Here is a 91,515-nt window from a genome sequence, read left to right on the forward strand (position 1 = left end):
GCAACGGCGCAGATGCTTGCGGAACGCGGTGCGATTGTTCATCTGTTCGACCGCAACGGGGGCGCTGCCAAGGCGGCTGCCGATGAAATCGGCGGCACTGCGCTGGTAGGGGATGTTTCAAGCGAGCAGGATGCTGAAGCGGCGGTCGAGGCCGCCGCCACGGCTGGCGACGGATTGCGCATCCTCGTGAACTGTGCCGGCATCGGAACCGCCGGGCGCATTCTGGGGAGAGACGGCCCCATGCGCCTTCCGGATTTCGAAAAAGTCATCCGGGTCAACCTGGTAGGCACGTTCAACATGATGAGGCTTGCCGCTGCAAAGATGGCGGCGGCATCGGAGCGCGCGGACAAGGCCCGCGGGGTGATCGTGAACACCGCTTCGGTAGCCGCTTTTGAGGGCCAATTGGGACAGGCCGCATATTCCGCGTCCAAGGGCGGCATTGTTTCCATGGCTCTGCCTGCGGCACGCGAGCTTGCCCGGTTCGGTATCCGCGTGAACACCATCGCGCCGGGCATCTTTCTCACGCCCCTTCTGCATAGCCTACCCGAAGAAGCCCAGCAAAGTCTTGCGGGTGCCATCCCCTATCCGTCACGCCTCGGCGATCCTGCCGAGTTTGCCGACGCAGTGCGCTTCCTCATTGAAAACCAGTACATGAACGGCGAGGTCATTCGGCTCGACGGCGCCATCCGAATGCAGCCTCGATAGATTGCCCTGCCGCCGATCCCGTTCGCTAGGCTCTTGTCTGCTGCCTCGGGGTGAAGAACAAGAGGGCGGCGCTCAGTGCGCCCCCAGCGGCTATGGCAAGCATGAGGACGATCATTGGTCTCGGTCCGTTGGCAACCAGGATGCCGGCGATATACGAGAAAGCCGAAGCGGTAGCGAATTGCAGGAAGCCGATCAGGCCTGATGCGGAGCCCGCTTTGGTCGGGTCTGCGGACAACACGCCGGCTAGCGAGTTGGGCATGATGAAGCCGCTGGCAAGCGTGGCTCCCGCCATGGGTAGGAACAAGGTCCCGGCCGATTTGAACTCTTCGAAGAGCACAAGCATCAGCAGCGTGAAGAACACAACCATCATCGAGCCGGAAAAGATCGACCATTTTGGATCGCGCCCCAATTGTCCGCGCCCGGAAAGAAAATTGCCGGAGGCATAGCCAATGGCCACGACCGAAAACCAAATCCCGTATTCTGTTGGCGAAAGATCCAGATACTCGCTCGCCACGAAGGCCGCACCGACGACGAAACTGTAGAACAGTGCTGTATTGAGGCAGATATTGGCGGCGTGGATGAGGAAGACTCCCCGGCGCAGCAATGCGCCGAAATCCGCCGGCAAACGGCGAAGGTTAAGGCCGGCTGCGGCGCGCGAGGTCTCAGGCACCAAGGCCGAGACAAGACATAGCGCCAGCCCCGAGTAGATCGCCAGGAACCAGAACGGCCCAGCCCAGCCGAAGGAATCGTGCAGCAGGCCTCCGGTGATCGGCGCAAGCATCGGCCCCACCGAGGTGCCGATGGCGAGATAGCCGAGCATTGATGCCGTTCGCTCATTGCTCGACATGTCGCGGACGATGGCGCGCGCCAAAACGATGCCGAAGCAGCCACTGGCGCCCTGGAGAACGCGAAGTCCGATCAGCACTTCGATGCGAGGCGCGAAAGCGCAGAGAACGCTCGCGATGGTAAATACAAGAAGGCCCGCTAGAAGCATGGGACGGCGCCCGAAGGCGTCGGCGAGCGCACCAACGACGATCTGCGTGGCGCCGAAGGCGATCATGAAGAGCGAAATCAACAATTGGGCCGTGCCGTAGTCGGTCACGAACTCCCGCTGCAGATTGGGGAGTGAAGGCACGATGAGATGGGTGGACAACGGCCCGAGCAGGCTCAAGCCCATCAACAAAGAGATCGGCGGGGCTGTTCTCGCCCCGCCGCTATCCGGCTGCTGCCCGGTTGTCATGTGAGGTGGCTTCGCCCTCGCATGGAACTCAGCCCGATCGACACCTTGGACAACGGGTCAGCTCTCCTCTTCGACAAAAACTTCTTGGCGACGCTTCGCAATGTTGGGCCGGCTTACGACGAAAAGAACGGCAACGGCAACAATGAGGAGAGCCGCGCTGATGGGGCGGGTGACAAAGATGCTCAGGTCGCCGCCTGAAATCAGCATTGCACGACGCAGATGCTCTTCAAGCATCGGACCAAGGACGAAACCGAGCACGAAGGGCGCAGGCTCGCAGTCCAGCTTGATCAGGAAATAGCCGATCACGCCGGCGATCGTCACCGTATAGACAGCGAAAGCGCTGTTGGAGACCGAATAGACGCCGATGCAGGAGAACGCGATAATGGCCGGAAACATGATCCAATAGGGCACGCGAAGCAGCGAGACCCACAGGCCGATCAGCGGCAGGTTCAGCACCACGAGCATCGCATTGCCGATCCACATCGAGGCGATGAGCCCCCAGAAGATTTCCGGATTGCTGACGACCACGTTCGGCCCGGGCTGGATGCCCTGCATGATCATTGCCCCGATCATCAGCGCCATGACGACATTCGACGGGATGCCTAGCGCCAGCATCGGCACGAAGGAGGTCTGCGCGCCGGCATTGTTGGCGGCCTCGGGGGCCGTAACCCCCTCGATTGCGCCCTTGCCGAATTCGGCCGAATTCTTGGAGGTCTTTTTCTCGAGATTGTAAGCGACGAATGACGACAGCAGCGCACCGCCGCCCGGCAACACGCCGAGCAGGGAACCGATCGCCGTTCCCCTGACGGCGGGAGCGATCATGCGTTTCAAATCGTCCACTGAGGGCCACAGGCTCTTGACCTTGGCGATGACGGGGGCCGAACCCTCTTTCCCCTCCAGATTTCGCAGGATTTCGCCGATGCCGTAGATGCCAACGGCGAGCGCGACAAAACTGATGCCATCGAGCAGTTCGAATTGCCCGAAGGTGAAGCGTGGCGCACCTGTGTAGATGTCCGTGCCGGTCAGGCCGACTAGCAGGCCGAAGCAAATCATCGCGAGGGCCTTGAGCAGCGAACCGGAGGCGAGCGCAATGGATGAGATCAGCCCCACCACCATGAGCGAGAAATATTCCGCCGGTCCGAAGCTCAGCGCAATCGAAGTCAGCGGTCTGGCGACGAGTGCCACCAGGACAGTAGCAACGGTTCCTGCAAAGAAAGAGCCCAGCGCCGCTGCGGCCAGGGCGGGCCCCGCCCGCCCCTTCAGCGCCATCTGGTAGCCATCGATCGTGGTGACGGCGGAGGCGGATTCCCCTGGAAGGTTCACCAAAATGGCCGTCGTCGAGCCACCATATTGCGAGCCGTAATAGATGCCCGCCAGCATGATGAGCGACTGCACCGGATCGAGACCGAAGGTGAGCGGCAGCAGCATGGCGATCGTTGCAAGCGGCCCCAATCCAGGCAGGACACCGACCACGGTGCCCAGCAATACGCCGATGAAGCAATAGAAAAGGTTCAGCGGGAGGAACGCTACTCCGAAGCCGAGACCAAGATGTTCGAAAAGCTCCATCAGATCATCACCAGCCACTGAAGAAAGGCCCGATCACCGGGATCGGAAGTCGCACCGCGTATGAGAAGACCAGGGTGCAGAAAACGGCCATCAAGGCGCTGGCCACGAGCACCCTGCTCAGGCGGATCTTCCGACCGGCGAGCGAGGCGATCGCCGTCGTGACGAACACCCCGGGGATCATGCCGAGATCCTCTATGAATGCGGCAAAGACTGTCGTCGCAAGCGATATCAAGCCGAGCGCACGCCAGGGCACGGCTCCAAACGGCATCTCCTGGGCATGAACGAAAGCCCGCGCCACGATCGCGGCGCCGAGAAGCACGAGCAAGCCTGAAAGCACTATGGGAAAATAGCCGGGCCCCATCCTGAGGGCGCTGCCGATGGGCAGCATGAACCACGCGATACCGCCATACAACAGGCCGGCGGCGATGAAGAACAGGCCTGCGGCAGCGTCCTTGCGATCACTGATCATCGTTTCCTCCTGCCGGCTGCCCTGGCATGCCGCGCCTGGTGGGAAGCATCCCTGGCGATTGGCTCAGCCATCGGCATTCCGTCAAGCGGCAAGCTGCCCGCCGGCAGCTTGCCCGGCCGTTGTTGCGGCCAATGTCCATCCGCGATGCGGATCTTTCACTGCTTCGGGATACCGGCGGTCTCGATCGCCTTGGCCCAGAAATCAAGATCCTTGGCGACCAGTTCGTCCAATTCCTGTGGGGTGCTCGGACGTGGGACCAGACCCAGCTTTTCCATCGATTCCTGGACGTCCGGCTGGGACAGCGCGTAGTTCAGAGCTTCGTTGAGCTTGGAGACGATCTCATCCGGCGTGCCGGCCGGTGCGAAAAAACCGAGCCAGGTCGATGTCTCCACTCCCTGAACCGTCTCGTTTACGGTCGGGATGTCCGGGTGGGAGGCAACGCGCTTCGGCTCCGCCATCGCAATAATACGCAAATCGCCGCTTTCCACGAAGGTGTGTACGGTGGGAAGCGTCCCGTAGCTCATGTCGATCTGTTTTCCGACCAGGTTCTGGATGGCCGGCGCGCCGCCCTGAAAGGGAACATGCGTGATCTGGATGCCGGCATATTTGTTCAGGAGTTCACCGGCGATGTGGTGCGCGGAGCCGATACCGGCGCTGCCGAACGTCATCTTGCCCGGGTTCTCCTTCGCCATACGAATGACGTCGTCGACGGTCTTGATGGGAGAGTCAGCAGGAACAGCGAGCGAGAGATAGGTCTCGCCGATGGTCCCGATGCCCTTCAGGTCCGTCTCAGGATCATAGGGCAAGCTCGCCTGAAGCGAAGGAGCCATCACGATCGGCGCGTTGACCGCCATGACGAGCGTGTAGCCGTCCGGCTTGGAACGAACCACCTGGCCCACGCCGAGGGCGCCGCCTGCACCGGTCTTGTTGTCGATGAGGATCGTCGCACCGCCCAGCTTTTCGGCCATTTTCGGCTGAAGCAGCCGCGCCACGCCATCCGTGAGCGCTCCCGGCGGGTAAGGCGCCACGATGGTGATGTCGCGTTCGGGATAATTTTCCTGTGCCGCCAAGGGGGCGGCTACTCCGACTGTCAATATGGCGGTGGCCAGGAACTTCAGCACAGCTCTCAATGATTCCTCCCATCAAGCTGATTTGGCGCATTCTTCGCTAGTGCGAAATTTTTTGCGCTGCTGCGATCAAGTAAGGCGAAGCACCGCTGGGTGTCAAGCTTGACGTGGCAGCACCGGCGGCCGAACCCCGGATATCGCGCGGCGCGCAAACGGCAGCCGGCGATGATCGCTCCGAAGAGCGGAGCGAGTTCCTTGGTTTTGAACCGGCTTATTCAACGATAACGCTGTTTCTGCGGCGCGGATGTGGGGTGCTCGCCCCTAGGCCCTCTTCGCCCGGCGCGTGTTTTCTTCCGGACTGGACCGGCGCTGCACACCCGGCATTTCCAGCGCGCGACACGTTTCCAGCAAACGTTCGACTACCTGGTCCAGCTTGGGCTCCATTCGGAAGGTAGGGCCGGCGACCGTCACCACGAAATTCGTTCGATTCCAGATGAACCGCGCCGACACGGTCGTAGCACTGGGCACGCTTTCCTCCCGATTGAGATACCAGCCCCGCTCGCTCCCTTGCTCGATATTCCTGCGCAATTCATCCATGGAGGTGATGGTGCGGTCGGTCAGCGGCTCAAGCTTCATGGTACGATAGAGCTTCTCCCGTCGCTCGGGGTCAAGACTGCCCAGGATGGCCTTACCTGCCGAGGTAGCATGAAGCGCGCGCGTCCGATCGCCAACCCGGACCAGGAAGCGCAGGGCATGCGAAGGCTCAAAGACGAGCAGATAGGTCGCCGTTGCGTCGGTGACCTTGGCAAGCGAGACCGATTCGTCGAACTCGTCACGCAAATCGCGAAGCAATATTTCCGCTCTTATGATGATCGGATCGTTTTCGGCGATCTGGCTGGCAAGATTGTCGAGCTTTAGCGTCGGATAAAACCCGCCCCGCGGCCCCAGCTCATAAATATAGCCAAGCTCCAGAAGGGTTTGCAGAACATCGTGGCAGCTCGATACTGGAATTTCGAGCAGTTTGGAAATTTCCGACAGCGATAATGGCCGTTTGTGCTCGGCAAATAATTCAAAAAACTCTAGCGTCCGTTTGACGATCTTGGACATCGCCTCACCACAATTCTGAAACGGCCAGTACATGGGCGCGGATGACGGGCAAGGTCAAGGGGGAGGAACGACTTTGCTGTTCTCTTACCGAAGCACCACCCGTCCAGCCTGCCAAGCAGATTTGACTACCACCACCTTCGTGATAATGAAATCTCTTTCGTTACATCGAAAGAGGCGACCGGCTTTGGGAGGCAAACGACAAATGCGTATCTGCATTTATGGTGCTGGCGCCGGTGGGGGCCACTTTGCGGTGCGTCTGCAGCAGGCGGGCCACGATGTCTCGGTGGTCGCCCGGGGCGACAACTTGGCCGCTATCCGTGCCGATGGCCTCAAGCTCGTCGCTGCCGGCGAGGAATCGACCGCTCATCCTCTAGCCTCGGATGATCCGACCGATCTGGGCATCCAGGATCTTGTGATCGTAACCGTCAAGGCCACGGCCCTTTCCTCCGTTGCCAGGGGACTCACTCCGCTCGTCGGGCCGGAAACGCTGGTTCTTTTCACCCAGAACGGCATGCCGTGGTGGTATCCCATAGGTCTGCCCGCAGGGGACGCCATCCCACCTCGCCTGCCCTCATTCGCCCTATCGGAACAATTCCTGCGCACTATGCCGGCAGAAAGGATTCTCGGCGGATTGATCTATTCTGCCAATGAGATGCGCGCGCCGGGCATCGTGGTGAACAATTCTCCCGGCGCGAACCGGATCGATATCGCAGCGATCACGATGCCTCCGAGGACAAATGTTGAGCCTGTGCGGCAAGCATTCCGCGACGCCGGCATTGCCTCGCCCGAGGTCACGGATATCCGCGCGGCGATTTGGAAGAAGCTCCTGTTCAATATGAGCGGATCGGTAATCGCGCTTGCGACCGGCAACAAAAGCTCGATCTCGAAACACGATGCGGCTTTGGGCGTCATCTACCAGCGCATCGTGACGGAAGGTCTCGAGATCGCGGCAGCATATGGATACTCGCTGCACTCGGAGCTTGTTCCCGAGGAGATGCTTCGGAAGACACTCGACCATAAACCTTCCCTGCTGCAGGATTATGAGCAGCGCCGGCGGATGGAGATCAATGAAATCGTACTGGCGCCGGTCGAGTTCGCTCGCGCGGCAGGAATTCCGGCGCCTACCCTGGAAACCATAGCGGCAATCGTCGCCAGGCTCGCCCGCGATCGCGGTTTGCTTGCCTAGACGATCATCCGGACCGGGTTTCCGTCGAGCCAGCCAAGCACCGCTTCCAGCGTCTCACGGTAGAAAACCGCATAGGTGTCCCGGGTGACGTAGCCGATATGAGGCGTCATGAGCAGATTGGGCGCATGGCGCAGCGGATGCTCCTCCGGCAGCGGTTCCTCATCGAAGACGTCGAGCGCGGCTCCGGCAATCATCTGGTGCTGGAGCGCGTTGAGCAGCGCCGCCTGGTCAATGATCCCGGCCCGAGAGGTGTTGATGAGGAAGGCATCGCGTTTCATCCGAGCGAACTCGGCCGCACCCACGATACCGGTGGTGCGGGGCGACAGGCGGAGATGCACGCTGACGAAATCGGAACTGGCGAAGAGTTCTTCCCTGGAGACGCGCTCGGCACCTTTTTCGGAGGCTGCCTCTTCGGTGAGGTTCTGGCTCCAGGCCACGACTTCCATGCCGAAGGCGCGGCCGTAAGCCGCCATCTTGGCGCCGAGCCGGCCAAGTCCCAGCAAGCCGAGCCGCGCTCCGGCAAGATCGCGGCCAACTCCGACCTGCCAGCCGCCCTCGGCCAGTGACGCGCTTTCCCGTGATATGCCTCTTGCCAGCTGTAGCACGAAGGCGAAAGCGAGTTCCGCGGTGGAATGGCCTACCGAATTCGTGCCGCAGACCAGAATGCCCCTTGCCTTGGCCGCAGCCAGGTCAAGCGAAGCATTGTTCATGCCCGTCGTCACGATCAGCTTCAACCTTGGCAGGCGCGCGATCAAGGATGCCGGAAACGGCGTGCGCTCACGCATCAAGCAGACCGCGTCGAAAACAGCCAGTCTCTTGGCCAAGTCATCCTCGTGGCGGACCGTATCATGGAAAATCGTGAGCTCGGCGCGGCCCGAAAGCGATGACCAATCAGCGAAAGTGCTGGCGACGTTCTGATAGTCGTCAAGAACTGCGATCCTCATCATGGCCTCGGACCTCCCCAGTTGTGGCGAACAGAATGCTCGTCCAGTTGCTCTAGCCGAGTGACGCCACACAGCGCCATTGCGGTCTCGATTTCGGCGCGAAACAGCGTCAGGGCGTGCTCGACTCCGGCCCTGCCCGCAGTGGCCAACGCAAAGACACCCACGCGCCCCAGTTGCACCGCCGAGGCCCCAAGCGCAACGGCCTTTACGACGTCCACTCCCGATCGGAAGCCGCCATCGATCAGCAAAGGAATGCGGCCCCCCACTTCGGACCGGAATTCCGGCAGCATCTCTATTGGCGAAACACTGCCATCCAGCTGTCGGCCTCCATGATTGGATATGACGATACCGTCATAGCCGGCGGCCAGCGCCTGACCTGCCTGACGCGGATCGAGCAGCCCTTTCACGAGCAACGGCCCATGCCATTCGTCGCGCAGGATCTTGAGCAGGTCCCAGCTCAGTGCACGCGTGAAGCGGTGGCGGCGGTTCTCGGACTGATTTGAAGCGGTCGCCCGCGACCCGTCCCTCTCCACCTGCAGATAGGGCGTTGGCTGGCCATGATAGAGCATCTTCATCGCCCAGACGGGACGGGCGGCGACATCGAGGAATTTCCCCGGCGTCCAGCGAAAGGGCATCACGAAGCCATTATACGCATCGCGCAGACGCTGCCCCGGCACGGCCACGTCGATGGTCACTTCCAGCGCAGAGAAGCCACAGTCCCGAATCCGCGCCACCCATTTGCGCGTCAATTCCCGATCAGGCGGCGGATAGAGCTGAAACCACGCCCGGCCCTCCCCCGCCCGCGCCACGTCTTCAGGAGAAACACTGGCGGCATTCGGCATCACGTAAGGTATGCCGGTCCGGGCAGCCGCTTCTGCCAATGCGATCTCGCCGCGCGGCCAGGAGGCGGAAGCAAGGCCTGTCGGGCCAATGATCACAGGCAAGCTGAGTTCCTGTCCGAAAAGCGTGACGGAGGTATCGCAGAAGCTGACGTCCCTCGGTGCGGAAGGCACGAGACGCACCGAATCGATGGCTTCGCGGTTCATGCGTATGGCGATTTCGCTCCCTGCCCCTCCATCGATGTAATCGAAGACCATCCTTGGTAGCGCGCGCTTTGCACTGCTGCGGAAATCCCAGGGCGTGTGGATCCCTTTCAATCTCCTTTGCCGCGCTGCTTCAAACCAAGCGGCAAGAGGCCGCCCTCCACCACTCGCCTCGGAATGTGTGACGGTATCCACCACGCCGGCTCCTCCTGCCTTTTCCCATGCCTTGACGCGGCGAGTCGGACGCCGCTAGTAAAATTCTTCACAGCGTATAAACATTCGGCATGGCGAAATACAGGATTGATATCTGCCCATGGCTGATGATCGCACGGGAGGCGCGCTATGACGAAATCCAGTCTGTCCGAATTCCTTGGTCTGCTCGTCGCCGACACACCCCCGAGCGCCATAACGTCGGCAGCGGTCGAGAGAGCGAAAGTCTCACTGACCCATAACCTTGCAGTCGCGCTTGCGGGGCGCGGCCGTGAACGGATCGCTCACAAGATCGCAGAGACGAACTATAGCCTGCCCGCTCAGGCTACCATCCTTCACAGCGGCTGCCGGGTCTCGACGGAAGGAGCCGCCTTCGCCAATGGCGCGCTGTTTCACGCCCGCTCGCAGGACGACACGCACCCGGATTCCACGACCCATCCCGGGGCCCCCGTCATGGCGGCCGCCCTCGCAATAGCGGAAGAGTATGACTCGACGGGCGCGAAATTCCTCGAGGCGATCATCATCGGCTACGAGGTGCTCTGCCGGATTGGCCGCGACTTCGACCAGGAGGTAACGGGCCGAGGCTTCCGCGCGGCCGGTGTCTATGGTGTGTTCGGCGCAACAGCTGCTGCGGCGCGGCTGATGCGCCTGACCTCCGCCCAAACCGCGCACGCGCTTGGCATCGCGACACATCTTGCGGGAGGGCTCGCACAGGTATGGCAGGAAGGCAGTGCGGAATTTCCCCTGCAACTTGGCTTTGCGGCGCGGAACGGCATCACGGCGGCGCGGGCTGCAGCTGCCGGCGCCACGGCGGCTCGCTTTGCACTTGAGGGTCCCCGCGGCTTCTTCAACGGCTATGCTGGATGCGTGGCTAACCCCAGGGAAGCATGGGCAGATTATGATTTCTGGCAGATCGAAGAAGCGACGGTAAAACCCTACCCTGCCTGCGCAATCCTTCAGGGCCCGCTGCAGGTGCTAACGGAATTGCTGACACAGGAAGACCTGTCGCACCATGAGGTCGCAGGGCTTGTCCTGGAACTGAACCCCTATGAGGCGCGCTACCCGGGCATTGACAATACCGGCCCTTTCGCAAGCCCCACGGCAACGAAGATGAGTGCGCAATTCTGCCTGGGCAACGCTTTGCTGCGGCGTCGGCTCGCCCTTTCGGATCTCGAGCTTGTCGGAGACCCGGCAATCCTAGGCGAAGTATCCAAGATCGCCGTCATCGCCACGGATGAAATACCTGAACGGCTTTGTCGCATCACGGTCCAAACCACCGATGGACGCCAACTCTCCAGCGCTCTGACCGAGACCCTAGGTCGCCCCTCCACAGCCCAGATTGGCCAATTTGCAATCGGGCTAGCGGAGGAAATCGGTGCTTCGCGCGAGGAGCTTGGCCAACTCCTGGATCTCATCGGGGACATCGAGCGACAGCCAGATATCTCGGTTTTGGTCCAGACGGCAGCACGTATCGGCGGCGACCGGCAGGGGCGAACGCATCCACACGCAGAAGAGGACGCGGCTTGACATAGCTCGGCGCGATCAAATATCACTCCGTCACAATGAAATTATTTTCGTAATACCGAAATTATGAGTTGGAGAGCGGCGGAATGAGCAGCACCGCGGTGCACGGTGACGAGATGGAGACGGCTAGCCCCACGGGTCCGCTGGCAGGCGTGCGGGTGCTCGATCTAACGACGGTGATCATGGGTCCGGCTGCAACGCAGATCCTCGGCGATCTCGGGGCGGACGTGATCAAGATCGAGAGCCCCTCCGGTGATTCCATGCGCTGGATAGGGCCGGCCAAGCATGAGGGGATGGGGCCGCTCTACCTTCAGTCCAACCGGAACAAGCGCAGTGTTGTCCTCGACCTGAAGACCAAGGAAGGCAAGGACGCGCTCTTGAGCCTCGTGCCCCAGGCCGACATCCTGGTCTATAACGTGCGTCCCCAGGCCATGAAGCGTCTTGGGCTCGACTACGCCACAGTGTCGGCGATAAACCCGCGGATCATCTTCTGCGGCGCCGTCGGTTATGGCAGCGAGGGCCCGAATGCCGGCCAGGCCGTGTATGACGATCTGATGCAAGCGGCGGCTGGTATTTCCGGCCTCTTCCAAGCCGTCGATGGCGCGCCACGATACGCGCCGGTCAATATCTGCGATCGGGTTGTGGGCCTTTATCTCACCATCGCCCTGACGAGCGCCCTCTATCATCGCGCCATGACGGGCCAGGGCCAGGAAATCGAAGTGCCGATGTTCGAGACCATGGCGCAGTTCGTCGTGGCCGACCACATGGGCGGGCATGCCTTTGATCCCGATATCGGCCCGATGGGGTACAAGCGGCTCCTGTCACGGGCGCGCGGACCATACAAAACCAAGGACGGTTATCTTTCGCTCGTCGTCTACTCCGACAAGCACTGGCGAGCATTCTGCGAGCTGGTGGGTGACCCCGGCATGATCGATCGCGATCCGCGTTTTGCCACCCAGGAGCTTCGCACACAGAATGCCGAGCTCGCGGGACAATATCTCGCCAAACACATGCCCACGCGAACCAATGCGGAATGGATCGAGTTCTGCCACTCGATCGATACGCCGGTCTCGCCGGTGAACATGATCGAGGACCTGTTCGAGGATCCGCATCTAAAGGCGGTCGGAATGTTCAGCAAGCTCGAGCATCCCACCGAGGGAACGCTCAATGTAGCCCGCTTCCCGGTCAAGTTCGCAAAATCACCCGCTTCGATCCGGCGCCTCGCGCCCAATCTGGGCGAGCACACCCGAGAAGTTCTGCAAGCCGCCACAGCCAAAAAGACAGACGCGGCCTGAGCCGCCGCCAATGCAGGGAAAGATCAGCTTATGAATTTCGATGCCCTTGCCACCACACCCGAGCGCGCCGAAATCCGCGATGCCGTAAAGGCCATCTGCGACCGCTTCGATGACCAATATTGGCAGGAGAAGGACCGAACCGGGTCCTTCCCCACCGAGTTCACCAAGGCCATCGCCGAAGGCGGTTGGCTCGGCATCGCAATGCCGGAGGAATATGGAGGTGCCGGCCTCGGCGTGACCGAGGCGGCGATCATGATGCAGGTGATCGGCAATTCGGCAGGCTCGTTCGCCGCCTGCTCAGCCGTCCATATCAATATTTTCGGCCCCCATTCCATCGTGGTGCACGGAACGCCCGAGCAGAAGGAACGATGGCTGGTTCCGTTGATCAAGGGGGAAATTCGCGCTTGCTTCGGCGTGACCGAGCCGGACGCCGGACTTGACACGACCAAGCTCAAGACGCGCGCCGTGCGCCAAGGAGACAAATACGTCGTCACCGGCCGCAAGATGTGGATTTCGACCGCGCAAATCGCTGACAAGATCCTCCTCCTCGCCCGCACGACGCCGATCGAGGAATGCAAGAAGCCGACCGACGGCCTTTCGATTTTCTTCACCGATCTCGACCGGAGCCGGATCGAGGTGCGTGAGGTGCACAAAATGGGCCGCGCGGCGGTCGATTCAAATGCTCTGTTCATCGACAATCTGGAGATCCCTGTAGAGGATCGCATCGGCGAGGAAGGCAAGGGCTTCCGCTACATCCTTGACAGTCTCAACCCCGAGCGGATCCTGAACGCGGCCGAGTGCATCGGCGTTGGCCGTCGCGCTCTGTCGAGGGCCGTGCAGTACGCCAAGGACCGCGTCGTCTTCGGACGGCCTATCGGCCAAAACCAGTCGATCCAACATCCGCTGGCGGAAAGCTGGTCGGAGCTGATGGCGGCGGAGCTGATGACGCTACGTGCGGCGGAGCTTTACGATGCGGGTCAACCCTGCGGCGCCGAGGCAAACGCCGCCAAATACATGAGCGCAGATGCAAACTTCCACGCTTGCGATCGCGCCGTGCGCACGCATGGCGGGATGGGCTATGCCGCCGAGTTCAACGTCGAGCGTTATTTCCGCGAGGCCGTAGGCATGCGGCTGGCGCCCGTGTCTCGTGAACTGATCCTTTGCCATATCGCAGAGCGGGTGCTCGGCCTGCCGAAATCCTACTGACCAGCTCCGCGGGAGGAAAGACGTGAGCGACAAGATCGTCCGCATTGGTGGAGCGTCGGGTGCGTGGGGTGATAGCCCGATGGCGATCCCCCAGCTCCTCACCGCCGAGCTCGACTACCTGATGATGGATTACCTGGCCGAGGTGACCATGTCGCTCCTGGCCAGGGCCCGTATGAAGGACCCGGCCGGCGGCTTTCCTCCCGATTGCATCGCGTATCTGAAGCCCAATTTGAAGGAACTGACGCAGCGCGGCATCAAGGTGGTGACCAATGCCGGAGGCGTGAACCCCGCCGGTTGCCGTGACGCCTTGGAAGCTGCCGCACGGGAGCTTGGCCTTACGCTTAGGATCGCCATCGTTGAAGGCGACGATGTGCTGCCGCTGCTTGACAGGATGCGCGCAGCAGGGACCCGTGACGCAAGTTCCGGCCGCGAAATGCCGGAGGAAATGCTGACGGCCAATGCCTATCTCGGCGCACTGCCGATAAAGGCCGCGCTTGACGCCGGAGCCGACATTGTAATCACCGGACGCTGCGCCGACAGCGCGCTCGCACTCGGCGTCCTGATGCATGAATTTGGCTGGGCCGAGGAAGACTATGACAGGCTCGCTGCCGGTAGCCTCGTAGGCCACGTGCTTGAATGCGGACCGCAGGCGACGGGCGGCATCCACACCGACTGGGAAGATGTGCCGGGGTGGGAAAATATCGGCTATCCTATCGCCGAGTGCCGGCCCGATGGCTCCTTCATACTCACCAAACCGGAGAATACGGGCGGTCTCGTCACGCCGCCCGTGGTGGCCGAGCAAGTCCTTTACGAAGTCGGTGATCCCGCCAGCTATATGTTGCCGGATGTGACGGCGGATTTCTCGAATATCACGATCACCCAACAGGGCGCCGACCGCGTTTTTGTTTCCGGCGCGAAAGGGCGTGCGCCGAGTTCCAGCTATAAGGTCTCGGCCACCTACCAGGACGGATATCGGGCCGTAGCTGCGATCTCCATCGTCGGACCTGACGCAGCGCGGAAAGCGGAACGTACAGCCGAAGCCATGATCGCGCGGGCGCGCAGCCAGCTTGCTGCCCGCGGCCTGCCGGATTTCACGGCCACCCACATCGAGGCGCTGGGAGCAGAGGCAAGCTATGCCGGTGCCGCGAAGGCGCGTGATACTCGGGAGGTGCTTCTGCGTCTCGTCGTTCAACACGAAAGCCGCCAAGCACTCGATCTTTTCGCCAAGGAGATCGGATCGATCGGCCTTTCGTTCGCGCCGGGCACAACCGGTATTTTCAGCGGACGCCCCAAGCCGACCCCCGTGGTGCGCCTTTTCACATTCTACGTGCCGAAGACCGAAATGCCGGTGCCGATCGTGACGGTCGGTAGGGAGCGGATGACGATCGCGGTGCCGTGCGGCAGCGAAGACCACGCGACAATCGAGCCGGCCGGAGAAGTTGCGTCCGTCCCAGATGAACCGACGGTGGAAGTACCGCTCATTCGGCTCGCCTATGCCCGCTCCGGCGACAAGGGGGATTCCTCCAATATCGCGATCATCGCACGGCGGCCGGAGTTTTTGCCGCTTATCCGGCGCGAGGTGACCGCGGACAGAATGCTCGCGCATTTCAACGGGATAATCGAAGGACCTGCCGAGCGCTTTGAAGCACCGGGGCTGAACGCCCTCAATTTTCTGCTGCACCGCGCCCTTGGCGGCGGGGGCATGGCATCGCTGCGCATCGATCCGCAGGGCAAAGCTTTCGGGCAGATGGCGCTGGAGATGAAGGTGCCCGTCCCTGCAAGCTGGGTTGATCAGGGCCTAGTGAAGGCCTGAGGAGGAAAGAATGAGCCAGCCTGACGCAATACTGACCGAACGCCGCGGCACCACTCTTTGGATCACCATCAACCGGCCGGAACGGCGGAACGCGATCAACCAATCGGTGATCGACGGCATCAAAGCTGGCATCGAGCAGGCAATGGCCGACGCCACCGTGCGCGCCGTGGTCCTTACGGGTGCCGGCGACAAGGCCTTCTGCGCGGGCGGAGACCTGCAACAGGGAACATCCGTCTTCGGCGATCTGCTCGACGAGCCGACCACAGACTTCGGCCGCCTCGCCCGCGTCGTGCGACAGGCAGGAATCCTCATTGTCGGCCGCATCAACGGAGCCTGCGTGGCCGGGGGCATGGCGTTGATGTCTCTTTGCGACCTCGTCGTCGCTGCCGATCACGCCCGCTTCGGCCTGCCCGAAACCAAGGTCGGCGTCATTCCAGTCCAGGTGCAGGTCTATTTCCGTAACCTGATTCTGCCGCGCCACGCCGCAGAGCTCATCCTGACCGGCGAGCTGATCGACGTGAACCGCGCCCGCGAGATCGGCTTGATCAACTACGTTGCGCCCGCAGCGGAACTGGACGCGAAGGTTGAATGGCTCTTGGAAAAACTGCGCGGCGGGTCGCCCGTTGCGGTGAAGCGCATGAAGCAGGCCATGGCCGCCATGGAGATGATGAATTTCCACGAAGCCATCGCATTCGCCGAAAGCCAGATCATGATCACCGCGCAAACGAGCGACGCACGTGAAGGCCTCGCCTCCTTCAATGAAAAGCGCAGGCCCAGATGGGCGGACGACGCCTAGCCATTCTTTTTCTTTTGCTCGCCCGCATCCAAGCAGCCCGATGCGGTTGATCGGCTGCCGGCTGATTGCAGCCGCCCCTCCAATCTATGGCAGCCATAGATAGTTCACCGCCGATGAGAACTGCATGATGGCGACGTGGCAATCCGCCACGTCTACTCAGGAGGATATTCTCATGGCTTGGAAAACGCCGAAGATCAGCGAAGTGCAGGTGGGCATGGAAATCAACATGTACGCCTGCGCGAAGCGCAAGTAATGCTTTGCCCCTGCCGCAGCCTCTAGGTAATTCAGCATGTTGCGAGCTATCGTTCTGGGCGCTGCGGCAGGTGGCGGCGTACCGCAGTGGAACTGCAATTGCGATATCTGCCGGAAGGCGCGGGCCACCCCTTCCTTCCAGGCAACACAGGCTTCGGTCGCCATCAGCTGTGATGATCTAAACTGGTTCTTGATCAACGCCTCGCCCGATATCCGTCAGCAGATCAACGGCACACCTCGGCTTCACCCGGCGGGCACTGCCATGCGGCACAGCCCGATTGCGGGCGTGTTTTTGACCAATGGCGAGGTGGATGCGGTGACGGGCCTCTTGTCGCTGCGTGAGGGATCGCCCTTCTCGATCTACGCGCATCCCAAAGTTCTGTCGGTGCTCGCAGACAACAGCATCTTCAACGTGCTGAACCCCGAGATCGTGGCGCGCCGTCCCATCGAGATCGAAAAGCCTTTCGAGCCGGTGCTTGCAGACGGCAGCCCGTCCGGCCTTGAGGTGACGGCGTTCATCGTGCCCGGCAAACCAGCATGGTATCTTGAAGGAACCGAGCGCGCAGATGCGGAGGAAGAAGGCGATACCATCGCCCTTCACATCAAGGCTCGCGAAGGCGGCGAGCTATTCTTCGTTGCCGCCTGCGGTGATGTGAACGCGGACCTTGCCAGCCGTCTCGAGGGGGCGCCGCTCGTCTTCTTCGACGGGACCCTTTGGCGCGACGACGAGATGATCGCTGCCGGGCTGGGGAAGAAGACCGGCAGGAGAATGGGTCATATCTCCATTTCCGGAGAGGATGGCGCGCTGAGCAAACTCGCCGGGCTACAGCTCGGACAAAAGATTTTCCTGCACATCAACAATTCGAACCCCGTGCTTCTGCCAGGCTCGGCCGAGCGCCGACGGGCCGAGGAAGCCGGATGGCAGATTGCCTATGATGGTATGGAGCTGACATTATGATGCTGGCCTCGGCACGATCCGAAATCGACGAAAGCCCGCTTGAAAGCGCCGAAGCATTGGAAAAGCGCCTCTACGAGATCGGTGCCAAGCGCTATCACAACCTGCATCCGTTCCACCGCATGTTGCATGGAGGCAAGCTCAACAAGGGCCAGGTCCAGGCTTGGGCGCTCAACCGCTACTATTACCAAAGCTCGATCCCGATCAAGGATGCGGTGGTTCTCTCGCGCTTCCGCGACCGGAACATCCGCCTGGAATGGCGCCACCGCATTGAGGACCATGACGGCGATATAGGGACGGAAGGCGGGATAGAGCGCTGGCTCATCCTGACCGACGGCCTGGGCCTCGACCGTGCCTATGTGGAGTCCACGCGCGGCATCCTGCCCGCTACCCGTTTTGCCGTGGACGCCTATGTGAATTTTGTGGGGCAGCGAACGCCGCTCGAGGCGATTGCTTCTTCATTGACGGAGCTCTTCGCGCCCAACCTCCACGAGGAGCGCATTGCCGGGATGCTGGAGCACTACGACTTCATCACTCCGAATGTAATGGCCTACTTCAAGAGACGCCTCGATCAGGCCACGCGGGATGCGCAGTTCGCCCTCAACTTCGTGAAGGAGCACGCCCGCACGCCGGAAGAGCGGCAGGCCGTCTGCGAAGCGCTCATCTTCAAGACGAATGTGCTTTGGGTTCAGCTCGACGCACTGCACCATGCCTATGTCTGCGGCCACATCCCCCCGGGAGCGTTCGATCCAGAGGCTCTCGCATGAGCGAACTGCAGCGCAGCACCCCTCGCCCGCAACTTTCGGATGACAGCCGCCCGAAGCTTGCCCGCCACGCGCGGCTGAAATTCGACAAGGTGCGCGAACAATGGGTGCTGCTGGTGCCGGAACGGGTGCTTGTTCCCGACGACACGTCGGTGGAAATCCTGAACCTGTGCGACGGCGAGCGGAGCATCAGCGGGATCGTGGGCGCGCTCTGCCAGAAATACGCAGCAGAACGAGAGCTCATCCGAAACGACGTCATCGCGCTGCTGCAGGATCTTGCCGACAAGGGCTACCTGACCGTCTCCGGGGAGGACAAGCAATGACCGATCTGCTCGAGCACGCAAGCCAGTCCGAAGCCAAGATCCGGTCTGGCGCCGGGAAGACCTATGGGATTCCGATGGCGGTTCTCGCGGAACTGACACACCGCTGCCCGCTCCAATGCCCCTATTGCTCGAACCCGGTGGAGCTGGAACGGGCCGGTGCCGAGCTTTCCACGGAAGAGTGGAAACGCGCGATAACCGAGATGGCCGATATGGGCGTGCTGCAGATCCATTTCTCCGGCGGTGAGCCCACGGCGCGTCGTGATCTCGTGGAACTGGTACGACATGCGACCGAAGCCGGCCTTTATTCCAATCTCATCACTTCCGCCGTTCTCCTGACGCGCGACCGCCTCGAACAGCTTAGCGATGCAGGCCTTTCCCATGTGCAGATCAGCTTTCAGGGGAGTGAGGAAGGTCTTGCCGATCGCGTCGGCGGATACAAGGGAGGCCATTCCAAGAAGCTCGAAGCGGCCCGCTGGACGCGCGAGCTTGGCCTGCCGCTCACCGTCAACGCCGTCATGCACCGCCAGAATTTGCACCTATTGCCGAAGATCATCGATATGGCGGTGGTACTCGACGCAGACCGGCTGGAGGTCGCGAACGTTCAGTATTACGGCTGGGCGTTGAAGAACCGGGCCGCGTTGATGCCGACCGAAGAGCAGGTGGACGAGACGACCCGCATCGTGGAAGAGGCGCAGGAACGGCTGCGCGGCCTTCTCGCCATAGATTATGTGATCCCCGACTATTACGCACTTAGGCCAAAGAAGTGCATGGGCGGCTGGGGCCAGCAATTCTTCAACATATCGCCGTCCGGCAAGGTGCTGCCCTGTCATGCCGCCGAGTCCATAACGGGCCTCAACTTCGATTCCGTGCGCGACCACTCGCTTGCCTGGATCTGGGAGAACTCGCCCGCGCTCAATCTTTATCGCGGCACGGACTGGATGCCCGAGCCCTGCAGAAGCTGCAGCCACATGGAGGAAGATCTCGGCGGTTGCCGCTGCCAGGCCTTCGCTCTTACGGGAGATGCGGCTGCCACGGATCCGGCCTGCGCGCTCTCGCCTTTGCACGAAAAGATCTTTCGCACTGCTCAAACCGAAGCAGAGGCTGCTTCCAACGAGTTCATCTTCCGCAATTTTGCAGGAGGAACAGCGGAGAGCGGCCGGAAGTGAAATCCGGAGACAGCACCAGCGGCGATGCGGCGAGGCCACTAGGGGAGGTGCCGCCAGAACTCTGGTCCGGCTATCTGCCGGTCGGGGGTGGTCATGAGATCTATGTCGAAACGGCAGGCTCTCCGGCTGGTATCCCCGCTGTCTTCCTCCACGGTGGGCCGGGCAGCGGTTGTCAGCCGGAACACAGGACATTGTTTGCCGGTGGGCGGTTTCATGCCGTCCTGTTCGATCAACGGGGCGCGGGGCGGAGCAGGCCGCATGGACGCCGTCTCGCCAACACGACCGATCATCTGATTGAGGACATGGAGATCATCCGCCAGACGCTCGGTTTCGAGAAATGGCTGGTGGTCGGCGGTTCGTGGGGGGCCACTTTGGCGCTCGCCTATGCGGAGCGACATCCCGAGCGCGTCATCGGTATCGTCTTGCGCGCAACGTTTCTCGGCACGCGCACCGAACTTGACGGCGCATTTCGGGACAATCTCACGCGTTTTTACCCTCCCCTCCACCGCGATTTTCTGAACCTCGTGCCGGAAGACGAGCGTTGCGATCCGCTTTCCGCCTATTGGCGGCGCATCCTCGGCGACGACGCTCGCGAAGCGGCCCGCTTCGCATATGTGTGGGCTGTCGTGGAACGCGCCCTTGCCTCGCTGGTGCCTCCGGCTGACCGGCTCGATCTCGCAGCGATCAAGCAGAGTTCGAGTTCGCCACCCGCAAGCGCCTTCATGGAGGCCCATTATTTCAGTCACGACTGCTTTCTGGCGGAAGCACCGCTTCTGGAAAATGCCCACCGGCTGAAGGGCATTCCCGGTATCATCATTCAGGGCCGCTACGACCTTCTATGCCCTCCTGCGACAGCATATGCGCTGGCGGCCCGCTGGCCAGGGGCGGAGGTGCGCATCGTGGAAGGCGCCGGCCATCTTTTGGGAGAAACAGGCGTCCGCGATGCGGTGGTGAAGGCAATTGCGGATGTGGCGGATCAGGTGCCGGTCACACAGCTTGCGAGAGGTTGAATGCGCCTGGGCGCTCCTGCAGCGCGGCATTCAAAGCAGCCTCCGACCCCAAAACCGCGACGCGCTTCTCCCGCGCTTCAATAAGGTCGGCCAGCTTGAGGAAATCGGCTCGGGTGGTCGCAAGGAGACGATCGCGCCGCTCCTGCCGTCTCTCGCAAGTGTCCCCGGCAAGCCTGGCGAGCATCGCTTCAAACCCCCGCTCGCCGGGAAGCCTGGGGCGGTCGATCTCGCCGAAAGCGCTGATAATGCTTCGCCTGATGTCGTCTTCGTGAACCGACTCCCGCAGGAATCGGGGGACCGCGTCGAAAATGTCGAGCGTGCGCAGGAGGTTCGGGTCCCGGTAGGATAAGAAGCGGAGACCTCCGGACAAAGGATCCAGTCGCACCAAAGCTCCATAAGCTCCACCTTGCATACGCACCTGGTCCCACAGCCATGTCCCGGCAATATAGCGCGTGGCAGCGGCATGAGCGCCCACCTGCGCCGCCTCTTCGGAGAGCTTCAGCCCCTGCCCTACGAAATTGACCGGCGCTTCGATGGGAAGGCCCATCGAACCGGAAAGCGCCGGAGGGAGGCTGCCTCGTTGCGACGTTCTCCCGTCGGACAGATGTTCCAGGAACGCCAGCACGGCCGCCGCGACACCGTCCGCAGCGGCTGGCTCGACGGTCACGTCGCAGATTGCACCCTCGCGCCGGATCAAAAGCCGCCGCAGTCGCTCCAAATCGGCAAGGACCGATTCCCAGTCGGTTTCCGCGCGCTCGCACAGGCGCTGAAGAAAACGAAGCTGCGAAACGCCGTTCAGCACCTCGGCAAAAGCCCCTGCCGGATGGAGCGCGGCGGAAAGGGCGAGATCCGCATACTCATGCCCGCGTGGTATCAAACGGGCTCTGTGCCGTGAAATCTCGTCCTGGAGAAGCGCCATGAAGCGATTGTGATCGTCGAACCGCGCGGCCGTCAGGATATCGGTTAGGATGGCCAGGATCGCGCCCAGATTTTCCTTCATCCCCCGGAAGCGCAGGAAAAGCCAGGCTTGAGCCTGGGACGAGGTTTGGCAAGCAAAGGCGCGTTGTTCCACGGAGACCCCTCCGACAAAGCGGGCCATGCGCAGCGCCAAGTCTTCCGCGCTGTCCCTTTCAGTCCCGCATTCCAGGAGCGCGCGCCCGAACAGGGGCGCAAGTGGCAACAGCGTTGCAGGCAGGGTGTCGATACGGAAGCCAAGCTGGAGATAACAAATTCCGTTGGTCGGCAATGGGTGGAGGAGCACGCACGGATGGTCCTGCCGCATGATTTCACACCGCGTAGGCGTCTCCTCGCGGGGCAATTCGTCAAGACCGAGCACCGGTACATTCGCGATGCCGGTATGTTCGTCCGCCGTAGATAAATGCACATAAGTGGCCAGAAGAGCCTGCAACCTGCTCCGCTCGGCCGCCTTTTCGCGAGCTTCAAGCGTCGGATCGGGAGAGAGTGTCACGGTAGCCCGGTGGAGGTTTTCCCCAAACAGGATTCGCAGCCGCTCGCGCAGATGGGCATCCGCTTCCATCTTCTCCCTGAGCGCCGCGAGGGGTGTTTCGAATGCCAGGAAATCGATCGGATCATGCCCGGAGCGCCAGGGCCCGAGAATGCGAAGCATGAGCGCCAAACCCGGCGGATGGCGCCCGCCGTCATTTTCCCGGAGCCGGAACGCGAGGCGATTAAGGCAAGCTTCCACAAGCGCCCTTGGCGGACCTTTCCGGATCAACTCGGTGATCACCTCATCGACCAATTGATCGAAGCGGATCGCATCCCGGGCGGCGACACCACTCAGGCCTATCGAAAAGATCGGCTGCCGTGTCTCTCGTGAGAGGCCGTCGCCTATCAAGCCTTCGCCAAGCCCGCTTTCAATCACCGCGCGCCGGAGCGGTGCCGCATCGGAGCCCAGAAGCAATTCCGCCAGGAACAGCTGCTCCAGCGCTTCGAACGGATCGGAAAGGTCAGGCAGAACCCATCCGCGTATGACGTGCCCGCCGGGACCGCCGGAGCCAATGCTCCGACGCACGAGCCGCGGCGTGGCAAACGACACCTGGCGTGAAGAAACGCCTGCAGGAGTACCAAGGCCCCATCCATCCAGATGTCTCTGCAAAAACGCGAGCGCCTGCTGCATGTCGAGATCGCCCGACAGGAACACGATCGCGTTGGAGGGATGGTAGTATTTGGAATGGAACCGCTGCAGCGCTTCATGCGCCAGCGTGGGGATCAATGCCGGATCGCCGCCGTGGTCGAACCGATAGGAAGTGTCAGGGAAAAGGGCCGCACGCAACTCCTTTACCAGCACGGCGGCAGGGTCCGCATAGACGCCCTTCATCTCGTTGAGGACGACTCCACCGAAATGCGCTGGCTTCCCGCCTTTTTCGGGAATGATATGCCATGCTTCCTGTCGAAAAGTGCTTTCCCGCAGGAGCGGGTGGAACACGGCGTCCAGATAGACTTCGAAGAGATTATAGAAGTCACGCTCGTTCTGGCTTGCCGCCATATAGGTCGTCATATCCGGCAGCGTGGAGGCATTGAGATGCGTGTGCAGCGAGCCTTTCAGCAATTCAGCGAAGGGCGCAGCCGAAGGAAAATGCCGCGAGCCGCAGAGCACCGAATGTTCGAGGATATGCGCCACGCCGGTGGAATCGGACAACGGCGTCCGGAATGTTATTCCAAAGCACTTATTCGCATCGCCGTTCGCCAGCGTGAGAATTTCGGCACCGGTCGCCTCATGGATGAATGCCCGGGCCGAGGATGCGAGTTCCGGGATCTCCGCCTCACGCACAAGCTTGAACGAATCCACTGTCACCTGTTCGGGATCTCCTGCACTCGGCGCATGGATGGACCGGCGAAAGCCTCTGCACGCTCTCCCATTGCCTTGTTATCGGTTCGATAGCGACATGGCATTCGGAAGTTCGACATTTTCGAGGAATGGCGGAGTATCCTTCAGGGGGGGCAGTTGGAGCGTCGCCGCGGCATCCTGCAACGCCTGAAGGAAACTCGCATAGGGCTGGGTACGCCTATATTGCGTCGGAACGAGTGCCACCATTTTCCGCGGCGGGAACGAAACACGGTAAAGGTGAACGCCTTGCGGCGGGGTCCCGTCCATCATGCAGGCAAGCACCGGGGCCAGGCATACGCCGAGCCCAGCCCGGACAAGAGCCAACGCATCCTCGTAGCTGCGCGTGCTGGCGATTTGGCGGTTTTCCGGCAGCACCTCCGCATACCATTCCTGAACACGTTGCGTATGATTGGTTCCGAAGGAAAACCGGATCGACCTGTTGAGCACGTCCTGTTTCGCGCTCGAAAGCTGGCGCGGATGCAGAACGCCGTCGAGACTGATTTCTTCCGGGACAGCCAGGACATACGGGTCCTCGAGCAACGGGATTTCCATGAAGCCGGTCCCCGCGCTGGCGACGGAACCCGCATTGATGAGGCCTACATTCGCCCGTCTCCCATAAAGCATCTCCAGCACATCCGGAGGGGCGCAGTCGTGAATGTCATATTCGACGTCGGAATATTCCTCCTGGACCGTGGCAGCCGCCCTGGGCAACACGAGGCGCAGCATCGAGCTTAATCCGGCCACCCGTATCGTCACGTGAATGCCTTCGCTGAACTCGGCGAGCCCATCCTCCAGTTCCTGCATGCTTCTCAAGACCTGCTCGGCCTTGCGAAGAAGGAAACTCCCGGCTTCGGTCAGGATCATCTGGTTGGACCGCCGCTCGAACAGCGGCGTTCCCACGACGGCCTCCAGGCTTGCGATCTGCTGAGAGAGCGAGGGCTGCGAGAGGCCGAGTTGCTTGCTGGCTTTCGTCACCGTTTCGTTATGCGCGACAGCCCAGAAGATACGCATGCGCTGGAGTGTGATCTCGCCATTGCGCTTCCCGGCCCTTCGGGGTTTCAGCACCTCGGCATTCGACATTCAGTTCTCCCTACCGTCACTCCAGGTCCGTATGCCTGGATCACCCCGGAAATTCCATCGCTTCGGTCATTAACATAAAAAACATATTGAACAGCTCGATGCGCTTTTGCCTCGAAAGCACCGGCAGGTTTCCGGCGCCGCTCCGATTGATGTCGGGCCTTAACACCTTAAAAACCTCAAGCCACGTTAGAAGAAATCCGCTCGTATCACAGCCCCTTCTTGCGGGTAGAGGGCACATACCTGCCCATTTTCCACCCCGGATAAGTAGAGAGAAAGCATAACTCCGGCTTGACGAGCTTGCTCTGGCAACTGCATCCTCTCAAAACAGCTGTACTTTCTTGTCTAGGCAGTTCTGTGAACATGCCAGCTCGAAGCCAGATCTGATCGGGAGGTTGGTGCATGCCGCATGCGCCAGGAGGAAAACAGGGGGAGAGATGTCGGTCATAACGAATGGCAGGCTGATTGGTACGCCAGCCGAGTCTCGCGATTACATGCCGCTGATCCTGTGGCTCATCCTGATCAGCTGCATCGGGCTGGGACTCCTCGTCCTGTTTCGGCTCGGTCTCATTCAGATCATGCTCGAGACCGACCGCAGCCACATCTCGATGCTGATCCTGGCGATCTTCGCGCTCACCACCCTGCACTGCCTCTATCAGGTCGTCGTCATCTCGCGGGAATTGGTGGCAGCCCGGCGCATCCGCCAAACCATACTTGATGGCGCCAGCGGATTTCTGCTTATCGGCGACCAGGTGAAAACGGCGGAGGGCGAGGTTCTGGAGCCGGGCATCGCCGCCCGCCACATCGCCAATCTGGTTGCAAAATCCAGGGCCCAGAACGGACGCCGGGTCGATCAGACCTTGCTTTTGCGCTCGCTCGCCGACCAGTTGCGGGGGCGGGAAAAGCTGGGCTTTTTCGTGGCGGAAGCACTCCTCAGACTGGCCCTTCTGGGCACGGCGGTAGGCTTCATCCTGATGCTGGTGCCAATCGCCGGATTGAGTTCCTTCGACGTCGAGACCCTGCGCACCGCCCTCGCAGGAATGAGCGGCGGCATGGCCGTCGCGCTCAATGTGACGGTTGCGGGTATCACCTGCGCATTGCTCCTGAAGATGGAGTACTACATTCTCGACGCGGCCAATGCCCAGCTTTTCAACATCATCACAGAGGTTACAGAGGTCCACGTCGTCTCCGCGCTGGAGAAGAACTGATGGAGGGCTCTGGCTTTTTCTCCGAAGCCGGAAGCGATGACGGCACCTTCGTCCCATTTACCGACATTCTGTTCAATGTCCTTCTGGGCTTCGCCTTTATGGTGTTCATCGCCTTTTCGCTTTTCAACCCGGAGGCGAAGTCGGGACTTATCGATCTGAAGGCTGAGATGATCGTCACTGTGTCATGGCCGGACAATCATCCGGACGACGTCGACACCTATGTCGAGGACCCGGCCGGAAACGTCGTCTGGTACCATGCGCGGGAGGCCGGTCTCATCCATCTGGATCGGGACGACCGAGGCAACTACCGCGATACGATCGTCGTCAACGGGGAGCGGATCCAAAACCCGCTCAACCAGGAGAATGTCACGTTTCGCGGCATTCTTCCCGGCGAATATGTCGTCAACATCTACCACTATATCGCCAATTCCACGGACGACCTGCCGGTGACGGTGAAGGTGGAAAAGCTGAACCCGCAGCTGCAGGTCATCTATTACGGCACCTTGATGCTGAACCATCGGGGGCACGAGCGCACCGCCGTCCGGTTCACGCTCGATGAAGAGGGCAACGTGTCCGATGTGAACGAGCGGGAAAAATCCCTGGTCCGCGCGGTCAGAAAACCCAAGGCCGGAGGGTAGGCGGAAGCTATGAACATTCCGACTTTGACGGGCGTCGTCGTCTGCTATGGTCTGATCGCCGCGCTCCTCCTCAGCCTCAATGTGGTGTCGTTATGGCGATGGTGGATCAAGGCCGCCGCCGTCATTGTGACGACTGTTTTCGTCGTCGCATCCTACGCGGCGATCAATGGCATGCTCGGCTGGCCGACGACGAAAAGGCCGCCCGGACGCTTTCATCTCCTTGCCACCCATATCGTCGAGCCGGACAAGGCCACATCCGCCGGCGGTGCGCTCTATCTATGGATGGAGGAACTGGACGACGACAACATGCCACGCGGCGCTCCCCGCGCCTTCCAGCTTCCTTATAGCGACCAACTGGCCAGGGATATGGACCGCGCGCAGCAGCGCCTCGACAATGGCGAGGCGATCATGGGCGTGGTCGATGAAGCCCAGGCCATCGAAGCCGATCAAGAGAAGATTCGCATCGGCGAGATGAGCGAAAATGCCGAACTCTCGGCGGCTACGGACACGGTCCCCTTTCAATCCGACGGCATGATGATCGAATTCGAGAACCTGCCGCCGGTGGATCTGCCCGACAAGGGGCCACTATGATCACTCCGCGGTCTGACGGATGACCGTATAAGGAACTCGCCGCACCGGCAGGACGCAAGCACGCATCTTTTGGCGTTTAGTAATTCAACGGCACTGCTCCGTAGCTGCGGAGAATACCCCAGCTCGCTTTCAGAAACGAATAATGCCGAATCGCCAAGTGCACGGTGCGCCTTCATAAATTCGTAAACAAGACAGAGATAGTCGACTTATATTTGGTTTTCGTTCGTCAGGGCGAAAGAATTGAACAAGAAACAAATTTCTTTTGACGCAACTGTTTTGTGGGCGTTTAATGCTGATGGGAAGCGGCGGACGCTCCCGGAAAAGAAGAGGTAGAGGGCCTTTTCTTGGGGTTATCGCAAGTGGAGGAAATCATGTTAATTAAATCGGCCGCGCTCCGCGGCATTTTCATGTCGGCGCTTCTAGCGTCGACTGCCATTCCGGCTCTGGCTGCAGAAGTCACCCCGGAGCGCCTTTTGAACGCCGCGCAGGAGCCGCAAAACTGGCTCATGGTGCACAAGGAATACAACAGCAACCGTTTTTCGCAGCTCGACGAAATCAACAAGGACAATGTGAAGAACCTGAAGGTCGCGTTTACCACCGCGATCGGCGGCCTGATGGGCGCGGGCACCAATCCCATGGGAGGACACCAGGCCACTCCACTCGTCAATGACGGCTATATGTATGTGGTCGACAGCTGGGGGGCGGTCTACAAGATCGATGTTCGCGACGGGAAAAGCGGCAAGATCGTCTGGGTCATGGACCCGGGCGTCGATAAGGCGGATGTCTGGATCCCGTCCAATCGCGGAGTGGCGCTCTACAAGAATTTCGTGATCTCCGTCACCGCCGATGGAAAGGTGAACTGGACCAATGCCGACACCGGCGAGCTGGTCAAGACCGTTCAGGTGGACGATCCGAAGAACGGGTATTCGCTGACTGCCGCGCCGCTGGTCGTCGGAGATAAACTGCTGATCGGCGGCTCCGGCGGCGACCGCGGGGCGCGCGATCATATCACCGCGCTAAACGCCGATACTGGCGAGCAGCTCTGGCGCACCTATTCGGTACCCGCTCCGGGCGAGCCGGGATCGGAGACCTGGGGCGGAGAGAACAACGCCTGGATGCATGGCGGCGGCGCATTCTGGGTGACGGGTGCCTATGATCCCGAGACCAAGCTTACGCTGTGGGGAACGGGCCAGCCGGTCCCGATGTATGATCCGGAATACCGGCCGGGCGACAACCTCTATACCAACAGCACATTGGCATTGGACGTCGATACCGGAAAAATCGAGTGGTACTTCCAGTATACGCCCGGCGATTTCCTCGATTATGACGAGGTCGGCTCACGCCAGATCATCAACGCGAAGGTGGATGGCGAAGATCGCAAGCTGATGGGCTACTTCGCCCGTAACGGCTTCTTCTACACCCATGATCGGACGAACGGGCAATTCCTCGGCGCCAAGCAATACGTGACGAAGCTGAACTGGACCGACGGCATCGATCCCAAGACCGGCAAACCGGTAGAGTATGATGATTCCAAGGACATCCAGGTCTACAAGGTGGGAGCGCCTTCGCGGCGTGACCAGGGCGCCATCGAGGCATGCCCCCACATCCAGGGCGGCGTGAACCTCTTCCCGACCTCATACAGCCCGAAAACAGGCGCCGTATACGGAGCCGGAATGGAAGGCTGCGCCGAGGTGACGACGGACCCCGCGCGCTCCGATGGCAAGATTGCCTGGAACGGCGGCCAAGCAGTGAATGCCGGCCGCATAACCGGCAGCATCACGGCCATGGATCCGACGAATACGGAGCAGAAGGCACAGAAGCTGTTCGACTACCCGAACTATTCCGGCGTGGTCAGCACCGCCGGAGGGCTGGTGTTCACGGCGACCATGGACGGGACGATCCATGCTCTCGACGACGAGACGCTTGAGGAGCTCTGGAGCTTCAACGCCGGCTCTCCGATCTCTGCTCCCCCGATGACCTATGCGGTCGACGGCAAGCAGTATGTGGCCATACTCGTCGGTGCGCACCGTATCCCCTACGGCCGCATCACCAACACGCCGGAGCTGCAGGATATTCAAAACACGTCGATGCTGTACGTGTTCTCGCTCTAGCCGGCGGCTAGCCTGACAAGACGGAACGGGCGCACATGCGGCGCCCGTTCCGATCCGTTTCCTGACGGGCCTCGACGAGTGGCGAGCCCTCGGTGTTGGAACGGGCCAAAAGGTAAAATCATGCGCACACCTCTTCGCCTCCTGACGTTTATCGCCGGGTGCCTGGCGGCTGTCGGCATCGCCTCGGCCCAGACCCGGCCGGAGATATACGACATATGGAAGGTCACGCTCGGCATGAAGGCCGGGGAAATTCCCGACGAGTTCATCGAGCATGCCTGCGGTACCCATGGGGGACCGCCATCCCTAAAGCTGGCTGGCTTCACGGACTTCATGAAGTGCAAGCCCGAAGCAAATGGTTTGCGGGAAGTCTATTTCCGGTATGACGACGAATACGAATACTGGGCCCGAGCCAATGAGCTGGAACTGGAAACGCAGCTCTTCAGCGGCACACGCTTGTTCGATTATCCCGTTATAATGTCGCTCCTGTTCGATGAGGACGGAGCGGTCCGGGGTGTGCGCGTCATCACCGATCCCCGGGTCGGCGATGCCGAGCGCGGCCGGCGGGAATTCTGGACAATGGCGAACTTCGTGAAGATTCGTTTCGGGCCCGATAATTGGAACTGCCGGGACTTGCCCAAGGAAGAAGGGGAATCGCCGGCCGGGAGTTATTTTATCAAGGAGCGTTGCGAAAAACGGCTCGATGGCGATCTCTATCTTTACGAGAGAAGATACTACCACAAGAAGGGCCAGACCTTCATCGATCCTCATTCCGGGGGGATCAACACGGAAGCTTATGTGAGCTCCACCTGGTTCGAGCTTCTAGATGGGGGAATAGAGCCGGTCCCGACCGCTACTCAGCAACCCGCCCGTCGGGAAGGATAGCGCCCGATATCTTCAGCCCCTCGGTGGTCGCATGTTCCATATTGGCGCGCTCCAGCCGCGAACCCCGCAGATCGGCGTTCGACAAATCCGCCCTCGAAAGATCGGCGGCCAGGAAGTCCACCTGAATGGCCGAAGCCTGCGACAGGTTCGCGCCGACCAGATGGCTTTGCTCGAAGCTCGCCCCATTCATCTTGGCCGCCGTCAATATCGCCCGCTGCAGGTCGGCGCCTCGAAGGTTCGTGCGCTCCAGGATCGCGCCGGTCAAATCCGCGCCGGCAAGCCTCGCCTCCTTCGCGACCGCCGCTTCGATATGTGCGCCCGCCAGTTTGGCCTGGGTCAAACGGGCCCGTCCCATCCGCGTGCCGTCAAGGATGGCACCCTCGAGATTTGCAGCCGAGAGATCAGCTTCATAGAGCAGAGAGCCGGTCAAATCGGCTTTGCGCAGAGATGCCCTTTTCAGGTCGGTCTTGTTGAGATTCGCGTGTTGCAGATTGGCGCCGTCCAGCTTGGCGCCCGCGAGTTTGGCACGATGCAGCACGGCGTTGCTGAGATTGGCATTGGTGAGATCCGCGCCCGAAAGGTCGCGCCGCTTCAGCCGCACGCCGCTCAGATCGCAGCCGGGACAATCGGCCGTCTTGCCCGCAAGGAAAGCTTCCCGGTCGGCATTGCCGCTGCTCTGCGCCGCCACGGAGCCGCTCCAGACCGACGCCAGGACGATCAAGACGAAAGACCGGTAAAGCGAAGACGTGCGGCCGCAGTCGAGCATGTTGACACCTTGAAAATTCGTTGCGACGAACAGCGTAAAAGATTGAATTCATACCCGCAAGCGGCAAATCATTCATATTTTCTGCTGTCACTTCTGCAAAGTCTTAAGAAATGCCTGGAGGAGCTTTCATGCCGAGACTAGCACTTGCCCTCTCTTTGCTTCTGGCAACCGCGTTGCCGGGAGCTGCTTCCATGCTCGTCGGCCAAGCCTCGGTCATCGATTCCGATGTCCTCGATCTCGACGGGCAGCGGATCATGCTTTACGGGCTCGAGTCCGTGGAGCGCGGGCAAACCTGCCTGATCGACGGCACGGCTTGGGATTGCTATCCTGCGGCCGTCAGGCAGCTGGAGACGCTTGTCTCGGAAGGGCCAGTCGAATGCGAACAGGTTGGCGAGCCGGATCGCTACCGCCGCATCCTTGCCTATTGCCGGATCGGGGAAAAAGATCTGAACGAGGCATTCGTCGCCTCCGGTTTTGCCGTTGCGCGCCCCGACGAGACGGATCGCTTCGTGGCTGCCGAAGAGGCCGCCAAGAAGGCGGGGCTCGGTCTTTGGCAGGGTAAGTTCCTTCGGCCGATGGACTACCGCGTTTCCGTAGGGATCATGGTCGACCGCCCGTAGCTTAAAGGCAGACGGTGCTCGCGGACGTTTACGGCCGCTGATGGTTCATCGCGAACCTTCGGACCGTTCCAGATAGCTGTTTTCCGCACTGTAGGACAGACCTGCCGTCGGGCCGCCCGCGATGACATGGATCCTCGAGCCGATCGTGGCTGCTCCAAGGCCATGGCGCGAATGGGGCATGGCCGGCAGGCTGCTCCAGCTATCGCTCTGCGGATCATAAAGTTCAGCTTCGTCGAATGTCTTTCTGCGAGCACCAAAGGTCTCGCCGCCGAAGACAACAGCACGCCCATCTATCACTGCAGCAGCGACGCCGCTGCGCCCGGTGGGCAGCGGAGCCGCATGATCCCAACGGTCCGCCGCCGGATCGTAAACCTCCGTCGAATCCATTTCCGCAGTGGCTTCATCGCGGCCGCCAAAGATATAGATCTTACGGTCGAGCGCTGCAGAAGCATGATGATTGCGTGGAAAAGCTATAGGTGCCGCGGCGCTCCACTGATCGGAGGCCGGATCATAAATCTCGTGAACCGCCAGACTCTTCTCGCCATCATGTCCCCCTATCGCATGTATTCTCCCGTTCGATGTCGTAAGTGCCAGCGCCCCACGCGCTGTCGGCATGGGGCTGGCCTGCCGCCAACTGCTGCCGGCCTCGAGATCGAGCACCTGGACATCGGCCAAGGGTTCCCAACTGGTCCCGCGATAGCCTCCGATAAGAAAGAGTTTGTCATCGAGCACCACGAGTCCCGCGTGATGAAGCCCTTCGGACAGAGGAGGCAATACAGTCCATCGATCACTCTGCGGGTCGTAGCGGAATACCCCGTTGGGCAGGGATGGCTCCTCGATGTTCGGGCCTGCAGCAAAGCCGCCTAGGAAATAAATATATTTCCCATCTCCTGCCACGCTCACCTCCGAGCGCGCCTGCGGAACGGGACTGGCCTGATGCCATCTCCACCGGCCCCCCTCGGTGGCATTCACCGAAATGAGGGAGGTTCGCAGGACGAGGACGACAAGAAGGCAGATCAGGATGGCAGAAGCGGCAGCCGATGGCGCGGCTGCCCCCCGCGTCGGACCAACCTGCTTAGGCCTTGATCCAGGCGACAATGGCCTTTTTCCGACCTGTGGCATGGAAGGCTCCCTCGATGGCTCTTATGCTGAGCGGCAAGCAATCCCAGGCTGTGTTCCCGCCATCATATCACAGATGCTTTCTCATGGATGCTTCTCCCGTCAAGAACAAGACAAGTCGTTCAACAGAAAAGCTCGCGTCTCATCAGCCTTTTGTTGACAAGATTGGGCCGGCTAACCATGATCGGGTTGCGGGGATCATGCAAACTATCCCACACATCGCTTGTCTATGCGGCGCCTGCGGACGCCCTGTCCGCGGAGGAGGCAATCGGCGTTTAGGCCAAATTTTTCGAGGAGTTCGATGAAAATGCTGGGTGGAGGAATGAAGTACGCGAAGCGGGCGAGCCTTGCTGCTCTTTTTCTTTTCGGGGCCGTTGGCTGGGCGTCGGCGGACGAGGCGTCGATCGAGCGCGGCCGGACGATATTCGATGGCAAGGGCGCATGCTCGTTCTGCCATGGCTGGGCCGGTGACGGCCAGGGTGATCCTCGCTCCGAGGGCGGCGCCCCATCGCTGCGTGCTTCCGCTCTCAATCGCGATCAGGTCCGCGAAATCGTGCAATGCGGCCGGCTCGGCACCGCGATGCCCTATTTCGACCGTTTCGCCTATACGGATGATCGTTGCTACGGCATGACCGCGGCCGATGCCGGTGCTGAGATGCCGACGCGCTCCTTCACCACGTTGCAGGCACACGAGATTGACGCGGTGGCCGACTATGTCGCCGCCAAGGTGCTGGGCGCCGGCGACGTGACGTTCGAGCAATGCGTCGAGTTCTTCGGCAAAGTGGTTGAAGCCTGCGGCAATTATCCCACCGCATCGGGCGAAAAGCCGGATATGTCGAAGGCCGAGCCAACCCCGCAAAGCGGCGCGCCTACCGATGCCCACTAAACAGGTCGGGCGAGCCTCATCGAGCAAATGAGCGCGGCGGGTCGGGCATAAAGTCCGACCCATTCTTTATTGTCGCAAGGCCGGATCAGGAGGCCTTTGCTTCGAAAGCGGGCGGGAAATCGCCGAGCACCTTCGCCTCGTTTATCCGCGCTCCGATGTCTTCCTCGATGATGGATTCCAGCTGCGCGAAGCTGTCGATCACGTAGTAAATCGGCTGCACAATGTCGATCCGGTAAGGTGTGCGCAGCACCGTCATCAGGTCGAATGGCCGGAATTCGACGGAAGCGGTTTCCATCGCATTTCGCGTCTCGCTCGGGGAGGACACGATGCCCGCACCGAAGCAGCGTCTGCCCTTTGGCGTGTTTATCAGGCCAAACTCCACTGTGAACCAAAAAATTCGGAACAGATGCCAGGAGTAGCCCTTGCCCAGCTGCATTGCTTTCTGCCCGAAGCGGCGCACGAAATTGGCATAGCTCTGGTTGGTGAGCAGAGGGCAATGGCCGAACACTTCGTGGAAGAGATCCGGTTCCTCGATATAGTCGATATGCTCGCGACGGCGCATGAAAGTGGCGAGCGGAAATTTCCCCTGCGATAGCAGCTCATAGAAGCGTGAGGGTGGGATAAGGGCCGGAACGCCTTCCACGCCAAAGCCCGTGCTCTCCGCAAGACGCCTGTTGACGTCCTTGAGTTGCGGAACCTTGTCCGGGTTGAGTCCCAGCGTCCTCACCCCTTCGAGATATTCATCGCAGGCTTTGTCGGCAAGCAGTGTCATCTGCCGCCGGTAGAGCTCTCCCCAAATTGCATCTTCCTCGGGCGTATAGAGATAAGTGCCGTCGGGTTCCGGAAGCTTCGCGGTATAGGTGCTTTGCTTGGCCATGACGTCTCCTCCTTCGTCAGAGCGCATCATCTCTGTTGCAATTATATCCCCGCCAGGCTGAATATTTGTTTCAGAGTTGCCAGTAGATGGTGCGCTGGCGGGAGGATTTTTCACAATGCCATCCGACGAGAAGGAAAGTTTTCAACCATCGCGCCGCTTGCTTCGCCTGATCCAGGCCGACTGCGGGCAATCGGTGGCCGAGCTGGCGGAAAAGGCGCGCATGTCGCAGAGTTCGGCCTGGCGCCGGCTCCAGGAAATGGAGGTCGAAGGCGTCATCCGAAAGCGTGTCGCGTTGCTGGATCCTGCGAAGCTCGACCTGAAACTCTGCATCATCGCGCACGTCACCCTGGAGGACCACCATGACGAGGCGATCGCATCCTTTTCAACCGTCGTCAGGGAGCGGCCGGAGATAATGGAGTGCTATGCCCTGTCTGGTACCTTCGATTACATGCTTAAGATCCGCGCCGCGGATGTCGAAAGCTATGAGGCGTTCATGACACGATACCTGATGCGCAATCCGCATGTGCGCACCGTCGTATCCAGTTTCGTGCTGCGAGAGCTCAAATCCACGACTGAATTACCCATCTGAAGGCGCAATATTCGCTCAGAAGGGCTTGGCCCGGCGCTGGCACGTCATCTGAATGCGGGCAGTTCATGGTACGAGACGGGCACTCTACTTATCTCGACATACAGCCTCACCAAATTCCCAACTGGAAAAGCTGTGCCGACCTAACGGACAATACCCAATTGCGATCGTCTTATCGGCTTGGAGGGTAACCTTATGGTTGGAGAGCCGCTGCTGGTCAGAATCCGCGCGCACATCGTTTCGGGCGCCTCTCTCAAACCACGCTCTTGGGCCGGACTGACGCTCATTGGAGCCTGGCTTCTGCCCTATCCGGCGACAGCCGAGACGGTGACCAGCGTGCGCTTCGCGGAAGCGCTCCCCAAGCTTGAAAGCATCATCGAGCAAGGGATGGAGCGAACCGGCGTGCCCGGTTTGGCCATCGTCATCGTCCACGACGACGATGTAAAATATCTAAGGGGTTATGGCGTCCGCGAGGTGGGAAGGCCTGACCCGGTCGATCCCGACACGGTTTTCCAGCTCGCCTCGATGTCGAAGCCGATCGCCTCGACGGTGGTCGCCACGCTGGTCGGCGACGGCCTGGTCGCCTGGGACGATCCAATCGTAAAACATGATGCAGGATTTCAGCTGCAGGATTCCTGGGTGACGCGCAATGTCACGCTTCGAGACATGTTTTCTCACCGAAGCGGCCTGCCCGACCACAGCGGCGACCTTCTCGAAGATCTGGGTTATGGTCGGGACGAAATCTTGTTCCGCCTGCGATATGTCAATCCGGCAGGCCCCTTCAGGGCTAGCTACGCCTACACCAATTTCGGACTGACGGAAGCAGCCGTCGCAGCCGCCAAGGCGGCAGGTAGGCCATGGGAGGATCTGTCCCAGGAGCGATTGTATGGCCCTGCAGGAATGTCGCGCACCAGCTCCCGGCACGCGGACTTCCTTGCCGCTGAAAATCGCGCCGTCAACTCCGTTCGCGCCGGCGATAAATGGATTTCCGGTCCCGCGCGCGATCCAGACGCCCAGTCTCCGGCGGGAGGGGTCAGTTCCACGGTGCGCGATCTTGGCCAGTGGCTGCGGCTTCAGCTCGGCGATGGAAGCCTTGACGGAAAGCAGATCGTTGCCGCGGCCGCTCTTGCCGAGACCCATCAGCCGGTTATCGTCTCCGGAACGCCAAGCTCGCCAGAGAGCTTTCCGCCCTTCTACGGACTGGGATGGATTGTCGATACTGACGCAGACGGGCGGATCCAACTCAGCCACTCGGGCGCGTTCAATCTCGGGATTGGCACGACCGTGCGTCTCGTCCCAGCAGAACGGCTGGGCATTGCCGTCCTGACCAACGGCTTTCCCGTCGGCCTGGCCGAAGGCGTAAGCAGGAGCTTTCTGGATCTCGTATTCACAGGTGAAGTGGAACGGGACTGGGTCGAGGCCTTCGGCCAGCTCATGGCGCAAGTGATGAAGCCGGATTACGGCGAAGCCTTCGACGCAGCCGTCTCCCGCCAAAGCTCCTCGGCGGCCTTGTCCGCCACAAGTTACACGGGAACCTACGGCAACGAACTTTTCGGCGAGGTCACGATCTTCGAGGAGAAGGAAAACGGCACCCTCACCATGAAGCTGGGTCCCGAGAACAAGAACTTCCCACTTCAGCACATAGATCGCGATACTTTCGCATACCAGCCGGTGGGTGAGAATGCGTTCGGCCCGAGCGCCGTCACCTTCACCGTCGAAGCCGACCGGTCGAACGCGGTCACGATCGAGAATCTGGATCTCCACGGCCAGGGCACCTTCATCCGAATCCCCAGCGAACCGTGAGGGCCAAGCGGCATGCTTCGTTGTCGATACCGCGTGGAAACAGGCAGAAGAGGTCCCGGCAACAATTCCACGCCTAGGCATGGCCTGAAGACGGCAAAGCGCGTCTACAGCGCCGTGCGTCCATTCGGACGCACAAAGGGCGTTGTAAGTTATTGAATCGACGCATCGTGCTTTCCGAAACCATTTCCGGTTTCGGGCCGATGCCGCAGAGGTGTAGCAAATGGGATTTGACGCGGTGGCCGGCGGTCACATCCTCATTAGCATGCTGGCGCTGCTCGGCGCCTTGCTCCTGATCGTGTCGCTCTTCATAAACAAGCAGGTCGCCCATTACACAGAGCGCGACGAGCGCCATAAGGAAAAGCAGCTCGAATATTATCGGAACACATTTTCCCAACTGGGCGTGATATTTCTCGGGATCGGCGTATCGCTGTTCATCTTCTTCTTTCAGCAAAGCTACCTCGAACGTCAGAGGCAGAACGCACAAACCCAGGAGCTTTTGGGAAAGCTTGCGGTCCGACTGAGCCGGGCAACGACGCTTCTCGAATTCGTTGCCGAGGTCGACCCCGTGCTCGACAATGGCGGCGCCTATCTGGCTCCCGAGGACGGCGGAACGAACGGAGCCGTGCGGGCAAGCGGCCCAGCCCTGGCCAAACAGATCGAGGAGATTGCGCTGCTCCAGCGGGAAATCGATCTCGATGGTTTCGCAGCCATGCAATTCTCGGAGGATTTCCAGTCATCGCCGCTAGTGAACCGGATGGATCCGCACCTATGGTTCGCCATGGTCAAGGACGAGGCGGACCTGGAATATGCTGTCGAGCAGCTTCGCCAGGATTACATGGATTTGCAGGCCGCCCTGGCCGGACAACCACCGGGTATTGGTGTAGCCAAGCCGGACCTCGCTGGTGGCATCAAGCGCGAAGCACTGGACGTACTCTGGGATTATGCATGGCTTCGTGACCGCAGCCGTCGCGTGGCCGGGCGGGCGTGTTGGCTGCTCAGTCACGGTCCGAACTTATTCACGTTAAAACCGATACAGGCCATTGAGGCCGCATATAAATCCCACCAGGAATGGCTCGATCAAGCGCAAAGGACCTACGGCCAGGTCTCAGCAGGCCGCGAGAATTGCTACCAGATCCTCAGGGCTGAGCAATCCTGAGTGTCTGGCAGCGCCCTGTTCTCAGGTTCTCGACGCCAAATCCGAATCCGGCTCGGCGTTCGTATTCACGGTAACGACGACCGACATGCCGGGAGCGAGTTTTTCGGCGTTGGGCTGATCGGGATCGATTGAAATGCGAACCGGCACGCGCTGGGCGACCTTGGTGAAATTGCCGGTGGCGTTGTCAGGCTTAATGACACTGAATTCAGACCCGGTTGCCGGGGAAAACCGCTCGATATGGCCTTTCAGTGCCGAGTGCCGCAATGCATCGACCGTCATCGTGACGGGTTGGCCCACCTTCATCTCCGCCAGTTGCGTTTCCTTGAAATTGGCAACGACCCAAAGGCGATCCGGCACCAGCGCAACCAGCTGGGTTCCGGCGGCCACATACTGGCCGAGCTTCGCGCCAACTTCGCCCAGCCTTCCGTCCTGCGGGGCCATGATTCGCGTATTCTCCAGATCGATCTCCGCCAGATGCATGGCGGCTTCCGCGCCCTGAACGGCCGCTTCCAGCGACTGGCGATTGACGATCACGGATTGCAGGTCCTCCTTTGCGACTTCGAGGCCAGCACTGGCTTGGTCTAAAGCTGCACGAGCCTGCTCTGCCGCCGCGCGGCTTTGATCGGCTTCGCTCGCGGTCATGACGCCCTTCTTCATCAAGGGCTCGACGCGGCGCCAGTTCGCCTCCGCTATTTCGAGCGCTACGCGCGCACCCTCCAACTGAGCCTCGCTGGCACGCAGGCGCGCTTCTGCGGAGTGGCGCTGCTGTTCCGAATTGGCGAGTGCAGCCTGCTGCGCCGCAAGCGTCGCCCGGGCCTGCTCGAGCTTCTGACGGTAGATGCGGTCGTCAAGCCGCACGAGGAGGTCGCCTGCCTTAACCTCCTGGAAGTCCTGTACGGGGACTTCCACCACATAGCCGGCAAGCTGTGGCGCGATGAGCGTTACCTGCCCGCGCACATAGGCGTTCTCGGTCATTTCGACGGTTCGTGTGAACGGCGGGAGCTGCCAGACATAAAGGATGAGCAGGAGGCCTATGAGGCCGAGCACGATGGCCACTGCGGTGGCTGGAGAACGAAGAGCTTTAAACATGATCAACGGAAGAACTACAGGTTTGCGGTTGCTTGGGGGTGCGCTAGGTGGCGGCGCATGGCGTCCCACCCGATATGGATAAGGAGGAAGACGAAGGCGGTGGCGGCAATGATTGCCATGAGAAGGAAGGCGTCGTTATAGGCGAGAATATTCGCTTCGCGCGTGACCTGCTGTCCGACGAGCATTAGTCCCTCGGCCCGGAGGATCGCCTGATCGGTTATCGTGCGCGCATAGGCCATGCCCAATTGCGCCGCGCGTTGCGCGATTATGGGGTCGGTCATCGCCAAATGCTCGACGAGCACGTTCGAATGGAATTTCTCGCGAATGGTGATGAAGGTGCCGATCACCGCGGAGCCAAGCAGCCCTCCGATGCTCTGGGTGGTCAGGAACACGATGATGAAGCTCAAAATATAGTTCGGTCCCTTCTGCAGTGCCGAAGTGATGCCCCGGAACATCGCCGGGGGCAGAAACAGGGCACCCGCAAAGGCGATCATGGCCTGGCTGACGAACATCTGCTCAGGTCGAGTGAGGTTGGTGGACCGGCTATCCATGAAAGCACCGACGGCGATCAGCGCCAATGCCGCAAGATGAATGGCAGGTTCTCGTCCGGCCTTCATGATTGCAGCGCATGTCAGGCCACCGGCGACCGAGGCCAGCAGAATGATGACATAGAGCGTGACGGTCTGGTCATTCGTGAGCCCCAGCACCTGAAAGAGGCCGGATGCTCCCGTGGTCTGCTCCGATAGAACGATGCGGAAAAGCAGCAAGGCGCCGGCAAAGTGCAGAATGGCCGGACTTGCCAGCCATCTTACGTCGACCAGAGGATTGCTGCGATTGAGTTCAATGACGACCGCTGCGGTGACGAGTACGATGGCCATCGCCAGCAGAACGCCGAGCCAGGGTGCTTCGAGCCACCAATATGCCCTTCCCAGCACGAGGGCCACGGCGAGGCAACCGAACCCAATTGCGATCAGCAGATAGCTCAGCACGTCGAGCCGCTCGATCACCTTGGCGCGCGGGGGTGGCGTGAGCGGCAGGAGATAAACCAGACAGAACCCAATCATCGCGAGCGCCAGCTCGTGCATGGTGAGGCCACGCCATCCGTCCATGTCGAAAAGCGCAGGAGATATGATACGGGCGAGCGGCGCACCCAGCGAGATGTTGGTGAGTGCGAGGGATAATCCTACCGTCAGTTTTCGCTCGGGCGGGAAGGCTTCCAGCATATAGAGGAACCCGAGGGAGGACATGGGCGCGGCGGCGATGCCGCTCATGAAGCGCACGACGATTGCCGACGAAAGGTCGTGGATGAAAAGATTGAGAACACATGCCAGCACGAAGCCGAGAATGCTTATTTCGGCAAAGTTCCGCAGCCCATATTGTGTGCGGATCTTGACCAGTGCGAGCGACAACGAAACATTCGGCGCCATATAGGCGGCGACCATCCACAAGGCCTCGTTCGAGGTGGCGCTGATCTCGCCCTGTATCTGCGTGATATTGGCATTGATGAGATTGAGCCCAAGCCCCTGGGAAAGCGAGAGCACCACCGCAGCCGCCATATAGGCCACCGCAAGCCAAGCGGGTTTTGGCATAAACGCAGGTTGCGGCGATGGGCGCGACGCTCCCTCCTCCAATACAGCCTCACTGGAAACCGGACCGTTATCGGCCGGCAAAGCCTCTGGCTCGTCTTCCCGATCCCGGGCAGGTCGCGCTTCCGTCATAGCTGAAGGTCCTGATCAGGCTGAGGTATCGATGTTGCGCCCGACCTGCCGGAGGACTTTGGTAGCCAACTCGAGTTCGCTCTTTTCGATGCCGGTGAGCACCTGCTCGCGCAGGTGATTGGCGTAAGCGATGATGTCGTCGGCTTCCTTGCGGGCCTTGGCCGTGAGAAAGATGCCATTGGCACGGCGATCCCGCTCCAATGGCTGGCGCGTGACGAACCCCTTCTTCTCCAGACCGTCGATCAAGGTGACCATGGACGGCTGTTCCATTTCCATGGCAGCCGCCAATTCCACCTGCGTCGCGCCTTCGTTCTTGGCAAGATACATGAGGAGACGCGCACGGGAATGTGTGAGGCCCTGCGACTTCACCCGTGCGTCGAATAAGGTCCGAAGCTTCCTGTTCACTTTGGTGAGCTCTTCGATGAAAGACGCTCTAGCTGCGGGGGTTTGCATATAGATAGAAACCATATTGTTAGATACCTAATTAAGTTTGATTTCGCCTGTTTGCAAGGGCAGTGCGCAAAATCTGGGTGAGTATTTTGGAGCGCTGGAAAAAGCCCGGACGGGAGCTCACCGAGCGGCCACGCGCCCTAAACGGCAGTGGACGGTGGCCCCTTCAGGAAACGTTTTAGGCTTGAAGTAATTCTTGCCAAATGTCATCCTCAGGTGGTTTCGACGAGGATGGGAGGCTCGCCGTGCTTTTGGCTACCCGACGGCATTGGGTGCCGGCCGAATTCGATCTCCCTCAGTATGAGTGAGGACGCATGACGCTTGGACCGACCGCCCATATCGACACCTTCACGCGCGATAATCTTCCGCCGCGGCATGAATGGCCCGACTTCCTGCTCGACGGCTTCGAGTATCCGGAATACGTCAACGCGGGCGTCGAATTGACGGACCGGCTGGTCGAGAAGGGGTTTGGGGATCGGACAGCGCTTATCGGCAATGGCCGTCGCCGCACCTACAAAGAACTTTCAGACTGGACGAACCGGCTCGCCCACGCGCTGGTGGAGAATTACGGAGTGAAGCCGGGCAATCGGATCCTGATCCGTTCCGCCAACAACCCGGCTATGGTTGCCTGCTGGCTCGCGGCCACAAAGGCCGGCGCGGTTGTGGTGAACACCATGCCGATGCTCAGGGCGGGGGAACTCGCGAAGATCGTCGATAAAGCAGAGATCAGCCTTGCACTTTGTGACACACGGCTGATGGACGAGCTTATCGCTTGCGCCAAGGACAGCCGTTTCCTGAAACAGGTGGTGGGCTTCGACGGCACCGCAAATCACGATGCGGAACTCGATCGGATCGCCCTCGACAAATCGGTTCTGTTCGAAGCCGTGCAGACCGGCCGGGACGATGTCGCCCTTCTCGGCTTCACATCGGGCACCACGGGAGTGCCCAAGGCCACCATGCATTTCCATCGTGACCTGCTGATCATTGCCGATGCTTACGCGAAAGAAGTGCTGACGGTCACACCCGAGGATATTTTCGTGGGTTCTCCTCCCCTCGCCTTCACCTTCGGCTTGGGTGGCCTGGCGATTTTCCCGCTTCGTTTCGGAGCCGCCGCCACGCTACTCGAGCAGGCGACGCCCGCAAACATGATCAAGATCATTGAGACCTATAAGGCCACCATCTCCTTCACGGCACCCACCGCCTACCGGGCAATGCTCAAGGCGATGGATGAGGGCGCTGACCTCTCGTCCCTTCGCGCTGCCGTCTCGGCCGGCGAAACGCTGCCCGGCCCCGTTTTCGAAGAGTGGATGAAGAAGACGGGCAAGCCCATCCTCGATGGCATCGGCTCTACCGAGATGCTGCACATTTTCATCTCGAACCGCTTTGATGATCTGAAGCCCGGGTCCACCGGACGTCCGGTCAGGGGATACGAAGCCCGCATCGTCGACGAAGATATGAACGAGCTTCCGCGTGGCACCCCAGGCTGGCTCGCGGTCCGCGGGCCTACCGGTTGCCGATATCTCGCCGATCCCCGACAGCACGACTATGTGCGCCACGGCTGGAACGTAACGGGCGACACTTTCATGCAGGATGAAGAAGGATTCTTCCACTTCGTGGCCCGATCCGATGATATGATCGTCAGTGCCGGCTACAATATTGCCGGTCCAGAGGTCGAGGCAGCTTTGCTAACCCATCCGGATGTTGCCGAATGCGCTGTGATCGGAGCGCCGGATGCGGAACGGGGGCATATTGTCGAAGCCTATGTGGTCGTCGTTCCCGGCGTGGAGCGCGATGAACTGTGCGTGAAGCGGCTACAGGACCACGTGAAGGCCACCATCGCCCCTTATAAATATCCGCGGTCGATAAAGTTCATCGATGCCTTGCCAAAGACCCAGACCGGCAAGATCCAGCGCTTCCGGCTGAGAGCTGAGAGGGTGAATTGAGCCAGGCCTACGACCCGTCAGACGAAGGTGCTGAAATGTCGTTTCAGGATCGTATGTCCTATAGCGACTATCTGCACCTTGAGCGGGTGCTCGATGCCCAAGAGCCTCTCTCCACCGCACATGACGAGATGCTGTTCATCATACAGCATCAGACATCCGAACTCTGGATGAAGCTGGCGATCCACGAGATCGGCTCCGCCATGCGGATGATCCGCACCGACCAGCTCGAACCCTCGTTCAAGATGTTGACCCGTGTGGCGCGCATTTTCGAGCAGCTAAACAGTGCCTGGGATGTGCTGAGGACGATGACGCCGAGCGAATATACCGAATTTCGCGGCGCTCTGGGTCAGTCCTCCGGTTTTCAATCGTGGCAGTACCGCGCGATCGAATTCCTCGCCGGCAATCGGAACCTGGCGATGCTGCGCCCGCATGCGCACCGGCCGGAGGTCATCGCCAAGTTGGAAACGATACTGGCCGAACCCTCCCTCTATGATGAGGCAATCCTGCTGCTTTCCCGCCAGGGGTTCGATATCGGCGCTGACGCGAAGCGCAGCACGTGGCGCGAACCGCGCACCGAGAACGAGGAGGTGCTGGAGGCCTGGCGCATGGTCTATGGCGATCCGCTGCGGTACTGGCAGCTTTATGAGCTTGCGGAAAAGCTCGTCGACTTCGAAGACTATTTTCGCCGATGGCGTTTCAATCATGTGACGACGGTGGAACGCATCATCGGCCTGAAACGGGGCACCGGCGGAACGTCGGGTGTTTCCTATCTGAGGAAGATGCTGGAGGTTGAACTCTTTCCAGAACTCTGGAAAGTTCGCACCAGGCTCTGAGCCACAAACAGGGAGGGGAATAATGAGAAGAATTCTCGCAGCAGCAGGCCTGTCGCTTGCTCTATCCGGTTACGCCTATGCTGAACCGGTGAAAATCGGCGTCATCACCACGCTTTCCGGCGGCGGTGCCGGGCTTGGCATTGATACGCGCGATGCGTTCACGCTGGCCATCAAGCAATCCGGCAACAAGGACGTCGAACTCGTCATCGAGGATGACGCGCAAAAGCCGGAGCTGGCCGTTCAGATCGCCGAAAAGATGATCCAGAGCGACAAGGTCGATCTGATGACCGGCATCATTTGGTCCAATCTCGCGATGGCGGTCGTCCCCAATGTGGTGGCGCAGGACATCATCTATCTTTCACCGAATGCCGGCCCGTCCGCGCTTGCCGGCGCGAATTGCAATCCGAACTATTTCAACGTCGCCTATCAGAACGACAATTTCCATGAGGCGATGGGGCAATACGCCACTCAGACTTACAAGAAGACCTTCATCCTTGCGCCGAACTATCCGGCGGGCAAGGACTCGCTCACCGGCTTCAAGCGCTTCTATAAGGGAGAACTCGCGGGCGAGCTTTATACGCAAGTCGGCCAAACCGACTATGCCGCCGAGATCGCGCAGATCCGCGCTTCGGGTGCGGACTCGGTCTTCTTCTTCCTGCCTGGCGGCATGGGCATAGCCTTCATGAAGCAATATGCCCAGTCGGGCGTGAATATCCCGGTCATGGGGCCGAGCTTCTCCTTCAGCCAGGATGTGCTGCCCGCGGTGGGCGATGCAGCCCTCGGCGTGAAGAACTCCGCCTCCTGGTCCAAGGATCTGGACAATGAGGCCAACAAGAAATTTGTTGAAGCCTTCCAGGCCGAATATGGGCGGCTGCCGTCGATCTATGCCGCTCAGAGCTGGGATACGGCCAACCTGATCCTCTCTGCTCTTTCCAAGGCGAGCGTGAAGGACAAGGAAGCCTTCCGCGCCGCGCTGAAGGAAGCGGACTTCGACTCGGTTCGTGGTGACTTCAAGTTCAACACCAACAACCATCCCATCCAGGACATCTATATCCGCGAGGTTGTGAAGGAAGGCGACGTGTTGACGAACAAGATCGTGGCCACCGCCTTCGAGGATCACACGGACGCTTACGCCGACCAGTGCTCGATGCCATAGGCTGGCACCAGACGGGGCCGCGCCGGTCGCCAGGACCGATGCGGCCCTAGGCTGCTACGATAACATCTCCGATCAAAGCTCCGGATCGCGCACCTTGTCCACCGCCCTCCTGATCGAGCAACTGCTGAACGGACTCCAGCTTGGGGTGATGCTGTTCCTCATGGCGGCGGGGCTGACGCTCATTTTCGGCGTCATGGGCCTGATCAACCTGGCGCATGGCTCGCTTTATATGATCGGCGCCTTCGCCTGTGCTCTGGTCGCCGCAGCCACGGGCTCCTTCTGGATCGGTCTTTTGGCCAGCCTGGTTGCCGCTGCTGCCGCGGGCGCAATTGTCGAGATCCTGGTCATTCGCCGGCTTTACGAGCGCGACCACCTCGACCAGGTGCTTGCAACATTCGCATTGATCCTGATGTTTTCGGAAGGAGCGCGCTGGCTGTTCGGATCCTTCCCGCTTTATCTCGATATCCCGCCCCTCCTTCAAGGTGCGGTCCCTCTGCCCGGTGGCGGCCAATACCAGCTATACCGGCTTGGCATCATCACCGTCGGGGTCCTTGTGGCGCTCGGCCTCTATCTTCTCATTTCGCGCACCAGGCTAGGCATGCGCATCCGCGCCGGCGAGTCCGACCGTGAGATGATCGCGGCGCTGGGTGTCGATATTTCAACGCTCTACACCGTGGTGTTTGCCCTTGGCGCGGCACTTGCCGGATTGGCGGGCGCCATGGTCGGTGCATTGCAGTCGGTACAGGTCGGAATGGGCGAGCCGGTCCTGATCCTTGCCTTCGTCGTCATTGTGATCGGCGGCATCGGCTCCATCAAGGGGGCGCTCTTCGGAGCGGTGCTCGTGGGGATCGTCGACACGATGGGTCGCTTCCTCCTTCCGCAAGCGCTGACGCTGGTGCTTCCACCGTCCCAGGCCGCGCTGGTGGGTGGAGCCTTGGCATCCATGCTGATCTATATCGTCATGGCGCTCATCCTCGCCGTCAGGCCAAGTGGCCTGTTCGCTGCACAATCATGAGGCCTCCTGCCGTGAAGCGCGAAGCGATTGCCAATGCAGGCCTTGCACTGCTCCTGCTTGCCGTACCGCTCGCGGCATCCACCATGGGCGAGCCCTTTTACATAACGCTTGCCACACGCATCGCGGTGCTTGCGCTAGCGGCAGTCGGTCTCAACATCGCGCTTGGTCTCGGCGGGCTCGTTTCCTTCGGGCACGCCGCCTTCTTCGGCCTCGGCGGCTATGCCGCGGGGATCCTGGCGACGCATGCCTTCAATGCGGAACCGCTGTTCTTCGGCATCCCCTCCACCACTTCCATGCCAGTGATCTGGCTGGTGGCGATGCTCGTTTGCGGTCTGATCGCGCTCCCCATCGGAGCCATAAGCCTGCGCACCTCGGGCGTGTATTTCATCATGATAACGCTCGCCTTCGCGCAGATGATCTATTATTTTGCCATTTCCTGGCCCGCTTATGGCGGAGAGGACGGCCTTTCGATCTATGTCCGCAACAGCTTTCCGGGCATCAACACCGCACGTCCCCTGCCCTTCTTTCTTGTCTGCTATGGGCTGCTCGCCCTCGGGCTGATGCTCTTCTGGGCGCTGCGGGGCTCGCGGTTCGGGGCCGCCCTGCAAGCAGCGCGGCAGAATGCGACCCGCCTTGCCGCCGTCGGCATTCCGCCTTTCAGGATCCGGCTCACCGCCTTTGCCATCTCGGCGATGGTCACGGGACTGGCCGGCGCGCTTTTTGCAGATCTTAACCGGTTCACGAGTCCTTCCATGCTTTCCTGGCACATGTCCGGCGAACTTCTGGTTCTCGTCATACTTGGCGGCAAGGGCCGGCTCTTCGGCCCGGTGGCCGGTGCCATGCTCTATGTGCTTCTGGAATATTGGCTGGGCGGAATCACCGAACGCTGGCAGTTCTTCTTGGGCCTCATCCTGCTTGGCGTCGTGCTCTTCGCTCGGGGCGGTCTGATGGGTCTCATTGCCGGGAAAGAACGCCATGGTTGACCCGGTCCTTGAAATCCGCGATCTGCGCAAGAATTTCGGTGCGCTCAAAGCCACCGACGGTGTGAGCCTCGATCTCCTCCCTGGCGAGATTCATGCTCTCATCGGGCCCAATGGCGCAGGCAAGAGCACACTCATCCATCAGATCTCCGGTTCGCTCAAACCCGACGGCGGCACGATCCGCTTTCTCGGGCAGGATATGTCAGGTCTGGACATGGCCGCACGGGCGCGCTTGGGATTGGCTCGCAGTTTCCAGACGTCGTCGGTTGCACAGGAATTTTCCGCCCTGCGCAACGTCATGCTGGCGGTCCAGGCCAGGCAAGGCTCCAGCCTCCGCTTCCTCCGCCCGGTGATGCGGGACAGAAGCCTTGTCGAGCCTGCGATGGCCAAGCTCGAAAGGGTCGGCTTGGCGGATCGGGCGCATGTTCCCGCCGCGGAACTGTCCCATGGAGAGCGGCGGCAACTGGAAATCGCCATCGCTCTGGCGCTCGATCCCAAGGCCTTTCTCCTGGACGAGCCAATGGCGGGGATGGGGCCCGAGGGCTCGAAGAGGCTCACGGAGTTCCTGGGCAACCTGCGCCGAGAGGCGCCTATCCTTCTTGTCGAGCACGACATGGATGCCGTCTTCGCGCTCGCGGACCGGATCTCCGTCCTCGTCTATGGCCGCATCATCGCGACGGGAAAGGTGAGTGACATCCGGAACGATCCCGAAGTGCGTCGGGCCTATCTCGGAGATGCCGCGTGAGCCTGTTGAAACTCGAAGGCGTTGAAAGCTTCTACGGTGCCTCCCAAGCACTTTTCGGCGTGAGCCTTGAGGTGAAGCAAGGTGAAGTGGTCGCCCTCATGGGCCGCAACGGCATGGGCAAGACCACGACCATCCGGTCGATCTTCGGCCTCGTGCGGGTGCGGACCGGCTCGATCCGCTTCGAAAACCGCGACATCGCCGGCATGAGGCCGCATCGCATCGCGCGGCTTGGGCTCGGGCTGGTACCGGAAGGCCGCCGCTGCTTTCCCAACCTCACCGTTTCGGAAAATCTGATGGCCGCCGCGCGGACCGGCGAATGGACGTTCACCAAGGTGGTCGAACTCTTCCCCCGGCTTGCCGAACGGCGCGATCAGTACGCCAACACGCTCTCCGGCGGCGAACAGCAGATGCTCGCGGTCGGCCGCGCGCTGATGACCAACCCGCGCCTCCTCGTACTGGACGAGGCGACTGAAGGATTGGCTCCGGTGATCCGGCAGGACATCTGGTCTGCGATCGCCAAGCTCAAGGCGGGAGGGCAATCGATCTTGGTGGTGGACAAAACCCTTTCCGAGCTTCTGCGCGTTGTTGACCGCTGCTTCATCCTGGAAAAGGGTGCGACCGTGTTCGAGGGAGCGCCGGAGGCGCTGACACCGGACATGCAGGACCGCTATCTGGGCGTCTGATCCAATCAGGTTACAGCTGCCTTGACCGAGAAGCGCTCATCCTTCCAAGCCTCTGTCCGCAACACGTCTTCGAGCACATCGACTGCCTGCAGCACGTCTCGATAGCGCAGATAGAGCGGTGTAAATCCGAAGCGCATGGTTGCAGGCGCGCGGAAGTCACCGATCACGCCGCGCGAGATCAATGCCTGCATGATCTCATATGCACGGTCATGCGCGAAGGAAATCTGGCTTCCGCGCCTTGAGGCATCGCGCGGGCTTTCCAGCGTGAGGCCAAAGGAGCCGCAGCGGGTTTCGACCAGGCGAATGAACAGGTCCGTCAGGGCGATGCTCTTCTCCCGGACCGCATCCATATCCACCTCATCCCAGATTTCGAGCGCTGACTTCAGCGCCCGCAGGGAGAGGATGGGCTGCGTGCCGCACTGGAATTTGCGGATGCCTTGTTCCGGATCGTAACGCGTTTCGAAAGCGAAGGGGCGCGCATGTCCCCACCAGCCGCTCAGCGGCTGGCTTGCATCGGCTTGAAGACGCTCGGCGACATAGATGAAGGCCGGCGCCCCGGGGCCGCCATTCAGGTATTTATACGTGCAGCCGACCGCGAAATCGACATTGGCACCGTCGAGATCGACGGGCAAGGCACCGGCCGAATGGCAGAGATCCCAGACGATGAGCGCGCCGGCGTCATGCGCCTTGCGCGTCAACGCCGCCATGTCACGCAATTCGCCGGACTTGTAATTGACATGGTTCAGAAGAACGACGGCGACCTGATCGTCGATCAGTTCTTCGATCCTGGCGGCGTCGACACTCTCCAAAAGCAACCGCGCGCCCGGTATCGTGGAGATCACGCCTTCCGCCATATAGAGGTCAGTCGGGAAACTGCCGCCTTCGGCAACGATAGCGGTCCGGCCAGGACGCAGGCCCATCGCCGCGTGCAGCGCCTTGTAGATATTGATCGAGGTCGTGTCGCAGACGACGGTCTGGCCGGGTGCGGCTCCGATCAGGCGTCCGATGCGGTCACCCAGCGTCATCGGCAGATCGAACCACCCAGCGCTGTTCCAGCTGCGGATCAGGCCGTTACCCCACTCCTCCCGCGCGGCCTTTTCCAACTCATGGAAGACGAAATGCGCCGCCGGCCCGAGCGAGTTCCCGTCGAGATAGATGACATCTTCAGGCAGCTCGAACCTGGCGCGGAACGGGCGCAGCGGATCAGTCTCGTCCATCGCATCGACGGAAGCACGATCCGCCTCGTCTGTCATGAATGCGTCCCTTGCTGGGAAACATACATGGGGCCGCCACGATAGGCGGGGAACCCATAGCCATTGATCAGGACCAGGTCGATGTCGCTTGCCCGCTCGGCTATGCCCTCCTTCAGCAGAGCGTTGCCTTCCGCAGCCATGGCCGAAAGCAGGCGCGAGGCGATCTCCGCCGCTGCGATCTGACGTGGCACGATTCCCTTTGCCGCGCGGCAGGCATCGATCAAAGCGGTGACTTCGGGATCGACCGTGCGCTTGCCATCGGGATAGGTGTACCAGCCGCGGCCCGTTTTCTGGCCGAAGCGACCCATTTCGCAAAGGCGGTCTGCGATCTCGACATAGCGTTCCGACGGGTCGCGCGTGGCGGCCTGACGCTTGCGCCGGGCCCAGGCGATTTCGAGCCCGGCCAGATCGAACACCGCGAATGGGCCCATGGCAAAACCGTAATTTTCCATCGCCGCATCGATCTCCTGAGGCGATGCGCCGTCTTCAACGAGGAACTCGGCCTCGCGCCGGTAAGCGGAGAAGATGCGGTTGCCGATGAAGCCCTCACAAACGCCGCAGACCACAGGCAGTTTCTTGAGCCTGCGGGCAAAAGCCAGTCCCGTAGCAAGCACATCCGGCGCCGTTCTCGCGCAGCGGACGACCTCGACCAGCCGCATCACATTGGCGGGCGAGAAGAAATGCAGGCCGCAAACGCGCTCCGGGAACGATGTCACGGCGGCTATCGCGTCCGGGTCGAGATAGCTTGTGTTGGTGGCAAGAACGGTCTCGGGGCGGACGATCCGGCCCAGTTTTTCGAACAGCTCGCTCTTTACCTGGAGGTCGTCGAACACCGCCTCGATGACGAGGTCTGCCGCAGCGAGCGCTTCCATGGAGCTGCCGACGGAAAGGCGTTCCAAACGCCCGGACCGGCCGGCCTCGTCGATGCGTCCTGATTTCAAAGCCCTGTCGAGCAGTCCCGTGATCCGGTCGAGACCTTTGGCGGCGGCCTCGTCGGTCTGCTCCACCACGATCACCCGATAACCCGCGTCGAGCGCCGCAACGGCGATGCCCGAGCCCATGAGGCCGCTTCCGACGACACCCACGATCTCGACCTTTCGCGGCTCGACACCTTCAAGGCCGGACACTTTTGCCGCTGCACGCTCGGCAAAGAAGACATGTCGCAGCGCCTTCGCCTGATCGGAATCGCGCAACCGCAGGAAGGTGGCGCGTTCGTCCGACAAGCCGTCCGCGAGCGAGCGTTCGCCAGCGCTTCTGACGAGACGCACCGCTTCGATCGCCGCCTCGCTTCCCCGTGCCCGGGAAAGCGCCTTGGCGGCGCCATCTTCGATCGCCTTAGGATCCTCGGCAGGAACGGCTAGTGCGCCGGTTCTCCGAGGCAGTTTTGCACTTTGATCGCGCGCGGCAGATATCGCGCCTTTCACCGGGTCGTCCGCAACCTCGTCTACAATGCCGAGAGACAAGGCATCTCTTGCGGTGACGGTACGACCGCTGGAGATCAGTTCCACGGCCTTGACCACACCCGTCAGCCGGGGAAGACGCTGTGTCCCGCCCGCACCCGGCACGATCCCGAGCTTTACCTCCGGCAGGCCCAGCGTCGCGGCACTCCCGGCAACGCGATGATGGCAGGCGAGCGCGATTTCGAGCCCGCCTCCCAACGCCGCGCCGTTGATCGCCGCGACGATCTGCTTTCCGCTCCCCTCGATCGCCTCAACGACGGTCGGCAGGGTGGGCTCGGTCGCGGGTTGCCCGAACTCACGGATATCCGCGCCCCCGATGAAAGCCTTGCCTGCTCCGGTGATGACCAGCGCCCGAACATTTTGGTCCGAGTTCGCCTGACGCACCGCATCCAGCAAACCGGCACGCATATCGGCCGAGATGGCATTCACCGGCGGGTTGTTCAGCGTTACGACGAGGACGCCGTCTTCCAGCCTCGCGGAAACGGTCTCGGAAAAACGGATTGCCTCATCCATGGTGCTCTTACTCCGGTATGACGGCCATGGCCTGGATCTCGACCTTTGCCCGATCTTCCATCAAGGCGGAAACCTCGACAGCGGCCATGGTCGGATAATGCCAGCCCATCACCTCGCGATAGAAACTGCCGATCTTCTTGAGGTTAGCAAGATATTCGGCCTTGTCGGTGAAATACCAGGTCATCGAAGTGATGTGCTCCGGCTTCCCGCCGGCTTCAGCCAGCACCGCAGCCACGTTCGACAAGGCCTTGCCGATCTGCTCGGCGATATCGTCGCTTTCAAACTCGCAATTTTCGTTCCAGCCCACCTGGCCGCCAATGAATATAAGCCGCCCTTGGGCGGCAATGCCATTCGAGTAACCTCTAGGCTTCATCCACCCCTTGGGCTGCAGAATGGTGTTCATGGAAATCCTCTCAACTTAAGCCAACCATATTTCGGAAACCGCTCACGCATTGCTCAGCACCTGCCGCGCGATCACCACTTTCTGCACGTCCGAAGCACCCTCGTAGATGCGCAATGCGCGTATCTCCCGATAGAGGCTTTCAACGATGTGTCCTCGGCGCACCCCATCGCCTCCATGAAGCTGGACGGCGCGGTCGATCACGTCCTGCGCGCGATCCGTCGCGAAAAGCTTGGCCATTGCCGCCTCGCGGGTGACACGCGCCGCACCCATGTCCTTTGTCCAGGCTGCGCGGTAGACGAGAAGGGCGGCGGCATCGATGTCGAGCGCCATATCCGCTAGGTGCCCCTGCACCATCTGCAAATCCGCCATGGGCGCGCCGAAGAGATTTCGGCCGGAGGCCCGGTTCACGCTCTCGTCAAAGGCCCGGCGGGCAAAACCCAGAGCAGCGGCTCCAACCGTCGAGCGGAACACGTCCAGCACCGACATCGCTATGCGGAAGCCCCCGCCTGGCTTTCCGATCATAGCGCCCGCCGGCAAGCGCACACGATCAAAGGAAAGGCGCGCGAGCGGATGCGGTGCGATCACTTCCAGCCGCTCGGCGATCGTCAGGCCCTCGGCATCGGCTGGCACCAGAAATGCTGAAATGCCCTTCGCGCCAGGCGCCTCCCCTGTACGCGCAAAGACGACATAAAGGTCGGCGATGCCGCCATTGGAAATCCAGGTCTTCTCGCCGGTGAGAAGGTAGTCGCTGCCATCGCGCTCGGCCGTCATGTCCATGGCGGCCACATCCGAGCCCGAGCGTGGCTCGGAAAGCGCGAAAGCGGAAATCGCGGCCCCCGTGCGGGTCTTTTCAAGCCAGCGCTGCTGCTCCGGCGTGCCATAGAAGCTGATCGCCCCGGTGCCCAGACCTTGCATTGCAAAGGCAAAATCTGCGAGCCCGTCGTGCCGGGCAAGCGTTTCACGCGTAATACAAAGCGTGCGCACGTCAAGTGAAGCGGGACCAGCAGGATCGATCGCGGTCGGCTTTAGCCAGCCGTCACGGCCGAGCATCTGCACCAATTCCCGGCACGCGCTATCCACGTCACCGTGATCGACGGGAAGGTTCGCCGCGCACCACGCCTCGAGCCGCTCGGCATAATCGCGATGACGATCCTCGAAGAAGGGCCAGTTGAGGAAGCTCCTGTCCGGCATCAGTTGCCCTCGAAGACCGGCTTCTGCTTTGCGACGAACGCGTGGTAGGCGCGCTCGAAATCCTTGGTCTGCATGCAGATGGCCTGCGCCTGTGCTTCCGCCTCGATCGCTTGGTCGAGCCCCATCGACCATTCCTGATTGAGCTGTGTCTTGGTGATCCCATGGGCGAAAGTCGGGCCGGAGACGATGCGTGCCGCCAGATTAAGCGCTTCCGCCTCCAGAGCCTCGGCGGAAACGAGGCGGTTGTAGAAGCCCCAGCGCTCACCCTCCTCCGCACTCATCGTGCGGCCGGTATAGAGGAGCTCGGCAGCCCTTCCCTGGCCTATGATGCGCGGCAGGATCGCGCACGCGCCCATGTCGCAGCCCGCAAGACCGACGCGTGTGAAAAGGAAGGCCGTCTTGGCCGCCGGTGTCGCGAGCCGCAGATCCGAGGCCATGGCAAGAATAGCACCGGCACCGACGGCTACCCCGTCGATCGCGGAAATGATCGGCTTGCCGCAATTGAGCATTGCCTTGACGAGATCCCCCGTCATGCGGGTGAAAGCGAGGAGTTCCTTCATCTCCATACCGATGAGCGGGCCGATGATGTCGTGCACATCGCCGCCGGAACAGAAATTCCCGCCATTCGGCAGAAGCACCACCGCATCGACATCCCCGGCATAGACGAGATTGCGGAATGTATCGCGCAGCTCTGCGTAGGAATCGAAGGTCAGCGGATTTTTCCGATCGGGCCGGTCAAGCTGGATGACAGCGACCTTCCCCTCCATGCGCCAAAGGAAATGCTTCGGCTGCAGGCCTGCCATCTCGATCGGAGTCAATGCTCACCCTCCCAATTGCTGCGAAACACATGAAGCATTTCGGATAGCCGATGCACCTCGGCCGTACCGATGCCATCCAGAAGCTCGGAGATCCATCGTTCATGGGCGGCTGCCATTTTCTCGAAAGCGGCAGTGCCGGCCCGCGTGAGCTGTACGACCGATGTGCGCTTGTCTCCCTCACGCTTGGTGCGCATGACATAGCCTTCGGCCACCAGCCGCTCGACGATGCCGGTGACATTGCCGTTGGAAACCAGCAGGAAACGCGAGAGATCGCTCATCAGCATGCCGTCAGGCGCGCGGTAGAGCGCAGACATCACGTCGAAACGCGGCAGCGTCGAATCGAAGTCGCGCCTGAGGCGTTCGCGCAATTCGCCTTCCACGATGCGCGTGGTCCGCAACATCCTGATCCAGAGACGAAGACGCTCCTTATCTCCCGAGCGTCCTTCCACCACCGATAGCGGCGCGCTCACCATGTCTCTCCCCCCGAAACAGATATGGCCTGACCGGTGATGGAGGCCGCGCCCGGGCTGCAGAGCCAGAGGACCGCCGCCGCCACCTCTTCCGGCTGGATGAACCTGCCCTGCGGATTGACTGCTTTCAAGCTCGCGCGCGCTTCCTCTTCCGACCGGCCGGTTTTCTCCACAATACGGGCGACGGATTCAGCGAGCATCTCCGTCTCGACAAAACCGGGGCAGACGGCATTCACGGTGATCGAGCTTTTGGCGAATTCGACCGCCAGCGCCCGCATAAGGCCGATCACGCCATGCTTCGAGGCCACATAGGGAGCGACATAACCATAGCCTTTCAGCCCCGCGACGGAGGCGACAAAGACGATGCGCCCGGCCTTGCGTTCCAACATGCCTGCTAGGGCTGGCTTCACGGTCAGGAAGGCGCCGGTGAGGTTGACGTCGAGCATGCGCTGCCAATCGTCAAGCCTTGTCTTTGCAGCGGGGGCGCTGGAAGCGATACCGGCATTGGCGACGACGATATCGATCGGCCCCCTCGCTGCCTCGGCCTCCTCATAGAGCCGGTCCATCGAGGCCTGATCCGTCACGTCGCCCGCCATTGCGTGAATATCGGGGTGGCCACCGGCAACGGCCTGGAGCGGTTCGATGCGCCGACCACAAATGGTCACGGAAACGCCCGCTTCGGCCAGAGCCAGAGCGATCGCCCGGCCCACGCCTGATCCGCCCCCGGTCACGAGGGCGTGTTTGCCAGCGACCGACGTCATCACACCTTCCCGAGCATAGCGTCCTGCCGTTCCTTCAACCGATAGGCCTGATCACGGCCACGCAGATATGGATCCGGCCATTTCACATGGCGGTCATTGAGGGTGACCGCTGCATGCAGGGTCCAATAAGGATCGGCAAGATGAGGCCGCGCCAGACAGACCAGATCCGCCCTGCCCGCCATGAGGATCGAGTTCACATGGTCGGGTTCGTAGATATTGCCTACCGCCATGGTAGCCATACCCGTCTCGTTGCGGATCCGATCCGACATCGGCGTCTGGAACATGCGGCCATAGACCGGCTTTGCGCGGGTCGAGGTCTGGCCGGCCGATACGTCGCAGATGTCGACACCGGCCGCCTGCAGCATGCGCGCGATCTCGACGGCATCTTCGGGGCGGATGCCTTCGTCGCCGACCCAGTCATTCGCCGAGATACGCACGGAGATCGGTTTCTCCTCCGGCCACACGGCGCGAACCGCGTGGAAGATCTCCAGCGGGTAGCGCATGCGGTTCTCCAGGGAGCCGCCATATTCATCGGTGCGTCGGTTGGTGAGCGGCGTGATGAAGGCCGAAAGCAGATAGCCGTGTGCCATATGCAGTTCGAGCATGTCGAAGCCGGCCCGCTCCGCCATTTCGGCAGAGGTGACGAACGCGTCCCGCACCTCGTCCATGTCCTTGCGGGTCATCTCCTTGGGGATTTGGTGCGCATCGCTCCAGGGAACCGCCGAGGGCCCGAGGATCGGCCAATTGCCGGAGGGAAGCGGCATTTCGGAATCTTCCCAGGCGACCTGGGTCGAAGCCTTGGGACCGGCATGCCCGATCTGCGCGCAGATCTTCGCTTCAGTCTCGCTGTGAACGAAATTGACAAGCCGCTTCCACGCGACCTCATGCTCGGGCTTGTAGAAACCAGGGCAGCCCGGCGTGATGCGTCCCTCGGGCGTCACGCAGGTCATTTCGATATAGACCAGTCCGGCGCCACCCTTGGCCCGCTCGGCATAATGCACGAAATGCCAATCGGTCGGGCAACCGTCGACAGCCTTGTACTGCGCCATCGGCGACACGACGACGCGATTCATAAGACTCATGTCGCGCAACTTGAACGGCGCGAACATCGGCGCACGCGCGCCATTCACATTGCTGCCTGCCTTGCGCTGGAACCAGGACTCCGCGCTGCCGAGCCATTCGGGATCACGCAAACGAAGATTTTCATGGCTGATGCGCTGCGAGCGGGTGAGCAGTGAATAATTGAACTGCACGGGATCGAGATGGAGATAGCGCTCCACATCCTCGAACCATTCGAGCGAGTTGCGCGCCGCCGACTGGAGCCTTAGCACCTCCGTGCGGCGAGCATCCTCGTATTTCGCGAAGGCAGCCTCGAGCGTCGGCTCGGAATGAAGATAGTCGGCCAGCGCCACCGCGCTTTCCAGCGCAAGCTTAGTGCCCGAACCGATGGAGAAATGGGCACTCGCCGCCGCGTCGCCCATCAGCGCCAGATTTTCATGCGACCAGCGCGCGCAGAGCACGCGTGGGAAATTGATCCAGGCCGAACCGCGGATATGGTTGGCGTTGGACATCAATTTGTGACCGCCCAGGTGAGCCGAGAAGATCTTCTCGCACGTGGCGATGGATTCTTCCTTGGACATCTCGCCAAAGCCGAACTTGTCCCACGTCTCCTGCGAGCACTCGACGATGAAAGTCGCCGTGTCCTGGTCGAACTGGTAGGCGTGCGCCCATACCCAGCCGTGTTCGGTCTCCTCGAAGATGAACGTGAACGCGTCGTCGAATTTCTGATGCGTGCCGAGCCAGACGAACTTGCATTTGCGCACGTCGATATCGGGCTGGAAGACATCGGCGAAAATGGTGCGCGACTTGGAGTTCAAGCCATCGGCTGCGATCACCACGTCATGGCTTTCCATGAAAGGCCGCGGATCGTCGATCTCGGTCTGGAAACGCAGGTCGACGCCGAGCTCCCGCGCGCGCTCCTGCAGAAGCACCAGCAGCTTCTTGCGGCCGATGCCGCAGAAGCCGTGACCTGTCGAGACGGTCCGCGTATCGCGATAGTAAACCGCGATATCGTCCCAATACGCGAAATGCTCGCGAATCTTCGCCGCGCTTACAGGATCGTTCGCCTCCAGATTGGTGAGCGTCTCATCGGAGAGCACCACGCCCCAACCAAAGGTATCGTCCGGCCGGTTGCGCTCATAGACCGTGACCTCATGGCTTGCACCGCGCAGCTTCATCGAGATCGCAAAGTAAAGACCGGCTGGACCGCCTCCGAGAACTGCTACTTTCATTCCACCATCCTCATTTTCGGCGAAGCCTGAAGCAGGATCGCACCGGCATCGAAATATTTCAAGCCTAAAATATCACGGCGCACTGGCCCGCCGATATGCCTTTCCGATCAATCTAGCCCGCGTTTTCCTTCGCCTCCTCGGTGAAGGAGCGCACGGTGCGAATGGCGCCGTCGAGCGCCACTCCATCGGCATCCGCAAGGGCTGCTTCACGCAAGCGCCTGATCCAGTCGGCCGCGTCGCCGCGTCCCTTGAGCATGGGAAGGCAGCTGAGCACCCGGTCGAATTTGGAATGGCCCCTGGCGTGGGTGTCGGAATAGCCCTTGATTAGGCGCCGGCATTTCAGGACCTCGACGCCAAGCTCGTAGTCTTCCGCCTTCTTTTCCAGCGCCAGATCCAGCCACTTGCCAAGATGCTCTGCTTCCACTTTGTGGCGAAGCAGGCTGCGCCGCCAGCGGCGAAGGCCCCCGATCACCCAAAGCATGCCGAAGCCGACAATGCTGTCGGTGCGGATCCGGCGGCCCCGATCGACGAAACGGTTGAGCCGGTCCATCAAACCGGGATGTGACTCGATCCCCGCTCCGAGCCTAGCCGGCAGGAGGCCGACGATCTCCTGCATGCGCGGATGGAAATATTCTGTCGTAAGAAGGGTTTGCTCCCCCTTTAACCGCACTTCACGGCGTACGCGCTCGGCGCGGGCCGAACGCGTCTTCAGATCGGCAACGCGGATGATGTCATCATAGACCATCCCGTTGGCCACATATTTCGCCGCCTCGCGCGAAAAAGCGTAGTCCTTGTCCGCCCGATCCGATGCGATGATTTTTTCGAGCCGGTCGAGATATTCCCTGCCGTAAGCACAATCGAGGAAATCGACAACCTTCCGCAGCCCGAGGCCCGCCATTTCCCGGACCTGTTCCGGAAATGCTGCGACGCGGTCGCAAAGACCATCCCACTCCTTCTGGAGCTTACCGGGCCCCCGCACCGCGACGCCGTGGCCCGGGGCTTCCATCCGCTCGGGGGCAACCGGCACTTCCTTCGCCGCCGCCCGCTCGAATGCGGCCGCAAAGGCAGCCAGGCTCGCATCGGCGCCGCGGCCGCCGGCCTTGATCGTCGCTTCGAATTCTGAACGGGGAAACGGAAGCTCGCCGGAACCGGCGAGCGCGCCGAAGAGGCTCGCCGAGATGACGGTTCCCGCCTGCTTGGCGATCGCTTCCATATCGAAATGGACAAAGCGCCGGGAGGCTTCGCCCACCCGCTCCAGCACCTTGTTGCCGTCCGCGCGGCCATCGCCCGGGATGATCTTTTCCGAAACGGCGAGCATCCGGTGATTGGAGGCGATCAGCGCCGTCCGGTCCGGGGTGACGAAACCGCGCAAGACGGCCCTTCCCGCCTCAGCAAGCTCCGCTGCAATCACGATGTCCACATCGCCCGGAGATGGGCTCAAGGCAAATACGGGGCGTGCTTCCGGCCGCGCCGGGTCCTTCGGCATCATTTCCAGATAGTAGATGGTGGCGCCCGTACGCTGAGCCACACCCGCCACCGAGGTGGCCTGCACATGCCAGCCGCAGCGCATCGCGAGATCGGTGATCCAGTTGGTGAGCACGCCGCCGCCTTGCCCGCCGACCGCGAGAATTGCGAGCTTGATCACACCCCGAGTGGAGTCGGGACCCTCCGGCAGTCCAAAAGTCACGCCACATTCTCCGCAAAAACAAGCCGGCGGCTCTCACGCCGCGCCTGCAGCCAACCGATCACGCGCTGCCGCAGTCCGAACCAGAACCGCTCCCATCCCGTCGGGTTGTTCACAACATCGGCCTGGTAGAAGGAAGGGCAGAGCACGGCCGCATCCGCGACCTCGCCGCAATTGCCGCAGCCGACGCAATTCTCGTCAATCGCGGCAACCGGGTCATCGCGCAAGGGATCGTCGAGCTGCTTGACCGAAAGAGACGGACAGCCGGAAAGCCGCATGCAGGCGTGATCGCCCGTGCACACATCCTCGTCCACGCCGAACTTGGTCTTCACCACGCGCCTGCCGTCGGCAATCGCCTTCCGCCGTATCGGATTTTCGCGCCGCTGCCGGTTCAACATGCATTCCGAAGAGGCGACGATGACCTTCGGCCCGCTCTCCTCCGTCGTCAACGCCTCCTTCAGGGTGTCGCGAAGCTTGCCCACGTCATATGTGCGCTCGATATGCTTCACCCATTTCACGCCCATGCCCTTGATGGCGTCGGTAATGGGGTGGTTGGTCGACTTCGTGCGATTGTCGGCCCGGGAGGAAAGGATATCCTGCCCGCCGGTCGCCGCCGAATAATAGTTGTCCACCACGACGATGACGCCGTCATTCTTGTTGAAGACGGCATTGCCGATCGAGGAAGTGAGACCATTGTGCCAGAAGCCGCCATCGCCGACGAACGAGATCGAACGCCGCTTCGCATCCGGTGAATTGAAGGCGGACGCGGACGCCGGCCCAAGGCCATACCCCATGGTCGTCGCCCCCAGATCGAAGGGCGGCATGATGGAGAACAGGTGGCAGCCGATATCCGAGGCGATGTGGTGCTTGCCCAATTCCTGTTCCACCAGCTTGGTCGCCGCGAAGATCGGCCGCTCGGGACAGCCCACGCAAAAGCCTGGCGGGCGCATGGGAACAGCTTTCGCAAGATCCTCGAAGAGCGGCGGCGCAGGCGTGTTGGGAGCGCGGATCGCCGGCGCGAGCATCTCGCCGGCATGGGTCCGCAGGAAATTACCGATGCCGGACAGCATCACGTCGCCCGTATATTCGCCGGCCATCGGAAGCATGCTCTTGCCCTCGAGCCGCACCGTGGCTCCCGATTTATAGAGCATCGCCCCCAAGGCCTGCTCGATATAATCGGGCTGCCCCTCCTCCACGACGAGCACCGCGTCCTTCGTGGCGCAGAATTCCAGAAGCTCATCCTCGATAAGGGGATAGGTGACATTCATGACGTAGAGCGGCACTTCCGTCTCGCCATACACATCCGCCAGCCCCAGGCGCTGCAGGGCGCGGATGACGCCATTATACATGCCACCCTGCATGATGATGCCGACGCGCCCCGCGCCGCCAAAGACCTCGTTGAGCTTATGGCGCTTGATGTAGTCGATCGCCGCCGGCAACCGTTTCTGTATCTTTTCCTTCTCGTGCAGGAAGGAAGCGGGCGGCAGGACGATACGCTGGGTGTCGCGCCGGGGATTCTCCAGCGCGTCCGCCACGGTCATGGGCGGTCGCTTATTGTCCCGGGCGATGAAGGAGCCGTGCACATGGCAGCAACGGATGCGCACCTGCAACATGACCGGCGTGTTCGACGCCTCCGAAAGCTCGAAGCCGTGCTCGACGGCCGAGACGATGGACGGCAGATTCGGGCGGGGATCAAGCAGCCACACCTGGCTCTTCATCGCGAAGGCATGGCTGCGCTCCTGCATGATGGAGGAGCCTTCGCCATAATCCTCGCCGACAATGATGAGCGCACCGCCGGTAACGCCACCGGAGGCGAGGTTTGCCAGTGCGTCTGAAGCCACATTGGTGCCGACGGTCGACTTGAAGGTGACGGCTCCCCGGATCGGGTAATGCACGGAAGCTGCCAACATCGCGGTGGCCGTCGCTTCCGAAGCGCTCGCTTCGAAATGCACGCCGAGTTCCCCCAGGATCTCCTGTGCATCCGCGAGCACGTCCATGAGATGGCTGATCGGCGCGCCCTGATAGCCACCGACATATCCGACGCCGCATTCCAGAAGCGCCTTGGTGATGGCGAGGATTCCCTCGCCGGAAAACTCCTGCCCTTCACCGAGCTTGAGCTTCTGCACTTCTTTCGCGAATGATCTTTCCGCCATCGGATTTCTCCTCAGAAGTCATGCTTGCGGATGTTGACGAGCATTTTCTGCAGCGTCCGCACAAAGGCCGCATGTTCGGCCGCATCGATGCCCGAGAACATTCGCTCGTAGCTCCGCCGCATGGTCGGCCACAGTTTCTCGAAGGCCAGCCTGCCCTCGTCCGTAATGCTCACGCGGGTCGCGCGGCTGTCCTGCGGATCGGGGATGCGACGCACCAAGCCCTCGGATTCAAGGGAATCGAGCGCCCGGCTCAGCGTCGATTGCTCAACGACAGCGTAGACCGCAAGACGGCTGATGACCAGATTGTCGATCACCGAGAGGATCGCCAAAGTCCGCATCTTTGGCGTTGAGAGCCCCATTCTGGCAAGTTCTGCCCTCAGCGAAGCATTATAGCGCCCCATGATGCGATTCATGAGATAAGGCGCGAATTGCTGAAGGCCGATTTCCCCCAGCGTCTGCCCTTCCTTGCCGTCGCTGATGATGACGCGATCGTTCATCCAAGTTCCCTTGCAGGCTGACATCCCGGCCTCTGATCCCTGAGGCTCGAAATGGGCAGGGCTCCCATAGAGAGCCCCACCGGCCATAGATGTATTCTCGGGACGACCTGGTCGCCCAAGACCGGTCAAGCCTTGGGCACGAGCGCCAGGGCGCGCACGGGACTGCCGGTGCCCTGAACGATCTTCAGGGGCGCCGCGATCAGGATGGCGCCCTTGGGCGGCAGCTTGTCCAGATTGCAGAGACTTGCCAGGCCGTACCGATTCGCCTTGTGCAGGAGGTTATGCGCCGGGAAAGGCGGCTCCATCCCACCGGCGGCGCCGGCATCCGTGCCGATGCACTGCGTGCCCCAGCCGATCGCACCGCGCTCGAGGATATACTCGATGCAGTCGACGGTCGGCCCCGGCGAATGCGGCCCGTTCTCGTCCGCGTTGAGGAACGCCTCCTCCGAACCGTTCCGTTTATCCCAATCGGAGCGCATGACCACCCACTCGCCCTGGCCGATCGGCCCGTGCTTGGCTTCCCAGGCGCGCACGCCGTCAGCCGTGAGAAGGAAATCGGGATTCTCCGCCACTTCGGCCGAGCAGTCGATCACATTGACCGGCGCAACGAAGCTCTTGACCGGGATCGTGTCGGTGTAACCGTCGGAATATTCCTTCCCCGTGATCCAGTGATGGGGCGCATCGAAATGCGTCCCGGAATGCTCGCCGATCTTGAGCCAGTTCCATGCCCAGAACGGGCCGTTCTTGTCATATTCGGAGATCTTGTGAATCTCGATCTTCGGTGTGTCGACGGCCAATTCCGGCGGCAGCTTCAACAGGGGTGTATCGGGTCCCAAGGGAGCAGTCAGATCGACGACCTCGATCCCCCCGCTCAGAAGCAATTCCGTGACTTTCCCAAGGGTGGCTGCTGCTGACATGGCGATACCTCCTTTTGCCCCTGCCGGATCTGCCGGCGTCTGTCATATGCGCTATCCCGGGAAGGGAGACTAGACGGAATTATTTGCATCTGCAAATATAGTTTTAAGGGGAACTAAAGAATGCACACCTTCAGCACCACCCGGAAACCACCGGGAACGCTAGCCGACCTGCTTGTGAAAAAGCTGCGCGGACGATATTCCGCCGGCGTGAGAACCGCCAGCAAAAAGCATGCAGTTGCAGGTATTTTTGTTCTCATCGCGAAATCTATCCGTCGGCTGGGCGGGAGCATTTCCTCTATAATCTCGCAGAGAAATTTCACGCTTGAAGGATTTTCATTGATTGCTACTGAGTCTCGTGATCATTTGAGCACGCACGGGAAAGCGGGTGTATCCGCGATCTATGAGGGAACTGCCACGCAGGAGCAATCTGCGGGCGATCAAAGGAGGACTGGCATGAAACTCGGCAGATTTTTATTGGGTGTCGTTGCTGCGGCCACCCTTTCTATAGCGCCAGCCGCTGCGCAGGATAAGATCGTCGTTGGCGCCTATCCCGCCAATCCGCCATGGGAATTCAAAACTGAAAGCGGGGCTTTCGAAGGCTTTGAGGTGGACGTGGCCGCCGAAGTCGGCAAGCGGCTCGGCAAGGAAGTCGAGTTTCAGGACATGGGCTTTCAGGCGCTCTTTGCCGCCACGAGTTCCGGCCGCATCGATTTCGCGATCTCCTCCATTTCCGTCACCAACGATCGTCTGCAGAACCAGTCCTTCACCCAGCCCTATTACGATAGCGATGGAACGGTCGTGGGCCGCGAGGATTCCACCGTCGCCTCTCTCGAAGATCTGAAGGGCAAGGTCATCGGCGTCGTCGCCGGCACGACTGGTGACAAATGGGCCAATGAGAACAAGGACAAGCTGGGGATTTCCGAAATCCGCAGCTACAACGCCCAGCAGGACCTGCTGCTCGATGTTCGCAATGGCCGTGTCGAAGGTGGCGCGGGCGAACTCGCCGGCTTCCAATACGCCATGACGCAGATGCCCGGCCTGAAGATCCTGGTCCGCATCCCCACCGGCGAGCGTTTCGCCATGATGTCCCGCAAGGATCATCCGCTCGTGGCCGAGGCCAATGACGCCATTTCGGCCATGAAGGAAGATGGAACGCTCGCTGCGATCCACAAGAAGTGGTTCGGCGTCGACCCCGACGAGGGCACCAGCACAGTCACGGTAATGCCGCTTCCCAAAGCTGAATAAGCACTTTCTTCGTGCCTTTGCGGCACGCCTAAGCACCGGCCAATTCGGCCGGTGCCCTCCCTCACCGTCCGGACCTCTGCGATGGATCTGATCAGCACCTTTTTCAATTGGGAAATCCTCGTCCGCTCTTTCCCGATGCTCATGCGCGGGGTCGGCAACACCTTGCTCCTTGGCTGCGCGAGCATCGTCTTCGGCGGCATTGCGGGCCTGATCGTCTGCCTCATGCGCCTTTATGGCCCAAAGCCCCTGCGCCTGTTCGCAATCGGTTATATCGACATGCTGCGGGCAATGCCGATCCTCGTCCTGCTGATCCTGATCTATTATGCCCTCCCCTTTGTCGGGATCCGGTTCTCGTCCTTCACATCGGCGACGCTTGCCTTATCCCTCGTCCTTTCGGCTTTCACGGCCGAGGTGTGCCGCGCCGGCATCGAGAGCATCCCGCGCGGGCAGTTCGAGGCAGCGTCCGCGCTTGGGCTGAACTTCTGGACAACCATGCGCAAAGTGATCCTGCCGCAGGCGTTGCGTGTGGTCGTCCCGCCGCTCACCAGCAACTGCGTCTCGATCTACAAGGACACCGCGCTCGCTTCCGTGGTGGCGATGCCGGATCTGCTGAAGCAGGCCACCGACGCGCAGGCGCTGATGGCGAACCCGACGCCGCTCATTGGCGCCGCCGCCCTCTATCTGGCCTTCCTTTGGCCACTGGTGCGGCTGGTCAATCATCTGGAGGAGCGCGGCAAACAACAAATGACGGCAAGGTGACGTCAGAGGAATGACGACCTGACGTTCGGGCAGGCGCCGGACCGCAGTCCTGCCGGTGAGAGAAACAAATGTGGGGCGCCCACGCGGCCATGACGCGAAGGGCATTTAGGAGGTGACATGCGTAATCTACTGACAACAATCATGGCCGCAGGCGTTGCCTTGTCGGCCTTTGCCATCCCTCAGGTCGCGACTGCGCAGCAGATCAAGGTCGGCCTTTCCCTTCCGCAAAACGCGGCCGGCTTCGACTTCGTGAACGGCATGTACGAGACGTTCAAGGAGGAGGTCGAGGCCAACTCGGATATGACGGTCGATCTCGTCTATGCCGGCGCACTTGGAGCACCGAACGAGCGGCTGAACCAGATGCGCCGCGGCGTCATCCAGATGACCGACGGCGCGGACGGGAATTACGCAACGATCCACAGCGACATCCAGATCCTCAACATGCCCTACCTGTTCCCGTCGGAACAGACTGCATGGGCAGTCTTCGACGGTCCTTTCGGCCAGAAAATGGCCGAGCAGATTCGCGAGAATACGGGCATCCGCGTGCTTGGCTGGTGGGAATCCGGTGGCTTCAAGCATTTCAGCGCCAACAGGGCCATCAAGGCGCCTACCGACATGGCCGGCCTGAAGATGCGCGTGCTCGGCCCGCTCGCGACGATTCCCGTCGAGGCACTTGGTGCTTCGGCTGCGCCGATCGCCTTTGGCGAACTTTACACCTCCCTGCGTACGGGCGTGGTGGACGGGCAGGACAATTCCGTCTCCACCTTCAATCTCGTGAAGCTCTACGAGGTTCAATCCCATCTGACCCTGACCGGCCACACCTATGCCTTCGGCCCCCTTGGCATCAACGACGCGTTCTTCTCGGGCCTGCCCGAGGACAAACAGAAGGTGATCATCGACGCGGCAGCAAAGGCCATCGAATTCAACCGGACGAAATCTCGGGAGATCGAGGCCGGCGCAATCACATTCGCTAAGGAAAAGGGAGTGGACATCGTCGAGCTCACCGCCGAGGAGCGCGATGCGTTCCGCGCCGCCATGCAGCCGCCGGCCGTCGAATGGCTGAGGGCGAATGTCGACACGCCCGAGCTGATCGACGAGGCGATCGCCGCCGTGGAAGCCGCCAACTGACATGGCGAAGGCACTCTCTCTGATCGAACAGGCACTCCGCGTGATCGCGGCCATCTGCCTCTTCATCCTGACCACTCTGGTCGTATCGCAGGTTGTCCTGCGATACGGCTACGGCGGCGTACCGTTCTTTACGGAGGAAGTCGCGCGCTATGCGATGATCTGGATGGCTTTGCTTGCCGCTGCCGTGGGCGTGCGTGAAGCTAGCCACATCCGCATCGATTTCGTGCCGGATATCATCGGAGCCGCCTCCCCCCGCGCGCGGCTGCTGCTCGACGCGCTGCTGGATATCATCTCGCTCACCGTGTTTCTCGTCCTCCTCTGGTACGGGATCGACATGATGATGTTCGCAGCCGGCCAGACCAGCGAAGGCCTGCGCATTTCGCTTTCCTACCCCTACGCTGCCGTACCCGTCTCGTTCTTTTGCGCCTCTCTTTTCGCAGCGCTTCGGCTCGTACAGAGAAGTGCCGCGAAATGAGCGCCTCCCTTACAATCCTGATCACGAGCTTTGTCGGGCTCATCCTGGTCGGCTTGCCGATCGCCTGGGCGATGATCGCCGGTGTGCTTCTGTGGATGACCTACACCGGCAGTTGGAGCTTCCTGCCCATCGTGGCGGAACGGCTTTACCAGGGCATGGATTCCTTCGTCCTGATGGCGATCCCGCTCTTCGTTCTCGCGGGAGAGCTCGTGAATGAAGGGAAGATAACCGACCGGCTCATCAATTTCGCCAACGCCTTGTTCGGCTGGATGCGCGGCGGCCTTGCCCAGGTCAATATCGGCGCCTCGATCCTCTTCGCCGGCATCACCGGCGTGGCATTGGGCGACATCGCCTCGCTCGGGCGTGTCTTCATTCCCGCCATGGTGAGACAGGGTTACACCTCCGCCTATGCGGCAGCAGTAACCGCCTCCTCCTCGATCATCGGCCCAATGGTGCCGCCTTCCCTCGTCGCGGTCATCTACGGCTCGATGACGGACGTTTCCATTGGCGCGCTGATGGCGGCAACCCTCGTGCCGGGTCTTCTGATCGGCGTCGTGCAGATGATGCTCGTCGCGGTTCAGGCCCGCATCTACGGATTTCAAAGGGTGGAGATGGACCGCTCGCCCCGCGCCCTGGTACGGGTCACCGGCCACGCGCTCGTGCCATTGATGATACCGGTCATCATTCTTGCCGGCATGTTGGGCGGACTGATGACACCCACGGAAGCGGGCGGTGTCGCGGCGGTTTATGCGCTCGTCGTTTCCGTCTTCCTCTTCCGTTCGATCAATCTACCGGCCCTCTCGGATGTCTTCAGCCGTTCGGCCCTCTTTTCAGGGCAGTTGCTGATCATCGTGGGCTGCGGTGCGGCCTTCTCCTGGGCGATGGGGATGGAAAACGTTCCCGGCATGATCGGCGCGACCATAGCCGGCTGGGAGCTCGGCTATTTCGCCACGATGCTGGTGTTCAATCTTATCCTGCTCGTGCTCGGCATGTTCATCGATCCGACGACAGTGATCATCCTGTTCGGTCCCCTGCTTTCAGCCGCGGCGGTCCAGGCCGGCATTGATCCACTGCATTTCGGTGCCGTGGCCATCCTCAACCTGAATATCGGGTTGCTTACGCCCCCGCTCGGCGTATGCCTGTTTGCGGCCGAGCGCATCGCCAACTGCGGCTTCGTCCCCTTGCTGCGGGCAACCGCGCCGTTCCTCCTCGTCAACCTGATCGCGCTGGCGATCGTCGTGGCGGTTCCGGAACTCAGCCTCGGGCTGCCGAGACTTCTCGGCTTCCAATGAAATGGAGCACTTCATGACGAATTCAGATCCTATCGCGCCGGATGGCTCCGCCTACTTCCTCTACCACTCGATCGGCATGTATCCCGGCAAAGCGCAGGCCATGGCACAGGCTTTCACGGATTTCTCCGAAAGCTGGGGCGCGCTTGATGACGGGCAGTGGATGCGGGCGCTTTCTGCCAGGCAGGAATTCATCGATCTTTGGAGCCGCCTGATCGGCGCGCCGAAGGGGACACTCACCTCAGCTGAGAATGTCACGACGGCACTCTATAGTCTCGTCGGCGCGCTTCCGTCGGAGCATCTTCAGGGGCGGAAGATCCTTGTGGCTGGCGACTGCTTCCCTAGCCTTCACTTCCTGCTCGCCGGCCTTGCACCGCGTCTCGGCTTCACGCTGGAAACCGTTCCGCTGCGTCGGGGGGAAAACTGGGTGCGCGACGAAGACATGATCGCGCACTGGGACGAAAGCGTAGGCGTGGCGCTGCTCACATTCGTGACCTCGACGGCTTCGCACCGCTGTGATCTCGCCGCACTGGCGGACCACGGGCGGCGCATGGGCAGTCTGGTGGGTGTGGATATTACCCAGGGCGTCGGCCTCTTGCCTTACGGCGTCGATGCCCCGGCGGTTGATTTCACCGTCTCGACGACCCTGAAATGGCTGTGCGGAACGCCGGGAGCCGGCATTCTTCATGTGGCCGAACCGCTGCTGAAGAACTGCCGGCCGGAATTGCGCGGCTGGTTCAGCCAGGAGAACATCTTTTCCTGGGACCTGGACGCCTTCGCCTATGCATCCGATGCCCGGCGCTTTGACCACGGCACGCCTTCCGTGCTTGCCTGCGCAGGTTCGGTGCCTGCCTTGAAATGGCATGCGGCGCAGGATCAGGCGGCCATGCTGGCGCACAACAGGAAGCTTGGCGGCATGATCATCGAGGAAGCCGGGCGGCTGGGCCTTACACTGGCAAGCCCGCCGGAAGAAGAGCGGCGCGGCGGCAGCATCATGCTGCGTCTACCCGAGCATGCCGAGCCAACTGCCGTGGTCAATGGCCTTCGCGAGAAGGGCGTGTTCACGGATTGCCGGGGCCGCATCCTCCGCCTTTCACCTGGTATCATCACGACCGAGGAGGGCGTGGCACACCTCTTTGAAACCCTGCACGGCCTTCTGGGTACGCGCTCATGAATCCCTCCGCCGCCTACAGCCATAGTGTGACGGCGCTGCTCGACGTGCCTGCACGGAGCGCTTTCGATTTCATGCGTGATCCGATTGCGCTCGGACGATGGTCGCTCGGCTGCATGGACACGCATCCGGCAGGAAAGGATGGCATCCATTCCGGTCGCTCGCTCTTTGACGGCGGCGAAGGTTTCTTCAGGATCGACGCCGATCCGGAAAGGATGATCGTCGATTATTTTCTGGGGTCGCCAGAGAGGATGGTTCCCAGAATCTCCGCGCGGATCATCGCCGCCGAGGTCTGCGATCTGAAGCCGGATCAGTGCTATGTGACGCTGACGGCATGGCGGGGAAGCGGCATGGATGACGCGCGCTGGCACCGCCTCTGCGCAACGCACGAGGCCGAAATCCTGCTCATCAAGGCGCAGTGCGAAGCGGCGGCAGCGTCGGCCTGACAGGAAAGCGCGGGCTCAAGCCGCCTCGCTGCGGCAGAGCTCGCGCAACAACATCTGCGTGCCCGTGATATCGGCGATCATGTGTTCCCGGGCCGCAGTGCCGTCGCGCCGACGAAGCGCGTCGACGATCGCCTGGTGATGGTTGGAAAACGGCTGATGGAGCCCGGTTCCCATGCGCGGGGCGATATAGGATGAGAGCATGCGCATATAGGGTCCGTAGCGCAGCCAGAGCGAATCGATCAGTTGCACCAGCACCTCCGAACGAGAGGCGCGGTATATGGCGAAGTGGAAATCCCGGTTCTTGAGCAGCATGTCGTAGACGTTGCCGCTGGCGCTGCTCGCCTCATGCTCGGCCATGTGCAGCTCGACGGCTTCTATTTCGTCGGCCTGGATGTTGCCTGCCGCGATCTCCGTTGCCAGCCCCTCGAGGGCAACACGGGCGCGGCAGATATCGTCGAGGCGTTCGACCGAGACGGTCGGAACGCAAGCTGAACCGTTGGAGGCGATCTCCAGTGCGTTCTCCGCGCCAAGCCGCCGCAGCGCCTCACGCACCGGCATATGGCTCGTCTGAAACGACTTTGCCAGCGATGCGATGGTCAAGGCCTGCCCCGGATCAAAGCGGCCGGTAATCAGTGCACTGCGCAGCTGGAAATAGATACCGTCGCTGATGGTGATGCGCGAGGAGACGGGCTCTAGTGAATCATCAAGCATTTGCCCTCCTCTCCTTTCCTTTGCTCTCTTACTGGTTAAAAGAGATGATCCGCTCGCGCCAGCAACCGGTTTCTCTCCTCACAGCGAATTAAAGAATCTGCTGAGCCTATCCATAGCCTCTTCAAGGCGCTCATAGCTTTGCGAGCCGAAGCAGATCCGCAGGTGATTCTCACCCAGTGGACCATAGAAGCTCCCAGCCTCCACCACCACATCGACCTGTTCCAGGATCGCATCGGCCGCTTCCTGCGCCTTAAGGCCCGTGCCGCTGATATCCGGGAATGCATAGATCGTGCCTTCCGGCCGGGGGCAGACCACGCCAGGCATCTGGTTGAGACGGCTTACTACCAGGTCACGTTTGCGCCTGTCGTCATCGACCATCTCCTCCAGCACTTCGGCTGGGCCGGAAACGGCTGCGAGCGCGCCATACTGGATGAATGTGTTGACGTGGGTGACCTCCGTCGCGGTGATCTTCATCAGCGCCGGGATCATCGATCTGTCGGCCGCCAGATAGCCGAGCCGCCACCCGTCCATGGCATAGGCCTTGGTGAAGGCGAACATGCTGACAGTGCGTTCCTTCATTCCCGGCAAGGAAGCGATGCTGATGTGCTGCGCGCCGTCGAAGACGATTTGCTCATAAACTTCGTCCGAGACGACCGCGAGATCGTGCTCGATGGCGAGATCGGCAAGGACTTGGAGCTCCTCGCGGGAATAGACCCTACCGGTCGGATTGGATGGATTGACGAGCACGATCATACGCGTGCGGGGCGTGATCAGCGGCGCGATCAAGTCCTTGCGGATGCGGTACCCGGCCGACTTGTCGAGCGGCGCCATCACCGGCTTGCCGCCTGCCATTTCCACCTTGCCCACATGCTGCGGGTAGTAGGGTTCGAGAAGGATAGCCTCCTCCCCTTCATCCAGCAGCGCCATGAAGGCGGCAAAGGAGGCCTGGGTCAGGCCGTTGGTCACGAGGATTTCCGAAGCAGACACGTCGATACGATTGTAGTCGCGGACCTTTGCTGCAAGCGCCTCGCGCAGTTGCGGAATGCCTTGCATGTCGCTGTAATGCACTTCGCCCGCCTGAAGGGCGCGTATGGCCGCCTGCTTGATGTGCTCCGGCGTGTCGTGCACCGGCTGCCCGAGTTCCAGATGAATGAGATCGCGCCCGTCCTTTGCCATGGCCGCCGCCTTGGCGAACATGCCGTAGCTCTTCTTGGAGGTTTGCGTGATGCGTCTCGCGAATTTCGGCATTGAATATCCAGTCTCTTATGGTCTCGATGGAAGCGGTTCAGAACCGCGCTTGAAAATATCTGCCCCGCCGCGATGCCCCCTTGCTCGGAGGCATGCCGACTTCTAGGTTCGCCCGACCGGCACATGATGAAATACGGGGCGGAAAATGGCTGACAGGGATATGGATCATCAATTTTCGCTGGACGATGTCCGCGATCTCGAGACCATCTTCGCACGCCGCGCGACCGCCGCGCAGGCCGCGCTCGCGGCCTTCGATGTTGAAAGAGGCATCGCCTACGGCATGGCGCCGGGCGAGCGGCTCAACATTTTCCCCCCACGCAATCGCGACGGAGCCGCACCGGTGCAGATCTTCATCCATGGCGGCTTCTGGCGCTCCCTGGATGCGGATCTCTTTAGCTTCCTGGCACCGGGCTTTGTACCCTTCGGTGCTGTGCTGGTCGTGATCGACTATCCGCTCATGCCAACGGTGCGCATGGCCGAGCTTGTCGAGGCCTGCCGCAAAGCCGTTCGATGGACGCATGCGAACTGCGCCCGTTATGGAGGCGACCCCGATCGAATCTTCATCTCGGGCAACTCGGCCGGCGGGCATCTTGTGGCCGAACTCATGGACCGCGCATGGCTTCGTGGCACCGGACTTCCCGAAAACCTGATCAAGGGTGGTACCGCAATCAGCGGCATTTTCGACCTGGAACCGGTCACCCGCTCCTTCCAGAACGACGAGATCAGGCTCACGGCCGAAGAGGTGCGCGCCTTCAGCCCGCTCCGCCGGCAGCTCGATCTCGCCGCGCCCCTCATCGTCACGGTTGGGGGTGACGAGACCGAAGAGTTCCTGAGGCAGTCGGCGGATTTCGCGCAGCACGCCGAGCGCTGCGGCGCCCCCGTCTTGAATATCCCCGTGCCTCAAACGAACCATATCACCGTCGTCCTCGATGCGCTGGCCGATCCTGCCCAGGAACTGAACCGTGCCGTCCGTGCGCAAATGGGGCTTTCGACCCCGGTAGACGCGCCGGCGATCTCTTAGACCGCCGGCCGTCGCTCACTTCCTTAGTTGTCGATCTCGCCGATGGCCGCCGAGACCCGCTGATTGTCCCACTTGTCCAGGGTCACGAGTTCGCCGTCCTTGACGCCCCAGATCAGGTAGGGGCCCGTAACGTCGCCGTTCTGGTCGAATTCCAGCGGACCGGTCGCGCCGACGTAACGGATCGCCTTGCCTTCCGAGATCAGCTGCTTCGCCTTCTTGAAGCCTTCGACACCTGGGTAAATGACCTCGCCGTCGCCGCTCGTGATCTTGCGGATGTTGTCGCGGATGGCGGTTCCGGTGGCCTCGCCCGCCTGCTCCATGGCGAGCAGAGCCACGGCGGCTGCGTCATACATCGTGTGGAGCCCGGGGCCGTTCGGCGCGCTTCCGAAAGCGGCTTCCCAAGCCTTGTTGAAGGCGTCGACCGATTCTCCTTCGACCTGGGCGTTGTCGATGCCGAACGCATCGGCCAGGTACTCGGCGCCCACGGACTCGACAAACTCGTCGGCGCGAAGCGCATTGCTGAAAACGAATTTCTGCGGGCCGCCGAAAGAGATCCACTCACGCGTGACGGTCGCGCCATCTGCCGGGAATGCGACCAGGAAGAGCGCTTCCGGCTCGCCCTGAAGTGCAGCATTCACCTCGGCACGATAGGAGGCCTGCTCCTGGTTGTAGGCCACCATATTGGTCACCGTGACGCCAAGCTTCTCGATATCCTGCTTGAAGCGGCCGGCAAGGCTCACGCCATAATCGGAATTCACATGGATGATGGCGATCTTCTTGTATCCGCGCTCCGCGGCGATCTTCGCCAGCACCGCAGCCTGGGGCCGGTCCGTCGGAAGCGTGCGGAACCAGTAACCCTGTGTGCCTCCTTCGGCAGCAAGGGTGGTGAAGGAGGGCGCGCTTGAGCAGCAGGAGATCTGCGTCACCTTTGCCGGCACGGTCACCGATGTCAGGATCGGTAGGGAAACGCCTGACTGAATCGCACCGAGCAGCACCGGCACCTTTTCGATTTCCACCAAGGTCTTGGCCGCGTCGACGCCCACATTGGGCGAACCCTGGTCGTCGCGGAGGATGTATTTCACGCTGCAATCATTGACGCCGCCGGCTTCGTTGAAATGGTCGACGGCAAGCTTCCCTGCATCGCCGATCGCGGACCCGATCGCCGCCATCGAGCCGGTGATGGACAGGACCGAGCCGATGGAGATTTCGCAGGATTGAGCGCTCGCCATCGTAGACGAGCCGATGAGAAGGCCGACGCCCACGGCGCCGGACGCAAGCAGGTGTTTCATGGGTTTTCCCCTTTCAAGGTTGGAGTGTTCAGCGCCTTTGCGGCTGTTCTTCTTGTTGTCCGCCAGTCGTTCCACATGCCCTGGACCAGAAAGGCCGAGGGAGCTGCGCGCGCGACGGTGCGGAAGGGTATCGAGGCCGGTTCGGAAACCGGCACGGGCAATTCCTCGAGAGCGGTTCCCGTAGCGGCATCCGCCAGCACTTCGCCGAGCATGGTGGTCATGGCGACCCCGCGGCCATTGCAGCCGGTCGCCCCCAGAAATCCCGGGCCGAAGCGATAGATATGCGGCAGGAAGTCGGTGGTGACCGCCGCCGTCCCGCGCCACACATGGGCGACACGCGGCACCTCGGGAAGATGGAGCTCGCGCGCCAACCGCCGCGCAATGCGGGCAGCCATGCGGCGCTCAGCCGCCAGCGGCACGATGGCCATGCCGCCGGAAATCAGGCGGTTGTCGGCATCGAGCCGGAAAGTGAAGATGTTCGCCCGCGTGTCGGATACCGGCTCGCGGCGAGGCGAAAAGCGGTCGGTCAGCGCCTTTGCAAGCGGCTCTGTCGCTATCTGGTAAACGGTGAGCGGGATGATCTGCCGCGACAGCCGCACGGCAGCCCCTTCCGCCTCCGCATTGGTGCACAACAGCACCTTTCGTGCCCGGACGGCGCCCTGATGCGTCTGCAGCTGCCATCCCGCCCCTGTTTGGCTCGCATCAGTAACGGCGGCATCTTCGACGATCCGCGCTCCCGCCGCGATCGCCGCCCTTGCCAAGGCCCAGGCATAGGCGAGCGGGTTGATCATGCCGCCGGACGAATCTGCCAGCGCACCATGATAGATGTCCATGCCCGTCCGCCCGGCGGTTTCGGCCGCGTCGATCCAGTGCACGGGGCGGCCAAGCGCCTGCCACGCCTCGACACGCCTGCGAAGGGCGTCCGCCACGGCGGTGGAATGGGCCGGCTGCAGCCAGCCGTTCTGCTCGGCCTGTCGCCCAAGCCCGCCTTCCCGTGCCAGCTCGAACACGCGCTCACCGCCGCGTCCGACCAGGTTGAGAAGCTGCGTGCCCTTCTCACGCCCGAGCCGCGCGACGACCGCCGCGGGATCGGCCTTCGAGAAGTTCGGGACGACGAAGCCTGCGTTGCGCCCGCTGGCGCCCCAGCCGATCTCATGCGCTTCCAGAAGCAGCACCTCGACGCCGCGGCGCGCCAGATGGAGTGCCGCGCTCAAGCCGGTGAAGCCGCCGCCGACGACGGCAACCTCTACCTCTGCCTTGCCGTCCAGACGGCCAAAGACCGGCTTTGTCCCCGCCGTGGCACGCCATAAGGTATCTGGAGCGCGACGATCCATCTTCATCTCGTGTGCCTGGAAACGGCTTCCGTCTCGCCGATCAGGCCGCGCGGACGGAAGATCAGCGTCAGCACGATCAGGAGGCCAATCAGGATGACCTGAATCGCGCCGCCCTGGGACTGGTAGGCCACAGGCAACAGGCGGCTGATCCCGAGCCCGCTCATGGTCCACAGACCCCACACGCCGACTGCCCCGACAATGGCGCCGAGATTGTTGCCGCTGCCGCCGACGATCAGCATGGCCCATATCTGGAAGGTAAGGATCGGCAGGAAATCGAGCGGACTTACATAGCCTATGAAGCCCACATAGAGTCCGCCGGCGAGCCCCATCAGCGTGCAGCCGAGAACGAAGACCTGCAGCCGGATCGCAGCCGGGTTCTTGCCCAGCGAACGGGCGGCCGTCTCGTCTTCCCGCACCGCCTTCAGCATGCGCCCCCAGGGAGAACGCACCGCCACTTCAAGGGCGACGTAGACGAGGATGGCGATTACTGCGACAAAGCAGAGATAGAACATATTGTAGGCGCCGGGCGATCCGAACAGCTCGAAAAGCGGCCTCGGAAGTCCGACAAGCCCCTGCGCCCCGCCCGTCAACGCCTCGAAATTCAACGCGACCAGCTGGATGCTGATCGCGATGCCGAATGTCGCGATCGCAAGATATTCCTCGCGCAGCCGCAAGGTGGCGAGCCCCACGATCAACGCCGCCAAGGCGGCAAGCACCATCCCGCCGATGACGGCCACGGGGAAAGGCAAGCCGAAACCGCCGATAAGCTGAGCGCGGTCTGGCCCAACCAGCACCGCCGTACCATAGGCACCGATGGCGAAGAAACCGACCACGCCGGCATTGAAGAGGCCGGTATATCCCCACTGCAGGTTGAGGCCCATGGTCACGATCGAATAGGTGAGCGCGACGATAAGGAAGAAGACGAGGTAAGCTGCAAATCCGCTCATTTCGCACCTCCGACGCTTCCCGCAAAAATCCCCGTGGGGCGCAGGTAAAGCACGGCGAGAAGGATGATGAAGGGTACGGCCATCTTGTAGCCGGCCGGCACGATGAGAACGGCGAAGGATTCGGCAAGCCCCACGATCAGCCCCCCGATCACCGCGCCGAACACATTGCCTACGCCGCCGAGGATGACGGCCGCGAAGAGCGGCAGGATAAGGTGGAAGCCTATTTCGGGGCGAAGCTGCACGGTCAATCCGTAGAGCACGCCGGCGACCGTCGCGAGCGAAGCGCCGATGACCCAGGTCCAGCGCACCACCACCCGCGTATCGAGGCCATTGACCCTGGCGAGTTCCGGGTTTTCCGCAAGCGCCCGCATGGCAAGGCCGAGCCGCGTCTTCTGCAGGAAGAAGTGCAGCCCCACCACGATGATCGCGGTGATGCCGAGCGTGAAGAGCTGGTCAGGCAGGATCCGCATGCCCGGTAGCACCGGAACCGCGATCTGCAGCGTCCGCGAATAATACTGCGCGGCGCCGCCGAAGATCAGAAGGATCACCATGCGCACCAGCAGCGAGACGCCGAAGGAGCCGAAAACGATCGTGAGATGATTGGTGTGCTGCCGCAGAGGACGATAGACCAGCCAATCGATCGCCAAGGCCAGCAGCGACGTGAGAACCGCCGCCACCAGGGTGGCGAAGATCAGCGGTATCCCGAAGGAGAAAGGAGCGATCGGCCCGAGGAACGCGCCGGTCAGGCCGAGCACGGCGAGCGCCATATAGGCACCCCAGGTCACCAGCTCTGCATGGGCGAAATTGGCAAAGCGCAGAATGCCCATTGTGAGCGTCAGCCCGATTGCGCCAAGGGCAATGATCGAACCACTCAGGATTCCGTCGGCAAGAGCTTGTAGCATCAGCGTTTGCGCCCCCCAGCGCCGAGATAGATGGATGCGACTTCCGGATCTTCGGCAATGGACTTCGAGGGTCCGTCGATCCGGTTGCGGCCTTCCGCGAAGACATAGGTTCGATGGGAGATGGCCAGAGCAGCCTTGGCGTTCTGCTCCACCATCAGGATTGCAACGCCCGTTTCCACCAGAGCCTTCAGGCGCTGGAAGACTTCCGAGACCATCAAAGGCGATAGACCGGCGCTCGGCTCGTCGAGCATGATCAGGCGCGGCTCGGTCAGGAGCGCCCGCGCAACCGCCAGCATCTGCCTTTGTCCGCCCGAAAGCACCCGCGCCTTCTTGTGGCGGTAGTCCTTCAGTGCCGGAAAGTTCTCATAGCCGAGCTCGATCCGGCGCTGAGCCTCAGCCTTGGGCAGCGAGGATGCACCAACGAGCAGATTCTCGTTGATGGTGAGCGTGGTGAAGACATTCGCCGTCTGCGGCACATAGGCGATGGAAGCAGCGGCCATCGTGTGCGTGGGAAGCCGCGTGATGTCCCGCCCGCCGAGAGCCACCCGTCCCGAAGAGATAGGCACCACCCCCGCTATCGCCTTGATGAGCGTGGATTTCCCGGCGCCGTTCGGGCCGATGATCGTCACCATCTCGGCCTCGCCCACATTAAGCGAGATGCCGTGGACGATAGGCAGGTCCGGCCGGTAGCCAGCCACCACCTTTTCCACTTCGAGCAGAGGGGTGTTCATTCGACCGCTCCTCCCAGATACGCTTCGATGACCTGAGGGGCGGAGATCACGCTGTCTGGGGTGCCTCGGGCGATCACCTTGCCCGTCGCCATCACGACGATCTCGTCGCAAAGGGACATGATGAAATCCATATTGTGCTCGATGATGAGGAAGGTCAGCCCGCGCTTGTTGAGCTCGACGATTCGATCCACGATGGTGTCGAGGAGCGCCGGGTTGACACCTGCCCCCGGCTCATCGAGCAAGACGATTTTCGGATCGGCCATCAGCGCGCGGGCGAGTTCCACAAGCTTCTGCTGGCCGCCGGAAATGGACCCCGCCAATTGACGTTCGACCGGAGACAGGCCGCAGAACTCGATGATCGAGCGCGCCTTTTCCAGGATCTCCCTTTCCTGACGCGCCACCAGCCCAGGCCGCAACCAGGTGTTCCAAAAGCGCTCGCCATGCTGGCCCGGGGGGACGAGCATCACATTCTCGAGCACAGTCATGCGCGGGAACGGCCGTGGAATCTGGAAGGTCCGCGCAAGGCCGCGCGTGAACACCTTGTAGGGCGGAAGCGAATCGATGCGCGTCCCATCGAGCAGCACTTCGCCGCCATCGAACGGCATCTCCCCCGCGACCGCATTGAAGAGCGTCGTCTTGCCGGCACCATTCGGGCCGATCAAGCCGGTGATGCGCCCTGCCTCTGCCGTGAAGCTGACGCCATCCACTGCCCGGTTGGCGCCGAAGCGCTTTTCCACGTTTTTGATTTCGAGCTTTCCTGCAGCGCCCCCGCGCGCTGCTCGGTCAGGCAACGGACCCGCGTCCATTCAGTGTTCCCCTTCTTTCTTGACGTAGAACGGTAGTTGTGATCACGTGATCACGTCAAGATATTTTGAGGTTAAAATTTATGCCCCAGGGAAAGCGCTGGACGGTCAATTCCGGCTCGAAGTTCGAAGAGATGGCAGGCTATTCGCGCGCCGTGATCGACGGCGAGTGGATTTTTGTTTCCGGAACGGCCGGCTACAATTTCGAGGACGGCACGATTTCCGAAGATGCGGCGGAGCAGACGCGGCAATCTCTCCGCACGATCGAACAGGCGCTGAAACAAGCCGGAGCCACGCTGGCCGACATCGTTCGCGTGCGCGTTTTCATCGCCGACAGGGCAGACGTCATGACGGTCTCGCGCGTGTTGGGCGAAACCTTTTCCGACCCCCGTCCCACCAATACCACGATTATCTGCGGCTTTGCCGAAGAAGCGATGAAGGTGGAACTCGAGGTCACCGCGCTAAAGCGCAGATAAGATTCGGGATCTGCGCTCGCGCGCTGCGGTCCATTCCGTGAGGGTTGGCGAAAACAAATGCCCGCTCCTGCCGATGCAGAAGCGGGCATTCACGAATTTATGGCTGTAACGTTCCTAAGTCCTTGGACGTCCAAAGGTCGAGGTAAGCTATCAGTTTACCGAGGCGAGGGTGACCGAAGTGCCGGCGGCGGCCAAGTTAAGGCCGAGCTGTCCTGTGAGACTGACGGGCTGAAGATGGATCGAGCCGGCTGTGCCGCCAACCAGGATGTTCGCTCCGACGCCTGCACCGACGGTGGCTTCCGCCGTCGCCCCGTTATAGATTCCGCTCAGCGAACCCTGATGATAGCCTGCGGTGGGCGCGAAGACGGCCCATACCAGGCGTCCGCGTGTGGTGAAGCCTACGTCGACGCCGAGTTTGCGAATCGTTCCCACATAGCGGTCCGCAACATCTGAACCTGTGGCCGGGCGGAACAGGCAGTCCAGCTCCTTCGCAGAACCCAGCACATAACCCAGGCCACCGCCTATCCCGCATTCCAGATATCCGATCCGCACCCCGCCGCGCGGCCCCGCTGGCTGGTACTCCTCCGTAACCTGGTATCTGGGAAGATCGGCAGCGCTCGCAGCCGAAGCGAGCAGGATAGCCGAGGCAAAGACGGTGGCAGAAAGCTTGCTCATCATTGTCTCCTTAAAATGCGTCATCCTATGCGCCGGGTATATAGAGCCCGTTATGGCGAAAGCATGCCTCCCGATCCAATTAGGATTATGTTCTCAATAACTTGGGCCAGACATGCTGGAAAAACAACGTTATGAGTCAGCGGTTGGTTGCTTCAGGTTTAACAGCAACCGCGCCTCTTCATGGCCCGGAGCGAAGTCGCGGATGTGGTTTTAGATCAGGTCCATCAAGGAACGCGCGGCAGCGGAAGGGGAGATATCCGGCCGCCAAGCCAGGCCGATGGACCTGGCGGTACCCTTTCGCGGCTTCAAGCAGAGCGGCTACGGCCGGGAGAGCGGCCATCATCACCTGGACGAGTTCATGGCCGTGAAATCGGTCTGGATCGATACGGCAGCTTGAACGAAGCCGGACCGACTTCTCATGATTTCGATATTGCTGCGGGCCGGGCCCGCAGCAATATGGCTGGCATTCAGATCAGAAGAACGCCTGAAGCCCCGTCTGAGCGCGCCCCAGGATAAGGGCATGCACGTCGTGCGTGCCTTCATAGGTGTTGACCGTCTCCAGGTTCTGCGCGTGCCGCATGACCTGATATTCGACCTGAATGCCGTTTCCGCCATGCATGTCACGGGCCATGCGGGCGATGTCCAGCGCCTTGCCGCAATTGTTGCGCTTGACGATGGAGATCATTTCCGGCGCGAATTTGTGCTCGTCCATGAGCCGGCCGACGCGCAAGCTGGCCTGAAGGCCAAGCGCGATCTCCGTTTGCATGTCGGCAAGCTTCTTCTGGAAAAGCTGCGTCGCCGCCAATGGCCGGCCGAACTGCTGGCGGTCTAGCCCGTATTGGCGGGCCCGATGCCAGCAATCTTCCGCCGCTCCCATAACACCCCAGGAAATGCCGTACCGGGCGCGGTTAAGGCATCCGAACGGCCCCTTCAGTCCCGAGACATTGGGAAGAAGCGCATCTTCCGGAACCTCGACGCCATCCATCACCACCTCGCCGGTAATCGACGCACGCAGCGAAAGCTTGCCGCCGATCTTGGGCGCCGAAAGGCCCTTCATGCCCTTCTCGAGAACGAAGCCGCGGATCTGGTTGTCATGGGCGGCAGATTTTGCCCAAACCACGAAAACGTCGGCGATCGGTGCGTTGGAGATCCACATCTTCGAGCCGATCAGCCTGTAGCCGCCGTCAATCTTCTCCGCTCGCGTCTTCATGGATCCGGGATCGGATCCCGCATCGGGTTCCGTCAGCCCGAAGCAGCCGATGAATTCTCCCGAAGCAAGCTTCGGCAGATATTTCTTGCGCTGCTCCTCCGAGCCATAGGCGTAGATGGGAAACATCACGAGCGAGGATTGCACGCTCATCATCGAGCGGTAGCCAGAATCCACGCGCTCGACCTCTCGGGCAACGAGCCCGTAGGAGACGTAATTGGCGCCTGCGCCGCCATATTCCTCCGGAACCGTCACGCCCAGAAGACCTGCCTCACCCATCTCGCGGAAAATGCCGGGATCGGTCTCCTCGTTCATATAGGCGTGTTCGATACGAGGACGGAGCTTTTCCTCCGCAAACCCGGCCGCGGCATCGCGGATCATGCGCTCTTCCTCTGTGAGTTGATCCTCCAGCAGGAACGGATCATCCCACGCGAAACGCGCGCGGTCGGATTTGTCGCCCGAAGGCTGATGCGAGCTATTGGACATGCGGTTCCTCGTCATGATTGAGCTGGAGGTGGCAACCTGCCTGAGTGACGGGTTTATCTGTAGCATCCAGACCCGAGAAATCCTATTTGGGCGTAAGTTGATGCATAAAACGCATATGTCATGACCCGTCCGCGCCGCTTCCTTCCCTCCATAAGCCTGCTTGCCGCATTCGAAGCTGTCCTGCGAACGGGTTCGACGGCAGCGGCGGCACGCGAGCTGGACCTGACGCAGGGCGCGGTGAGCCGCCTCCTACAAAATCTGGAGGAACAGCTCGGGCAACAGCTCTTCATCCGCCACCGCCGCCGCCTTATCGCCACCGAGTCTGCGCGATCTTACGGACGGGATATCACGCGGGCGCTCGACCTCATTCAACGCGCCAGCATCGAGCTGACGACCAATCCGGGCGGCGGCGTTCTCTCCCTGGCAATGCTTCCAGCCTTCGGAACGCGCTGGCTTGCCCCCCGCCTCGGCTCTTTTCTCGACGCCCATCCCGGCATCACAATCAATCTCGCCACCCGCCTGAAGCGCTTCAATTTCGCTGCGGAAGGTTTTGATGCGGCAATTCATTTCGGCTCGGATGATTGGCGGGATGCGGAGCATCTGAAACTCTTCGATGAACAACTCACCGCCTGCGCGGCCCCTGCCCTTCTCTCCAACACTCCGGTGGAGAAGGCGGAAGACCTGGCCCGGCTGCAGCTCTTCCAGATCGAATCCCGGCCCAATGCCTGGGCCGTCTGGTTCGCGGCCCAAGGGGCACAAGCAACGCCGAGCCGCGGGATGCTCTTCGACCAATACGCGCCGATGACACAGGCGGCGATAGCCGGGCTCGGAGTAGCCCTCCTGCCGGAATATCTCGCAGGACCGGAGATCGCCGACGGGCGCCTCGTCCCGCTTCTCAGACGTGCCGTGCGAGGCGACGGCTCCTACTGGCTGGTCTGGCCCGAAACCCGAGCCAGCTATCCTCCGCTCGAGGCATTCCGCACCTGGCTTGCAGAGGAAACTCTGCCGCTGCGTGCGGCCGAGGTTGACGCAAGGCGTCAGACACGACAAACTCGATAGGCATAAGTTGAATCCTGCTCTTGCGGCGTCGCAAGAGCCCGCTGCAAGGCCATGATCTCACAGAAAGCAAAATATGCCCTGCGAGCGCTGATCGCGCTTGCGCGGGCCGAGAACCCGGGCGATGTGCTGCTGATCTCCGATATCGCCGAGCGGCAGCGCATTCCCAAGAAATTCCTCGAGCAGATCCTGCTCGACCTGAAGCATCACGGCGTCGTGGTTAGCCGCCGCGGCAAGCTGGGCGGCTATCTCCTTCTCAAAAAGCCCTCGGAGATCACCTTCGGCGAAGTGCTGCGCATCATCGATGGACCGATCGCCCCGCTTCCCTGCCTGAGCCGGATGGCATACCGGCGTTGCGAGGACTGCGCCGAAGAGGAAGCGTGCGAGGTTCGCCGTGTCTTTGCCCGGGTGGCAGCTGCAACCCGTGATGTTCTCGACGGTACGACCATCGCCGATTGCATAATGGGAGAGGTCCGGGATGAGGCGCGCGCGCTGATCGCATAGACAATGCCGGCCATCAAACAGCGGCTCGATGGGGTCCCATCGATGTCCTCTGAGGCGGCGAAAAAGCACAGGGCAGAGAGCCTTTCAAATGCGCGGATAGGCTCATCGCAGCGGTCCCGAATTTAGCCATTTGACCTCTATCGCGGCTCTCCGCCGGTAGGCCCTGCGGGAACCTTCCTCCTATTCTGTTGATTTTATCCGCCAGTCGGGTTTTAATACTCTACCGTTCCGATAGAGTTAATCTTCCATGGAGACAGACATGACTCGGAACCTTTTGGCGTCTGCCCCGTCCGGGGCCTTACTGTGGCCCACCCTGTGATCGGCCCGCGTCGCCCGTAATCCCGACATCGACAAACGAAGTGCTCCGGGCGTCGAGCTTGGCTCGATGCACCGAGAAGGGAGGCACTGATGACCAGCAATGCGCGTTCCATCGCCATTATCGGCGCGGGCTTCTCGGGAACAAGCATGGCGATGCAGCTGCTTCGCCGCGCATCCGCGCGAGATCGCATCCTTCTTTTCGAGAAATCGCCGCACCTGGGCCGGGGCGTTGCTTACGGCACGAGCGATCCCCGACACCTTCTCAACATCCGCGCCGGGCGCATGGGTGCGTTCGACGAGGACCCGCAGGGCTTCCTCACATGGCTCAACGGCCCTGGTTCCGGCGATATCGAGCCGCTTCAGCGGCCGGTTTCCCCTGAGGCGTTCGTTCCCCGGCGGTTCTACGGCCGCTATCTGCAGCACTGCCTGCAGGAAGCGCTGCCGCCGCCCGAAAACGAGCAGCAGTTTCAGCGCGTGAGTGGAGAGGTGGTAGATATCATCCCGGCGGTGAACTGCCTTCTGGTGAAGTTGCAGCACGGCGCATTATTCGCAGTGGATCGGGCGATCCTCGCTCTCGGGAACCAGGCGCCGGATCGGAACCGGCTGCCCCATTATGTCGGCGATCCGTGGAATGAGGACGCATTGCACGATCTCGATGCCGCAGCGGATGTGCTGATCATCGGGACCAGCCTGACAATGGTCGACACGGTCCTCTCTCTCCTCGCCAAAGGGCATTTAGGGCGAATATATGCGGTGTCGCGACGTGGCCTGCTCCCCCAGACCCATTCAGTCGAAGGCCGGCAAGCCAGATGGCCGTTGATGATGCCGCTACCGAACACCTGTCTCGGCCTTCTCCGGCTGGCGCGGTCAGCGGCTGGACAGGCGGCCTCTGCAGGTCGACCCTGGGAGGAGGTCATTGAAGCGTTCCGCCCACATATCCAGGCGATCTGGCACGATCTGCCACTTGCTGAACGCAAACGCTTTCTCCGGCACCTTCGGCCGTGGTGGGAGATGCACCGCCACCGGATCCCCTTTGAGGCAGCGGCAAAAGTGGCAGAGGCGATCCGCTCCGGACAACTGCGCGTCATGGCCGGCCGCATTGAGGATCAGAACCCCTGCGATGAAGGCGTGGAGGTCCGCATCCGCGCTCGTGGACACACGAAATCAGAATGGCTTCGGGTCGCAAGAATCATCAACTGCTCCGGGCCAAAAACGGATTATGCGGCAGGCGAATCCGATCTCCTCCGGAACCTCGTCGCGCGCGGCGATGCGCGACCCGACCCACTCGCACTTGGCCTCGACGTTGCCCCGAGCTGTGCTGTCCTCAACGCCAATGGCCGTCCCTCCGATCGCCTCTATGCCGTCGGACCCCTGACGCGCGGCGTCCATTGGGAGATAACAGCCGTTCCCGAAGTCCGACGGCAATGCGCAGACCTTGCAGACCAACTTAGTGGCGCCGGGAATGCCCGTGCGGGTCCGGCGGATCCGACTGAGTCGAGCAAACTCAGTTCGCAACCTGCCGGACCAGCCGGAAGCCCATTCCAAAAGAGCGCTTGATTTTAGCTGGCCACCACATTCCAATACTCTACTTAGTAGATAGAGTTTAAAGGCTAACCACGGAGGCAGCCATGACTCTCAGTCGAAAAACGTTCCTCTTCACCGCCGCCCTTGCCGCGAGCGTGCAGTTCGGGGGACTGGGTTTCGCGTTCGCCGATACGACTCTTCTCAACGTGTCCTACGACCCCACGCGCGAACTCTACAAGGACTTCAACGCTGCCTTCGCCGCGAAATGGAAGGCCGATACCGGCGAGACCGTTACGATCCGCATGTCCCATGGCGGTTCCGGTGCCCAGGCGCGAGCGGTCATCGACGGCCTGGAAGCGGACGTGGTCACGCTCGCCCTCGAGGCGGATATCAATGCCATTGCGGAAGCCACCGGCAAGATCCCTGTCGATTGGCGCAGCAAGCTGCCCAACAACAGCGCGCCTTATACCTCAACCATCGTTTTCCTCGTCCGCAAGGGAAATCCCAAGGGCATCAAGGATTGGGACGACCTGATCAGGGACGACGTTCAAGTGATCACTCCGAACCCGAAGACCTCAGGTGGCGCACGCTGGAACCTGCTGGCCGCCTGGGGCTGGGCCAACGAGAAATTCGGCGGCGACGAGGCAAAGGTGCGCGACTACGTAACCCAGCTTTACCGGCACGTACCGGTTCTCGATACCGGCGCGCGCGGTTCAACCACAACCTTCGTCCAGCGGGGCATCGGCGATGTCCTGCTCGCCTGGGAGAACGAAGCCTTCCTCGCGCTTGAGGAGCTTGGCCCGGACCAGTTCGACATCATAGTGCCGTCGATCTCCATCAAGGCCGAACCGCCTGTCGCGCTCGTCGACGGCAATGTCGATCAAAAGGGCACGCGCAAGGTGGCCGAGGCCTATCTGGAATATCTTTATTCCGATGCCGGCCAGAAGATCGCTGCCAAGCACTTCTACCGCCCGGCCAATCCGGAAGCCGCCGATCCGGAAGACATGAAACGTTTTCCGGACGTGAAGCTGGTCACGATCGAGGATTTCGGCGGCTGGAAGGAGGCGCAGCCGCGCTTCTTCGCCGATGGTGGCCTCTTCGACCAGATCTACAAGCCAGGGCAGTAACATGACAGCCACCCTCGCGGCGGCGGGGTGGCGACCGCGGAAGCCGAGCGTCATCCCCGGATTCGGGCTGACGCTCGGCTTCACGCTCGCTTACCTCTCCCTCATCGTTCTTATCCCGCTTGCCGGCATCGTCTGGCGTTCGGCCGCCCTCGGCTGGCCGCGCTTCTGGGCAATCGCCACGGACGAGCGCACATTGCAGGCGCTGAAAGTGAGCTTCGGCACCGCGCTCGTGGCCGCGCTGGTGAACGTGTTCTTCGGCACGATCGTCGCCTGGGTCCTGGTACGATACCGCTTCCCCGGCCGCCGCATCATCGATGCGATGGTCGATCTACCCTTTGCTTTACCCACCGCCGTGGCCGGCATTGCGCTCACGGCGATCTACGCCCCGAATGGCTGGATCGGCAGCCTTCTTACGCCGCTGGGGGTCAAGATCGCCTTCACGCCCGTGGGCATCGTCATCGCGTTGATCTTCATCGGCCTGCCGTTCGTGGTGCGGACGGTGGAGCCTCTGATCGAGGAAATCGACGCGGAAGTGGAAGAAGCAGCGGCGACGCTGGGCGCAAAGCGCCTGCAGACGATCTCACGCGTCCTGCTGCCTGCCCTTGCGCCGGCCATACTGACAGGCTTTGCGCTCGCCTTTGCGCGCGGCGTAGGCGAATACGGCTCGGTGATCTTCATCGCCGGCAATATTCCTTATGTCTCCGAGATCGCGCCTCTCCTGATCGTCATCCGGCTGGAGGAATTCGACTACGCGGCTGCCACCGCAATCGCCGCGATCATGCTCGCTTTGTCCTTCGCCATGCTCCTCGTCATCAACCTCATTCAGGCGTGGAGCCGCAGGAGGTTCGGTCATGGTGCTTGAGGTTTCTTTCGCTCATCAGCCTGCTGCATCGCAACCGGCGCCCATCACAGAAACGCCGGTCGTGCGGATCGTCCTGATCTCGGCTGCACTCGCCTTTTTGGCCTTTTTCCTGGTCCTGCCGCTCATCGTGGTCTTTGTGGAGGCACTCAGAAACGGGTTTGATGCCTATCGCTCTGCGCTCACCGAGCCGGACACGGTCTCAGCCATCCGGCTCACACTGCTTGTCGCGGCCATCGCAGTGCCTTTGAACCTCGTCTTCGGCGTCGCCGCCGCCTGGGCGATCGCAAAGTTCGAGTTCAAGGGCAAGGCGTTCCTGATCACCCTGATCGACCTTCCCTTCTCGGTCTCGCCCGTGATCTCTGGCCTCGTCTATGTGCTGCTCTTCGGCGCCGGCAGCGTGCTCGGTCCCTGGCTGAAATCATACGGCATCGAGGTCCTCTTCGCCGTACCGGGCATCGTGCTCGCCACCATCTTCGTCACCTTCCCCTTCGTCGCCCGCGAACTCATTCCGCTGATGCAGGATCAGGGTACGGGCGATGAGGAGGCAGCGCTCTCGCTGGGTGCATCGGGATGGCAGACCTTCCGGCTCGTCACGCTCCCCAATATCAGGTGGGGCCTTCTCTACGGCGTTCTGCTCTGCAATGCCCGCGCCATGGGTGAGTTCGGCGCGGTCTCGGTGGTTTCGGGCCACGTGCGCGGCTTGACGAACACGATGCCGCTGCAGGTGGAGATCCTCTACAATGAATACAATTTCGCGGCCTCCTTCGCCGTCGCTTCGCTCTTGGCCCTGCTCGCGCTTTTGACGCTTGGCCTCAAGAGCATCCTCGAGTTCCGCTACGGCGACCACATCGCCGGCGCCAGCAAGCATTAGGAGAAGAACCATGGATCTCTCGATCAGACGGGTTCGCAAGGAGTTCGATCATTTTCCCGCGCTGCACGATGTCTCCCTTGACATCAGCTCGGGGGAGCTCATTGCCCTTCTTGGCCCCTCCGGCTCCGGGAAGACGACGCTTCTGCGTCTCATCGCGGGCCTAGAAAGCCCTACAGCCGGCGCCATCTTCTTCGGAGAGGAGGATGCTTCGCACAAAAGCGTGCAGGAGCGGCATGTCGGCTTCGTGTTCCAGCACTATGCGCTTTTCCGCCATATGACCGTCGCCGAGAATGTTGGCTTCGGCCTCAAGGTTCGCCCTTCAGCGCTACGGCCACCTAAAGCGGAGATCCGCCGGCGCGCTGCTGAACTGCTCGATCTGGTCCAGCTCTCCGGCCTGGAAAAGCGCTACCCGCACCAATTGTCAGGCGGGCAGCGCCAGCGCGTGGCGCTCGCCCGTGCGCTCGCCATCGAGCCACTCGTCCTCCTTCTCGACGAGCCTTTCGGCGCGCTGGATGCGCAGGTGCGGCGCGAGCTCAGGCGCTGGCTGCGCGAAATCCATGAGGCCACCGGCCACACCACTGTGTTCGTGACACATGACCAGGAGGAAGCATTGGAACTGGCCGATCGCGTAGTGGTGATGAGCCAGGGCCGGATCGAGCAAGTCGGCACCGCCGACGAGGTTTACGACGAGCCGAACTCGCCGTTCGTCTATGGTTTCATCGGCGATTCCAGCGCTCTCCCCGTCCGCGTCGAGAACGGGCAGCTCTGGACACAGGACAGGATGCTTGGGCTTTCGCTGCCGGGCGCACCGGACGGCGAGGCCGTGCTCTATTTCCGCCCACATGATGTCGAGCTCGTGGACGGCTGCGGCGGCTGCATCGCCGGAACTGTAGCAGCCAGCCGACGCGTCGCGGGTACGCGCAGGGTGGAACTAGAAATCGGCGGAGAGCGCGCCCGTGTCGAGATCGAGGTGCCGCTTGATCACAGGGCATCCGAAAAAAGCAGGATCGCCTTCAAGCCTCGGCGTTGGAAGGTGTTCTATCGCGATGGCGTGAAGGCTGCTCCGAAATCTCCTCACGCTCAAGCACATGAAGGCCGGATCCTGGCCCTCACGGGTGCCTGACAAGAGCACACGACGAGACATCTCCTATGCGAGGGAGCTACGCTCCTTCGTGCTCGCATGATATCGCTTGCCTGACTTCAGCCGCTTGCCGCGGCGCCTTGAGACGAGACGCAAGCGATTATGACTTTCGACCAGGCAGCGATCCTCATTCTTCTCGTCGGTATGCTCGCTGCCTTCGCGATCGACCGGATAAGGATGGAGATCGTGGCGCTGGGAGGCCTCGCGATCGGCGTCTTCCTGGGGCTGGTTCCGGCGGAAGGCGCCTTCCACGGCTTTGCCAGCCCGGCCTTCCTCACCGTGGTTGAGGTACTCCTCATCGCGCAGGTATTGGGACACTCCGGCTTGTTGGACAGGCTTGCAGCGCGCATCCCTGCAACCGGGATGGGTGAAACCGGCCTAGTCGCGATCCTGTGCCTGATCACGGCCTTCATCTCCGTCTTCATGAACAATATCGGTGCACTCGCGCTCATGCTCCCTGTGATCTACAGCGTCTGCAGGGTTTCCGGCTTCGATCAGCGCCGCATGCTCATGCCCGTCAGCTTCGCAGCGCTTTTGGGCGGCCTCTGCTCCATCATCGGTACGCCGGCCAACCTGATCGTCAGCCAGCAGCTGGCAAGCCGCACCGGACATGGCTTCGCCTTTTTCGACTTTGCCTATGTGGGCGTTCCCGCCGCCTTAGCCGGTCTGGCGGTTTTGGTTCTCTGGACGCGTCGGGTTTTCACGCCCGAGGACCGGCGGCGCGTTCCGTTGCCCGGTCATTCCTTCCGTAGGATCGTGACCGAGGTTCTGGTTCCCAAGGGTTCGGAGCTGGACGGCGCCGCGGTGGACCGTTTTCCGGCCACCATCCACGCGATGCATCGCGACGGCCGGCATATCCTGTTTCAGCGCCCTGGCACGAGCATTGCCGCAGGTGATGTCCTCCTCATCGAGAGCGACCTTTCCAAGCTGGAAACCTGGCTTTCCGAACGGAAGCTCGTACTCCCGCACGGCTCGCCAGCAATCGGAGGCGGCTTGGTGGAGGCGGTCGTGATGCCGGAGAGCACTATCGTCGGTTCCCGTGTCCAGACGCTTGAAACCTTTTTCTCCCGCGGCATTCAGATCGTCGCCGTCGCGGCGCAGACGCCCCGCATCGAAGGCTCGCTCGCGGACCTGCAGCTCAGCATCGGCGATGTCCTCTTCCTGAAAGGTGAGGAAGAGGCTTTGAGGGAAGCTTTCGACGAAGCGGACATGCTTCCCCTCTGGCCAAGGCTTGCCAAACCGTCAGTCGAAAAACCATGGCTCCCCGTCATCGCCTTCGTTGCCGGCATTGCGCTTACCGCCTTTGGCTATGCCAGCCCGGAACTGGCCTTCGGCCTGGTCGTGCTGTTCCTCGCGGCTGTGGGAGCGCTCAATCTGCGCCGGGCGCTGGCCGATCTCGATTGGCCCATCCTCATTATGTTGGCGGCGATGATCCCGCTCGGCGCGGCCGTGGAATCCACCGGCGCAGCAGCAATCATGGCCGGCAATCTGATCTCCATTCTCCCCGCTGATAACCCGTTGCTGCTCGTCGGCGCTATCCTGGCGCTTGCGGTGGCGGTGACGCCCTTCGTCAACAATGCTTCCACGGCGATCGTGCTGGGGCCGGTTGCGATCGGCCTCGCCGACGCGGCCGGCCTTCCTCCCGAACCGTTCCTGATCGCGGTGGCGCTCGGCGCATCCATCGACTTCCTGACGCCGATCGGCCATCACAACAACACGGTCGTGATGGGTCTTGCCGGCTACCGCTTCACCGATTTCTTCAAGGCGGGATGGCCGGTCACTCTCGTCGTGTTTCTCATCGCGCTCTGCGCGCTCTGGCTCTTCTGGATCTAGACCGGGAGGCCTCCTGCTGGAACGTAGTCGGCTGACGCTCGTTACAGCGAACGGCTCGAGGAGCACCCGCATGTCCGATCCAATGGAAAAGCTTGCCGAAGCGATCAAGCGCAGAAGCGCCATCCTCTTTGTCGGGGCAGGCGTGTCCATGAGCGTCGGCCTGCCATCGTGGGACAGGCTCATCCGGCACATGGAGCAGGAGCTCGGCATCGATCCCGAAACCACGAAATCATCCCACTCCAGCTATCAAACTCTTGCCGAATACTACCGGCTGAAGCAGGGCAGCCTCGGTCCGCTGCGCAGCTGGATGGACCGGAACTGGAGCGTCTCGCGCGAGAAGGTCAAAGAATCCCTCCTCCACCGGCTCATCGTCGAGCTCGACTTCCCCATTATTTACACCACGAATTACGACCGGAACCTCGAAGTAGCCTTCGAGCTCTACGGGCGCGACTTCGTGAAAGTGGCCAACGCCCGCGACATCAGCCGCATTGCTGAAAACGCGACGCAGATCATCAAATATCACGGGGATTTCGATGAGGACGCCTCGCTCGTTCTCACGGAGACGGATTATTTCAACCGCCTCTCCTTCGATTCCCCGCTCGATGTAAAATTCCGTGCCGATGCGCTAGGCCGCACAATCCTCTTCATCGGCTACAGCCTCTCCGACATGAACATCAGGCTCCTCCTCCACCGCCTATGGCAGACCTGGCGGGATTCCGGCTACGAAAAGGACCGCCCACCCTCCTTTGTCTTCATGCCGAACCGCAATCCCGTAGAGGAGGCAGTTCTGGCGCGGTGGGGCATCACTGTTCTGAGTGAGGGAAGCGGCGACCCGCAGGAGGCCCTCGGGACCTTTCTCAAGCATCTCCTCGATATGACGCAGGATCGAGAGGGCGGATCGGAAGGCTGAGTCTTCCTGCCCTGCAGGCGAAATGCACCTCCCTTCGAGTGCTTGCGCCAAGCGCCCTGGCGCAGCCTGCTCGAAGTTCGGATCAAACGCGGTTTTGGAGATGCTCGTAGACCGATGCGAGATGTTGGCGCATCGCCTGTTCTGCGGCAAAGGGATCGCGGTCGGCAATCGCTTCGAACACTTTCTGATGCTGG

Annotated in this window: 87 protein-coding genes (1 of these 87 cut by a window edge); 49 read left to right on the forward strand and 38 right to left on the reverse strand. The window is 61.4% G+C overall.

The features are described 5' to 3' along the window. On the forward strand, window positions 1–705 hold the 3' portion of the coding sequence (locus CHEJ32_RS0113305) for an SDR family NAD(P)-dependent oxidoreductase (protein WP_028034309.1). The gene continues 57 nt to the left of window position 1, outside the view; the window shows 705 of its 762 coding nt (coding positions 58–762); its start codon lies off the left edge, out of view; its stop codon occupies window positions 703–705. Window positions 706–730: 25 nt separating this feature from the next. Here the strand turns inward: CHEJ32_RS0113305 and CHEJ32_RS0113310 are convergent, their stop codons facing one another. The 5 genes from CHEJ32_RS0113310 to CHEJ32_RS24765 form a co-directional block, all read right to left on the reverse strand. Beyond that, a complete protein-coding gene (locus tag CHEJ32_RS0113310; protein ID WP_084032806.1) occupies window positions 731–1,945 on the reverse strand; it encodes a multidrug effflux MFS transporter in 1,215 nt (404 codons plus the stop codon). Window positions 1,946–2,002: 57 nt separating this feature from the next. Further along, window positions 2,003–3,511, reverse strand: coding sequence for a tripartite tricarboxylate transporter permease (locus CHEJ32_RS0113315; RefSeq protein ID WP_028034311.1), 1,509 nt, complete (start codon window positions 3,509–3,511; stop codon window positions 2,003–2,005). A gap of 7 nt (window positions 3,512–3,518) precedes the next feature. Further along, on the reverse strand, window positions 3,519–3,980 hold the full coding sequence (locus tag CHEJ32_RS0113320) for a tripartite tricarboxylate transporter TctB family protein (protein WP_028034312.1): 462 nt from the start codon (window positions 3,978–3,980) through the stop codon (window positions 3,519–3,521). 155 nt (window positions 3,981–4,135) lie between these two features. After that, complete coding sequence (locus CHEJ32_RS0113325; RefSeq protein WP_028034313.1) at window positions 4,136–5,101, reverse strand: tripartite tricarboxylate transporter substrate binding protein; 966 nt, start codon at window positions 5,099–5,101, stop codon at window positions 4,136–4,138. Between the two features lie 267 nt (window positions 5,102–5,368). Beyond that, window positions 5,369–6,154 (reverse strand): IclR family transcriptional regulator, encoded by a 786-nt coding sequence (locus CHEJ32_RS24765; RefSeq protein WP_051469665.1) that lies wholly within the window; start codon window positions 6,152–6,154, stop codon window positions 5,369–5,371. A gap of 202 nt (window positions 6,155–6,356) precedes the next feature. Between CHEJ32_RS24765 and CHEJ32_RS0113335 the strand changes: the two genes are divergently transcribed. Then, window positions 6,357–7,340 (forward strand): ketopantoate reductase family protein, encoded by a 984-nt coding sequence (locus CHEJ32_RS0113335; RefSeq protein ID WP_028034314.1) that lies wholly within the window; start codon window positions 6,357–6,359, stop codon window positions 7,338–7,340. Here the strand turns inward: CHEJ32_RS0113335 and CHEJ32_RS0113340 are convergent. Continuing rightward, window positions 7,337–8,287, reverse strand: a complete 951-nt coding sequence (locus CHEJ32_RS0113340; RefSeq protein WP_198023866.1) for a D-2-hydroxyacid dehydrogenase family protein — start codon at window positions 8,285–8,287, stop codon at window positions 7,337–7,339. The genes CHEJ32_RS0113335 and CHEJ32_RS0113340 overlap by 4 nt on opposite strands. Then, entirely contained in the window at window positions 8,284–9,522 is a 1,239-nt protein-coding gene (locus CHEJ32_RS0113345) for an alpha-hydroxy acid oxidase (RefSeq protein ID WP_051469686.1), read from the reverse strand. The genes CHEJ32_RS0113340 and CHEJ32_RS0113345 overlap by 4 nt, the downstream gene beginning before the upstream one ends. A 147-nt stretch (window positions 9,523–9,669) precedes the next feature. On the opposite strand from CHEJ32_RS0113345, the gene CHEJ32_RS26305 reads away from it, so the two are divergent. The 11 genes from CHEJ32_RS26305 to pip all read left to right on the forward strand — a co-directional run bounded on the left by CHEJ32_RS26305 (window position 9,670) and on the right by pip (window position 20,641). Continuing rightward, the gene (locus tag CHEJ32_RS26305; protein WP_051469666.1) at window positions 9,670–11,064 is read left to right on the forward strand and encodes an MmgE/PrpD family protein; all 1,395 of its coding nucleotides are present in this window, start codon (window positions 9,670–9,672) and stop codon (window positions 11,062–11,064) included. 83 nt (window positions 11,065–11,147) lie between these two features. Beyond that, window positions 11,148–12,356: a CaiB/BaiF CoA-transferase family protein gene (locus CHEJ32_RS24775; RefSeq protein WP_156936698.1), complete on the forward strand. Its 1,209-nt coding sequence runs from the start codon at window positions 11,148–11,150 to the stop codon at window positions 12,354–12,356. 30 nt (window positions 12,357–12,386) lie between these two features. Further along, the gene (locus CHEJ32_RS0113360; RefSeq protein ID WP_028034317.1) at window positions 12,387–13,562 is read left to right on the forward strand and encodes an acyl-CoA dehydrogenase family protein; all 1,176 of its coding nucleotides are present in this window, start codon (window positions 12,387–12,389) and stop codon (window positions 13,560–13,562) included. A 22-nt stretch (window positions 13,563–13,584) separates the two neighbouring features. Further along, window positions 13,585–15,375: an acyclic terpene utilization AtuA family protein gene (locus CHEJ32_RS0113365; protein WP_028034318.1), complete on the forward strand. Its 1,791-nt coding sequence runs from the start codon at window positions 13,585–13,587 to the stop codon at window positions 15,373–15,375. Window positions 15,376–15,385: 10 nt separating this feature from the next. Continuing rightward, window positions 15,386–16,171 (forward strand): enoyl-CoA hydratase-related protein, encoded by a 786-nt coding sequence (locus tag CHEJ32_RS0113370; RefSeq protein WP_028034319.1) that lies wholly within the window; start codon window positions 15,386–15,388, stop codon window positions 16,169–16,171. A gap of 172 nt (window positions 16,172–16,343) precedes the next feature. Beyond that, on the forward strand, window positions 16,344–16,424 hold the full coding sequence (gene pqqA, locus CHEJ32_RS27965; protein WP_156936704.1) for a pyrroloquinoline quinone precursor peptide PqqA: 81 nt from the start codon (window positions 16,344–16,346) through the stop codon (window positions 16,422–16,424). Between the two features lie 36 nt (window positions 16,425–16,460). Continuing rightward, complete coding sequence (pqqB, locus tag CHEJ32_RS0113380; RefSeq protein ID WP_028034320.1) at window positions 16,461–17,381, forward strand: pyrroloquinoline quinone biosynthesis protein PqqB; 921 nt, start codon at window positions 16,461–16,463, stop codon at window positions 17,379–17,381. After that, window positions 17,378–18,145 carry a pyrroloquinoline-quinone synthase PqqC gene (gene pqqC, locus CHEJ32_RS0113385; protein ID WP_028034321.1) on the forward strand — a complete coding sequence of 256 codons (768 nt, stop codon included), beginning with the start codon at window positions 17,378–17,380 and terminating at the stop codon, window positions 18,143–18,145. The genes pqqB and pqqC overlap by 4 nt, the downstream gene beginning before the upstream one ends. Continuing rightward, a complete protein-coding gene (pqqD, locus tag CHEJ32_RS0113390) occupies window positions 18,142–18,465 on the forward strand; it encodes a pyrroloquinoline quinone biosynthesis peptide chaperone PqqD (protein ID WP_034658376.1) in 324 nt (107 codons plus the stop codon). Before pqqC ends, pqqD begins: the two co-directional genes overlap by 4 nt. Further along, a complete protein-coding gene (gene pqqE, locus CHEJ32_RS0113395) occupies window positions 18,462–19,631 on the forward strand; it encodes a pyrroloquinoline quinone biosynthesis protein PqqE (protein WP_028034323.1) in 1,170 nt (389 codons plus the stop codon). The genes pqqD and pqqE overlap by 4 nt, the downstream gene beginning before the upstream one ends. Beyond that, window positions 19,628–20,641 (forward strand): prolyl aminopeptidase, encoded by a 1,014-nt coding sequence (gene pip / locus CHEJ32_RS0113400; protein WP_028034324.1) that lies wholly within the window; start codon window positions 19,628–19,630, stop codon window positions 20,639–20,641. The genes pqqE and pip overlap by 4 nt, the downstream gene beginning before the upstream one ends. Here the strand turns inward: pip and CHEJ32_RS0113405 are convergent. Continuing rightward, the gene (locus CHEJ32_RS0113405) at window positions 20,619–23,456 is read right to left on the reverse strand and encodes an insulinase family protein (RefSeq protein ID WP_028034325.1); all 2,838 of its coding nucleotides are present in this window, start codon (window positions 23,454–23,456) and stop codon (window positions 20,619–20,621) included. The genes pip and CHEJ32_RS0113405 overlap by 23 nt on opposite strands. A gap of 72 nt (window positions 23,457–23,528) precedes the next feature. After that, complete coding sequence (locus tag CHEJ32_RS24780) at window positions 23,529–24,569, reverse strand: LysR family transcriptional regulator (RefSeq protein ID WP_051469669.1); 1,041 nt, start codon at window positions 24,567–24,569, stop codon at window positions 23,529–23,531. 434 nt (window positions 24,570–25,003) lie between these two features. Here CHEJ32_RS24780 and CHEJ32_RS0113420 point away from each other — a divergent pair, with 434 nt between their 5' ends. The 5 genes from CHEJ32_RS0113420 (at window position 25,004) to CHEJ32_RS0113440 (ending at window position 29,996) form a co-directional block, all read left to right on the forward strand. Continuing rightward, entirely contained in the window at window positions 25,004–25,774 is a 771-nt protein-coding gene (locus CHEJ32_RS0113420; protein ID WP_028034327.1) for a MotA/TolQ/ExbB proton channel family protein, read from the forward strand. Then, window positions 25,774–26,412, forward strand: a complete 639-nt coding sequence (locus tag CHEJ32_RS24785; RefSeq protein WP_051469670.1) for a hypothetical protein — start codon at window positions 25,774–25,776, stop codon at window positions 26,410–26,412. The genes CHEJ32_RS0113420 and CHEJ32_RS24785 overlap by 1 nt, the downstream gene beginning before the upstream one ends. A gap of 9 nt (window positions 26,413–26,421) precedes the next feature. Further along, window positions 26,422–27,003: a hypothetical protein gene (locus CHEJ32_RS26310; RefSeq protein ID WP_051469671.1), complete on the forward strand. Its 582-nt coding sequence runs from the start codon at window positions 26,422–26,424 to the stop codon at window positions 27,001–27,003. Between the two features lie 371 nt (window positions 27,004–27,374). Next, a complete protein-coding gene (locus CHEJ32_RS0113435; protein WP_034658378.1) occupies window positions 27,375–29,114 on the forward strand; it encodes a PQQ-binding-like beta-propeller repeat protein in 1,740 nt (579 codons plus the stop codon). 120 nt (window positions 29,115–29,234) lie between these two features. Continuing rightward, a complete protein-coding gene (locus tag CHEJ32_RS0113440) occupies window positions 29,235–29,996 on the forward strand; it encodes a hypothetical protein (protein ID WP_028034329.1) in 762 nt (253 codons plus the stop codon). Here the strand turns inward: CHEJ32_RS0113440 and CHEJ32_RS26315 are convergent. Beyond that, on the reverse strand, window positions 29,965–30,762 hold the full coding sequence (locus CHEJ32_RS26315) for a pentapeptide repeat-containing protein (RefSeq protein ID WP_051469672.1): 798 nt from the start codon (window positions 30,760–30,762) through the stop codon (window positions 29,965–29,967). The genes CHEJ32_RS0113440 and CHEJ32_RS26315 overlap by 32 nt on opposite strands. A gap of 128 nt (window positions 30,763–30,890) precedes the next feature. Between CHEJ32_RS26315 and CHEJ32_RS24800 the strand changes: the two genes are divergently transcribed. Next, complete coding sequence (locus CHEJ32_RS24800) at window positions 30,891–31,382, forward strand: thermonuclease family protein (RefSeq protein WP_198023867.1); 492 nt, start codon at window positions 30,891–30,893, stop codon at window positions 31,380–31,382. A 45-nt stretch (window positions 31,383–31,427) separates the two neighbouring features. Here the strand turns inward: CHEJ32_RS24800 and CHEJ32_RS24805 are convergent, their stop codons facing one another. Continuing rightward, a complete protein-coding gene (locus CHEJ32_RS24805) occupies window positions 31,428–32,504 on the reverse strand; it encodes a kelch repeat-containing protein (protein ID WP_084032812.1) in 1,077 nt (358 codons plus the stop codon). A 319-nt stretch (window positions 32,505–32,823) separates the two neighbouring features. On the opposite strand from CHEJ32_RS24805, the gene CHEJ32_RS24810 reads away from it, so the two are divergent. Beyond that, window positions 32,824–33,387: a c-type cytochrome gene (locus tag CHEJ32_RS24810; protein WP_198023868.1), complete on the forward strand. Its 564-nt coding sequence runs from the start codon at window positions 32,824–32,826 to the stop codon at window positions 33,385–33,387. Window positions 33,388–33,472: 85 nt separating this feature from the next. Here CHEJ32_RS24810 and CHEJ32_RS0113465 read toward each other — a convergent pair whose 3' ends face one another. Continuing rightward, window positions 33,473–34,264, reverse strand: a complete 792-nt coding sequence (locus CHEJ32_RS0113465; RefSeq protein WP_028034330.1) for a phenylalanine 4-monooxygenase — start codon at window positions 34,262–34,264, stop codon at window positions 33,473–33,475. Between the two features lie 115 nt (window positions 34,265–34,379). On the opposite strand from CHEJ32_RS0113465, the gene CHEJ32_RS0113470 reads away from it, so the two are divergent. The 3 genes from CHEJ32_RS0113470 (at window position 34,380) to CHEJ32_RS0113480 (ending at window position 37,809) form a co-directional block, all read left to right on the forward strand. Then, entirely contained in the window at window positions 34,380–34,853 is a 474-nt protein-coding gene (locus CHEJ32_RS0113470; protein WP_051469676.1) for an Lrp/AsnC family transcriptional regulator, read from the forward strand. Window positions 34,854–35,045: 192 nt separating this feature from the next. Continuing rightward, a complete protein-coding gene (locus tag CHEJ32_RS24815) occupies window positions 35,046–36,653 on the forward strand; it encodes a serine hydrolase (protein ID WP_084032813.1) in 1,608 nt (535 codons plus the stop codon). Between the two features lie 220 nt (window positions 36,654–36,873). After that, window positions 36,874–37,809: a hypothetical protein gene (locus CHEJ32_RS0113480; RefSeq protein WP_028034332.1), complete on the forward strand. Its 936-nt coding sequence runs from the start codon at window positions 36,874–36,876 to the stop codon at window positions 37,807–37,809. Window positions 37,810–37,830: 21 nt separating this feature from the next. Here the strand turns inward: CHEJ32_RS0113480 and CHEJ32_RS0113485 are convergent, their stop codons facing one another. From CHEJ32_RS0113485 to CHEJ32_RS0113495, 3 genes are all read right to left on the reverse strand, one after another. After that, window positions 37,831–38,898 carry an HlyD family secretion protein gene (locus tag CHEJ32_RS0113485; protein ID WP_028034333.1) on the reverse strand — a complete coding sequence of 356 codons (1,068 nt, stop codon included), beginning with the start codon at window positions 38,896–38,898 and terminating at the stop codon, window positions 37,831–37,833. 14 nt (window positions 38,899–38,912) lie between these two features. Then, on the reverse strand, window positions 38,913–40,487 hold the full coding sequence (locus CHEJ32_RS0113490) for an MFS transporter (RefSeq protein WP_028034334.1): 1,575 nt from the start codon (window positions 40,485–40,487) through the stop codon (window positions 38,913–38,915). A gap of 144 nt (window positions 40,488–40,631) precedes the next feature. Beyond that, window positions 40,632–41,021: a MarR family winged helix-turn-helix transcriptional regulator gene (locus CHEJ32_RS0113495; protein ID WP_198023869.1), complete on the reverse strand. Its 390-nt coding sequence runs from the start codon at window positions 41,019–41,021 to the stop codon at window positions 40,632–40,634. 359 nt (window positions 41,022–41,380) lie between these two features. Between CHEJ32_RS0113495 and CHEJ32_RS0113500 the strand changes: the two genes are divergently transcribed. From CHEJ32_RS0113500 to CHEJ32_RS0113530, 7 genes are all read left to right on the forward strand, one after another. Next, window positions 41,381–43,009, forward strand: coding sequence for an AMP-binding protein (locus CHEJ32_RS0113500; RefSeq protein ID WP_028034336.1), 1,629 nt, complete (start codon window positions 41,381–41,383; stop codon window positions 43,007–43,009). Then, window positions 43,006–43,842 carry a tryptophan 2,3-dioxygenase gene (gene kynA, locus CHEJ32_RS0113505; protein WP_028034337.1) on the forward strand — a complete coding sequence of 279 codons (837 nt, stop codon included), beginning with the start codon at window positions 43,006–43,008 and terminating at the stop codon, window positions 43,840–43,842. The genes CHEJ32_RS0113500 and kynA overlap by 4 nt, the downstream gene beginning before the upstream one ends. 22 nt (window positions 43,843–43,864) lie before the next feature. Next, window positions 43,865–44,998 (forward strand): ABC transporter substrate-binding protein, encoded by a 1,134-nt coding sequence (locus CHEJ32_RS0113510; RefSeq protein ID WP_028034338.1) that lies wholly within the window; start codon window positions 43,865–43,867, stop codon window positions 44,996–44,998. Window positions 44,999–45,092: 94 nt separating this feature from the next. Next, on the forward strand, window positions 45,093–46,013 hold the full coding sequence (locus tag CHEJ32_RS0113515; protein ID WP_028034339.1) for a branched-chain amino acid ABC transporter permease: 921 nt from the start codon (window positions 45,093–45,095) through the stop codon (window positions 46,011–46,013). Next, complete coding sequence (locus CHEJ32_RS0113520; protein WP_034658380.1) at window positions 46,010–46,996, forward strand: branched-chain amino acid ABC transporter permease; 987 nt, start codon at window positions 46,010–46,012, stop codon at window positions 46,994–46,996. Before CHEJ32_RS0113515 ends, CHEJ32_RS0113520 begins: the two co-directional genes overlap by 4 nt. Continuing rightward, window positions 46,989–47,738, forward strand: a complete 750-nt coding sequence (locus CHEJ32_RS0113525) for an ABC transporter ATP-binding protein (protein WP_028034341.1) — start codon at window positions 46,989–46,991, stop codon at window positions 47,736–47,738. Before CHEJ32_RS0113520 ends, CHEJ32_RS0113525 begins: the two co-directional genes overlap by 8 nt. Next, window positions 47,735–48,421 (forward strand): ABC transporter ATP-binding protein, encoded by a 687-nt coding sequence (locus CHEJ32_RS0113530; protein ID WP_028034342.1) that lies wholly within the window; start codon window positions 47,735–47,737, stop codon window positions 48,419–48,421. The genes CHEJ32_RS0113525 and CHEJ32_RS0113530 overlap by 4 nt, the downstream gene beginning before the upstream one ends. 5 nt (window positions 48,422–48,426) lie before the next feature. Here CHEJ32_RS0113530 and kynU read toward each other — a convergent pair whose 3' ends face one another. The 12 genes from kynU to CHEJ32_RS0113595 form a co-directional block, all read right to left on the reverse strand. Next, window positions 48,427–49,674, reverse strand: a complete 1,248-nt coding sequence (kynU, locus tag CHEJ32_RS0113535; RefSeq protein WP_028034343.1) for a kynureninase — start codon at window positions 49,672–49,674, stop codon at window positions 48,427–48,429. Continuing rightward, window positions 49,671–51,647 carry a 3-hydroxyacyl-CoA dehydrogenase NAD-binding domain-containing protein gene (locus tag CHEJ32_RS0113540; protein WP_028034344.1) on the reverse strand — a complete coding sequence of 659 codons (1,977 nt, stop codon included), beginning with the start codon at window positions 51,645–51,647 and terminating at the stop codon, window positions 49,671–49,673. The genes kynU and CHEJ32_RS0113540 overlap by 4 nt, the downstream gene beginning before the upstream one ends. A gap of 7 nt (window positions 51,648–51,654) precedes the next feature. Next, the gene (locus tag CHEJ32_RS0113545) at window positions 51,655–52,050 is read right to left on the reverse strand and encodes a RidA family protein (RefSeq protein ID WP_028034345.1); all 396 of its coding nucleotides are present in this window, start codon (window positions 52,048–52,050) and stop codon (window positions 51,655–51,657) included. Between the two features lie 42 nt (window positions 52,051–52,092). Further along, window positions 52,093–53,241 carry an acyl-CoA dehydrogenase family protein gene (locus tag CHEJ32_RS0113550; RefSeq protein ID WP_028034346.1) on the reverse strand — a complete coding sequence of 383 codons (1,149 nt, stop codon included), beginning with the start codon at window positions 53,239–53,241 and terminating at the stop codon, window positions 52,093–52,095. Continuing rightward, the gene (locus CHEJ32_RS0113555; protein WP_028034347.1) at window positions 53,241–54,044 is read right to left on the reverse strand and encodes an enoyl-CoA hydratase family protein; all 804 of its coding nucleotides are present in this window, start codon (window positions 54,042–54,044) and stop codon (window positions 53,241–53,243) included. The genes CHEJ32_RS0113550 and CHEJ32_RS0113555 overlap by 1 nt, the downstream gene beginning before the upstream one ends. 11 nt (window positions 54,045–54,055) lie before the next feature. After that, window positions 54,056–54,532, reverse strand: coding sequence for a MarR family winged helix-turn-helix transcriptional regulator (locus CHEJ32_RS0113560; protein WP_028034348.1), 477 nt, complete (start codon window positions 54,530–54,532; stop codon window positions 54,056–54,058). Next, a complete protein-coding gene (locus CHEJ32_RS0113565; protein ID WP_028034349.1) occupies window positions 54,526–55,290 on the reverse strand; it encodes an SDR family NAD(P)-dependent oxidoreductase in 765 nt (254 codons plus the stop codon). The genes CHEJ32_RS0113560 and CHEJ32_RS0113565 overlap by 7 nt, the downstream gene beginning before the upstream one ends. Beyond that, on the reverse strand, window positions 55,290–57,581 hold the full coding sequence (locus tag CHEJ32_RS0113570; protein ID WP_028034350.1) for a bifunctional salicylyl-CoA 5-hydroxylase/oxidoreductase: 2,292 nt from the start codon (window positions 57,579–57,581) through the stop codon (window positions 55,290–55,292). The genes CHEJ32_RS0113565 and CHEJ32_RS0113570 overlap by 1 nt, the downstream gene beginning before the upstream one ends. 112 nt (window positions 57,582–57,693) lie before the next feature. Further along, complete coding sequence (locus tag CHEJ32_RS0113580; RefSeq protein ID WP_051469677.1) at window positions 57,694–59,268, reverse strand: indolepyruvate oxidoreductase subunit beta family protein; 1,575 nt, start codon at window positions 59,266–59,268, stop codon at window positions 57,694–57,696. Next, the gene (locus CHEJ32_RS0113585) at window positions 59,265–61,418 is read right to left on the reverse strand and encodes an indolepyruvate ferredoxin oxidoreductase subunit alpha (RefSeq protein WP_028034352.1); all 2,154 of its coding nucleotides are present in this window, start codon (window positions 61,416–61,418) and stop codon (window positions 59,265–59,267) included. Before CHEJ32_RS0113585 ends, CHEJ32_RS0113580 begins: the two co-directional genes overlap by 4 nt. Window positions 61,419–61,429: 11 nt before the next feature. Next, window positions 61,430–61,915 (reverse strand): MarR family winged helix-turn-helix transcriptional regulator, encoded by a 486-nt coding sequence (locus tag CHEJ32_RS0113590; protein WP_034658382.1) that lies wholly within the window; start codon window positions 61,913–61,915, stop codon window positions 61,430–61,432. A 125-nt stretch (window positions 61,916–62,040) separates the two neighbouring features. Further along, the gene (locus CHEJ32_RS0113595; RefSeq protein WP_028034354.1) at window positions 62,041–62,832 is read right to left on the reverse strand and encodes a cyclase family protein; all 792 of its coding nucleotides are present in this window, start codon (window positions 62,830–62,832) and stop codon (window positions 62,041–62,043) included. A 453-nt stretch (window positions 62,833–63,285) separates the two neighbouring features. Here CHEJ32_RS0113595 and CHEJ32_RS0113600 point away from each other — a divergent pair, with 453 nt between their 5' ends. The 7 genes from CHEJ32_RS0113600 (at window position 63,286) to CHEJ32_RS0113630 (ending at window position 69,345) form a co-directional block, all read left to right on the forward strand. Then, on the forward strand, window positions 63,286–64,077 hold the full coding sequence (locus CHEJ32_RS0113600; RefSeq protein WP_028034355.1) for an ABC transporter substrate-binding protein: 792 nt from the start codon (window positions 63,286–63,288) through the stop codon (window positions 64,075–64,077). A gap of 81 nt (window positions 64,078–64,158) precedes the next feature. Then, entirely contained in the window at window positions 64,159–64,836 is a 678-nt protein-coding gene (locus CHEJ32_RS0113605) for an amino acid ABC transporter permease (RefSeq protein ID WP_028034356.1), read from the forward strand. 117 nt (window positions 64,837–64,953) lie between these two features. Continuing rightward, complete coding sequence (locus CHEJ32_RS24820) at window positions 64,954–65,964, forward strand: TRAP transporter substrate-binding protein (RefSeq protein WP_084032816.1); 1,011 nt, start codon at window positions 64,954–64,956, stop codon at window positions 65,962–65,964. Between the two features lies 1 nt (window position 65,965). Next, complete coding sequence (locus tag CHEJ32_RS24825; RefSeq protein WP_051469679.1) at window positions 65,966–66,439, forward strand: TRAP transporter small permease; 474 nt, start codon at window positions 65,966–65,968, stop codon at window positions 66,437–66,439. Next, the gene (locus tag CHEJ32_RS0113620; RefSeq protein WP_028034357.1) at window positions 66,436–67,731 is read left to right on the forward strand and encodes a TRAP transporter large permease; all 1,296 of its coding nucleotides are present in this window, start codon (window positions 66,436–66,438) and stop codon (window positions 67,729–67,731) included. The genes CHEJ32_RS24825 and CHEJ32_RS0113620 overlap by 4 nt, the downstream gene beginning before the upstream one ends. Window positions 67,732–67,744: 13 nt before the next feature. Beyond that, window positions 67,745–68,902: an aminotransferase class V-fold PLP-dependent enzyme gene (locus CHEJ32_RS0113625; protein ID WP_034658384.1), complete on the forward strand. Its 1,158-nt coding sequence runs from the start codon at window positions 67,745–67,747 to the stop codon at window positions 68,900–68,902. Beyond that, the gene (locus CHEJ32_RS0113630) at window positions 68,899–69,345 is read left to right on the forward strand and encodes a hypothetical protein (protein ID WP_028034359.1); all 447 of its coding nucleotides are present in this window, start codon (window positions 68,899–68,901) and stop codon (window positions 69,343–69,345) included. Before CHEJ32_RS0113625 ends, CHEJ32_RS0113630 begins: the two co-directional genes overlap by 4 nt. A gap of 15 nt (window positions 69,346–69,360) precedes the next feature. Here the strand turns inward: CHEJ32_RS0113630 and CHEJ32_RS0113635 are convergent, their stop codons facing one another. Together CHEJ32_RS0113635 and CHEJ32_RS0113640 are read right to left on the reverse strand one after the other, a co-directional pair. After that, window positions 69,361–70,056, reverse strand: a complete 696-nt coding sequence (locus tag CHEJ32_RS0113635) for a GntR family transcriptional regulator (RefSeq protein WP_028034360.1) — start codon at window positions 70,054–70,056, stop codon at window positions 69,361–69,363. A 78-nt stretch (window positions 70,057–70,134) separates the two neighbouring features. Then, entirely contained in the window at window positions 70,135–71,304 is a 1,170-nt protein-coding gene (locus CHEJ32_RS0113640; RefSeq protein WP_028034361.1) for a pyridoxal phosphate-dependent aminotransferase, read from the reverse strand. 145 nt (window positions 71,305–71,449) lie between these two features. Here CHEJ32_RS0113640 and CHEJ32_RS24830 point away from each other — a divergent pair, with 145 nt between their 5' ends. Further along, on the forward strand, window positions 71,450–72,325 hold the full coding sequence (locus tag CHEJ32_RS24830) for an alpha/beta hydrolase (protein ID WP_084032817.1): 876 nt from the start codon (window positions 71,450–71,452) through the stop codon (window positions 72,323–72,325). Window positions 72,326–72,348: 23 nt separating this feature from the next. On the opposite strand, the gene CHEJ32_RS0113650 is transcribed toward CHEJ32_RS24830, so the two are convergent. The 6 genes from CHEJ32_RS0113650 to CHEJ32_RS0113675 are packed head-to-tail and all read right to left on the reverse strand — an operon-like array spanning window position 72,349 to window position 78,334. Continuing rightward, the gene (locus tag CHEJ32_RS0113650) at window positions 72,349–73,614 is read right to left on the reverse strand and encodes an ABC transporter substrate-binding protein (RefSeq protein ID WP_028034362.1); all 1,266 of its coding nucleotides are present in this window, start codon (window positions 73,612–73,614) and stop codon (window positions 72,349–72,351) included. Continuing rightward, window positions 73,611–74,948 carry an FAD-binding oxidoreductase gene (locus CHEJ32_RS24835; protein WP_051469688.1) on the reverse strand — a complete coding sequence of 446 codons (1,338 nt, stop codon included), beginning with the start codon at window positions 74,946–74,948 and terminating at the stop codon, window positions 73,611–73,613. The genes CHEJ32_RS0113650 and CHEJ32_RS24835 overlap by 4 nt, the downstream gene beginning before the upstream one ends. Window positions 74,949–74,950: 2 nt before the next feature. After that, window positions 74,951–75,895 (reverse strand): branched-chain amino acid ABC transporter permease, encoded by a 945-nt coding sequence (locus CHEJ32_RS0113660; protein WP_028034363.1) that lies wholly within the window; start codon window positions 75,893–75,895, stop codon window positions 74,951–74,953. Then, window positions 75,892–76,797, reverse strand: a complete 906-nt coding sequence (locus tag CHEJ32_RS0113665) for a branched-chain amino acid ABC transporter permease (RefSeq protein ID WP_051469681.1) — start codon at window positions 76,795–76,797, stop codon at window positions 75,892–75,894. The genes CHEJ32_RS0113660 and CHEJ32_RS0113665 overlap by 4 nt, the downstream gene beginning before the upstream one ends. Continuing rightward, on the reverse strand, window positions 76,797–77,528 hold the full coding sequence (locus tag CHEJ32_RS0113670; protein WP_028034365.1) for an ABC transporter ATP-binding protein: 732 nt from the start codon (window positions 77,526–77,528) through the stop codon (window positions 76,797–76,799). The genes CHEJ32_RS0113665 and CHEJ32_RS0113670 overlap by 1 nt, the downstream gene beginning before the upstream one ends. Further along, a complete protein-coding gene (locus tag CHEJ32_RS0113675; RefSeq protein ID WP_051469682.1) occupies window positions 77,525–78,334 on the reverse strand; it encodes an ABC transporter ATP-binding protein in 810 nt (269 codons plus the stop codon). The genes CHEJ32_RS0113670 and CHEJ32_RS0113675 overlap by 4 nt, the downstream gene beginning before the upstream one ends. A gap of 80 nt (window positions 78,335–78,414) precedes the next feature. Between CHEJ32_RS0113675 and CHEJ32_RS0113680 the strand changes: the two genes are divergently transcribed. Then, complete coding sequence (locus CHEJ32_RS0113680; protein WP_028034367.1) at window positions 78,415–78,807, forward strand: RidA family protein; 393 nt, start codon at window positions 78,415–78,417, stop codon at window positions 78,805–78,807. 150 nt (window positions 78,808–78,957) lie between these two features. Here CHEJ32_RS0113680 and CHEJ32_RS0113685 read toward each other — a convergent pair whose 3' ends face one another. Further along, on the reverse strand, window positions 78,958–79,482 hold the full coding sequence (locus CHEJ32_RS0113685) for a DUF992 domain-containing protein (protein ID WP_028034368.1): 525 nt from the start codon (window positions 79,480–79,482) through the stop codon (window positions 78,958–78,960). A gap of 277 nt (window positions 79,483–79,759) precedes the next feature. Between CHEJ32_RS0113685 and CHEJ32_RS27160 the strand changes: the two genes are divergently transcribed. Further along, window positions 79,760–79,879 (forward strand): aldehyde dehydrogenase family protein, encoded by a 120-nt coding sequence (locus tag CHEJ32_RS27160; protein ID WP_156936701.1) that lies wholly within the window; start codon window positions 79,760–79,762, stop codon window positions 79,877–79,879. A gap of 75 nt (window positions 79,880–79,954) precedes the next feature. Here CHEJ32_RS27160 and CHEJ32_RS0113695 read toward each other — a convergent pair whose 3' ends face one another. After that, window positions 79,955–81,175: an acyl-CoA dehydrogenase gene (locus tag CHEJ32_RS0113695; protein ID WP_028034369.1), complete on the reverse strand. Its 1,221-nt coding sequence runs from the start codon at window positions 81,173–81,175 to the stop codon at window positions 79,955–79,957. A gap of 120 nt (window positions 81,176–81,295) precedes the next feature. Here CHEJ32_RS0113695 and CHEJ32_RS0113705 point away from each other — a divergent pair, with 120 nt between their 5' ends. The 9 genes from CHEJ32_RS0113705 to CHEJ32_RS24855 all read left to right on the forward strand — a co-directional run bounded on the left by CHEJ32_RS0113705 (window position 81,296) and on the right by CHEJ32_RS24855 (window position 91,321). Then, window positions 81,296–82,234: a LysR family transcriptional regulator gene (locus CHEJ32_RS0113705; protein ID WP_028034370.1), complete on the forward strand. Its 939-nt coding sequence runs from the start codon at window positions 81,296–81,298 to the stop codon at window positions 82,232–82,234. Between the two features lie 51 nt (window positions 82,235–82,285). Then, window positions 82,286–82,735: an Rrf2 family transcriptional regulator gene (locus CHEJ32_RS24840; protein WP_034658386.1), complete on the forward strand. Its 450-nt coding sequence runs from the start codon at window positions 82,286–82,288 to the stop codon at window positions 82,733–82,735. 408 nt (window positions 82,736–83,143) lie between these two features. Next, complete coding sequence (locus CHEJ32_RS24845) at window positions 83,144–84,610, forward strand: FAD/NAD(P)-binding protein (RefSeq protein WP_051469683.1); 1,467 nt, start codon at window positions 83,144–83,146, stop codon at window positions 84,608–84,610. A gap of 71 nt (window positions 84,611–84,681) precedes the next feature. After that, entirely contained in the window at window positions 84,682–85,704 is a 1,023-nt protein-coding gene (locus CHEJ32_RS0113720) for a sulfate ABC transporter substrate-binding protein (protein ID WP_028034371.1), read from the forward strand. A 1-nt stretch (window position 85,705) separates the two neighbouring features. Further along, a complete protein-coding gene (gene cysT / locus CHEJ32_RS0113725) occupies window positions 85,706–86,566 on the forward strand; it encodes a sulfate ABC transporter permease subunit CysT (protein WP_028034372.1) in 861 nt (286 codons plus the stop codon). Beyond that, window positions 86,556–87,437 (forward strand): sulfate ABC transporter permease subunit CysW, encoded by an 882-nt coding sequence (gene cysW, locus CHEJ32_RS0113730; RefSeq protein ID WP_028034373.1) that lies wholly within the window; start codon window positions 86,556–86,558, stop codon window positions 87,435–87,437. The genes cysT and cysW overlap by 11 nt, the downstream gene beginning before the upstream one ends. A gap of 10 nt (window positions 87,438–87,447) precedes the next feature. After that, a complete protein-coding gene (locus tag CHEJ32_RS24850; RefSeq protein WP_051469684.1) occupies window positions 87,448–88,560 on the forward strand; it encodes a sulfate/molybdate ABC transporter ATP-binding protein in 1,113 nt (370 codons plus the stop codon). Between the two features lie 120 nt (window positions 88,561–88,680). Beyond that, window positions 88,681–90,411 carry an SLC13 family permease gene (locus CHEJ32_RS0113740; protein ID WP_028034374.1) on the forward strand — a complete coding sequence of 577 codons (1,731 nt, stop codon included), beginning with the start codon at window positions 88,681–88,683 and terminating at the stop codon, window positions 90,409–90,411. A gap of 70 nt (window positions 90,412–90,481) precedes the next feature. Beyond that, a complete protein-coding gene (locus CHEJ32_RS24855) occupies window positions 90,482–91,321 on the forward strand; it encodes an SIR2 family protein (protein WP_034658389.1) in 840 nt (279 codons plus the stop codon). An 82-nt stretch (window positions 91,322–91,403) separates the two neighbouring features. Here the strand turns inward: CHEJ32_RS24855 and CHEJ32_RS28065 are convergent, their stop codons facing one another. Further along, entirely contained in the window at window positions 91,404–91,502 is a 99-nt protein-coding gene (locus CHEJ32_RS28065) for a hypothetical protein (RefSeq protein WP_371179806.1), read from the reverse strand. Window positions 91,503–91,515 lie beyond the last annotated feature (13 nt).

Source organism: Chelativorans sp. J32, assembly GCF_000518985.1.
In the GTDB taxonomy this organism is placed as follows: domain Bacteria; phylum Pseudomonadota; class Alphaproteobacteria; order Rhizobiales; family Rhizobiaceae; genus Chelativorans.

What these genes read in the sequence shown, in the direction of transcription:
- CHEJ32_RS0113310 (WP_084032806.1), bottom strand. Translation starts at nt 1,945, where the DNA reads ATGACAACCGGGCAGCAGCCGGATAGCGGCGGGGCGAGAACAGCCCCG.
- CHEJ32_RS0113315 (WP_028034311.1), bottom strand. Translation starts at nt 3,511, where the DNA reads ATGGAGCTTTTCGAACATCTTGGTCTCGGCTTCGGAGTAGCGTTCCTC.
- CHEJ32_RS0113320 (WP_028034312.1), bottom strand. Translation starts at nt 3,980, where the DNA reads ATGATCAGTGATCGCAAGGACGCTGCCGCAGGCCTGTTCTTCATCGCC.
- CHEJ32_RS24765 (WP_051469665.1), bottom strand. Translation starts at nt 6,154, where the DNA reads ATGTCCAAGATCGTCAAACGGACGCTAGAGTTTTTTGAATTATTTGCC.
- CHEJ32_RS0113335 (WP_028034314.1), top strand. Translation starts at nt 6,357, where the DNA reads ATGCGTATCTGCATTTATGGTGCTGGCGCCGGTGGGGGCCACTTTGCG.
- CHEJ32_RS0113340 (WP_198023866.1), bottom strand. Translation starts at nt 8,287, where the DNA reads ATGATGAGGATCGCAGTTCTTGACGACTATCAGAACGTCGCCAGCACT.
- CHEJ32_RS26305 (WP_051469666.1), top strand. Translation starts at nt 9,670, where the DNA reads ATGACGAAATCCAGTCTGTCCGAATTCCTTGGTCTGCTCGTCGCCGAC.
- CHEJ32_RS24775 (WP_156936698.1), top strand. Translation starts at nt 11,148, where the DNA reads ATGAGCAGCACCGCGGTGCACGGTGACGAGATGGAGACGGCTAGCCCC.
- CHEJ32_RS0113360 (WP_028034317.1), top strand. Translation starts at nt 12,387, where the DNA reads ATGAATTTCGATGCCCTTGCCACCACACCCGAGCGCGCCGAAATCCGC.
- CHEJ32_RS0113370 (WP_028034319.1), top strand. Translation starts at nt 15,386, where the DNA reads ATGAGCCAGCCTGACGCAATACTGACCGAACGCCGCGGCACCACTCTT.
- pqqA (WP_156936704.1), top strand. Translation starts at nt 16,344, where the DNA reads ATGGCTTGGAAAACGCCGAAGATCAGCGAAGTGCAGGTGGGCATGGAA.
- pqqB (WP_028034320.1), top strand. Translation starts at nt 16,461, where the DNA reads ATGTTGCGAGCTATCGTTCTGGGCGCTGCGGCAGGTGGCGGCGTACCG.
- pqqC (WP_028034321.1), top strand. Translation starts at nt 17,378, where the DNA reads ATGATGCTGGCCTCGGCACGATCCGAAATCGACGAAAGCCCGCTTGAA.
- pqqD (WP_034658376.1), top strand. Translation starts at nt 18,142, where the DNA reads ATGAGCGAACTGCAGCGCAGCACCCCTCGCCCGCAACTTTCGGATGAC.
- pqqE (WP_028034323.1), top strand. Translation starts at nt 18,462, where the DNA reads ATGACCGATCTGCTCGAGCACGCAAGCCAGTCCGAAGCCAAGATCCGG.
- CHEJ32_RS24780 (WP_051469669.1), bottom strand. Translation starts at nt 24,569, where the DNA reads ATGTCGAATGCCGAGGTGCTGAAACCCCGAAGGGCCGGGAAGCGCAAT.
- CHEJ32_RS0113420 (WP_028034327.1), top strand. Translation starts at nt 25,004, where the DNA reads ATGTCGGTCATAACGAATGGCAGGCTGATTGGTACGCCAGCCGAGTCT.
- CHEJ32_RS24785 (WP_051469670.1), top strand. Translation starts at nt 25,774, where the DNA reads ATGGAGGGCTCTGGCTTTTTCTCCGAAGCCGGAAGCGATGACGGCACC.
- CHEJ32_RS26310 (WP_051469671.1), top strand. Translation starts at nt 26,422, where the DNA reads ATGAACATTCCGACTTTGACGGGCGTCGTCGTCTGCTATGGTCTGATC.
- CHEJ32_RS0113435 (WP_034658378.1), top strand. Translation starts at nt 27,375, where the DNA reads ATGTTAATTAAATCGGCCGCGCTCCGCGGCATTTTCATGTCGGCGCTT.
- CHEJ32_RS0113440 (WP_028034329.1), top strand. Translation starts at nt 29,235, where the DNA reads ATGCGCACACCTCTTCGCCTCCTGACGTTTATCGCCGGGTGCCTGGCG.
- CHEJ32_RS26315 (WP_051469672.1), bottom strand. Translation starts at nt 30,762, where the DNA reads ATGCTCGACTGCGGCCGCACGTCTTCGCTTTACCGGTCTTTCGTCTTG.
- CHEJ32_RS24800 (WP_198023867.1), top strand. Translation starts at nt 30,891, where the DNA reads ATGCCGAGACTAGCACTTGCCCTCTCTTTGCTTCTGGCAACCGCGTTG.
- CHEJ32_RS24805 (WP_084032812.1), bottom strand. Translation starts at nt 32,504, where the DNA reads ATGCCACAGGTCGGAAAAAGGCCATTGTCGCCTGGATCAAGGCCTAAG.
- CHEJ32_RS24810 (WP_198023868.1), top strand. Translation starts at nt 32,824, where the DNA reads ATGAAGTACGCGAAGCGGGCGAGCCTTGCTGCTCTTTTTCTTTTCGGG.
- CHEJ32_RS0113465 (WP_028034330.1), bottom strand. Translation starts at nt 34,264, where the DNA reads ATGGCCAAGCAAAGCACCTATACCGCGAAGCTTCCGGAACCCGACGGC.
- CHEJ32_RS0113470 (WP_051469676.1), top strand. Translation starts at nt 34,380, where the DNA reads ATGCCATCCGACGAGAAGGAAAGTTTTCAACCATCGCGCCGCTTGCTT.
- CHEJ32_RS24815 (WP_084032813.1), top strand. Translation starts at nt 35,046, where the DNA reads ATGGTTGGAGAGCCGCTGCTGGTCAGAATCCGCGCGCACATCGTTTCG.
- CHEJ32_RS0113480 (WP_028034332.1), top strand. Translation starts at nt 36,874, where the DNA reads ATGGGATTTGACGCGGTGGCCGGCGGTCACATCCTCATTAGCATGCTG.
- CHEJ32_RS0113485 (WP_028034333.1), bottom strand. Translation starts at nt 38,898, where the DNA reads ATGTTTAAAGCTCTTCGTTCTCCAGCCACCGCAGTGGCCATCGTGCTC.
- CHEJ32_RS0113490 (WP_028034334.1), bottom strand. Translation starts at nt 40,487, where the DNA reads ATGCCAAAACCCGCTTGGCTTGCGGTGGCCTATATGGCGGCTGCGGTG.
- CHEJ32_RS0113500 (WP_028034336.1), top strand. Translation starts at nt 41,381, where the DNA reads ATGACGCTTGGACCGACCGCCCATATCGACACCTTCACGCGCGATAAT.
- CHEJ32_RS0113510 (WP_028034338.1), top strand. Translation starts at nt 43,865, where the DNA reads ATGAGAAGAATTCTCGCAGCAGCAGGCCTGTCGCTTGCTCTATCCGGT.
- CHEJ32_RS0113520 (WP_034658380.1), top strand. Translation starts at nt 46,010, where the DNA reads ATGAGGCCTCCTGCCGTGAAGCGCGAAGCGATTGCCAATGCAGGCCTT.
- CHEJ32_RS0113525 (WP_028034341.1), top strand. Translation starts at nt 46,989, where the DNA reads ATGGTTGACCCGGTCCTTGAAATCCGCGATCTGCGCAAGAATTTCGGT.
- kynU (WP_028034343.1), bottom strand. Translation starts at nt 49,674, where the DNA reads ATGACAGACGAGGCGGATCGTGCTTCCGTCGATGCGATGGACGAGACT.
- CHEJ32_RS0113540 (WP_028034344.1), bottom strand. Translation starts at nt 51,647, where the DNA reads ATGGATGAGGCAATCCGTTTTTCCGAGACCGTTTCCGCGAGGCTGGAA.
- CHEJ32_RS0113545 (WP_028034345.1), bottom strand. Translation starts at nt 52,050, where the DNA reads ATGAACACCATTCTGCAGCCCAAGGGGTGGATGAAGCCTAGAGGTTAC.
- CHEJ32_RS0113550 (WP_028034346.1), bottom strand. Translation starts at nt 53,241, where the DNA reads ATGCCGGACAGGAGCTTCCTCAACTGGCCCTTCTTCGAGGATCGTCAT.
- CHEJ32_RS0113555 (WP_028034347.1), bottom strand. Translation starts at nt 54,044, where the DNA reads ATGGCAGGCCTGCAGCCGAAGCATTTCCTTTGGCGCATGGAGGGGAAG.
- CHEJ32_RS0113560 (WP_028034348.1), bottom strand. Translation starts at nt 54,532, where the DNA reads ATGGTGAGCGCGCCGCTATCGGTGGTGGAAGGACGCTCGGGAGATAAG.
- CHEJ32_RS0113565 (WP_028034349.1), bottom strand. Translation starts at nt 55,290, where the DNA reads ATGACGTCGGTCGCTGGCAAACACGCCCTCGTGACCGGGGGCGGATCA.
- CHEJ32_RS0113570 (WP_028034350.1), bottom strand. Translation starts at nt 57,581, where the DNA reads ATGAAAGTAGCAGTTCTCGGAGGCGGTCCAGCCGGTCTTTACTTTGCG.
- CHEJ32_RS0113585 (WP_028034352.1), bottom strand. Translation starts at nt 61,418, where the DNA reads ATGGCGGAAAGATCATTCGCGAAAGAAGTGCAGAAGCTCAAGCTCGGT.
- CHEJ32_RS0113590 (WP_034658382.1), bottom strand. Translation starts at nt 61,915, where the DNA reads ATGAACGATCGCGTCATCATCAGCGACGGCAAGGAAGGGCAGACGCTG.
- CHEJ32_RS0113595 (WP_028034354.1), bottom strand. Translation starts at nt 62,832, where the DNA reads ATGTCAGCAGCAGCCACCCTTGGGAAAGTCACGGAATTGCTTCTGAGC.
- CHEJ32_RS0113600 (WP_028034355.1), top strand. Translation starts at nt 63,286, where the DNA reads ATGAAACTCGGCAGATTTTTATTGGGTGTCGTTGCTGCGGCCACCCTT.
- CHEJ32_RS0113605 (WP_028034356.1), top strand. Translation starts at nt 64,159, where the DNA reads ATGGATCTGATCAGCACCTTTTTCAATTGGGAAATCCTCGTCCGCTCT.
- CHEJ32_RS24820 (WP_084032816.1), top strand. Translation starts at nt 64,954, where the DNA reads ATGCGTAATCTACTGACAACAATCATGGCCGCAGGCGTTGCCTTGTCG.
- CHEJ32_RS24825 (WP_051469679.1), top strand. Translation starts at nt 65,966, where the DNA reads ATGGCGAAGGCACTCTCTCTGATCGAACAGGCACTCCGCGTGATCGCG.
- CHEJ32_RS0113620 (WP_028034357.1), top strand. Translation starts at nt 66,436, where the DNA reads ATGAGCGCCTCCCTTACAATCCTGATCACGAGCTTTGTCGGGCTCATC.
- CHEJ32_RS0113625 (WP_034658384.1), top strand. Translation starts at nt 67,745, where the DNA reads ATGACGAATTCAGATCCTATCGCGCCGGATGGCTCCGCCTACTTCCTC.
- CHEJ32_RS0113630 (WP_028034359.1), top strand. Translation starts at nt 68,899, where the DNA reads ATGAATCCCTCCGCCGCCTACAGCCATAGTGTGACGGCGCTGCTCGAC.
- CHEJ32_RS0113635 (WP_028034360.1), bottom strand. Translation starts at nt 70,056, where the DNA reads ATGCTTGATGATTCACTAGAGCCCGTCTCCTCGCGCATCACCATCAGC.
- CHEJ32_RS0113640 (WP_028034361.1), bottom strand. Translation starts at nt 71,304, where the DNA reads ATGCCGAAATTCGCGAGACGCATCACGCAAACCTCCAAGAAGAGCTAC.
- CHEJ32_RS24830 (WP_084032817.1), top strand. Translation starts at nt 71,450, where the DNA reads ATGGCTGACAGGGATATGGATCATCAATTTTCGCTGGACGATGTCCGC.
- CHEJ32_RS0113650 (WP_028034362.1), bottom strand. Translation starts at nt 73,614, where the DNA reads ATGAAACACCTGCTTGCGTCCGGCGCCGTGGGCGTCGGCCTTCTCATC.
- CHEJ32_RS24835 (WP_051469688.1), bottom strand. Translation starts at nt 74,948, where the DNA reads ATGGATCGTCGCGCTCCAGATACCTTATGGCGTGCCACGGCGGGGACA.
- CHEJ32_RS0113660 (WP_028034363.1), bottom strand. Translation starts at nt 75,895, where the DNA reads ATGAGCGGATTTGCAGCTTACCTCGTCTTCTTCCTTATCGTCGCGCTC.
- CHEJ32_RS0113665 (WP_051469681.1), bottom strand. Translation starts at nt 76,797, where the DNA reads ATGCTACAAGCTCTTGCCGACGGAATCCTGAGTGGTTCGATCATTGCC.
- CHEJ32_RS0113670 (WP_028034365.1), bottom strand. Translation starts at nt 77,528, where the DNA reads ATGAACACCCCTCTGCTCGAAGTGGAAAAGGTGGTGGCTGGCTACCGG.
- CHEJ32_RS0113675 (WP_051469682.1), bottom strand. Translation starts at nt 78,334, where the DNA reads ATGGACGCGGGTCCGTTGCCTGACCGAGCAGCGCGCGGGGGCGCTGCA.
- CHEJ32_RS0113680 (WP_028034367.1), top strand. Translation starts at nt 78,415, where the DNA reads ATGCCCCAGGGAAAGCGCTGGACGGTCAATTCCGGCTCGAAGTTCGAA.
- CHEJ32_RS0113685 (WP_028034368.1), bottom strand. Translation starts at nt 79,482, where the DNA reads ATGAGCAAGCTTTCTGCCACCGTCTTTGCCTCGGCTATCCTGCTCGCT.
- CHEJ32_RS27160 (WP_156936701.1), top strand. Translation starts at nt 79,760, where the DNA reads ATGGACCTGGCGGTACCCTTTCGCGGCTTCAAGCAGAGCGGCTACGGC.
- CHEJ32_RS0113695 (WP_028034369.1), bottom strand. Translation starts at nt 81,175, where the DNA reads ATGTCCAATAGCTCGCATCAGCCTTCGGGCGACAAATCCGACCGCGCG.
- CHEJ32_RS0113705 (WP_028034370.1), top strand. Translation starts at nt 81,296, where the DNA reads ATGACCCGTCCGCGCCGCTTCCTTCCCTCCATAAGCCTGCTTGCCGCA.
- CHEJ32_RS24840 (WP_034658386.1), top strand. Translation starts at nt 82,286, where the DNA reads ATGATCTCACAGAAAGCAAAATATGCCCTGCGAGCGCTGATCGCGCTT.
- CHEJ32_RS24845 (WP_051469683.1), top strand. Translation starts at nt 83,144, where the DNA reads ATGACCAGCAATGCGCGTTCCATCGCCATTATCGGCGCGGGCTTCTCG.
- CHEJ32_RS0113720 (WP_028034371.1), top strand. Translation starts at nt 84,682, where the DNA reads ATGACTCTCAGTCGAAAAACGTTCCTCTTCACCGCCGCCCTTGCCGCG.
- cysT (WP_028034372.1), top strand. Translation starts at nt 85,706, where the DNA reads ATGACAGCCACCCTCGCGGCGGCGGGGTGGCGACCGCGGAAGCCGAGC.
- cysW (WP_028034373.1), top strand. Translation starts at nt 86,556, where the DNA reads ATGGTGCTTGAGGTTTCTTTCGCTCATCAGCCTGCTGCATCGCAACCG.
- CHEJ32_RS24850 (WP_051469684.1), top strand. Translation starts at nt 87,448, where the DNA reads ATGGATCTCTCGATCAGACGGGTTCGCAAGGAGTTCGATCATTTTCCC.
- CHEJ32_RS0113740 (WP_028034374.1), top strand. Translation starts at nt 88,681, where the DNA reads ATGACTTTCGACCAGGCAGCGATCCTCATTCTTCTCGTCGGTATGCTC.
- CHEJ32_RS24855 (WP_034658389.1), top strand. Translation starts at nt 90,482, where the DNA reads ATGTCCGATCCAATGGAAAAGCTTGCCGAAGCGATCAAGCGCAGAAGC.